We start from the raw sequence: 115343 nt of genomic DNA on the forward strand, positions 1-115343 counted from the left end.
TTTGATAACGAAGGAGGTTGTGCTGCAAGATGGCAAGCCTAATAAAAATGTATTTACCATTACTGAGGAAGGAATAAGTCGCTTTAAAGAGTATTTGTATAGTCCTATGGAAAGTGACAGCATCAAGTCAGATTTTTTAACGAGGCTTTATTTTGGCCATTATGTCAGTAATGAATTAGTAATCGGCTGGCTGAAGCAAGGGCAAGCACATACTCAAAAACAACTAGATGAGTTAACAGAGAAATATGCCATTTATAAAGATAGCATGATGCCAGGACATATGATATGCATTGAAATTGGAATTAAGGAATATAGTGCTAAGCTGGAAAGCATCCAGGAAGGAATCGAACGTATGGAGCAATTAGAAGCTAAAGGAGAGATTTAGAATGGCTAAATCCGGTTCAAATCAAAAGCTTATCATCCTCGCTATGGCACTCGGGTTATTGATGGCATCTTTGGACAATACAATTGTGGCTTCATGTATTAACAAAATTAGCGAGGACTTCAACATTTTTGATAAAGTAAGCTGGGTATTTACAGCTTATATGCTAGCTGCTACAAGTACAATGCTCGTTTTTGGAAAAATGTCTGATCTGTTCGGCAGAAAGCTGTTCTATATGATCGGAATTGGCTTATTCCTTATCGGGTCTGCGCTATGCGGCATTGCCCAGAACGCGGATCAACTCATTTGGTTTCGCGTCATTCAAGGAATTGGCTCTGGCTCACTGTTTCCCATCAGCTTCACCATTATTTATACGATATTTAAAGACCCTAAGGACGCAGCGAAAATGTCTGGTGTATTCGGAGCTATCTTTGGTCTTTCATCAGTTGCGGGTCCGCAGCTAGGCAGTTTTATTGCTGAACATTTGGGCTGGCGATGGAATTTTTATATTAATGTCCCCATCGGTATAGCTTCCATGGTTGTGTTGATGTTTGCTCTAAAGGAAACGCGCTCTGAGCTTAAACCAAAAATTGATTTTCTCGGAACGTTATTCCTTATCATCACAACCGTTTCATTAATGCTTGCCCTTGAATGGGGCGGCAAAACGTATGCTTGGAGTTCATGGCAGGAAATTAGCTTATTCGCTATAGCCGCTGTAATCGGCATCGTATTTATTCTAGTTGAGCTGCGAGCAACCGAGCCCGTACTGCCGCTTACTATTTTCAAGAACAAGATGGTTTTGGGAACGAGTATCCTCTGCTTCTGCCAAGGCGTCATTATGTTCTCAGCCATTACTTATCTGCCAAGTTTTACTGTCGGGGTACTGGGACACTCCAACTCTAACGGTATACTAACCCCTATGATGGCTTCTTTAATCGCTGGGGCCATTCTATTCGGCTTTCTGCAATCTAAATTCGCCTTCCGTACACTAATGCTGTTCACCATGCTGATGACCATTATTGTAGCAACCCTGCTTTCATTTGTTAGCCCTGAGGCTTCCAACGGGTATATGATCGCACTTATGATTTTACTTGGTCTTGGCGCGGTGGGTCCTCTAATGAGCGTTGCGCAAAGCTCTATCGTTGCAAATGTTGATCCCAAATATATGGGCGTCAGCTCTTCCATTGTCGGCTTCTGGCGCAACATTGGCGGTATAATGGGTGCTACTATTATGGCTACGATCGTAAATAACAACCTGCATACCTTAATAACCAAGGGGGCTGATAAAGTCGGTATCCCTGCTGATAAAATCAATACATTAGCTAATCCAGAGCTCCTCATGCACGCTGGCGGTCAAATGGACCCTCAGATTCGAAAATTTCTTCAAGATGCACTGGGAACAGCCATTAATCACGGATTTACACTCAGCATTTATGTAGGTGTTCTTGGCTTGATTACGGCAATGTTTGTAGGAGCAAGTCGTCTTAGCTCCACAAAGAAACAACCATCTAGCGCTACACATATGTAGCCTTAGTAATGGAGTTCAGCATTTTTGACAAAAGGAAGGGACCGCTTCAGCGTCAATCTTGACGCCGAAACGGCCCTTTTTCCTTTGAATTATGGTTCAATTACGTTTACTCGTTCTCCACTTTCTCTTTTCTTATACTGTGTAGGCGACTCCCCCATTGTTTTCGTAAAAAGAATGGTGAAATAGTTCGCATTCTCATAACCCAAGAAATGAGCAATCTCCCCTACCTTCATATTCGTATTAAGAAGCAGACGTTTTGCCTCTCCCATCCTTCTGTACAACATATAATTTATTGGTGAATCCTTATACTTTTTCCTAAAGACATGCGAGAGATAATAAGCATTCATATGAAGCCCATCAGCAATGTCCTTTAAGTGAATATGCTTTAAATAATTTTGGTCCAAAAAATCTTTGATGAGCAGCGCTAACGCGTCCGGATCATTTTTGGGCGTTTCTTCATCCACTTGAACGAGTCGTTGTATGAGTGCAAGCAGCGTAACCAGTAAGCTCTTGCAGATCAGCTCATACCCTTGGTCTTGATTAACGGATTCTTCATACATAAATGAAAAAATAGTATTGATTTTATCCGCATACTCTTTTGTTTTTATTTGCGGCATTGCCCCTGCTGGAATAATATAATTGTCGCATAATCCTTCAAAATTTATGTTAGCCACTCCGCAATAATATGTATTTAACGGGCAAATGGGAGACGAGCATTCTTCATGAATAACGCTTTGATTATAAATTAATAAATCGCCTTGTTTGACTACATACGGCTGCCCATCCATCCTTATCAGGCCTTCACCCTCTGAAATATAAATCATCTGGCTCAAATTTTCATGCGAGTGGCTTGGGAATTTCCAGCCCGGACTTCCGTTTATCTTGCCGATATAAACGAGCTTGGGAGAATGGTCCGCTCCTGCTTTGCTCATGACGATCACCTTCTTCTTATATTCAACAACTAAATGGCTGCTTGTTTAACATATGCCAAGAGCAAGATAAATAACATTTTTATAAAAGAAAGCAAGATATCTCATTGTATTCACATGGAATAACTTTTATTATTAACTTACATTTTGTTATAGGATTTCACCGGATTCTTTACCTAATGTCACGTCCGGATCTCTGTATATTCATACTTTCAGAGAAGTCGGAGAAGAATGAAAGAGCAGATAATGAAACGAGCTGCTTCATTATCACCTCTTTAAGCTTCATTATAAACTGCAAATCGCAAACAGATAAGGAGTTGTAGCGAATGGCTAATATAGATTCACCGTTTACCTTTAAGAGCCTAAGTCTCAAAAACCGAATTGTAATGCCCCCAATGTGTCAGTACTCTGTTGATGCCGAGGATGGAACACCAAATGAATGGCATTATGTTCATTATGTATCTAGAGCCGTAGGCGGAGCAGGTCTCATTATTATGGAAATGACCGATGTCGAACCAGATGGCCGGATTACGAATAAGGATTTGGGATTATGGTCGGATGATCAGATTCCTGCTTATAAGCGAATTATATCAGAGGTCCATAAATACGGATCGAAGATTGGTATTCAAATTGCTCATGCTGGCCGTAAAGCTGAGGATGCTGTACAGCCCGTTGGCGCATCTAATATTTCTGAATTTGCTCTAACCGAAGAATCGACAAATGGTGAATTACGATTGCCGCGAGCACTTTCCACTGCGGAAACAAAAGCAATGGTCGTTAAATTCAAAGATGCAATTAGAAGAGCAGTCGAAGCTGGTTTTGATACGATTGAGCTGCATGGTGCTCATGGTTATTTAATTCATCAGTTTCATTCTCCTGGCATTAATAATCGGACCGATGAGTATGGACAAGATCTATCTCAATTCGGAGTTGAGGTCATTCAAGCGGCTCGCAGCGTGATGCCAGCGGATATGCCTCTTATCATGAGAATTTCGGCGATTGAATATATGGATGGCGGGTATGATCTGGAGCATGCCATTCAGATAGCAAAGCGCTATAAAGAAGCAGGAGTGGACATCTTCCACATTTCCTCCGGCGGCGAGGCTCCTCCAGGGAAATTAAAGCCTGCCAATCACCCCGGATATCAGGTTCCTTTTGCTCGCGCGTTCAAACAAGCATTAGAAGTACCTGTTATTGCAGTAGGTAAATTAGATGATCCGCATCTTGCAGAAGCCACGATCGCAAATGTAGACGCTGATCTTGTGGCAGTTGGACGCGGTATGCTGAATGATCCTTACTGGGCACTTCATGCAATCAAGACCGTGACTAGGAAGGTCGAGCCGCCGACTCCCTATAAAAGAGGCATTTAAGTGATAACCATATAGAATGGCTCAGTGTCATTTCTTAAAACAAACAAGTTTATCATTTGACTAGGAGGCGCTTAGCGCCTCCTTTTCTCTTTACCTATTACCATGAAATATAGTTAACAGTCGGAAGATCCCGTAACCAATCATCCCGCCTGATGTATTTAAAATAAGATCATCCACATCAAATGTTCCAATATACAGCAGCAGCTGTGTAACCTCGAAGCTTAAACTAAGCAAAAACGAGTAAAAAAATACGGTTATAGATGATGATGCCTTTTGTTTGAATAGCGTAGGTACCAATATACCTAATGGAATGAAGGCTATTATATTGCCAGCCACATTTTTTATTGCAAATGGGTTCGAAATCGATAGGTCTTGGATGCCTCTATTGATCTCCTTAAAAGGAATGTAATTCCCTTGTCGGTTAAAGATTCGATCAGGATCTTGCAGCGTACGCTGAAGCTGTTGGATGAGATAGGGTATATTAACGGAACCCATTTTAAATAATATCAACCTGATTAATAAATATAAATAAACGATAAAACTTGCTGCTAACAGCAGCTTCTTCAAGGTTAGTGTATATTTCAAAAGAGCTCCTCTCCTCGTTCCTATTGATTTCTATTTTTTTTACTTATATATCGTAACAATGACGCCATCCATGTTATTCCCTGATATCTCATAATGACGATCCGCCGGCACATAAATGGTTGTATTCTGGGAGATAGGATAATACATAACATCATACTTTTTACCTTCAATAACAATTGAAGCTGCTCCATGTTTTTTCAGATAACCGAGATATTCTTTCAATGTAAAATGGTGTTCCTTCATGATTGTGAGGTGAGGCTGACCCACATAGCTGAAATCTTGGGGCTCATATTTCATACTGCTCGCTTGGATACGATTTTCCTTATTCACTAATTGACCTTGATAAACCTGATCTTTTGCAATCTCTATAGCACGGGTATCAGCAATAGTCACACGTTGTACAACATGATCTTCCTTTCTAATCCCGCTGTCCAGCTGCATACCCTGATTTGCAACCCATAACAGCGCAAGAATGATCAAAAAAAAGACCCACTTTTTCATTTACAGCTACTCCTCTATCCCTCAATTACTACTAAGGATAAGGGCAACTGTTTAAATAAAAGGGGGTCAATTATAAAATTTTTCTTAAATTAGTCGGCTTCATGCGGCAGCTGCACTTCAAATTGTGTACGAACCGCATTGCTTTCAACGAAAATCGTCCCATGATGCTGCTCGACAATATTTTTTGCGATAAACAAGCCGAGGCCTGTGCCCCCCTCCTGCTGTGTTCGTGCGCGATCACCCGTATAATACATATCAAAAATATGAGGCAATTCCTCCGGAGAAATATGTACGCCGTAATTAATAACCTGAACCACGACATTTCCCTTATTAAGACTGCAATTAATATCTACAAATTGACCATCTTTTCCGTAGCGAATCGCATTGGTCAATAGATTCTCGAACACGCGCGCCAGCAGCTCTCCATCCCCAAAAATGAATAGATTAGGCGTAATATTCAATCTTGCTTTCACATTATTTTTCTCAAACACAGGATACAGCTCTTCATTTAATTGGATCAGGAGCTCACTGATATCAATTTGTGCTTTTTCAACGGGCAGCATGCCATTATTCATTCTGGTTATTTCAAACAGTCCATCAATAAGCTTCTCTAACCGTTGGGACTTGGTGTAGGCAATCGTTGTATAATGTCGAATTTGCTCATCAGTCAATTGATCATCCTTCAAAATCCAATCTAAATAGCCCAGCACGGAAGTAAGCGGTGTACGCAAGTCATGAGCCAAATTCACAACTAATTGATCCTTGCTGCTCTCTGCAAACTCTCCCTTTTCCACAGCCTCTTGCAGCTTTTCACTGGCTATATTAAGCTCCTCTGCGATCGTTCTAAACTCATCATTCGACGAAATGTATACCCTATTCTTAAAATCCCCATTGGCTAGATGATGAATCCCCTTGGAGATGGTATGAAAGTAGGTGGCATAGGGCTTGGTCAGTAAAAAGAAAAAAAGAATGGCGAGTGGGATAAAGATAACCAAGAAGGAGTTAATATCGCCGACATCCCTCATGAAATATCGAATGGGGGTTAATGGATTCTCAAATTTAACATGGTTACGATAATACAGCTGAAGAGCCTTATAGACGCCAAAGGTAATGATGCCGGACATTAGCATGCTTAACCCCAGCAACAATATCATTCTAGTCCGAAAGCTTTTCATTATTTTATCCATTGAATGTATACCCCACACCCCAAATGGTTTTGATGAAATTATTTTTGCTCTTATCTTCTCCAAGCTTTTTGCGAAGCGTACGAATATGCACCATGACTGTATTTGTATCACTTTCGTAGTAAGCTTCTCCCCATACTTGGCGGAAAATATTTTCCACATTAAAGACCTTCTTCGGATGACTGGCAAGCAAATATAAAATATCAAACTCCTTTGGTGTCAGCTCGATCGTCTCTCCATAAAGAGTAACCGCATGCTGATCCAAGTAAATCGTCAATCCACCCGCATCTAGCACAGACTTATTGGAATGAGCTGTTTGATTAAATTGCAAGGAACGACGCAGCTGGGAATTTACACGAGCGACCAATTCCATAGGGTTAAAGGGCTTGGTCATATAATCATCCGCCCCCATTACGAGTCCTGTAATTTTATCGAGGTCAGATGTTTTCGCACTCAGGAAAATGATTGGCATATGATGCTGCTCCCGAATTTGGCGAGTAACCTCGTATCCATCCAGCTCTGGCATCATAATATCAAGAATCGCCAAGTCTATCGTTTGGGACTGAATGGCTTGAATCGCTTCTTTTCCATTAAATGCTTTGATTATATGATATCCTTCTTTCGTTAAGTGCATTTCAATCAAGTCAGCTATTTCTGCTTCGTCATCTGCTACCAATATCGTAATACGTTTCATTCTAAATCACTCCTAAATGTAATAACCGATAATTCATTATACCTACACCACTCCTAAACTATCCACTCGAGGCTTACAGCTCTTCCAAAAATAGATGATACAACGTTAAGTATTTGATAATCCTATATGGTTTAATATCGCCTCATAGTAATGAAATGGTTGATCGGGTTAATGGCTCTCTACTGCTCTTTATCAGCAACCAGCAGCTCCTGCATATAAGGACTTAAGAAAATATGATCAGGGTCCATTTGCGCTCTTATATTTGCGAAGCTCTGCCACATCGGATAACGCTTCTTTAAATGAGCTGCTTTGAGTGTGTGCATTTTGCCCCAATGAGGTCTGCCTTCATAGCGAAGGAAAATTTGCTCCATCACTTCAAAATAACGTTTATATGGCATACCTCGGTACATATGGACGGCAATATAAGCAGAATCTCGCTCATAGGCAGGACTGAGCCAAATATCATCGGCAGCCACATAGCGGCATTCTATTGGAAAATGAACATGAAACTTCTCCCGCTCCATCGCCTCTCGCATTTCACGGATTACCGATGTCATTGCCTCTTTCGGCAAGCTATATTCCATTTCATAAAAACGAACGGTTCTCTCTGTCGCAAATATCCGGTGGCTATAATTAGCTTTTGTCATTACGGGGACACTTGATGCGCTTAATCGACTTATCGTAGAACTGGCTGCGGGGATTACTCTGCAAATACCAGATAATAGACCAAAAAACGTATTTTCAATTAGTTTGTCATTGATATATTCAAGCACTTTATTCGTCGGTATAGGATGATCCGCCTCATTCAGCAGCTTAACCTGACAAGTCTCCGCATAAGGGAACCAAAAAAACTCAAAATGCCGATTATCCTCTATAAATCTCGGCAATTGCGTCAAACAATCCGATAAAGGCATTCGTCTACTTTCATAAGAGAGTACATAGGCCTTTCTTAATCGCAGCTTTACCTGAACAATAACACCAAGTGATCCTAATGAAACCTGCAACGCTTTAAATAAATCAGGATGAGATTCCAGCGAACATGTCATCACTTCCCCTAAGCCATTTACAACCGTTATTCCAATCACCTGTGTAGCGATACTTCCTAAGCGAACGCCAGAGCCATGGGTGCCCGTGCTAATTGCGCCCGCAATCGACTGGACATCAATATCGCCGAGGTTTTCTTGTGCCAGTCCTTCTGCATGCAGCAGTTCACCCAATAATCTTAGCTTCGTTCCCGCCCATACAACGGCTGTCTGTCCAGCGCCGTCAACACTAACAATGCCTTGTAATTCATCTAATGATACGAGCACCTGATCTGACGCAGCCACCGGTGTGAAGGAATGTGCTGATCCTACTACACGTAAATATCGTCCCTTTGCCATACATTCGTTGCGAACAATCTGTACGACCTCATCTATCGTTTTGGGATACTTAATAAGCTCAGGAGCGGCAACGACTGATCCAGACCAATTTGTCCAGCTCTTCCGATTCTCGCTCATAGGAAGCATTCCCCTTCTCCGCGGTATGTAAAGTACTCACCAACAATGCTATCACCCGATATTGCATACAGCTTGCTAAAGCGCTCACATAATTCCCCTGCCTTGGCATGACGGAAAAAGATTGGATCCCCTAGCGCGAGCTCCAAACCGCTTGGACATCGAAGCGGCGTTTGCACCTCGCCCGCCCCTTCTAGCGGGAGCAGCTTCATCCCCTCAGGCAAATAAGGCTGGGGCAATTTATCGACGCCAGCGGCACCCGAGGCCGAGTAACCCCCTCCCAAGCAGGTTACGATATCTGCTCTTGGTTTTCGGACAATCTCTACTGCATACCCCGCCGCAGGCAAATAACGAAATCCAGCATAATGATCAAAGAGAGCTGGAGAATAAAAGCCTGAGCCGACCGTAATTTCTGTTACATCGGGCTCCCGTTTGGAGCTATCCAAGCTGCCGGTTCCGCCGGCATTTACAAATCGCAGCTCTACGCCTAGTGCATGAATGCCTTGCATCACTTCCGCGCGTCTCTTTGCCACTTCCCGAATAGACCGAAGCTTCAACTGGCGGATGATTCTATTTTTTAACCACTTGCCTGAAACCTGATCCGTAACCCCTGCGATTTGCGCCTCATAGCCCATTACACCGTCAAGCTTTAGCCACTTCGATTGTATAATCCGTTCGACAACCGGCTTAGCCTGAGCCCATGAGGCAATCGGTGATCTCCATATGCCAAAATGAAGACCGGGGTAATCCGCAGACATATCTATGTCGAGGCATACCAACGCCTGTATGCCGTTTGCTGCTGCAAGCTGCTCCATATGCTGAACATGCTGAATAGAATCAACCATAAAAACAACGATACGACCCTCAGCATCTGCCGCTTGTAAGAGAGCAGTAATATCATGTTTATCCCATGCTGGATAACCAATAAGCAAGTCATTGAACCCCTGTTTAAGTAAAAAAGCAGCCTCGCGCACCGTATAACACATTACGCCTTGAAAAACGTCATCCGAATACATAATTCGACGAAGAACCTCAAGGGATCGTATGGATTTGCTTGCGACACGCAGCTTTTTATCACCTGCCGCCATCGCAATGGTTCGACTATTCGCATCCAATAAATCAAGATTCACATATGCAAAGGGCTTTGCCACCTGCGAGAAAATCCTCTTATATTGCTCATATTGAGGGAGCTGAATAAGCCATTCTCCATTCTATGTTTTACTTGGATCTTTTTTACATCATATTCTTCGTTCTCTATTAGAATCCTCTATTATTCAAGTGAAGCCATTTACAGTCACGCGAAAGAGTTTTCTTCTTATGCTAAAATGAAATAACTGCTAAACCCAATAAAGTATTTTTTTATAATCATAGAAGAATTGAGATGATAGGGAATGAGTAAGGAAATGAAAGTTTTGGCTATCTCGGGGAGCCTTCGTCAGAAATCGTCCAATACCGCATTAATGAACGCCATTATCGATTTAGCACCGAAAAATATGATATTTTCGATTTATAATGGGTTGGGTGACCTTCCTCATTTTAATCCTGATCATGACAGAGACGAAGGACCCGCTTCGGTTAGTGATCTACGGAAACAGCTTATAGAGGCAGATGCGGTACTTATATGTACACCAGAGTACGGAAATGGCGTCCCTGGCGTATTGAAAAATGCATTGGATTGGCTTGTGTCTACAACCGCATTTATGAATAAGCCTACGGCAGTTATCAGTGCCTCGCCCACTCCGATGGGCGGTGATAAAGCACATGCCTCCCTTCTGCTTACCCTTAACATGATTAATGCCAAAATTGTAGAGGGAGGAACCTTGATCATCCCGCACATCTCTTTGAAGCTGAATCAAGAAGGTGTGATTACGAATAGCGAGCTAGAACGGGAGCTATTAAACGTGCTTCATGCCCTTGAACAGGCTTGACTTTATGATCCTCGCTTCAACTTCCTTTTTAACAAAGCAGCCATTTCTAATCTGTGGGTATAGACTAAAACCACAACATTTCCAAACCAAATCCATAGGATAGCGGCAGAGAACGACCCCATATACAAATAGACGAACAAGAGCAGCATGCCGCTTACTACCTGCAAGCCATCCGACTCCGTCGATTTCGTCCTGCTTTTAAGAATGAAACGGTCCCAAGCCATCATCAACGCTAAAATGACGGCATAGGCCAAAGAAGCCTCGAACGACGTCAACGCACTCCATATCCCGAAAGTAACTGCAATTGCCTTGCCTCCCCTTCCTTTCAAGAAGGGGGAGAAGGCATGCCCTGCAACAGGAGCTAGAGCAAGCGGAACAAGGAGATAACCCCGATCGTAGCCGCTGCCAATAACCCATAGTAAAGGAAGATACCCTTTTAAAAAATCCAACAAAACACCCGCGATACCAAACTTATATCCGGATGACTTCCATAAATTCAAGGCTCCCGGATTTCCGTCACCAACGTTCTTTAAATTTTTTTTGCCCGCTAGACCCAGCCAGTATGAAAACATGAGCGAACCAGACAGAAATAAGCCAACAGTCAACAGAATGATCATTGGTCCCGTTTGCCCCCTACTCGGACATGCCTGCCTTTCCAGCTGACATGCCCTAGAAAAGTCACCTGAAACATGGAATACAGCATGACAACAATGAAAAATAGAGACGCGAGTATGTGCAGAACAGGAATTAAAAATCCAAAAACACCAACATACTTAATAAAATAAAACAATTGAAACATGTACATGAAGTAACCGATTAACAAGGGCAAGGCCCATGAAGTATTCGCAAAAATAAACACGGTTTCTGATGCAAGGAGTCCTATCACCCAAATGGCGATAGGAATGATCGTCCACAGGCTGAGCGTCGAGGTGCTTAATACAGCTCCTTTACTAAAGCCCTCAACTTCACTTCGGATGCCTTGCGGGTACATGCGAAAGGAGACTAGGCCATACCCGATAAAATTAGTAACTGGCACTCCAGCCGCAACAAATCTCGAGCCTAGAAATAAATCATCCAGCACCTCGGATTTGATGCTTTCATGACCATTTATTTTTTCATAGTCCTCTCTTAACGCTAGTATGCAGGAGCCGTATAGACCTTTCCGAGGATTTTTCCTTTCAAAAATGGATGTAAACGCGAATATGCCCAACATATTCAAGATCATTGCGAGCCTTTCATAAAGCTTTTCCGTATGATGAAAAGGAACAACTGAAATAGCACCCTTGGACTGTTCTCTTGCCCTCAATAACGACGCCAGTCCATTAGGAGCTAGTCTGATATCAGCATCTAGAAAGGCAAAGATATCGCCAGAGGCTTGTAAGTATCCATTCCATACCGCCCAGCTCTTACCAGTCCAACCTTCTGGCAAGCTGCTGTTGGCAATTACTTTCACTCCATAGCTCTCAGCTATTTCTTTGGTCCGATCATTGGAGAAATCATCCACAACAATAATTTCGAAGGGTTGAACCGTTTGCGCCTGAAGGGATTGGAGAAGATGCGGCAAATTACACTCTTCATTTCGAGCAGGAATAATGACGGAAAGTTTGTATAAGCCTTGATAGGGCTCATGAGCAACAGCCAATGTATTTTTTCTGAATAGAAAAAAGCCGGAGAGACATCCGACTAGCATAAAAATAATCATCCACATATACCGATCCCCCTTCTTATTTCTATATATATGAAGGATAGGCGTATATTATTTTCGATTCAAAAGACGAACGATCATGATTAGTCACCTTGTCCTTCATAGAAATAAATAGAGCTCCAAGCCATGTTCGATGGCCTGGAGCTCTAAATGATTGGGATTACTGCTGATGCTGATCTAGCAGACTCATGTGAATCTTCACTACTGCTTTTTTAATTTTTGTCGACTGCTGTCCCATGCCGGGTCTGTGAATATCATTGGGGAAAAAGACGACGAACATATTCGGCTTCAGCTGAAGCAATATCTCGTCCTCCGACGGCTCATACAGTGCATAGTCTTGCTCGCTGTCATAAGCTTTAGTAGGTCCTACATCTTCTCTCAGCGAAGACCATCCAATCGTCTCTTCTCCCTCCATTACATATTGGAGATCAATATAGGATTCATGTTTCTCAGCAAGATGATCCTCTGACGACTTGGCGTCAAATTCCAAAATCGAAACATACATCTTATCACCATTGATCTCGACTTTTCCTGCAGAGGGATTATTTTTCAGTATTTTTTGAAGTTCCTTCATTGCTTCTGCGATAACTGGATTTTCATATTTACTTTGCGCTTCCCATGACGACATAGAACCTAAAATCATAACTTATTCCCCCAGCTACAATGATTTAAAGCAATTTTACAGTAACCGACTCAGCTGTACTTTCTTTATTCCTTATCGAATCCTCATAGGATCTCTTGAAATATTCAACATACAAAACATCAAGCAAGTAGAGCTGTGATATCTTCGCAGATAATGAACCGCCTTGCAGCGGCCCTTCATTTGCACCGCACAGCAATGTAAGATCGGAATAAGAGGTAAGAGGCGACTTTACGAATCTGGTAATGGAAATGACAGTAGCACCGCATTCTTTTGCTTTTTTTGCTACTTCGATCGTATCCTTAGTGGACCCCGAATACGAAATAATTACGGCGACATCTCGTTTCGTCATTAACGCCGCCGACATCATCTGAAGATGAGAATCGATGGTACATTCTGTTTTGTTCGTAATCCGCATAAATTTAATTTTGGCTTCCATAGCAGTCATTAATGAAGAACCAACGCCAAAAAATATGACTTTATCCGCTTGAAGCAAATGATTGATGGCTTGATCCATCTTCTCGTTATCGATTAAATTATACGTTTCGTTTAATGCGCTAATATTGGATGAGAGTACTTTGGAGGATACCTGGTCTATCGTATCATTCATGAGTACTTTGTCCGTAAGCTGCGGAATTTCGTTCTCTACCGTGATGCTATGTGCCAGCGCTATTTTGAAATCCTGATATCCCTTATAGCTCAAAGATCTGCAAAATCGAAAAACACTGGATTCACCTACCCCGCAACTATCTGCGAGATCGGTTATGGACATGTATACAACTTCTGCTGAATGCTCTAGGACATAGTCTGCTACTTTTTTCTCCGTATTTGTTAAGTTGTTGTACTTCGAATGAATCGTTGTGAATATATTGATTGCGCGCAACCTGTCACCTCCTTTAATCCAATACGTTCAGCGTAAAAATAATGATGCCGCACCTAGTAAACCGGCTTTATTCCCTAGAGAAGCCTTGAGAATGGCTACGTTAGAAAAGCTTGTCATAATCAAATCTTTTGTTTGCTTCTCCACTCTACGAACGAGATCATCTTGCTCCATTACCCCTCCACCGACAATAATGGCGGCAGGATTGAATATATGAATGAGCGAGGCGAGGCCAATCGATACCTCCGAAGTCCACGCATGTAAAATTTGGTTTAATTCATCGTTTCCTATCCTTATTCTATCAAAAAAAATCTTCCCGTCTACAATTTCAGCATCCTTTTCTTGGGCCTTTCGGATCAGAGCTGTCGTAGAAGCATAGGTTTCATAGTAAGGATGTCTTGTTCCTTCATTTATTGCGGGCAGCGGATGCGTAAAGATATGCCCAAATTCAGCTGCAGATCCATTTGCGCCACGATATATTTGACCATTTATGACGATGGCTCCACCTATTCCTGTACCAAATGTCAGACATAAGAAATCTTTAAATGCTTTGGCTGCACCAAAGTAAGCTTCACCGAGTGCGGCTGCATTCACATCATTCTCTACCTTAACAGGCTTATGGAATCGCTGCTCCACCATCGCTTTAATTCTCATGCCTGTATAATGGGGAATGTTCTCATTTGCATAAAGAATATAGCCCTCATCTGCATTCACTTGTCCAGCTGTACTAATGGCAACAGCATCAAAATCGACATAGGCACTCATCTGATGGAGCAATCGCTCCATGAGATGAGGGCCGCCAAGATGCGCTTCGGTTGCGTATTCCTTGAATTGATTAATATTTCCTTGTTCATCGCATAAACCAATTTTTGTATTAGTCCCGCCGATATCCGCTGCTAAAATTTTCATGCCCATAGGCTATTCCACTGCCTTAACGAATTTACGAGTTATTTCCATCGGTCTTGTAATGGCCGAACCGACCACTGCCGAATAAATGCCTTGATCAAATAATCTTTTTAATTCTTCTGGTGTCGAGATCCCGCCCTCTGCTATGATAGGGACTTTTATGGTTTGGACGAGTTGCTCAATTAATTCGAAATCAGGCAAAGTATTGCCCTTCGTTGCTTCCGTATAGCCGCTTAATGTCGTTCCTATGATATCAAAACCTAGTTGTACAGCTTTAACTGCTTCTTCATAAGTAGAACAATCCGCCATAAACAGCTGTTCCTTATATTTCTCTCTAATTATTGGAAATAATTCCGTGATGGTTGAGCCATCGGGTCTGATACGATCCGTTGCATCCAAGGCAATAATATCTACACCTTCGCGGCAAAGATCATCGATTTCTTTCATGGTCGGAGTGATAAAGACTGGACAATCGCCATAAACCTCTTTAATGATGCCGATGATCGGCAAATCAACCGTTTTCTTGATTTCTTTTATATCCTCGACGCTGTTAGCACGAATGCCCGAAGCACCGCCTAAGAAGGCTGCATATGCCATTCTGCCCATAATAAATGGGCTATGCAGCGGCTCATCCGGCAATGCTTGACAAGAAACGACTAGCTTCCTATTGATCAAATCGAGTACATCTCTTTTTGTAGTCATTGATTTCCACTCCACAACTATAATTTTATTCCTTAACTGCTCCAGCCGTCATTCCTGTTGTAAAGTAGCGTTGGAACACTAAGAATATAACTAGCATCGGAATTGCGGCAACGGTAGCTCCCGCCATCTTATATGCAAAGTTCGGATTAAGATCCTGCATTAATGTTGCGGTACCAACCATCAGGGTTTTCATGTTTTTCTCTTGTCCGATAACTAATTGCCATAGGTAATCATTCCAGACTTGAACAAAATTCAGTATGAATAATGCGCCAATACCAGGTTTAATGATAGGAAGCATAATTTGGAAGAATGTTCTCCATTCCCCTGCTCCATCAATTCTAGAGGCTTCTCTTAATGCATTAGGCGTCGCATCGAAAAATCCTTTTAATAAGAACACGCCAAATGCTGTAGCTACGTTTGGCCATATCATACCGTGATAACTATTGACCATACCGAAGTCCTGCGTGATACGGTAAAGGGGCACGATCATAATTTCTTTAGGAATCATTAAGCTTGATATAAAAATAATGAAAATGATATTTCTACCTTTAAACTTAAGTTTGGAGAAAGCGTAAGCAGCCATCGCCCCTACGATAATAACAAGGACCGTTGAACCACCGGAGACTAATATACTGTTGAATGCCCATCTCAAGGCTGGCTGGCTTTGAAATACATCCACATAGTTAGAGAATGTAATCGAGGTAGGCCACCAGTCAGGCGGCATCTTCACGACATCTGAGCTGTTTTTTAGTGAACTCGTAAATAACCAATATAAAGGAAACAGATTTAATATCGCGAAGAGGGTAACGATAATATTCGTTATAACATCAAATCGCTCCATCTTCTTCTTGTTGTTTGTATTCTGCGACATGTTATTACCCCTCACTTTTCCTTAATTAAAATTCTTAGCTGAGGCACTGACAACAATAACGTAATCAGGAACATAATAACCCCTACTGCAGAAGCTACACCGAGCTGATTATATTTAAAGGCGTTATTATACAGATAATACATCAGTGTCACAGAGGCATTATTCGGTCCGCCACCCGTTAAGAGCTGAATGACGACGAAGATTTTCAAGACCGCGATGATGTTAATGATCGCGATATAAATCGTTGAGGATTGAACAGAAGGAATCAGTATTTTAAGAATGACTTGCCATCTGCTGGCACCGTCCACTTCCGCAGCCTCAAACAAATCTTTTGGCACACCGATCATAGCAGCAATATATAGAATGATCGCTTGACCCACATTTGTCGCGAATGTTACGAATATAATGACCGGCAAAACCGTCGAGGTTTTCCCTAGAAGATTAACATTGCCTAGTCCCATTCCCGAAGATAAGTAAGAAATCAGCCCATTTGCTGGGTTTAATAGAAAGCTCCAAACCATACTCATAACAACCATAGATACCATTACCGGTATATAGTAGCTTCCTCTAATGAAGGAAACATATTTAGCGTTTTTATCGAAGACCGCGGATGCAACAAACAGTGCAAAGCCCACCGTCAGAACGACGATACATACAACGAATATTACCGTGTTAAACAGTGCTTTAAAAAATACAGGATCACTAAACAAGGTCACGTAATTGTCTAGTCCAACAAACTTCTCTGTTTGATAATTGATCTGATACATGCTGAGCCTTATTCCTTCAAAAATCGGATAGACCAGAAAAATTAAGAAAATCAGCATTTGAGGCGAAATAAACATATAACCAGTTAAATTCTCTTTGAAGGATTGACTGCGTAGTCGTCTCATATCATTTTCCTTTCTAATCAGGAGCCTTGAGACCTTATGACCTCAAGGCTGCTAATCCTGTATTAATGATGCACTTATTTACCTTGGTAAATGACAGAGCTCTTTTTATTCGTTTCAATCACTTTATTGCCTTTCGTTTGATAATCTTTTATAGCTTTCTCAGGTGTTTTTGCTCCCATGTACAAAGCTTGAAGCTCAGGGTAGAGCACTTCTCTCAGTTGACTGTATCCTGGAACATTCCCTGTAAAGTTGAACAGATATTTAGCATTTGCATCATAAGCAGCAAACAGTGGGTTTTCACCCTTGAACTCTTCGGAAACAGAAGTTCTTACAGGAATACTGTTTTTTGAAGACTTCACCAATTCAGGATCAGTTGAGAAGAATTTAACGAAATCTTTTGCAACTTCAACTCTCTTCTCATCCTTCGTTTGGAACACGCTCGCTCCAACTACATAGGTAAAGGACAATGGGTCTCCGCTTTCAGATGGAATGTTAGCAAGTCTTGCGTCAAACTTAGTCGCTTTGCCGCTTTCCATGTCCGCTTTTGTGTTGTTGAACAAGATCGGATTTGTGAAGCTGATAGCTAGCTGTTGATTTTGGAACATGCCGTTAGCATCATTAGACGATACTGATTCCGCACCTGGATTGGTGTAGCCGGCATCTTTGATTTTTTTCAACCAAGCTGCTGCTTTAACGCCGTTGGCATCATCTAGAACAATGTTCCCTTGATCATCAAAGAATTTATTTCCGAACATTCTCAAATACGCAAGATTCCAAGTATCACCTTGGTTATTCATGGCGAATTGTGCCATTGGGTAAGCGTTGGAATATTTATCTTTCGGCAGATTCTCTTTAAGACCCTTAAGGATCTCTTCGTATTCTGCTAATGTCCATGTTTTAATTTCATTTTCTCCGCCGACGAATTTATCTAGGCCAGCAGCTTTAAACATATCCGCGTTATATACCAAGGTACCCGGATTGTTTTGGAATGGATAGAAGTAGACATCGTCCCCAAAAGTTACGGAATCCCAATAGCTTTGGGAAATATCACTTTTTGCACTGTCATCCACAATATCATTCAACGGCACCAATGCACCGCGATGAACATAATCACCCATCGCAAAAACGCTTTCAAAGAAAACATCAGGAGGCGTATTGCTGCTTAGATTAACGTTGAGCAGCTGATCGCGTTGATCGCCGGCAATGACCTCTACATTTACTTTTACATCGTACTTATCGTATTGCTTCACAAATTTATCAGCTGCGTATTTCATGAAGCTATCATAATCAGCGCCTTGTTCAGTAGCATCCAAAACGCCTTTCCATTGCGGTGTTAGCCAGACTTTGAGTTCAACCTTTTCTTTCTTTCCTGCGGTTCCTTCTTCCGTATTCGTTCCCTTATTATTGTTGCCTGAGCACCCTGCAATAAGAGAAGTCAACATAATCAGAGCGACAACCGTTGCGAGTAAGCGTTTTCTTTTCATCTAAATATCTACTCCTCGTTTAATATAATTGTGACTGCACCCATCATGAATTACGAGCAGTGGCGTTTAATAGCTTGATCAATCATTTTGATAATCTCATCAATAGGACCTGAATCTTCGCTGCTTATGCCTTCCATAGGAGCTCTAACGCTGCCGATGTTTACACCTCTTCTATTCAGTACTTCTTTTATCACGGCATACATGGAGCCTTTTTGTGAGCATAGTGCAATAATGATGTCGTTAATATCGGTTTGAATGTGCTTGGCTTCCTCAAATTTGCCTTGTAGAACAAACTGGTTGGCTTGCAGGAATAACTCTGGCATCGCGCCGTAGGTTCCGCCGATCCCACCGTCTGCGCCCATTAGTCTTCCAGCGACATACTGCTCGTCCGGACCGTTAAAGACAATTACTTCATCTCCGCCAACTTTTTTGAAGCGTTCAATATCCATAGTCGGCATCGATGAGTTTTTAACTCCGATTACTTTCTTGTTTGTCAGAAGTTTCTCGAACAATGCTGGTGTCAATGTATATCCCGTAGTTTGAGGAATGTTATAAATGATAAAATCCAAAGGTGTTGCTTCGATAATGGTGCTCCAATATTTATAAACCGCGCTATCTGGCAATTTGAAATAAATAGGCGGAATGGCTGATAACGCATCATAACCTAATTCTGCCGCATGCTTAGCGAGTTCAACACTGTCTCTTGTAGATGGTGCTCCCACATGCGCAATAAGTGTCATTTTGCCTTTTAAGTTATTCGCTACATAGCTAAGTACTGCTTTTCGTTCATCCAGGTTCTGATAAATACATTCCCCTGAACTTCCTCCGACATAGACCCCTTGCACTTGCTTTTCATACAAATAATCACATAAATCTTTGGTCCGAGCTTCTGAGATATTTCCTTCATCGTCATAGCAAGCATAAAACGCTGGTATGATTCCATGGAACTTTTCTAATCTCAATGAAATCTCCTCCTGATTGTCTATAGTATTAGGCAAGAACAACATATCATATAATTTTGTTATTGTAAATTAATTTCACCATTATTATCATTGTGAAAATTATTTCCATCATTATTCCAGCCACTTTCTATCCTTTTGAAAATTATTTTCTGAAGATATGAAATGGCTATTTCTGAAGTGTATTATTGTTCATTTTTTCATTTACTATGCAAATACTAACCTTTTTCGGAGGCCTCTTATTAACCGATTTCCTTTGAAATCATTCCCAAATACCACAAAAAAAGCTCAATCAGCTCTTACAAGCTAATCAAGCCTTCACTTACATATAGGTTCTATTCTTCGTTCATAAAAAAAGAGTTGAGTTTATTTTTATTTTATCCCATACTTTATTTTAGTTGAAATTATTTCCATAAATAATAGGATATAGTCGAATTTTCGTCAGCAATAACACGGAATATTTCAATGCGGTTCAACAAATGTTGTTCTGGAGGGATGAACATGAACAGGTCTTTTAGAAAATTATGGTCCATCATTTTGTCTTCAAGCCTAGTTATTCTTATCTTAGCTGGGTGTTCAACCGAATCGAAGAAAGAAGTTATCATTGAGCCTCTTGATGTTTATGAGCCCAAACAAGAGCTGGAGCTGATTCAAACCATTCGGCTTGCAAAAGATACAAGCAAAAAGCTATCTGAGCTGTACCAGGATATTACCCTCATTGATATTCATAACCATGCCGCTGAAAATCCGGGTGCTGTATACGAATGGACAAAATCTGGCATTGATCGAATCGTATTATTCGGAAATGTATCGGAACCTAGCGCCCAAACGACAGATCAGCTCGCATGGGAGCATTATCGTAAGGAACCCTCTCACGTCTATCCATCCTTCTCAGGGTTCCCGATGTATGAAGAAGAGGGCCTCTCCATTGTGCAGGAGAAATTAGAGCAGGGTTATCTCAATATTGGTGAGGTTGTTGCCGCATCAAGCTACTCACCTGCTGTATCCAACGTAAAATGGAAAGCACAGAACCCTAATGACGGAAATCTTCCGCAAATTTATGATCTCGCAGCTAAATATAAAGTACCTGTTCTTCTACATATAGATCCTGCGAACGGTCCTCCTATCGAGCATTTAGAAAAAGCATTAGAGCAGCATCCCGATACGACCATTATTTTCGGACACGCCAATGCCTATAATACACCAGAAAATATCATACAGCTGCTAGATAAGCATCCCAATTTATACGTTGATTTCTTCGCAGGGTTTACGGCATACAGCGCCGACAGCTCCCACAGCTTAAAGGATTTTGTGCCGCTAATCGAGGAGTATTCAGATCGAATCATGTTATCGACTGACTCTGGCTACGGTTTAGTACAGGGCCAAGCTGCTGAAGCTTTATATGAAATCATTGATCTTCTTTCCGCGGATACCGCACAAAAAGTTGCTTACCTTAACTATGAACGAATGATTGAGGTTCAGCCGCCAACCGACACTCAAATCGCGAAGATCAAGGAGCTCGCTGCGAGCTTAGGTGAATTCAAAACCTACAGCTTAAACAAAAGAATGGCTAACGAACTCATATTCGAGTTGGAGAACAAAACTTCCGAAGTAAAATAAACGTTCACGAATAGTAACGAGAAAATGGCGGTGCAAGGATACGATCCTCGCACCGCCATTTTCAATTTGATTCTATTACTTGTTATCAACAATATAAATGGTTTGTACAAGGTTGCCCTCTACTCGATAAGCCATTACGAGCATGTAAACTCCCTTATCTTCACCAGATAAGTCTATTGTAAACGTATCCCCGTTTATCGCCCATTCACTTGTATCAAACGAAATCTCTTTGAACGTCTTCGTATTTCTTACTCCGACTAGATAAGGTATAACTTTATTCCCGTCTAGTCCTTTAACCAGATTTTCCACTTCAACAACGGGTCCCTTTAGTTCTTTTACTTCAACGATTTGAGGATCAGCCATTACGTTCTCAAGTTTAGATAAACCTTGAAGGGGAGAGAAATCCGTAACTTCATCTCCTGCGATATCTAGTGTCACTAAGTTCTTCGCATACTGCAAACCGTCAAGCGATCTAATTCTTCTTGTTTCGCTAGTTAACACTGTAAGCTTATACATATCACCTAGCGTTATATCCCCATTTATACCTAACGTTTTCTTAATGGAGTTGCTCAAATAGCTGTCTTTTACATGAATGACTTGGGTAAGGTCTATTTCAACTAAACCATTTATTGCTGCTTTTAATACAGCTTCTGCTTCATCTACAGTATGTTGTGCAGCAGCCTTGTCAGCCAAAGCCTCTTCGGCTTTGGCAATGCTTGCTCTGAATGCTGCAATGCTTTCGTCCGTATACTCTTCTAGATTCATTGCCTTGGCTGCTTCAATTGCTCCCTCCAAGTCCATGGTGAAAAGTCTATCCGCGTTTGCGAAATGCAATTTCGCATCGCCCCAGGTTGCATGGTCAGACCCGTTGCCATTTCCTCCATCTGTTACGACCAATTTAAGCTCATTTGCTCCGTTAATATCAACCTCGACAAATTTTTGCACATCTTTAGCATTCATTAATCCGCTATCGAATTTCTTTTCTCCGTCTACATAAACTTCAAAGGTTACAGAACCAATCGAATTATACATTTGTCGATCTACACCCACGAATGAGGTGAAGTAATCCATATTTTTGTCGCTCAGATCATATACAATTGTTGAATTGGAATGCGCTCCAATCCCTCTTGCATAAGCAACCTCTCTACTATTTTCATCCGTTAATCGCAACGCCTTATCACTTATAGAGATATCTTTCTTTGGTGCCGTATAGCTGTTTTGCGTAGACTTCCAATCATAATCAGTTAAATACTTGGAATCCTCCATATTTACAACAGCTATCGTTCTTGTCTTGGATAGCGTATTTCCATCACTGTCCGTTACGGTGTAAGTGATCGGGTATTCGCCAGCTCTGTTGAAGTTCACTTTATCTTCCCCTATGATATTTACCTGAGAAGTTAAGTCTCCATCTTCTGCATCCCTAGCAGTATAAGCTGCTGTAAGTGATATTTCTTGACCTGCTTTAGTGGATAAGGATTTCGGTATGGTAAGCTCTGGCTTACTGTTTAAGATAATGAACGCAGCATCACCAAAGCTGCCGTGATCGGAAGCATTTCCATTACCCGCATTATCTACAACCAGCTTTAATTCCTGAACCCCTTTAACGGGTATCCGAACCAGCTTAGCTTCCGTACCATATTTCATCAGCCCACTGTTATAGACTTCTTTACCGTCAGCCAACATTTTAAATATGATGCTCGAATTCGTTTGCTCTGCTATATTCCGATCTACACCTACATATGATTCAAAATATTCGTAGTTGGTATCTGCAAGATTATAAACAATTTCAGAGTTTGCATGTGTGCCTATACCCTTTACGAACTCCTTCGCTTGACCGTTTATGAGCAGCTTAATCGAATTATTGGTGCTGGATTTATCCTTCCGCACTGTTCCATAATCCGTTCTTGCAGACTCCCAATTTACATCACTGAGGTATTTCGCTGCGCTGTAAACAACGATCTCTCTGGTTTTTGCAGCCTTATTTCCATCACGATCTGTTACCGTAAATTCTACATGGAAATAACCTGTTTTGTTAAAACGCAAACCATTCATGTTAATTTGAACTTGATCGATTAGGTTTCCGTCCTCCATATCAAATGCTGTAACGCCATATAAAACATCAAACTCGCTGTTTAGCTTCACGAAAGTTGTCTCTTCGGGTACCGTAATGGTTGGTTGGCTTGATTGGTTTGTAAACTTAGCATCCGCCCATACGGTGTGGTCTGCTGCATTCCCATTATCTTTTGCATCGGTCGTAACAAGCTTTATTTCCCTTGCACCTGTGACAGGGATCTTAACAAATTCATGATCTGTGCCCGATCTAAAAACATCGCTCTCAAACTTCTTTTCGCCATCTACATAGACTTCAAATGTTGCTGAGGACTGGTTTCCTTTCATCGCTTGATCAATACCGATATAGCTCTCAAAGAAGTCATAGCCTTTATCCTCAATATCGTAAACAACCTCCGAATTGGCGTGTACGCCTATACCTTTGGTATAGGTTGCAGCCAGCCCCTGTCTAATGAGTGTAATCATGCCACCAGCAGGTGCTTTGTCTTTCTTCCATTCATTCCATCCAACAATGACTGATTTTGCATTCAAATCCGAAATATACGCATAATTGCTCGTTACCGTTACGCTTGCTGCTTTGGTTTCGACAGCCCCTCCACTCTTGATCTCATATACAACCTCGTAATCGCCTTTTTGCGTCACATCAACGTTATTGGATTTGATCGAAACCTCACCTGTAATATCTGATCCTTGATAGTTCACTGCCTTTACATAAGTCATAGGATCAAACACTTGATTAAGCTTTAACGTGATATGCTCCTCAACAGAAAGGGTTGGTTTGAAAGCTTTAAATTCAACCGGTTTCAGCGTATTTAATTTTTTATCAAAGCCAACAACCTTATACGTATAATTCATACTCGTATCTACATTTTGATCTACAAATTGATCCGTACCCGTAAAGCCAATCAGCGTATCATTTCTATAGACCTCATAGCCCAAGAGATCATTCTTATAGGCCTTGTCCATACTGATATTCAACGTGTTGGTTTTTGCCCCAGTATTCGCACTAACACTTACTTTTACGGAAGCATTTTTGTCTTCTATTCCTGTTCCTTCATAATGAACAACCGTATTATTCAGATACCATAGTTTTTGGCTGGCAGGATATTTCGAAACCTTCTCTTTTGTCTCAGGATTGACAATGAAGCCATGTCTAGCAAAAAAGCTGCTCAAATCCATACCCAAAACCTCTGAAGAGAATTCAATTAGATATTGCTGCTTGGAGTTGTCACCATTTTGAAGCGATACTTTTCTATCTCTATATAAGCTATTTAGCTCCATCCAATAGCCGGGGTGAGCCAATTCCAACTGCCAATAAGTACCCAGTCTTGCTCCAAGTGACTGATTATCCATTGCGACCTTATTTTCTTCGATGACATACTTATATATTTCAGATTCAAAGGGAATACGATTATCCATAGAATCATAGGCGATAGACATAAGCATGGATACCATATTGTTTGTTATCTCTCCATACTCCCGCTCCCCTACTGCTAAGCGATGACCAATCTCATGAGTTAAGCCCCAGCCCGGATACGTTGTTCTGAAATCCGCTAACATCAAGCCAACCTGTCCGCCTTGAATGCCTGTATGGTCACCAGCTGCATACATAAAACCGTACGGCTGCATCAATCTGATATTTTCTCTGATAAATTTAGAATCATGGTTTAGACTGCGTCCATCCAGACCATAAAATTCCAAATTTTTATTAATCCAGTAATCATAGCCCAGTAATGTGTCCATTGGGTTATTACCTGACGTAATGAATTGCTTGTATGCTTCTGTAGCTGTCCCCGTGAAAATAACACGATCACTGGCCATTTCAACGACGTCGATTAATTCCCTATCCTTAACATTAGGATGTGCCGCCTTGTCTTGATCCAATTTTTGTTTATACGCTGTTAAGAAAGCTTTGAATTGTTCCGGGTCCGTACCCTTGTTCATGAAAGGAATTTTCTCCAAACCTTCAAAGCGAATCAGGGGAGCTTTGCCTTGCTCTTCAGGTGTGTATGGATTGACGATGTACACGGTTCCGCCTTTTGTCACATCATGGGCATAAGAGCTATTCGTTGGAATCTCCGGTACTGTTATTGTATTTTTACCTGAACGCAGTTGTACGCTTCTAGCCCAGCTAGACCATGAACCCTCTTGTTGTGAAAATACGAGAGAAGGTACTTTATCGTTAGATCCGACTTCAACATAAACGTTAATCGTATCGCCAGGCATAGCTGCCAATCCAGTAGGCTGATTGTTTGTGCCAAAACCAAATCTTAAATTTTGCTGAGCATGCTTTTTCATATCGCCATGCTGCTCTGCGGTAATGATCATGCCATCGGTTTGCACTTCACCGTTAATGACCTGTTTGGCTAGATCCAATTGACCTTTTAGAACAGGATATAAGGGATGCGTTCTAGCTGATTCCTCTAACACATTGATTTTTGCAGCACTATTGAACTCGGGGATAACCGCGCTCATAGTCCCATCTGTAAATAGGCGACTTACCGCTTCACTTACGGGATCCTCTTTATAAAATCTAAATTCTGCTGCGAATGGTCTGTTGATGTTAGCCTGCGTGAATTTGAATTTTAATCTTTTAAACGTTGTAGGCTCGAATTTGAATTCCAGAAAATCATTCGTACTCGCCGCTGTACCGCTGGAAACGAGTTGAAACGTATCGCCTTTGCTCGTCTGGGATGCATAGATTTCAAATGCCTCTGGGAATCCTTTTCTATTATCTCTTGCAAGGAAAGAAACTCTATCCAGCACTTCCGCTGTTTCCAATTCAAATACAACCTCATTCGTAAAAGAAGCGTCATTATTTCTATTTGTTTCCCAATGTGTATTTGGCAGATCATCCAGCATATATTCAGGCTTCGTGCCTGAGTAGCTTCCGCCGTTTGTTGTAACCCTCGACACATTAGAATTAGGCATTCTGTAAGCCGCGCTATAAGCACTTTCATACTCGGTACCATAGCCTTTTAATTTAGAAACCTTAGCTGCTGACTCCTCTATTTGGTGATTTTCTAGAAGGATCTTCGCGTTCTCAATATCTGCTTTAAATTGTGCGTAAAGAGGATGAGACTTCACTTCATTTTCTAATGCCGTTATTTTTTCTTCTGTGTTGAATGCTGCGCTCACTTGACTAAAGGTGTTATCCGTAAACAGGCTCTTCATCTTATCTGTTGCGGAATCTTCTTTATAAAATGAAAATTCTGCGGCGCTGGCCCAATCTTGATTGGCTTTTTTGAATACAAATTTCATTCTCTTGAATGCTGTTGGTGCAAACTTTATTTCAACGACATCTCCAGTAGAGCCTTTATATTCGCCAGAGGATACTAGCGTAAAGTTATCGCCTTCATCTGTACTTGAGCTATAAATATCAAACTCTTGTGCAAATCCTTTACCTTTCGCACCTGATTGTCTAGCAGCATACACGATTCTATTTAATGTAGTCTCATCATTTAAATGAATGATAACTTCATTCGTAAATGTTGACGTATTAGGCTTACCTGTTTCCCAGTGGGTACTCATATCGCCATCAATCGCTTTATCAATTGCAGAACCGGAATAGTTGCCGCCATTATTCGTTATCGATTTAATATTTGCTCGGGTCATTTTAAACACTTCGTTATAAGCGGCTAAAAGGTCTTTACCGTATAAATCAAAAGGAGCAACCGAGGCGATATCTGATGTAATCACTTGGCTTTCTAATACCGTTTTCACTGCATTTGCATTTTGTACTTCACTTGCTAAAACATAACCTGTCTCACTTGAAAAACTGACCAACATTGCTGCAGTTGTAGCGACTGCGATTATCTTCCTCATACTTTCTTCCTCCTGATAGTTACGATTATGACCAACGCAAAAAAAACTACCCATAAGAGTAGCCTGATTGTGTATAAAATTTACATAAAAATAAAGACTTCACTTTTATGAAACCTTACATAACAAAAAGCAAAATACACTCTTTGGCAGCTGGCTGACATCGTTTTACAACCTTAGTCCCTTTAGCTTTGCGTCCCTACATTTCCATAGGTTTGCCTATTAAGTTTTAAATACATTACAAACAGTAACATACCGAAGCCCCTTATTACATGAACACTTGGTAGCATAGTAGGATAGGTAATTAAGAATGGAGATTTTCACCTTGTTAAGCGTTTCTATTACCTAAATCCTATATAAGACTGGCCTATAGTCACCCTTCTCAAGCATGATGTTAGTACTTAAAACTAATATTGGGGAAACTGGATCTTAAGCGTATCAGCAGCCGCAAATACATAAAAAAATAGATGCCTGATTTTCGGCTACGGCCTGCCGTAAGAGGGGCTATAATAGGAGCATAATCCAAGTTTAGAGGGTGCAAGCATGATACCTGTCGAGCGTAATGAACAATACTACAAAGCTTTATTAGAAAAGAACACGGAATATGAAGGCGTCTTTTATGTAGGAGTGAAAACAACCGGTGTATTCTGCCGACCAACTTGTCCGGCACGAAAGCCTAAGTTCGAAAACTGCGAATTTTATGAGACCGCACAGCAAGCGCTGCTGGCTTCTTATCGGCCATGTCAGCGATGTCGTCCGTTATCCCATCCTAATCATGTCTCGGAAATGGTTCGTCTGCTTGTGGAAGCAGTAGAGAAAGACCCTGAAAAACGATGGAAAGGACAAGATTTCAAAAATCTTTCTGTTGACGAATCAACGGCACGTCGTCAATTCAAAAAACGATTCGGTATGACATTTGTTGAATACGCACGCGCTCGCCGCATGGGGCTTGCTTTGAAGAATATTAGAGCTGGCAAAACAATCATTGATACGCAGCTATCAACCGGATATGAATCCAGCAGTGGGTTCAGGGACGCTTTTTCCCGAATCATGGGGGCAGCGCCTACTTTGCTAGAGAATAGTCAGGTGCTAAAAGCATCTTGGATCGATACCCCGCTTGGACCGATGATTGCCATTGGCGATGAGGCTGCAATTTATCTCTTAGAGTTTGTAGATCGTAGAGGTCTAGAACGCGAGGTAGAGCGGCTTAGAAAGAGAACGAAATCAGCCATTATCCCTGGAATAACGGAATCGATTAAATCCATTGAAAATGAACTTTACCAGTATTTCAAAGGCAAATTAACCGTGTTTAAGACGCAAATCGCTTTAATAGGATCTCCCTTTCAAAAAAGCGTATGGGAACAATTAATGAAAATACCGCCAGGGGAGACCCGCTCCTATTCAGACCTCGCTGTAAGCCTAGGCAAGCCAACTGCCTTTCGCGCAGTGGCTCAAGCCAATGGCGCCAATCAGCTGGCCATTATGATTCCTTGTCATAGAGTCATTAACGCCAATGGTGATTTGGGTGGCTACGGGGGCGGCTTAACACGTAAGAGCTGGTTATTGCATCATGAAAAAAACGGTCAACAATAGGATGCCATGATAAGAGTAAACTCTGCTATTGGCTTAGGAGAGCAAGCATCTATTTAAGATCCAATAAATCGCTTACCCTTACAAACGTATATCCATCCCGCTTCAGATTTTCAATAGCCTTGGGAAGAGCCTCAATCGTGTGCAGATCATCCAGCATATGCAGCAAAATAATACTCCCGCTCTTCGTCTGCTCGGTGATCGCCTTAACGATTTGATCTGCGGTCTTGCTTCGATTCCAATCATTCGGATCAACGTCAAAGTTGGCAATCGTATGGTAGCCTGCAGCCGATATGATTTGTCCTTCTACGCTATTGATTGCACCTGTGGGCGGCCTAAAGATCATTGCGGGCTTCTCCTGAATCGCTTCCGTAATGATCTGATGCGCCTTCACGACCTCGCTCTGGAGCTGCGCAGGTGAAAGAGCATCCAGCTCTGGGTGACTAAACGTATGGTTGCCTACATCATGCCCCGCTTCCGCAATGGCCCTCGCTAGATTTGGGTTGTTCTGAACCCCATCAGCACGTAGGAAGAAGGAACCCTTAACCTCATACTTGTCCAAAATGTCGAGTATGGACGTAATCGTATAATCCGTTCCCCAGTCATCAAAGGTCAAGGCCACTTCTTTATGGTTGATTTCTTTTCTATAAACCAAATTGTACGCTTCTGACTTATAATCGTCATTCACTTTCGCCGCATCATATCCTTCAATTTCTTCGAGCGGCTTCCGTTCTCCGCCCTCCAAGACGAGCTTGCTCATCGGTACAAACGAGTATCCCACATCCTTAGCAGCGGCTGCTATAAGTGATATAGTCTCTTCCAGTTGCTTACTCTCCTCCGTATCTAGCGTAATAATGCCTCCGCGATTCATATATTTGCGTAAATAGTTTTTCTTCTGAGTCTCCGTTTCTGTCGTCCAATTATGGAGAAACAGACTGTAAGAAATAACAGCGCTCTGCCCATTATGCGCAGCAGCCAGCTGAATATCATCATTGTATTCACCACTCTTGGTTCTTACATAGTGAGGAGATACCCCTGTTTCCCTCTGAATCACCTCATTAGCCAGATGAATCTCCTCATATATCTGGTTATAGGAGGACGCGCTCAGATCAAGACCACTCAAGGTATTGTTCTCAATTTCATGCCCACGGGATAAAATGTCTCTCGCAATATCAGGCTCTTCTGCCACTCTCATGCCGGGTAGAAAGAACGTTGCTTTGATGCCATAGGTATCCAGCTGGTCCAGCAGCGTTTGCATCGTGTCGCTATCCGCCATCCCGTTAAAGGTAAGCGCAAGCTCACGTTTGGTTGTATACACATAAGCTATTGCCTTGCTTTTCTCACCTGTATACCTTTCTATAGGCTGTTTTGCTATGGGTTGTTCAAGCTCGTCCTCGACATTTCCACGCCCAAACATACCGCAGCCTGACAAAATAATCAGCAATCCTATTAAAATAATAGCCTGGGCTATCCTTATCTCTAATTTTCTTGTTTGGCCCTCTTTCATCTACGTTGCTCCTTCATGTAAATCTTCAGACCTCTATTTACCCCAATCAGAAAACCCATTTCCATTTATTATACCCCAAAATTTAGAAGATACTAGAGATAACTCCATATGACAAGACCCTCCTGTTCAAACGTTGTTATATTAAGAGGCATTCCAAATAAAAAGCACCCTATACTCAATTCCCTAAAGGAGTAGAGTCATAAGGTGCGTCTCATATTAGGATTAAAGTCCCTCGCTTAATGTTACTTTTCCGTTTTCAATGCTGAGACTTTTCCGATGAGCAATGAATAAGACGAAATAACCAAGTGTAACAAGAATACAAATGATGATATCCACAAGAATCAGGTTCTGATAATTTTTAAAGTAATCAAAAGATAGGCCTCCAATTAACGCGCCCAATATACCGCCTCCCTGATGAAAGAGGAGTAGAAAACCCGTTTGTTTCCCTTTGCCGTTTGCAAACTCATTGACAACAAGGAGACCTCCCGGCAATGCGCTTAAATAGGTAATGCCGAACGCTATCGCAAAAAGAATGGGCGAGCTTCCTATGTGCATAAAAAGGAAGGCAAAGCCCATAATTCGTATGCCATACAAAATGCTCATCATAATCAACTTATTGTATCGGTCCAAAAAATAACCGAATAAAAGCGAACCCGTAATTTCCATGATACCAAGCACACTCATGGATAAGGCGATCATACTTGGTGATACATTTGCTAATTGATGAATGGCTACTAAATTCATTTCCACGGTTCCCATATTGATGCCGCAGGTGAATAGTGCAATCGCGACTATGACGAAGATTGGCCAATGAGTAAATCTCTTGGGTAATAAAGCTTTACTATCTATCCTATCTTGGGATTGCGTTTCATTTGAATTCCCCATTTGAGCTGTCTTAGCGTTATTTGTCTCTAAACCCTTTATACCGAACCAAATAACAGGAAATGTTACAAGGATACCAAGAGCGAAGGATGCTATAAAGGCATCATTCCAAGTCAACCAGCTTACAGATACGAAGATTGGTATAATGACCGCCAATCCTACAGATGAGGCGCTTCCCAGCAACGTCAACGCCTTTGCCCGATGATGTTGAAACCATTGGAACAGCAACACATAACTCGTCGTCAGTCCCATTCCGGCCAAACCAGAGATAACACCGTATCCGATAAAAAAAGCGATAGGGTGCTGTCCTAGAACGACAATACCAGTACCTAATGTACACATGACTGCACTTAACAATAGAACTCTCTTTGCACCAAAGCGGTCCGCAAGCCAGCCTCCTAAAGGTGCACATAGAGCTGTAATTAACAAATTGCTTGACCAAGCCATTGAAATGAATCCCCTGCTAATTTGCAAGCTCTCTGATATTTGCACTTGAAAAAAACTCATACTGAATCGTGTCAGCGCCCCAATAAATCCAATAATCCAAAGTGAGCCTAACCCAAACCATGCATACTTGGTCTCCTTAAACCATGTTTTACTCATTATTCTCTTCACCCCTGTCATATATAAAAGATACCGATCGGTACCATTTATAATACCATATATTTACTATTTTGCAAGATCTCAAAATCATTTGATATACTACTTGTACCTATGCAATTCATGACGGAGGATGAAGATGAAAAAAGGTGAAAGCACCCGTAAATACATCATAGCTAAAGCCGCTGAACTCTTTAACCAAAAGGGCTATTCAGGCTCATCCTTATCTGATATAACCGAGCTAACAGGCATAAAAAAAGGCGGCATTTACCGCCATTTTTCCGGCAAAGATGAGATTGCTTATGAAGCTTATAGCTATGCAGGCAGTATCGTCGGGGCTCAACTTGCTGAGGCGATTAGTCAGCAAGAAACAGCCTCAGGCAAGCTATTAGCTTATTTGCGCGTATACGAGAATGTGGTTGAAGCTCCACCGTTTATAGGGGGATGCCCTCTTCTCAACACGGCTATTGAAAGTGATGACGCTCATCCAGGCTTACGACAAAGAGCCCAACAAGCTCTGGCGGGAACGCTGGAAACTAAGAAAAAGATTATAGCCCAAGGTATACAAAGCGGTGAGTTCAAAGCAGACCTTGATATTGATGCATTAGCTACCTTCTCCCTTTCTATTATGGAGGGCGGCATTATGATGAGTAAGCTGGAAGGAAGCAATCGACATATAAAGATGAATATAGAGAGCTTTGCCACTTATTTAAAACAGGTTTGCTTACGTGTCCCTTAAGACATGCATCGATTCTCTAATGCTATAGATACAACATATCAGCCGTTTTTTTCGATTTTCGGAATTAAGAACATTCCTTCTTTACCTTTACAATTAATAATTGTCTTGTGCATATGAACCTAATTTATTATGATAATACTGTCGATTTATTTCATTTCCTGTCATATTTTCACTAAGATAGATTATTAGCTAGCATAATAGACTGATAATCTACTAAGAAATGAAGTGAGGTTGAATTCAAGAATGCTTTACGTTCTTGGTATACATAATAATTAGGAGAGTGTGCAGCGGTGAGGAGCCAAAGAAATATTGCATTAGCAATTATTTTCACATTAATTACGTGTGGTATCTATGGGATCTATTGGTTTATTGTTTTAACCAATGAAGTTGGTGAGGTAAGCGGTGATACTTCATTTACAGGAGGAAAGCATTTCCTTCTAAGCTTGATCACATGCGGGGTATGGAGTTTCATTTGGGCATACCAAGTTGGTAAACATATCGCAGAAGCGCAAAGGCAACGCGGTTATATGGCAACCGATAATTCAATCCTATACCTTATTCTTACATTCTTTGGTTTGGGCATCGTCACGTATGCTTTGGTTCAAATGGATGTCAATAAACTGGCTTAATCTTAAGCTTATTCCGAAGAAACACCCCAAGCTATTTTGGGGTGTTTCGCTAGGTATAGGCGGATTGTTTTACCTCAAAGCTTGGTTGCCTATTACAAAAATCGGGATTCCTTGTGTGTTTCACGAGATAACTGGGTTTTATTGTCCGGGCTGCGGAATTACGAGGGTTGTTCTTTCACTGCTCAAATTAGATTTTGTTCAGTCTTTTAGATTTAACCCCCTATTATTCATCTTACTTCCTTTATATGCGCTCTACTTCATTACACAAAAGAAGCAAATGCGGATGATCAGTAAGGGAATCATGATTATGATGGTAGTCATGACTGTTGCGTTTGGAATAATGAGAAATGTCCCCATTTTTGATTATTTAGCCCCTACGGTAGTTAGGTAGTACACATCTATTTATCTTATACACCTTACTTGTTCATCTCATCCGCCGTATTCATAATGCTTGTCATTTAAAAACCCATACGGCGGATCTATTCCTTTTCCTTTTAAACTTCCCTATATCCACTTATCTTAGGCTCTACATTTTACTAATCTATAAGAGCTATTCCTCATTTGCATAAACAAAATTAGATTTGTCATATGACAAGAATAATGACAAGGGTCACTATTTCCTTGTCTACCATTCTACTATACTTATTTAGTTCATAAATAAGCGCATTAACCCCAGCCTAGATATAGGAAGTGTATGTATGCTGTTTAATTCACCACAGTTCATCTTCTTTTTCTTGCCCATTGTTTTTTGTACTTACTTTTTTTTAAATGCTATTGCTCCACTTTATGTCTCAAGAATGTGGCTAGCCTCCTGTTCCCTTTTCTTCTATGGCTGGTGGAATCCGCATTACTTACTGCTTATCCTTCTATCTATAGCAATTAATTTTATAATTGGCAAATCTCTCATTTCTCATAAACATAAGCTGCTCCTGTTTATTGGGATTGTGCTTAATTTAGGATTCTTAGGTTATTTCAAATATTTCGATTTTTTTCTTACTAATTTTAATTTGGTCTTCTCAACAAATATCCCTTTACTGCACCTTGCTTTACCGTTAGCCATTAGTTTTTTTACATTTCAACAAATTACTTATATTGTAGATTGCTACAAAGGCAAGGTAGAAAACTATAACTTTATTAACTACTCGTTATTTGTTACTTTTTTTCCGCATTTAATTGCCGGCCCAATTGTTCATCACAGAGTCATGATGCCGCAATTCCAAAACGCTAAAAACCAGAAAATAAATTATGAAAACATCGCATTAGGTATTTTTGCATTTTCTATTGGCCTATTTAAAAAACTCATCCTTGCTGATAACTTTTCAACAACTGTATTAGATGGCACGCAATATTTAGATACGATTACTTTTTTTGACGCATGGCTTGTTATCCTTTCCTATACCCTTCAATTGTATTTCGATTTCAGCGGTTATTCGGATATGGCCATAGGATTAGCATTGTTGTTTAACATAAAACTGCCTATTAACTTTAACTCGCCCTATAAAGCAACAAATTTTCAAGAAATGGTCTCACGTTGGCATATTACTTTAACCCGATTTTTATATGAATATGTGTATTTTCCTTTGAATCGCTATCTGTCAAAAAGGGTATTTCCTTTCCTACCTTCTAAACTGAGTACGAATGCGAAAACAAATATTAATCTTATCCTGCTATTTATTCTAAGCGGAATCTGGCATGGAGCGGGTTGGAATTTTATCATTTGGGGCTTACTTGTTGGGATCGGAATCATTATCTATCGCATTTGGACCAAATGGAATAGAAAGCTTCCCTTGTTCCTTGCGTGGTTCCTTACCTTTGGTTATTTAAACATTACCCTCGTCTTTTTCAAAATAGATCATTTGGGTAAAGCACTGCAACTAATCAAAGCAATGCTGGGATTTAATGGCTTTATATTGCCTGAAAGGTTATCTGGAGCACTGCATCCCCTTACATCTGTTGGGATTGCCTTTGCTAATACTCCTTTAAAAGGTAAGTTTCATGCTGTAGGTTTCATCCTACTAGGATTGATTATTGTATTGTTATTTAAAAATACGTCTGAAAAAATGAAATCCTTTAAACCCACTTTTATTTACGCCATTTTCATCATCATTCTCTTTATCTATTCCGTATTAAATTTAACTAAAGTATCCGAATTTTTATATTTTAAATTCTAAATTATTAGGTGAACTCATGAAATCATATAAAAAATGGACGCTTTTCACTATAATCATAACCGCTTTTATTTTATTCGCCATTGCGCTTCTGAACTATTTTATTGATCCCTATGGTTACAATCTTGTTTCAAGGAAAAGCTATAATTATCATAAACTGATAGAGAATGATTCCTATCAATTTAAAGCCTACCAAAGTAAAAAATATCAACCTGAAACCATTGTATTAGGAACCTCAAGAGCGATGAGGCTAGACCCTCCCCTAATTAGATCTTTAACTGGTGAAAGCACCTATAACTTAGGTCTATCCGCTGCCAATCCCTATATTAATTTAAGATACTTGCAGTATTTGATTAAAGTCGATAAAAATCTGAAAACTGTTTTCCTTGGCTTGGATTTTGAGGTATATGATCATCTTTATGCCACACATGTAAAATTTGTTGAAAAAAGATTAAGTTCCCCTTATTATCTGAAAGACATTTTTGCGAACTTGCTTTCGGAGAGAGCCTTTAAGTCCAGTATTAAAGTCCTTATCGATAACCAAAAAAATACAAATAGATTTACAACAAATGAATTCTTTGATGATGGCAGATATGATGAAACTTATGTGTTTGATCCTGATATTAATCAAAATTTATTAAGACGTATTCCAACTGCCTTTGAATTATCAACCGACAGCATGCTAGCCGTTCAACAAATGATAGATCTATGCCAGCAAAACAATCTTAAATTATATTTATATATAAGTCCTGTACATGCCATTATTTTAGAAACCTTTTGGCAAAGCGGCATATGGGATGACTATGAAGATTGGAAGAGACAATTAGTAAGTATGGCTCCTGTATGGGACTTCTCAGGCTATCACGAGATTTCCATGAGTACTTTGCAAAATCAAGAAAACTATAATGATCTTTCCCACTTCTCCAAAAAAATAGGCAGTCTCATGCTATACCGAATGTTAAATAAAGAGTGGAGTAAAGTCCCCCCGGATTTCGGTGTATATCTTACAGCTGATAATATAGAAAAGCATCTGGAAAGGTTAAGGCTTAGCAGAGAACAATGGTCTCAGAAGGGGAAGGATATGTTTGAGGTATTGGACAGCTATTAGGCTGGTGCCACTTTTATAATAAATAAAAAAAAGGTTGAGCCGAATGCAAAAGCATTCGATTCAACCTTTTTTGATTTATGTTTATTACGCTTTGTTTGAAGAACCAAACTCACGCATTTTACCGATAACGGTTTGTTTAATGCCTTCGCGACCTGGAGCAAGGAATTTACGTGGATCGAAAACTTCGGAATCATTAGTAAGGATCTCACGAGCAATTTTCGTAAACGTAATTTGGTTCTCTGTGTTTACGTTAATTTTAGCTGTTCCCAAAGAAATGGATTTTTTAATTTGGTCAGTAGGGATACCTGTACCGCCATGCAATACCAATGGCAATTGGATTTTTTGGCAAATTTCTTCCATTTCTTTAAAGCCTAGGTTTGGTTCGCCTTTGTAAGGACCATGAACGGAACCAAGTGCAGGAGCAAGACAATCAATACCAGTAAGCTTAACTAGCTCAGCACATTCGTTAGGATCTGCATAGATAACGCCATCAGCGATTACGTCATCTTCTTGTCCGCCAACTGTACCTAGCTCAGCTTCAACAGAAACGCCGCGCTCATGAGCATATGCAACAACTTGTTGAGTTGTTTTTACGTTCTCATCAAATGGGGAGTGGGAAGCATCGATCATAACGGATGTAAATCCAGCATCGATTGCAGCTTTACATTTGTCAAAGCTTGAACCATGATCCAAATGGATTGCAACTGGAACAGTTACTTTCATTTCTTCGATTAGGGATTTCACGATTGCTGTTACAACTGTGAAGCCTCCCATATAACGAGCAGCACCTTCAGAAACGCCAAGGATTACTGGTGATTGCTCATCTTGAGCAGCACCTAGAATAGCTTGTGTCCATTCCAAGTTGTTGATGTTGAATTGACCAACAGCATATCCTTCTTTTAACGCTTTGTTTAACATTTCTTTCATTGATACTAATGCCATATTAAAATCCTCCTTTGAGTGTAACTAACTATATTGAGTCATGTAAATGTCTGATCGTATCATTCGACTTAACGTTAATTAATAGTCAGACCAATAAACATTCTGTATACCTGTACATCTTTATTAATCACCCAACTATTGTACATCTTTCTCCTTTAATAAATCAACTGATTTTGCCTCTTAATAACGAATACTTCCCCACTGAAAACGCTTACTGACGGGTTTTTCTTCATTTCACTGGATAAAAAAACAACTCCATTAGATTTACCTCTAACGGAGTTGTTTATTAAATGAATTAAAATGCAGAAGTCCAACCCGCATCTGCCGTTATTACTGTCCCATTTACAAAGCTTGAATCATCAGAAGCTAAAAATAGTGCAACTTGCGCAATTTCATCTGCAGAACCGACCCTGGGAATCAACGACTGCGCCAATTGCGTGCGGCTGATGCCGAATTCATTCATGTTTTTCATAGAAGCTCCAATGTTAGTAGCTGTCGCACCCGGTGCGATTGCATTACAGCGGATTCCTTTGTTTGCGTACATAAAACCTGTATTTTTCGTCAAACCTACAACTGCATGTTTGGATGCTGTATAGACAGCGCCTGCATGAGCACCGCTAAGTCCGCCTGTAGAAGCGGTATTAACGATAACACCTTTACCTTTCTCTAAAAAGATAGGCAGTGCTTTACGTATGGAACGCATAACGCTTTTTGTATTAATATCGAAAATCAGATCCCATTTGTCATCACTAATATCGCCAACCGGTTCAAAACCATCCATAATACCCGCATTATTAACGAGAATATCTAACGTGCCGTATTCACTTACTGCTGTATCAATCATGCCTTCAATTTCTTCAAGTTTTGCAACATTTACTTGCAAAGCTTTCGCTACTCCGCCATTATTAATGATTCCTTCTACTACTTTTTCTGCACCTTCTAGGTTAAGGTCGGCTACAATGACTTTCGCGCCCTCTTTTGCATACAACTCTGCAATGGATTTTCCCATACCAGATGCTGCTCCCGTTACAATTGCAACTTTTTCTAGTAGTTTCATGTTCATTGTCCTCCTCTATATATATGTTTACTGTAAAAAGATATAGAAATGTAAAATCTACAGATAACGTTAATATTTGTACTCATTCAGTTTAATCCTCTATAATTTGTGTATCAATATGCAAATCATACTGTAAATGTTGAAAAATATATAATCATTCAACTATCTGTTCAATTAAGGTCGGAAAATAGACATCTAGGGGATGTTTTGTTGAATACTAATAATCGAAGAACCACTAAAACAAAAAAAGAATTAAAAGACGCATTGATTTTGCTTATGGAGAAGAAGGATTTCAAAAAAATTACGATAACGGATATTGTTGCTCTTGCAGATCTAAATCGCGGAACCTTTTATAAGCACTATCAGACGCAAGAGGAACTTCTGAATGAACTCATTGATGATGTTATGGAGGATTTAATTAAATCCTATAAAGAACCCTACCTACATACGGATATATTTATTATTAGCGAGCTTACAACATCCAGCATAAGAATTTTTGAACATGTCCATTCGTATTCCGATTTTTACATGATTATTGTAAACTCAAATGTTTTGCCTGGTTTCCAAAATAGAATTTGTGAAATATTAAAGCAGCTAATACTTCAAGACCTGGCTGTCGGAACGAACACCAATCATAAAATTAACTCCGACTTATTTTCCAGCTATAGTGCCTATGCTCTTTTTGGTTTAATTATGGAATGGATAAAGGGCGGCTACAAATATACACCTAAACATATGGCAGAACAATTAATTGAAATTTTATCCTATAAATCAAAGAATACGATTATTAGCCCCTCCAATAAGCCAATTTCCCTAGATTCGATCCGGAATGGATAAAAAAAAAGGACACCCTGTTGGGTGCCCTTTGTGATAGATACAACTATTCCAGATTAGCATGATTTCCATACATGGCATGACCGGAAAGAGCCTGTTTGTCCATTAGACGAAGGATAACAGCATCGCATACAAGCAACAGCATTTGTTCAAATAACGTGCCCATCGGCTGAACGGTTATCGCGTCATTGCCCGTTTGATCCTTCGGGGCACCGGGTATCTTCACAATAATATCTGATAATTTTCCAATTGATGATGCCGAAGAAAGTGTTAATGCACCTACCGTTGCTTGGAGGCTTCGCGCTTTTTCCGCCATAGGCACAAGTGATTTTGTCTCTCCTGAGCCAGTACCAATTAGAAACAAATCGCCCTGAGATATACTGCGAGTAACCGTCTCCCCAACAACGTACACATCGACACCAAGATGCATTAAACGCATCGCAAATGCTCTCATCATAAGTCCGGATCGGCCTGCTCCTGCTACAAATACGCGCCTCGCCTTACTCATGGCATCCGTTAATTGCTCCAACTGTTCCTCATTGATTCCATCCGCAGCTCGTTTCAATTCGTCCAGTATGGTATGAAGGTTATGATTATTTGTCATAACGCTATTACCCCTGCTTAATCAATTGCTGCATTTCATCTGCAGCTGCTTTCATGTCGGTCTCTCCTGTAATTCCGCCTCCAACAATAATAAGGTCAGGCTTCACTGCGATTACTTCAGGCAATGTGGTTAGCTTAATGCCGCCAGCAACCGCCACTTTTGCGTTTTTAACAACACGTTTAATAGTTCGAAGATCTTCGAATGAGTTTTGTCCGACCGCTTGAAGATCATAGCCAGTGTGAACACAAATATAATCCACGCCGAAGGAGTCAATCTGCTCCGCTCGCTCTGCTAAATTTTTAACGGCAATCATGTCCACCAAAATTTGCTTACCTTGTTTTTTGGCTTCTGCCACAGCACCCTGAATACTCGCGTCCTCAGCAACGCCAAGAATGGTAACGATGTCTGCGCCTGCCTCGGCTGCTTTCATTACCTCATAGCCGCCTGCATCCATGATTTTCAAGTCTGCCAGCACCACTAGGTTAGGAAAAGCCTCCTTAAGAGCCTTCACTGCGTGCAAGCCCTCATTAATAATGATTGGAGTTCCTATTTCCACTATATCCACATAAGGCTCCACTTGCTTTACAACCTCAATGGCTCCAGGGATATCGACAAGATCTAACGCTAATTGTAATTTCATTTATGATTACCTCCATATAGGTTGTTTTTATCTAACATCCTATATTCTAAGCAATCTTCGACATAAGCGTAAGTACGCACTTTCATGTAACGTAGTACCCATTTGGGAACTATGACTGAGCGTTTCACTTTGATTGCCGATTTTCTTTTTCCTTTTCTTGGTGCTTTTCTCCCCACTGGGACATGACGTTTAGCAGCTCCTTCACCGTTAATCCGTACTCGGTTAAGGAGTATTCCACCTTAGGCGGAACTTGTACATACACCTTACGATCAATGATTGCATCTTCCTCTAATTCACGCAGCTGTTGCGTTAACATCTTTTGCGTAATTTGCGGCATTTCTCGTTTCAACTCACCAAATCTATGTGTGCCTTCCGTTAAATGACACAGGATTACCGGCTTCCATTTTCCGCCTATTACCTTCAACGTCAGTTCTACCGTTTCTTTAAAATGCAAATCACCCAACCCATCAACCCCTATCCTATATGCCTCTAAATTAACCTGTTTTTTGTCTATTGATCCAGCATAATGGCTTGAAGCCGTACGATTGCCTGCACGCGATCAACAACTTCCAATTTACCATAAAGATTACTAATATAATTGCGGACTGTTCCCTCTGTAATTTGAAGGGAAACGGCTATCTCACGATTGTTAAAGCCTTTAATAACAAGTTCAGCCAATTCCTTCTCCCGTTCTGTCAGATGAAGGCGTTGATCCCGAACTGCCGACTCATTAAAACTGTAATCCATCGCCTTCTGGGACATTTTGATTGCCATTTTGGACGCTACAGCTATTGGTAAAATAAACTGACCAGACACTGTATCTCGGATTGATGCGATCATTTTATCGGCTTCCATATCCTTTAACAAATAACCGCTCGCACCATTTGCCATGCCATCCATAATATAATCGTCATCAAGAAACGTAGATAGTATGAGAATAAAGGTATCCGGATTATTTTTTTTAATTTGCTTCAATGCAGAAATACCATCCATAATTGGCATTTGAATGTCCATCATTACGAGATCCGGACGAAGCTCGGCAGTCAGCTCGCAGGCTTCTGCTCCATTACGAGCTAAACCGATCACTTCAAAGTCGTCTTCCAAATCTAAAATGGTTCTTAGTCCTTCTCTCGTCAGCATCTGATCATCCGCAATTATAATCTTTATCATCCAGCAGCCTATCCCCCAATCATTAAACCTTCCTGTAGTTATCTGCTATACGCACCATGTTCCGCCCAGCATGCTTCGCTTCATATAGCGCATTGTCTGCAGCTTTCAGCAACAAATGGAGTCCATCCCCATATGCAAAATCATTGCTTGATGCAGCTACGCCAAAGCTGGCCGTAACAGATAGCAGTCCTTGTGGGAATGCCATAGGCTGCCTTTCCAATTCATCACGAATGCGCTGTGCCGCTGCCGCAGCTTCCGTCAGTGACAAGTCCGGCATAGCTACCACGAACTCTTCCCCCCCATAACGGGCAAATATATCATCCGTACGCAGCAAGCTAGTGCAGATCCTAACGACGTGAAGCAATGCTTGATCGCCAATATCATGTCCATACGCATCATTTATTCGTTTAAAGTGATCAATATCGAACATGAGCAACGCAAGCGATTTTCCGTTCAGTAGAGATTGCGTTAAGAGTGTTTCGCTCAACTGTATAAAATGAATCCGATTAAATATTCCCGTCAATCCATCATGATAGGCAAGCTCTTGAAGCTGCTTCTGAAGTCGAATGCGTTCTGAGACATCGATTAGAACAATTAACTTCCCCGTCTCTTGCCCGCTCTTCTTTCTGATGATTGACGATCGAATATCGTAGTAATAGGATTCCCCATTTATTTTCCACAACGTTTCTTGAATATTTAATAACCCGACATCCTGCTCATTCTGATTCAAGCTTGTCGGATCAATGAGTGGCCTGTTCGTGTGCAGAAGCCAGAAGGGTTCAATCGATCGCCCAAGAATATTCGTCGATAGCTCAGGCATAACAAGTGCCGCGGCAGGATTATAATCGGCAAGTTTATTTTCCATATCGAGTACCAGTACTGCGTCACCCATACTATCAAAGAGATTATCACGAGCGATCGGCGCAACATTCATCAATCCCTTTGAAGCCAGTGCCCACATATATATAGCTGAGGTTGCTACTAATAGGACAGGAATAGGATCCACACCTTGGGGTGTCAGATTGCCGAGATAAGCAAAATCCCCGGCTAACGGAAGTAATAATCCAATTAACATAGTTATATGCTGCAAGCGATAGGAAGACTTCATGCGGTTCCAATAGAACAGCAGTAGAACGACACCGCCAAATAAACAGCCGAAGGTATAGGCGCCTTGAATAAGATACCAAGGTCCTACGTTAAGATCTACTTTTAGAAAATCCATATCCGGCCTAATCTCAATAGCGCGGTAATAGAGATGATGAGCCTCATTCGTCATGACAAGCACCAAGGTAATGAGCGGCATAACGAATAGCCCAACGCGTAAAGGAGGCTTTAAATAGCGGTCCATGCCGAGGAATTGCATGACTAGCAGCAGATTAATGGGAGGAAGAAATGGCAAGCCTAGATATTCAACCTTAATCCAGAATGTAGCCTCCGCTAGTGAATCGGAGGACAGCTCCAGCGCTGATCCAAATATATAAATAGCCGACAACAAACTTAGTGCGACAAAGGCTCTAGACATCAACTTCTTCGATCGGTTAAAAAATACGTAAATACCCATAATGACATTAATGACGCCAGCCGTAACAATAAGGGTTAAAATAGCGGAATAAGGCGTTCCCATGGTTCATACACTCCACTTACAAATTAGGTTTTCATGCAGTCCTGTCTACCTCATTTGATGTTATCATAAATAGAATATAATGTGGGATGATGTTGTCGAATCTTGTAGAACCTTTTCCGAATAAAATGAATAAAGAGACTGCATGAAGTTACTTCATGCAGTCTCTTTATCTTGTCTACTTAAACCTTAATAATACGCAATCCAGCCACTTGACCGACCTTGCGATCCTGATGAGATGCAAACTTGATCGTAACAGCCGATTTCCCGCTCGTGACAGTTGGAGAGAGCTCGTAACGAATCGTCTCAAGCTTATTCATTTCCTCAGACTCAAGAACACCTGTACCGAGCCGCTGACCGTCAGCAAATAGATCAAAGCTGACCGAAGTGTCATTCGATTTCAAATACGTCACCACAAGATCGACCTTCTCTTCCGGCAATACTTCCATCTTGAAGGAGAACCAGCCATTGATCCAGCTATCTCGGTACTTTCGGTTATATATTTTTCCTAAACCTACAAACTCACCCTCAAAGTTATGGTCGCGTTCCGGCTGCATTTCAGCTGGCTGAACAGAATCGACGGTTAGCTGCTCCAAAAGCAAATTACTCTCGATGGTTGAACGGTATTCAGCCTCGGCCTGCATCCACTCCGCTGGTGTGAACAAATCCCAGTATACCGAATAGCGATGATCATGCATGTGATAGAAAGGACGAAGCTCATAATCGCCGGCGTATCCTATACCTTTCATCTCGAACACATTTTTTTCTAAACCAGAAGGCTCGAAGCTGGCTGACAATGTCTCGCGATCTCCAATTAATACGGAAGCAAGCGCTCGTTCACTGCTTGGCTCTGCATCAATGGATCCGAAATCTCCTGCAAGCACAAGCGGTCCGTATAAGAACGCCACTCTATTCGGGTTATCCGGCATAGCCTCCATCCTTACGGACATCGGCATGTCATATTCGACAAGGTCCCCCTCCTGCCACACTCTCTCCAGAACGACATAGCTGGTCTTCGTCACGTCTACCGGAATCGATTCTCCGTTTATCTTTATGCTCATTCCTTGTTCAGCCCAGTATGGATATCTTAGCTTTAGTGTGAATCTCGTCGGTTTAAGCGCACTGATTCGCAAAACGCCATGTCCTTCTTCCGGGAAGGTTGTCTCTTGCTTTAGACGGACGCTTTGCTCCTCCCATACTACCGTAGAAGGTACGTATTGATTGACATAAAGCTCGTCTTCACTATGGAAGTAGATAGCCGATCCGTACATCGAATGGCTTTCCATTCCTGAACCGACACAGCATGTAAAGCTGTCAAACTGTGAGTTAAATGATTTATGTCCGCCCATTTCAAGTGATACGAAATAGCATACACGGCCGTCAATTGGCTCCTGTGATGCCAATATATGATTATACATAGCCCGTTCATAATAATCGGCATAGGCCGCATAGGCGTCCCATTGAAACATATGCTTCGTCAGCTTCAACATGTTGTACGTATTACACGTCTCACATGAGCCCTCGCCCAATCGGTCATTCAGCTTGTCAGGCTCCCCAAAATGCTCATTGTAGCTGTTGCCGCCTATGACATAGGAGTGATGATTCACGACTCGATCCCAGAAGAAACGAGAAATGCCAGCATAATGCTCCTGACCCGTTACTTCATACTGTCTTGCAGCCCCGATGATTTTAGGGATTTGAGTATTTGCATGCCTTCCTGCAAGCGTGTCCTTCTGGACTGCAAGATCATTTAACACTTCACCATGATAGAAGCGTTCAGCTAATGCAAGAAACCGATCATCACCGGAGTCCTCTGCCAAGTCAGTGAGTGCCTCATTCATACCTCCAAATTCACAACGAAGCACCTCTTGCACCTGTTCATGATTTAGATTTGCGAATACATCCTCCAGCCATTGCCCTAGTTTCGTTTCAATTTTCAATGCTTTTTTATTCTCAGCCAATCGATAAGCGTCTCTTAATCCCGCAAATAGCTTATGTATCGTGTACAACGGTACCCATCCACCGTTAAGGTCAAAGCCCTGTGAGCGGATATCTCCCTTCTTCACTTCCTCAAATAGTTCTATGCCGCGGGGAATGCCGGAAATAAATCCATTGCCGTGCGCATTCTGACACAACTCTAGTTCATCAATTACATAATTAACGCGGTCAAGCAGCTCCACATTGCCTGTGGAAGCATACATGAGCGCACAGCCCGATATATAGTGTCCGAGAGTATGACCGCTAATACCAAGCGCTTCCCATCCCTCATAGTGAGCAGCTTTTGTCTCTAGGCCAGCATATTCACGAAAACGCGATAAAAGCCGATCAGCCTCCAGCTTGAGCAAATACGATGTATTTAGCTCCATCGCACGGTAAAGAGGCCCCGACTCGATTCGTACATTTTGTAACTTAAATGCCTGCGTTTTCAAGAAAATCTCTCCTTCATTTACCTTGCCAGGTTCTTTCGACAAGTGTATATTTTACTCCATAAGATATCATCAGAATGCTGGTTTGTCGGTAGCTTAACCTTACAATCGGTGGACAAAACCGACTTATTCATAAGTAGGAGGAACGGCATGAACTATTTGAAGCTAAATGCCGATGTACCCGTTCATTTCGTGGCAGCAGGCGAATTTATTTCTGAGTCCCCATGGACGCATGTAAATCGTACTATTGGTAACTATGAGCTAATCATTGGCGTGAACGAAACCGTATATATGCGCGAAGAAAATAATTCTTTTGAGGTAGGTCCTGGGGAGGTTCTTCTTCTAATGCCCGGTCGTGCTCACTCCGGTTACAAGGAATCGCGGCCTGGCGTTACCTTTTATTGGTTTCATTTTGAACTGGCGAGTGAAGGGAAATTACTAGGAGAGGAGGAAATGAGACAGGAAGCGGAACAAATCTACTCACGCACGCAGCGCTTATGGTCTGTGCATAATTTGTATCTGCAGCAGTTTATACGGTTCGAGCAAGCCGATCGAATCAACATATTAGCCAATCAAATCCTACATGTCGCCAACTCCGGTTACTTGACCTATTCAAGCGTTAATTATTTGTTCACCTCGCTCTTAATTGAGCTGTCTGAGCATACTCTCCATCCGTTCGCTGCAAAGCCGATCCGCACACATGGAGATGTCACGTTCAGTAAAATTGCAGAGTGGACGAGGATTCACGCATACGAGCCTCTTACCGTTGCGATCATTGCGGAGAAATTCAATTACAACAAGGATTATTTAGCGCGGCTGTTTAAGCAGCATACACTAATGAAGCCTTTGGAATTTATTCATACGGTACGAATGAATAAAGCGAAGGAGCTATTAACCAGAACAGCGCTTAGCATAAAGGATATTGCTGCTGAGACAGGCTTTCCTGATGACAAATACTTCTTGCGGCTGTTTCGTAAATACGAGAATATGACCCCCACACAATATCGTAACGCCTACCATAAAACATTTATTAATAATGTTTAATGGGAGGATCGAGAACGTAAAACATATTATGCGGACATATCAAAAAAACCAATCATCGGTCCTCCGAGATTGGTTTCATATTTTTCTCCACTTTTCTTTCAAGTATTGCGACAAGAGCCCCTGTCCCAAAGGCTTGCGATGACCGTTGCTATTGCCGAACCGCCTGCATGCAACAGTAATATAGGAACCCTAAGTAACCCAAGGATACGATGCTGATACATATTCATTTATTGCGCATACCTCTCATTAGGGAATTGCCTTAATTGTAGCAAGACTAAATGAGAAGACAATTAAAATCATCTAAAATACTATCAACTAGTCATTAACCTCACTGTAAACTCATTAGCTCTTCTAATGAAATGGTGTCTATAACATCGTAACCATAGCCCTCACCTCTTGGTTTCACAACTACTGTTCCTGCATAAGGAATCTCTCCTAAACCAACGCCTGAAGGAAAACTGTGAGCAATAATAACTTTATTGGTTCCAGAAGACGGTACTTTCTCTAGTTTAGAATTCAATGCTGCTAGTGTGCGTTCCCGATCTGATGGGGTTACACCACTACTTAAATTGTAAATATTTATCCAGAATGGATCGACTTGTACATTTCCATCTCCAAAAGCTAATTCAGCAGACTCTCTTGTTCGGCAAAAGGGACTTGCCTGAACCGGCGTTTCAATGGGAATTTGTAAACGCCTTATCGTTTGTCCAAAAAGTGAAGCTTGTCTTTTTCCTTCATCGGAAAGATTTCTTTGGGTAGCGCAATCGCTAAGAACGTAGCCCGGTTGATCTTCTCCCACCGTTGCTTCTCCATGTCTTACATATAAAATGTATCCACCCTGACGCAGTGAATTTAATAATGATGGGTTCACTGGACTCGCTTTCGTTGTGTTTCCTAACGCACTGACCATTTGTACCGGAATAAGAAAAAGTAAAAAAAGCATACATAAATAAACTAGTCTTTTCATCTTCACATCTACTCCTTCTGAATCCACTATTTTTATATTATAGTGTGCGCAAGGAGAGAGAATAAAAAACGGGTAAGGAACGATAATCCGCTCCCTGCCCGCTTTTTTTGAATCATATAAGCCCCAGCAGCATGCCTCCCCCTGCACCGCTAAGAACAACCACCCAAGGCGGAAGCTTCCAAAAGACCAACATAATAAATAGAATGACTGCTAGTGCAAAATCCATCGGTTCCAAAATGGCACTTGTCCAAAGCGGGTCGTATAGAGCAGCAAGCAAAATACCGACCACAGCAGCATTAATCCCTACCAATGCTCCTTGGATTTTCGGACTCTTTCTTAACGTATTCCAGAATGGCAGTGCACCGACAATTAGAAGAAATGCTGGTAAGAAAATGCCTAGAGTAGCAACGATCGCTCCACTTATACCCCCAGCCATAGCTCCAAGATAACTTGCAAAGGTGAACAAAGGTCCCGGTACCGCTTGCGTAGCACCGTAACCCGCCAAGAAGTCCTCTTGGCTAATCCATCCCGTTGGAACAACTTCTCGCTCCAACAGTGGAAGTACAACATGCCCCCCACCGAAAACCAAAGAACCAGAACGATAAAAGCTGTCAAACATCGCTAACCATCCAAATTCTCCTGATTGTCTGAGAAGTGGAAGGGCTATAAGCAGAGCAATAAACAAAGCCAAGCAGCAGATGGCAAAGGATCGACTAACTGCAATTTTAAGATCCTGTACTCCATCTACAGCATTCTTTCGATATAGCCAGAGGCCGACAAGCCCAGCCGCAACGATGATAAGCACTTGGCTGTAGGCTGTGTGCCATGACAACGTAATCGCTGCTGCAATCACGGCTATTGTAACCCGATTCCGATCGGGTGTAAGCTTTTGCCCCATTCCAAGAATGGCATGAGCTACAATTGCTACAGCTACGATTTTCAGTCCATGAATCCATCCCGCACCCGCTATATCATAGCCCTGAAGCAGGAATGCAAACGCCACTAGCATAATAATCGAAGGAAGAGTGAAGCCTAACCAAGCAATTAGCCCACCTAGCACTCCGGCTCTTACAATACCAATTCCAATGCCAATCTGACTGCTTGCAGGACCGGGGAGAAACTGACAAAGCGCTACAAGATCAGCATAGCTTCGTTCATCCATCCAATTTCTACGACGAATGTATTCATTATGAAAGTAACCAAGATGAGCGGCTGGCCCTCCAAAGGAGGTGAGCCCAAGTTTGGTCGAAACACTCAGCACCTCAATAAGCGTGGAAAATGTACTTTTTCGAGCATATTCTGATGTCCCTTGCTTCTTCTCATCCATAAAAGGATTACTCCTCTTTCTTTTTTTTATTTCTACTACCAACCATTCTTACACTACCTTTTTGGAATCGGATCGGGCTTGCCAAATAAGTATCCTTGAAAAAGTTGATAGCCGCTTTGCTTCAACCATTCAAAGTCCTCCCTCGTTTCGACCCCTTCCGCTAACGGAACGGATTGTATGTTTATAGCCTTTTCCAAAAAAGCTCTAGCTACCTTCTGTTTGGTTACGTCCTCAGAAACCCCTTGAACATACTTCATATCCAATTTCATGTAATGCGGCATAAGCTCTGTTAACATCTCGATGGTGCTGTACCCTTCCCCAACATCATCTAACGCGTACTGGAATCCTTTTTCCTTGTAATACGTTAGAATTCTCTTCAAATGAGGAAGATTATCTACTTTCTCCGTTTCTACGACTTCAAAAACGAATAGAGATGGATCTACACCTAGTTCATTAGCTAGTTTAACTGTCGATTTCAAGCAGAACTCCGGTGAGTAAATCGAGGTAGGAATAAAATTAATAAAGGTTTTTTTATTTAACGGTGCGGCATATCTGACTGCCGTCATTCTGCATATTCGATCCAGTGCGTATAATCGACCGCGGTTTCTTGCCGCATTAAAAATATCATTGGGATAAATAAGAGACCCATCATCTTTTTTAAATCTAGCTAAAATTTCATACGCATAAATGTCTTCATTTCTATTTACAATCGGTTGAAAATGGCAGGTAATTAACTCCTTTACAATAACTTCATCAATCCATTGCATGTCAAGAATAGCTGCACCCTCCGACAGAGGTCTCCATTCCTGATCATGAATGCGAAAGCTAATGTCCTCTGGATGCATATGATCGTTGCAGAAATCAATAAAATCCCTTACTCCAGATTCCTTAATGGTTAATCTATTTTCTGTTACTTTATGTAATGTTTTTGTTCTATATAAGTGTTTAATCACTTCGGGCAAAACATGTAGGTTTTGAGCTCCTTCAACCCTGATTTCAAACCTTAACTCTTCTATTAAACAGTTTCTGCATTCCAACACTTCTACCTCCTCGTATTCTAAGTTCCAAGAAATAGCATGATAAAAAAACGGACTTGTCCTAGATCATATCTGACTAGTAAAAAGTCCGTTCGATTTATCCCGCTCATTCGACCGATTCATCGGCAATGATTAGGCTCGTACGTGTTTTTTAAAACTTATTCATAAGGCGCTCATCCACATTAGAGTCTCAATTATTTTTTTCGTGTGATGGCTTCTTCTATATTATAAAACGGCTGTTGATTTTGGGCTATAAATAAAAGACGGACTCTAACTTACTACAGTAGGAGTCTGTCTTTATTTATTTCACTTTCGATTGTATCGTCATATACATTGGGTCTATATCCAATATGACTCTCAATGCTCGGCTAGTAATTGATCAATGACTTCTTTCATCTGCTCCTCTTTCATCGCACCAACCCGATGGTGAGCAATATTTCCATTCTTATCAATAAAAATCGATACGGGAATAGATCTAAGACCGTATGCTTTTGTCACCACTTTATCGGGATCGAGAAAGACAGGGAATGAATAGTTATTTTCATCGATGTACTTGGCAACTTTGTCATGATCCTCGCCAACACTAATAGCCAAGAGCACGATATTCTCATCCTTATACTCGTTGTACACCTTCTCCATATCCGGCATTTCGTAAATGCACCACTTACACCAGGTTGCCCAGAAATTGATATACACATTGCGGCCCTTGAAGTCATGCAAGTTAACTTCATTTCCTTGTAAATCAGTAACGGTAAAATCAATCGCTTGTTCTCGTTCCTCAATCACAGGAGCATCATCGCTCGCCTGCCCGCTTTCATTTAATGAAGAGGCTGCGACAATTGCAGGTTCTTCTAAATTGTTATTATTGACAACATATCCTGCAATGATGATCAGAAGGAGACCCACGCCCCACAATAACAAGCTTTTCTTCATGCTTCACACCTCTATAGATTAAATAAACTGCCGTACTTACTGAACACTTCAAGCCTATTCGTAAACACAAGAATCCCCATCACAATCATAATAATCCCGCTAATAACAGCGATAATCGGAATATACTTCGTAATCCTCTTTAACAGCTTGATCAGATGCTCGACCAATAGCGCAGAGAGCAAGAATGGTACGGCAAAACCAATGGAGTAGAAGACAAGAAGCATGATCCCTTTGTTAATCGTTTCCATACTGCCAGCATAGATCAGAATGGTGGAGAGAATCGGTCCAATACAAGGTGTCCAGCCCACGGCAAAGGCCATTCCTAATAAAAGAGCGCCAAAGCTCTTGCCCGTGGAATCTTTTGGCATGAATCTCTTCTCCTTGTACAGAAACTTCAGCTTGAATACACCTGTCATGTGAAGTCCAAATAAGATAATGAGAATACCGCCGATTTGTTGGATTAATCGCATATGGTCGGTAAAAAGCTTACTTATAGAACTAACCGTAACCCCGAGTGCGATAAATACAATCGAGAATCCGAGGACAAAAAATATCGTTTTAATTAAGACATTCATTTTCGCTTTGCTGGTATGGATTTCTGCAACGGATGCGCCAACCATATAGCTTAGAAAAACAGGAATTAACGGTAGGACACAAGGCGATAAAAAGGATAGCAGCCCTGCTGAGAACGCTAGAATATAATCCATGCTGCTCCCCTCCCTCTGTATGGGTAAAATGGGTAGCCAATTGGCTACCCATTCGGTTAAACCTTTTCCCATGGCATTCTTATTGGGAAAGCAGATTGTACAGCACCTTTGCAACCTCTGCTCTAGTGGAGTTTCCTTTCGGATTCAACTTAGCGTTATTGCCTGTAACGACACCGCTCTCAACGAATGACTTAAATGCATCCGTTGCATAGCTTGCGATCTGGTCTGCATCCGTAAAGCTCGATACGGTTGCCCCCGTTGCCGATGTAGTAGTTTCACCTAGCACATCAAGCGCACGATAGAGAATCGTAAACAATTCTTGACGCGAAATCAGGCTATCCGGTGCAAACTTGTTATCACCAATTCCAGTCGTGATTCCAAGTCTCTTAGCAGCACCAAGATAAGATGTATAGTAGGTATTTCCTGCATCAGCAAAATTGTTCTCTTCCTTCGCTTGCGGCTCAATACCATAGGCTCTCAGTAACAAGACAATGAATTGACCTCTTGTGACAACAGCGCCTGGGCTGTAATGTTTATCATCCGTGCCTTTTGTAATGTCTCGTGCAGCCAAGTAGCTAACTGCATTTTCGTACCAAGCCGTAACAGGGACATCCGCAAAAGATATTTTATTGTAGCCAATAATATATTGCGAGAAGTGTGTCGTCTTGAAATCAACAGTCCGCGTCGCAGCATTGTACTGACCACGAATCGGCTGCAGTTCGCCTTCTTCCGTAACATAATAAACAATTACTGCATTTGGATCTTCATTTGCTTGCAGCGTATAGGGAAGACTAATATGAACATTTCCTCCGCCGAAGCTCGAGAGATAGCTGTCGCCTGCATAAACGGAGAAGATATATGCGGGTCTATCCCCTAATACTTCCTTGCCTTCTTCAGTCAACGAAACTTTAGAGATTATGATGCTGATATCACCTGTCGCAGCAGCCGCACCAATACTATCTGCTGCTTGAGCATCGAAGCTCACTGTTCCAAAGCCTACATCTACTTTAATTTCTGCTTTTGTTTCTGAGGCCAATTCATTAAAGGAAGCTCTAGGAATCGTTAATTGTGTGGAAGTCGTTTTATTTGTCCCCTCAACTTTAAACTCCACTACTGCAGCTTTTCCTGCTTGCTCAATCTTTTTTGCTCCATCAATAAGCGTTTTAACCGTATCCTTGCCTACTGCAGCTAACGTCTCTCCTGTGGCTTCATCAGTCGATGCCGCAGGGACTGTCGTTGACACCTTTGGATCTATGTTGCTGTTGTCAGTAGGTGGCGGTGTTACCGACGGTACACTCGTTGTCGGAGGAGCCGTGTAGGCAGGAACCGTTACATTAAGCACTTCACCTGCAAGATAGCCTTCCTTAGCTGCATAGCGAACATGATAAGTGCCCGCTGCTAACCCCGTAATCAGATTACCCGTTACACGAATATAGGCAGTTGCTCCATCCAGCTTATACTCAAGCGCAGCAGATACGCCTGTAATTTGACCATCATTGTTCGCTGAAGAGGTTGGTGCTATACCCGCCACTCCTGTTGGTGCTGGTTGTACAAGACTTCCATTCGACGGTACGGTCACAGATACGGAGGGGCTTGCGCTATATCCTGTTTTGGCAGCGACTCTGACTTGGTATACGCCTGGCGTTAATCCTTCGATCGTTGTTCCAGTCACTGGTTTATAGCTTTCAGCACCTAGCAGTCTATATTCCAGATCTGTCGTTGTTCCCGTAATTTTACCATCATTATTATCCTGTGAAGTTGGCTTAACACCCGCTAAGCCGGTCGGGGCTGCTTGCTCGATTTCGCCAAAGCCTTCAATAACGATCTCAACCGATTTACCCGCCGGATAAGGAACCGCTACTTTGCCCCCAGCATTATTTACTGGACCATTATAGCCATTCTTGGACGCGTATCTGACTAGATACGTGCCAGGTGCAAGACCTGTAATAGCGTCACCGGATACAGCAGTATAACTCTCGGCACCATCGCGCTTATATTCCAAAGCTGTTGTTGTGCCTGTAATTTGACCATCGTTGTTGGCTGCCGATGTTGGTGATTTAGCAACTAACTGAGATGGAGTTGGTTCTATTCTGGAAAAAGTCTCATTTAGCGCTGCTATATACGTATTGCGCGGACCTGCAGTAACATCTTGGTATACATAGTTTGGTTGAATAGTAGACCAAGTGTACATAAGCTCTATATGTCCAAGGATCGGAGCGTCCTTGCCATCAGCATCCTGGTTGTCTTTGTTATATACGAACAAGAACGGTACTTGAAGCCTTGTAGCACCTATCTTCTCTCCTGTGTCATTCGTATAACTAATAATGCTCGGTGTCGCCGCTTGACTATTTTCAGTTGTGAGATTGCTTAAATGCTTATTAACCAGATCGGTGTAAAGATAAGTAATATCCAGATTGTTCGTACGGATCTGCAGCAAGTTAGCATAGTCTGTTCCGGAAGGAACACCCGGAGTTCCCCCGATACCGCCATCCAGCTTCGTATCAAAGTTATACACCTTATCAATATTATGTTGCTTTGCATAATCATTAACGAGCTTTGCAATCGCCCGAGTATTCGGGCACCAGGAGCAACCGAAGAATATCGCATAGTTGCCTTCGCTGCCCAGAATATGATCCAATTCATCATAAGTGACAGGATCGATCACGATCTCACCATCTGTCTCATCGAAAATCACATCTGGAGCTGCAAATTTATTATAAGAGTCTTTAATGTAACGCTCATTATCGAATAGATCATAATCAGCAACTTGATTCGTGGAAATTTTATCGAACACGCCGCTTACTAACTGCTTGTAAGCATCCGCATTCTCAGCTGCAACCGTACCTTTCGACTCCAATGCAGAGACGATAGGAGCAGCGACATCTCCCTCTTTGTGATCCTTGTTATAAACGAATAAAAACGGTGTTTCTACCTTAACTGCCTCGCCTGTATTAGTTTTGCCAGTTGAGCCGGTTGTTACATGGGTATAGGTAACCTTGTCATCACCATCTACGAAATCACCCAAGTTCGTTAAATACTTGTTTACAAGATCAACATATCTTCTTGAATAAGGGCTATTATTAGAATCGATAATATCCAGCTTGCTGGATTTCCCATCTAATCGCGGATCAAAGTTATATACTTTTGAAACGCCGTATTGCTTAGCAACCTCATTAATATAGCTGGCTACGGATTGTGTATCTTGGCTCCAAGCGCCGCCGAACAAGATCACATACGTCCCGCTTTGTTCAAGCAGATAATCAAGTTGATGATAAGTTAATGATTCGTACACATGGTTTGGATCGGTGAGATTAGGATAGATATCATTGAAATAAGTTGTATAAGTGCTATTACGGCTTGTTGTCGGTGTTGTTGAACCGCTCGCACTGACACTAAACACAGGCAGAGCTATGACGATTGCCAATAACAACGAAACAATTTTGGTTGCTCTGGATTTTAGCAGCATGGTTTCTCCCCCACTTTATTTTTTATTTGAAAACGCGAATTAGGAGCCAAACGGATTAGCAGTTTTCTTCCCCATCAATTTCGCAATCCTCATCCGCTGATGGAGCTGGGGCTGCAGGAGTTGAAGATGACGGTGATAATGAATTAGTCGATGACGTCGTTGTTTTTGGAGCCTCTACAGCCTTTGGTTGGTTAGATTCTTTATTTGTGAATGAGATTGACTTCTTCTCGCTTGGAGGCGTTGTTGCTGCAGGCTGGCTCACTTCTTTCGTTGAAGTAGTTACTGCTGGTTTATTCGTTGATGGAGTTGTTGATTTAGATGAAGCTGCCGGTGCAGCTGGAGCCACAGTCGTTCCAGTGGATGACTTTGCTGCTGGTGCTGGTGAAGCTGCGGGCGATTGGCTAGCTGCTGTGTCTGTCGCTGTTTTAACTTCTTTTTTACCAGCTGCTGCTGGCGCAACTGCAGTTTCTTCTTTAGCTGTAGTTGCTGTAGTCACAGCCTCTTCTTTAACCGTCGAATCAACAGCCACTGGCTTCGCCTCTTGTTCTACGGCTTCAACTATCGCTTCTACAGCCGCCGGTTGAGGCACAACAACTTCTGCAGCAATTGTTTTAGATGAATCTACTGCTTCTACAACGGGAGCCTCTGCTTGAACCTCAGCCGCTGCAACCTCCGAATTAACGACATTCTCTTCAACTGTTGAAGCTGCATGTGCTTCCTTATTAGCAGACACCGCTGCATAAGTTAAGATGACAAAAGCTAGTGAAGCGATAATAATGGATACTGAAAATTTCTTCATACTTGAACATCCCCTTCGCCCATGGCTATTAGTATTTACATTTTTTACCTTTTGTGAGGATAAAAAAAGAGATCCAACTTCGCGCAAACATTGCTGCGCTTCGTCAAATCTCTGGCCGTCCAGTAGACTATGATCCTTATATATCCTACAAAATGATATTGCATCTCTCGGTGCATGCTTCAATCATAATCACCCCCATACCCCCTGTCAATACTTTTTTAAATATTCCTATAGAAATTATCGGATTTAAAAAATGACTTGGTTTCTCTAGAAAAAACCAATTGACTTTTTGTTACATTCTCAGTACATTAGATTCAATTCATACAAAATAGATTGGTTTAGGGGGATTTGCATCATGGATAAAGTGGAAAATAATCTGCTTATAGCAATTGAGACGAATTGGTACAGTTTCGTTGCTGCTATTTTTGTTTTTGCAATATTATATTACTTGGCGAAGAAACGCGTTGGTTTCGGTACACGAGTACTCGTTGGACTAGGAATCGGTGTCGTCGTCGGTCTTATCTTTCAGGCTTTGGACACTTTCGAATACAAAGCAATCACCACATTTGGAAGCATCTATATTAGTCTCATTAAGATGCTCGTTATTCCGCTCGTATTCACACTCGTATTAAACAGTATTTCTTCCTTAACTAATTTGGAATACTTGCGTAAAATCGGCTTCAAAACATTCGCATGGTTCCTTGGCACGACAGGTATTGCTTCAATAATCGGTTTATCGGTTGCTCTTCTAATGAACCCTGGAAAAGGACTTAAAGTTGAAATTCCAGCTGATTACACGGCACGTGAGATTCCAACTTTCTCAGAGGTTATTCTTGATCTCGTTCCGTCAAATCCATTTAATGAAGCTGCGACTGGCAAAGTAGTACCTCTTCTTATCTTTGCCATTTTCGTTTCAATAGCGATCATTAAAGTAGGCTCCAAGAAGCCTGAGGCAGTACAGCCTGTACGTGATCTCATCCAATCGGCTACTCAAGTTTTGCATCAAGTCGTTAAATTCGTTATTCGCCTAACACCTTATGGTGTGTTCGCATTGATCGCCGGCATGACAGCACGTTATGGCTGGGAGACATTACAAGAGCTCGGAAGTGTGATCATAACCTCTTATGTGGCCATGATCATTCACTTCGTCGTAATATTTGGCGGACTCGTTCTATTGGTTGTAAAAGTGAACCCGCTTCGCTTCTTCCGGAAGATATACCCAACGGTTGCAGTTGGTTTTACGACACGCAGCAGTTATGCCACTCTTCCCGTTAATCTGGAAGTGATTACGAAACGTCTTCATGTCTCACCAAGGATTGCAAGCTTTATCGCACCGCTAGGCGCATCCGTTAACTTCAATGCATGTGGCGGTATATGGCCTGCGATTGTAGCAGTATTTACGGCGCAGCTATTCGATATTACGCTAACAGGTACAGACTATATTATTCTCGTTTTGGTAAGTGTCATTTCATCAATCGGTGTTGCTGGCGTTCCTGGTCCAGCTACCATTTCAACAACAGTCGTACTAACGGCACTTGGATTGCCTCTTGAGGGAATGGCAATCGTCGCAGGGGTTGAATCACTCATCGATATGGGCCGTACAGCCGTAAATGCTTCAGGAACAGCTGTAACTTCCCTACTCGTTGCAAATTCTGAAGGTGAATTTGATCGCGAAGCATTTAATAAAAATGAAGACGATGAAGTTTCATTGAACGCGGTATAATACTTTTACAGACACAAGCGACCTAATTAATACAGCGCCATTCATGGCTGTACCCATTAGGTCGCTTTTTTTGGCTTCACTTATAGTGAGCCGCTATTTTTCTAATTTCTTGCTTTTCCCTTTTAGCTTATCTGCTATGTAAAGCGTCACGAAAAGCAGTACCGGTAATAAGACACAAAATGTCATGTCAAACCAAGGATAGTGTTCAAACAGCATTTTATTATATTCCGTAATGCTGGGCGTTCCGACAATCGTAAATACAATCAATATCATGCCTAGAGGGATCGTCAGCATATTGCTCTCTTTTAATCGGAATAACTGACTGATACCGGTAGTAAAAGCAAAAAACAAAAGCATCGTCTTGTAAAAAACAGTAATCACCCACAAAAAAGTAATAATGGCTTCTAATCGCTCTAAAAAGTCCGCCACTTTTATTTTTTGCGCCAGCACGAATGTCGGATAATACTTCGTTTCCATTAAATTTGGACCTAGTACTAACACACAAAAGAGAACAATGATAAATAATAAAACAGCCCCCATTACAAAGCCTAACATGATCGGTTTTGTTAATTTCTTATTGCTGTTAATATGAGGTACGAGCATTAGAATAATAAACATTTCAGAAAATCCGAATGTAAAAGCCGGCAATGATCCGTTTATTATAGGACCGAATCCCTTGACCGCCATAGGAAAAAGATTGGATAGCTCCACTTGAGGTAACAAGAAAACAGTAAGAAATACAAAAAATGCCATAAACACAGGGAATAGCAGCTCACTCATTCGAGCAAACGCTTCGATTCCATACCTATAACCGATGATAATGACAACAGTGAAAAAAAGGAGAATTGCAATTGCAGGCGTCTCCGGCATCAACTGTGTTGTCATGAATTGACTCATCTCACTCATAAGCGTCAGACAACATATGAAGACTTCAAATAAAAAAAGCACACTGAATAAACTGCCTATCCAAACTCCCAACTTCTTCAGTAAGGCAACAATCAGACTGGAACCCTCCTGTCTGTTTGCAATTCCAGCAAAAAGCGCCCCAGTCAGAAGTCCAAAGAATGAGGCAAGCAGCATGGACAACCAAGCATCTTGTTTGGCCGATGCAGCCACTATAGTTGGCAGAATGAGAATCGAATCGCCTACAATCCCGAGAATAATCAGGATCGTAAACTGCCGAACAGAGATTTTAGCATTTGCGTATCCGTTCATCGCCTACCCCTTATCCTCGACAACATCCGATTTGGTTTATCCATATACCTGATTTATTAATTGAAATAAGTTTGGAAGACTTACCTTCAGTATCAAAGCAATATACAATGCTGTCGCTATTAGCAGAAAGAAAATGAAGATTATCAATTCCCGCTTCCGTTCACGCCGTTTGAGACCGGGAGCCTCCAGCCAAAAGGCTCCCGCCGCTAATGCCAGTACCGCTATAATAGACGAAATGCTATGCCCAATCCTCCCCACGCTCCGTTTCACAACAAAGTAGAATTACCAATAGTCCCCGTTTTACGGATTTTTAATTCGATATCAAAACGAACCTTACATTGAGGGAAAAGATCATTATTCCATTTCTCCTTAGCATGCACCCAATAAGCAGGATGGTGTTTTTCGAACTGGCCGCCAAATCCAAAAATGTCGGATTTCAAAAGCTTGGCACGTTTCACCGCTGCATCTGCATTACTTAATAAAGTAGCTTCTACACCTTTCTGCAGCTTTTCAATCGTTGCCTGATCCGTTAGATCAACATCCACACATGACTTTGAAACGATGTTTGCTTCAGTGCTGATATGGACGATGAGCTCCGGCTTACCATTTTGAACCTTCGTCTCTATTTCAGATTTTGAAGAGGATATCTCAATACCTATATATTTTTGATTGCCACATACAAGCTCTATCGATGTGCTGTCAAGTTTGTCTGTAATATCCGTATATCCTTTGCTTTCCTTTTCATTTAGCCAGCCCACCAGCTTATCATCTTTGAATGCAGCGATGCCGGTATAACGGAAGCGACTGGGAGGCTGGAACGGCTCTACGTTTTTTTTCGATTCCGACATTTCCGAATTACCGATGATTTGAATACCTGTTAATACGAGCTCACTACTTTCGATTGAAAGCTTATTTAGTACTTCATCCATTGTGACGGATATGGTTGGTGCCCAAGACTTCTGAGATGTTTTCAATGATTGAAGCATGCTATAGGTCGGCAGCCTCTCCAGCGGTGTAAACAATTTGAGAATTTCTTCTGCTTTCATGTCCCTTGCAACTACTAAGCTGAAATCCATCCTCAATTCATTGTCACGAAGTGTATTATCGATAAAATCTCGTATTCCCCTTCTTGCTAACGTTTCTCCAATTACGAAGATCTGCAGATGCCCCATATACACCTTTCTTGGCGCTTCCGCAGTCAATGACCTTGCCGCTTCAAATATCGTTTTTCCCCTTGCCTGAAATAGTGTTCCGGGCGGGCGGTCCCCCCCCTTTTTTTGTGCTGATATTTCACTAGGGTTGACCACTTGGAATGATACGAGATATTCACCATCTACCCAGTCAACGCCCATTCCGAGTACAATTAGTAATTCATTTAATTCCCGTCTGCTCCAGCAACCGGTAAGGATAATCAAACAAAATACACTTATTAATAATTTATGCCACAAAAAAATCCTCTCCTCCTATTTAACCCTTGCGACTCTTCCCGCTGCCTATTGATGTGCTGGGTCGTTTGTATACCAACCATCTTGGCAGACGAAGAAGTGTATCTTCCATATCGCTTGATTGGTATGGTGAGAGCGGAGACATATAAGGTTCACCGAAGGAGCGCAATGAGCATAAATGAAGGAGAATAATGAACAAACCCATAATAATACCGAACAACCCAAAGCTTGCGGCCAAACCCATAAACACAAATCGGAAAATACGTATCGGAATGGACATACTATAGGCTGGCAATGTAAATGTCGAGATTGCTGTTATAGACACAACGATAACCATAGCAGCTGATACAATACCGGCCTCTACTGCTGCCTGTCCGATAACGAGTGTACCAACGACCGATACCGCCTGACCAATTGCGCGGGGCATACGCAAACCCGCTTCCCTTAAAATTTCAAAGGTTACCTCCATCACTAACGCTTCAATAAAAGCTGGAAATGGTACGCCCTCCCGCTGTGCTGCCAGATTTATTAGCAGTGAGACTGGAAGCATATCACGGTGAAATGTAGTTATCGCTATGTACAAAGAGGGGAACAAGAGTGAGAGTACGACACTGCCAAATCTCAAGAGACGAAGCAAACTTGCATAATAAGCACGTTGATAATAATCTTCTGTCGACTGAAAAAAAGTAACAAATGCAGTTGGTACAAGCAATACGTTCGGCGTTCCATCTACAAATATTGCTACTTTTCCTTCCAACAATTGTGCGGCGACATTATCCGGCAGCTCTGAGTTAAAAACAGTTGGAAAGAGTGAATATTTACCATCTTCGATCAGCTCTTCAATATACCCGCTTTCCAGAACACTATCAATATCTATCCCTCGAATTCGTGAGCGTGCCATATTAATAACAGAGGTCTTGGCTATGCCATCTATGTACATAAGGGTAACGTCGGTTTTCGTCATCCGTCCAATTGAAATCGTCTCAAGACGAAGACGCTGATCTTTAATTTTCCGTCTAATCAACGCTGTATTTGTTCGAAGCGTTTCATTAAAGCTTTCTTTAGGCCCTCTTATGGATGTCTGATTCGTCGACTCGGTAACGTCGCGACCCTTCCATTGACGATTATCCGCACGATAAGCGTAACTGATGCCTTCTACTAAGATGATAGCGTCACCTGATAACAAATAGTTGTACAAAGAAGCCATTTCTGACACCTTACTAATGGATCCTACACCAGATAATAAATGTTCAGCCAAATGATCAGTGTCATCTTTTTTAACGTCATGGGAACGGCTTAGCATCTCCAAAATATAATTGTTTATTGCTGTAACATCTGTTAAACCATCAATATAAACAACTGCCATTGCCGCCGCTCCGGCAATCTGTATTTTGCGTACAACAACGTCATCGCTTTCACCAAAATCGTTTAAAATCTTCTCCAGGTTTCGCTCAACGTTCGGGGCAATAGGGATAGTTGCAATTTCATCCGATAATCTTTGATCCATTAACTATCGCCGCCTTCACCGTAATGTCTCATGCCTAAGTATGACCAAATGATATGGAAAATAAACGAATAAAATCGTTTGTACCACTGCTGCGTTCACTCATATGATCTTTACAAAATGGATTCCATTTTGTAAAAAAAGATAGTCAAAAATAAGAAGAGGCGAGTGGTTTGCCCACTCGCCTCTTCTTATTTAACTCTTCTTATTTTACGCAACTGTAATCAAGAGCTTACCGCCCGCAGCATGGTCTGCTACTTGAATCAGCAGCTCTCCGGTAGATGAATCTATCGTCCAGCCTTCCGCACCAGCAGCTAGCTCCTCTTGCGTCATGCCTTGTAAACCTTCTATATGTTTAGCTGTAAAGCTAGGACAATGGAATGAGAATCGAAGCTGCTTACGCTCTTGCTTAAACGCATTCTCAGCTTTGTAATGCCAATTCAATTCCACTGTATTCTGTTTGCCAGCAATGTTTATGGATAATTCCGAATAAGCGCCTTCCCGATAGTCGAAGCTAACGCCATCATCTTCATATAACGTATATACAGCTGTGAAATCTGAAGATGCAGCGGCACCATAGACATGGAATTGAAGAAATTCCTCCACCACTTCATCAGCGCTTTGTTTTAACGGACCCTCAGCAATGATTGCCCCTGCCTTGATATAGATTGGCATGATTTCTAATGGCGCATGTGCTAAGATATGACGGCCTCCAACTAAGCTCTCTCCCGTCCAATAGTCGATCCATGTGCCAGCAGGCAAATAAACCGCACGATGAGTCGTATTCGGACGATATACAGGTGCAATCAACATATCCTCCCCGAGCAGGAACTGGTCACACAAGTTCGTCACATTCGGATCGGACGGATATTCTAGAAGCAGCGGACGAAGAATCGGCAAGCCGCTTGTCGCAGACTCATGGAATAAGTTGTATAGATGCGGCATGAGACGATAGCGAAGACCAATATAATCTCGTACAATCTCCTCAGACTTGCTGCCGAACGACCATGGCTCTTGACGTACCGTACCAATTGCGGAATGATTCCGGCAATAAGGAAAGAATGCACCCATTTGTGTCCAGCGTACAAGCAGCTCATCCGAGGCATGATGCGCAAATCCGCCAATATCAGGGCCTGCAAACGGAATACCCGATAATCCCATGTTCATGACCATCGGCATTGCCATCGCCATATGCTCCCAGAAGCTGCGATTGTCGCCAGTCCATACAGCTGCATAACGTTGAATGCCAGCATATCCAGCACGTGTTAGGATGAAAGGACGTTGTCCCTCCAAGAGACCGCATAATCCTTCGTAAGTCGCCTTGGACATCAGCATTCCGTATAAATTATGCAGCTCTTCATGCGTTAATGGTTTCCCATTGTTGCCATGCATGGCATCGAGATCCATCGTCTTGCTCTCATTAAACAAGGCAGGCTCGTTCATATCATTCCAAATTCCTTGAATACCAAGATCGGTATAGAAGCGATGCTGCTCTCCCCACCATTCCGATGTACGGTCTTCTGTGAAATCAGGGAAGGCACTCACGCCCGGCCATACTTCACCGAAGAAAATATCCCCTTCCAGCTTCCGGACAAAATGATTCTCTCGCACTCCCTCTTGATACACCTTATATTTCGGGTCTTTCTTCACTCCTGGATCGACAATAGGCACAATTCGAATTCCTAGTGTTTTCAGTTCATCCATCATGGCTTGCGGATCAGGGAAGCGAACCGAATCGAAGCTGAATACGCGATACTCGTTCATATAATGAATATCCAGATAAATAACATCACATGGAATTTGCTTCGCTCGGAAGGTCCTGGCTAGCTCTAGAACTTCTTGCTGATTCATGTAGCTGTAACGAGATTGATGATAACCGATCGCCCATTTTGGAGGGAGCTCCATCTTTCCGGTAAGCGTCGTATACCGGGATACAACTTCCTTCAACTCAGGACCGTTAATAAAATAAATATCATAAGCGCCAGTTGAACAACTAACCGAGAAGGCCGTTTCCTCCGACCTCATATCAAACTCTGTCCGTCCGGGATTATCTAAAAATAATCCATAGCTTCGGTCGCCGTTCATATGAATAAGTAATGGAATGGACTCATAGAGCGCTTCAATCTCTGGGACATGCGGCGCGTAAACATCGGTATTCCAGTTCGTGTAGCGTTCACCGCGCTTGTCCAAGAAGCCTGTCTTTTCACCCAATCCATAGAAATGAGATTCCACTGTGCTCTCATAGGATGCGCTTAACTCACCTCGAGCACTCCAGCTTATTGGATACTGATGTGCAATCCGGTTGCCATCAAGATCTTCAAATGAAAAGCTAAAGTCAGCTTTATCGACAACCACCTTCATTGAATGCGTTATAAAAAGGAACTGATTGTCGTTCTCCTCCATCCTCACCTCGATTGAACGCCCTTGCGGCAAAACGCCTGGTGTCGTAGATAGATCGGCATCCGTACCATGAAAAACTTTAATCCGGCATATGTCGTCGGTAATAAAGACAATGACTGCATTTACCTTTTCGCCACGGCAAATATAGCTTCCCTCATTTTGCTCAAACGCTCGTAATGCCCCCATTTGTTTCCGCATGGCTTGTTCATCTAACAAACCCATCTTATTAGGATGTATCGCTGCGCTTCCTTCCATATCTGTTCCCTCCCGTGTTGTCATGAAAAGAGGCGTCAACCGTTAACCGGAGATCGCCTCTTCATTGTTCGTATAGTGATTATCAGGCTATCTCCGTACTTATTTCGTTTTCAAGCTATCCCATGCTTTTTGCAAATCTTCGAACAAGCCGTTCTTATCCGATTTACCTGCAATGTAAGCTTGAATTTGATTAGCGAATTCATTCATACCGCCATCAGGGAATTTGTTAAAGTTCCAGCTTAATGCTTTACCTGCTTGACTGTAGCTAACTACCTCAGCCCCAAGATCCCCTAGATCTTCACTTGATGCTTCAATGCTCTTGAAGGCAGGAATGAATTTGAATTCTTTAGCGATATATTTTTTACCGATATCAGAAGTTACCAACCAGTTCAAAAATTCTTTTGCTTCTGGTTTCACTGCAGAGTTTTTGTTAACAACCCAGTTGTTTGGTACGCCAACAAATAATTTGTCATTCTCAGCAGCATTTTCGTTAATTGGCATTGGCAAAATACCAATGTTCAACTCTGGATTAATGCTGTCAATTTGTACTTGTGTCCAGTTGCCCTGCTGCGTCATAGCTGCTTCACCATTAGCAAACATCGTCATTTCAGTGTTGTAGTCCGTTGTTAATGGGTTTTTGTTGCCGTATTTCAATGTCAGATCAACGAGGTTTGTCCACTCTTGGAATACCGCGTTGCCTGGAATTTTCTCTGTACCTTCATTTAGTCCCTTAACGAATGCATCCGGATCCTTTTGTTGTGCAAACGCTACGTTCAGCGTATGGTTCCCAAGAATCCAAAGCTCTTGATAGCCATTCGCGAATGGTGTTACACCAATTGCCTGAAGCTTCTTAGCCGCTTCTTCCAGCTGGCTTAGCGTTTTCGGCGTTTCTGTAATGCCTGCTTTAGCGAATAGATCCTTGTTATAAACAAGTCCATAGCCTTCCAGGTTCATCGGTTGACCATAAATTTTACCGTCTTTCGTCATTGGCTCTTTGGCAACATCTACAGCATCGGAAACCCAAGGCTGATCAGACAGATCCTCTAAGTTGTTGAACCATGTCTCAAGATCTCTGTATCCGCCGTTGTTGAAAATATCTGGTTCTTCACCTGATGCAAATTTCGCTTTTAACGCAGCGCCGTAATCTGAACCGCCGCCTACGGTTTGAATGTCCAGCTTAATACCTGGATGCGTGCTCTCATACTCACCTTTAAGCTTGTTTAATGCTTCAGCGATTTCAACTTTAAATTGGAAAATTTTAATTGTCTTTGTTTCCTTTGAAGCAGCTGCATCATTCCCTTGATTGTTCGCTGTTTTCGAGCCGCAAGCGGATAGCAGCAATGAGATAGCGAGCAGCATAACGAGTGTCATCTTTTTGTAATTTTTCATGATGAAACCTCCCCTTACCTTCTGTTTGTTAGTGTGAAATCGTTTACTTCCTCATTGTAGATGGTCTTAATCAGCTCTTGTAGGGAGGATATTGACCAAAGAGGTAGACGCGTGTGACATCTCTTTAGCCTTTAACCGCTCCTTGTGTAATACCCTCAATAATATATTTCTGCATGGATAAGAAGAAAATAATAACCGGTAGAACCCCCATGACAAGGGCTGGCAGAGCCAAATCCCACTGCTTGGTGTATTGTCCGAAGAATGCGAAAGTCGCTATTGGAATTGTACGTAAATCTGCTGATTGCAGGATAAGCGATGGCAGCAGATAATCATTCCAGATCCAAAGTGTGTTCAAGATAAACACCGTTACAAGCATCGGTTTCAAGAGTGGAAGAACTACCCGATAAAAAACGCCGTAGGCGTTCGAACCATCCACAGTCGCAGCTTCTTCTATTTCTAACGGAATAGATTTCACAAATCCATGGAATAAGAAAATAGAGATCGGTACACCAAAGCCTAAATAACAGATAATCAATCCCGGAATGCTGTTCATAAGACCCAAAGTGCTTGTCACTTTCACAAGCGGTATCATGATCGATTGAAAAGGCACGACCATCGCAGCCACAAATAAAAGGAAAAGAATACGATTAAATCGACTATTGCTGCGAACCATGTTATAAGCAGCCATAGCGCTAATAATGACAAGCAGCACATTGCTTATTACCGTAATAATGACTGAATTCATGAATGCGGTTGGAAACTTCGTAATCTCAAATGCGCGAGTATAGTTACTCCATTCCAATGATTTCGGCAAGCTAGCTGCACTTGTAAACAAATCACCGATGGTTTTAACTGAATTGACAAACAAAAAGTAGAACGGAACGAGAAAGAGGAGAGCGATTAAAACCATGACCACTTCCGTCACGATTCTTCCTATACGATCGTTTTTCGTTATGTCCATTACGCTTCAACCTCCTTACTTTTTGTAATTTTCACTTGTAGACTCGTGATGACAGCTACAATGACAAAGAATATAATAGCTTTTGCTGTTCCTAAACCATATCTATTTCTTGAGAAAGCCTCATTGTAAATGTTCATGGCCACCGATTCTGTTGAACCAAAAGGACCGCCTTTAGTCAGTGATAGGTTAAGGTCGAACATTTTGAATGACCAAGAAATAGCTAAGAATAAACATACCGTTGCTGCAGGCATAATGAGCGGGATAATAATGGAGCGAAGAACTTGAAACCGGTTTGCACCATCAATCTCAGCTGCTTCTAGAATATCTTTGGGCACATTATTAAGTGAAGAGATGTAGATGACCATGAGATAGCCTGCTGTCTGCCATACGAATACAATGACAATCGCCCAAAAAGCTGTTTTTTCTGTCCCCAGCCAAGGCAGATTAAAGAAGGAGAGTCCTGTTGCACTTCCGATTGCTGAGAATCCTTTTACAAAAATAAATTGCCATATGAATCCGAGCAGCAATCCCCCGATGACATTCGGCATGAAAAAAACCGTTCGGAGAATATTCCGCGATTTGAGCGGTTTAATTAGAAAATAGGCTAAGAAGAAGCCTAATACATTCGTTAACACGACACCAAGAACTGTAAATTTGGTCGTAAACCAAAAGGAGTCGCGGAACCCGCTGTCATGCATAAAAATTTGTTTATAGTTGTCTAATCCAACCCATGCTGCTTCTCCTGATATACCGTTCCAATTCGTGAATGAATAATACAATCCAAGTAGGAATGGAATGACAATAATAAGGATGAAAAAGATAATAGCAGGACCGACGAACACAGCCTGCTTAGTCAGTTGCGAAGTTTTTTTGTGATTCATCCCGTTCTCCCCTTTGCACATTTCGTTTTTTGCTTATAATTAGTATGCGAGAAAGGCGAATCAAAAAAAACGGACAATCGTGAACCAATAGGAACACGATATTGATCTCATTCAAGATAGATGGGATAGATCATGATAAGGGCGAGGTGGAAGCAGATGAATTCTCACAGCATACGGACAAGGCTTATTCAATTTATGTTAGTAGTTACCATTGTACCTTTGGTATTGTCTTTAGTTATTACGCTTATTCACACTCGGGAATCAATCAAGGAGCAAGCTGTAAGTGATAATGCTCGATTAATTTTTCAGGGTAAAACAAATCTCATCAACTATTTAAATAATATCAACCGTGCCTCCATCGTCGTCTATTCAGACCCGCATTTCTTAAATAATTTATCTAAAGGGCTGGACGATTATCAGGCGATTGCAGAGATGTACACCACCCTACAGAATCTGCAAGGCTCTTTGCCAGATATTCAACAGGTGTATATGCATTCCCGTCATACCAATCAGTCGACACTCATCACAAACAGTGTACCAAGACGAGAGTATCGCGCTTCCCCTTACATAAGTACAATGAAATTCAATACGGCAAAGACCAGTACAGAGCCCCCGCATCCTGCTCATAGCTACGGGTTCCCGCCTTCACCAAATGATTTTACAGATACAATGGTATTCACCTACTATCGTCCGATCGTTCGAATCCCATCCACTACACAGTTGGCCATTATGGCCATCGATGTAAGGCTAGACGGGATTGCAGCGATCTGCAATCAACTTTATAATGCGGAGGACGAACAATTTTACCTGCTCGATGAGAATGATATTGTCATCTACAGTGGTAAACCTGAAGAAATCGGCAAGCCGCTTACGAACGTTAATTTAGCAGCACAAGCAGCGAATGAAAAATCAGGCTTTATTGATGATGACAAAGCCATTCAGGTGTATGAGAAACTCGAGGTCTCTTTTGCAAAGTGGACGTTAGTGAAGCAGATTCCTCATACGGTCCTGTACCGCAAGTCAACCGAGTTAATCACCATTAACGTCATTATTGCCGTGCTTGCTCTACTGGCTGTTATTTTAGGCACATTATTTATTTCATTCCGTATTACAAGACCGATAAAACAGCTGGCAAGCTATATGAATCAAATCCAGACCGGTCGTCTAACTATTAATATAGAGATAGACAGCAAGGATGAGATCGGCTCTTTATCACGGCAATTTAGACAAATGATGGATACAATTAACAATCTAATCCTTCGTAAATACAAGCTTGAATTAGCGAACAAAACCAATCAGCTTAAAGCGTTGCAATCACAAATAGATCCTCATTTTTTGTATAATACGCTGCAGTCGATCGGTACAGTTGCGCTTCAGCATAACGTACCGCGGGTCTATAATCTACTCTCTTCCCTAGCAGATATGATGCGCTACAAAATGCGCAGCGGTGAGGCTATGGTAACCTTGCAGGAGGAGATCGACCATCTCAAGCTTTACCTTGACTTGCAAAAAGAACGGTTCGATGATCAATTTGATTTTACTCTCGATATAGCTCCTAACTCGTTGTCAGTTGGTATTCCCAAAATGACATTGCAGCCTTTGGTTGAGAACTATTTTAAACACGGCATGGACCCCCATTTAGGAATGGGACAGCTATTTATTCGCAGCCGCGTATCGGCTACGAAACGGCTTATCATTGAGATCGAAAATAACGGTACGTCTATTCCCGAGCTGGAACTTAAGAGGCTGCAGGATGAATTACAGATCCGGCAAGTCAATGAAGACAATGACGTGACAGAGCGTTCTTCCATCGGTTTGTACAATGTGCTCATGCGTCTGCAATTATACTACGCGAACACAGCTGTCCTCCTCATTGAAAATGTAGAACCGCATGGCGTAAAAATCACCTTAGACTATGTGTGGGAGAGTGAGCCAGCATGAAAGTTTTAATCGTAGACGATGAAAAACATGTCAGGAATGCTATCAATTTGCTTGCGGACTGGACAAAATTTAATATAACAGAGGTATTACAAGCCTCTGACGGCGAACAAGCTGTGTCGCTCATTCAGGCAGAAAATCCTCAAATTGTCCTTACGGATATGCGCATGCCCCGCAAAGATGGCGCTGAGCTATTAACATGGCTGTATACGAATAGACCTCAAATTAAAGTCATTGTGATTAGCGGTTATGATGACTTTGAATTCGTACGGCATGCTGTTCGAAATGGCGGAATGGATTATATTCTTAAACCAGTCAAAGCCGATACACTGAATGAGGCATTAGAGAAAGCGGCGGATTGCTGGCGTCAAGAGGAGGACGCTCGTTACCGCATTACGCAGCAGAGTATTGAAGTGAACGAAATGAAGCCTCACTACGTAGACAAGCTGTTAACCGAGCTCGTCACCGGACAGGTTCGCAAAGATCTTCTGAATCAGCTTCATGAAGAGCTTCGTTCTCCATTGCCCTTGTCTTCCTGCTCGGTTGCCGTTCTATCCATCTCGCAACTGGATCAAAAACTGCTGGACAAATTTCAAAATCAAATTCAACTGCTCTTCTTCATAGTCGCTAACATTTGTAATGAACTGCTGAAGTCGAAGGGAATTGCTTTTCGCCAGCTGAATAGTCCGGGTGAAATTGTGATACTCTTCTGGGAGGATCGAGGCTCCTTCAACAATATGCTGCAAGATATTAATGAAGGCATTTCTGCAACCTTGAATCGTCGATTTCATTTCGGTTTCACGACCAAACGAATATTTCCTGAAGATGTGTCACGCGCATACCTCGAGGCTTCCAAAGCCTTGTGGAGACGCAATTTGCTAGAATCGAATCGGTTGCATCCGTATCTGGATGAGAGTCATTCATTGACTCGCCCGCTTCGTCTGACCTCCTTAGAAGAGCAGCTTCGTCTGACTGCTCTAAGCGGCAATCAAGAACAAATGGAGTCCATTACCCAGCAATGGTTAAACGATATTAGAAAGCTAGGATCCGTTACTCCTGAGCAGCTCATCCAATGGGAGAATGAGTGGGATTGGATGCAAATAAAATGGATTGAGAACGAAAAAGGGGAACCAAATGCCAGCGAGCATGAGGATTCCCAGTCTGAACCGTTTCGCCCTCTACCCTTGAATGAGGAGGGCCTGTTATCTTGGGATGATCTTAAGCTTCAAATGGAGAATAGATTGGGTGCTGCCTCTAAAGTCCTGACCCAGTTACATGCCAAAGAGCATTTTTTCATTCATAATATTGCGAAATACGTGGAGGGTCATTATCAGGAGGATATATCGCTTCAGGATGTTGCTACACGCTTCTTCCTAAGCCGAGAATACATTGCTCGTAAATTCAAACAGGAATACGGCGTCACCTTACTCGACTATCTCAGCCGGATTCGAATCGAGAAGGCAAAGCTGCTGCTGCATAATCCCCATCTGCGAATTGCTCAAGTAGCAGAAATGGTCGGCTATCAAGACGAGAAATATTTCAGCAGAGTGTTTAAAAAACTCGAAGGAATTAATCCTGGGGAGTATCGTAAAGATCAGACACTAGGATGATACGTATTTAGATCTAGCACAATGTCCAAAAGTAAAGGCACCCTTTAGGGTGCCTTTGTTATTTTGAATAGGCGTTTAGCACGGCAAACCGTGGCAAGGCGAATCACGGATTTACCGCCACGCATCAACCTAACCATTCTTCCGCTTGATTAATTAGCCTATTCTGTTTCTACAGCTTTAAATTCGATCCATTCGATCTGCAAGCCTGGTTTGATGAAATCCAGCTTCAATTCATAAAGACCTGCTTCAAGCACGATTTTCACAAGCTTTTGTCTGATCCATTTGCCTTCTGTTCCATTCGTTTGAATGGTCGTCATCAATTGATCATTTAGTATTACATTACAAGCACTTTGAGCGAGTTCAGGCTCTGGTGACATGATGCTGACAATGATCCGGTATTGGCCTGCCTGATCTACATTCATAAAGGTAGATCCTGCTGCGTCAGGTTTAACCTGTGCATTGCGGGAAATTGCTTGTGCTTGCTCCGTAGAAAGAGAAGAATTCGCCTTGAAAGAATCAATTGTTTCTTCTATTTCATGTTTCCTTGAGAATACCGGTGCGTGCATAATGAACTCGCAAATGTTCATCGCAGAGCGCTGAAGCTCTCCTCGTGTTAGGGTACCATTTTCCAAAGATTCTATCGTATTGTCTTCCCAAGCATTGATTTCCGCACCATAGTTACTGACAACCATATACAGATCGTTTTGTGCACGTACCATCCAGTTCGTGAATTTGCGATCCGCAGGCCCTCCATGCACAACATCGTTCATGATAGCCCACCAATCCGTCATGACGATACCTTTAAAGCCCCACTCACCGCGAAGAATAGTAGTATTCATATCATAATTGGAAGCCGCCCAATGCCCATTAATCGGATTATAGGACGTCATAATGGAATTAGCTCCACCCTGCTTCACTGCGATTTCAAAGCCTTTCAGATAAATCTCCCGAAGGGCGCGCTCCGATACGATTGCATCTACTTTACTGCGATGTTTTTCTTGGTTATTGCAGGCAAAATGCTTCAGTGTGGCGTTAGAGCCACCCTTCATTATGCCACGCGTACATGCTGCAGCAAATACGCCAGAAATCAACGGATCTTCCGAGAAATACTCAAAGTTGCGGCCATTAAGCGGACTGCGGCGGATATTCAAGCCCGGTCCGAGCAAGGTATCCACGTTGTTGCCTAATAATTCTTGACCTTCCATAACATAAAGTTCTTCCACAAGTTCCGTATTCCAAGTTGCTGCAAGCAAGGTTCCGATCGCAACCTGAGTTGCCTTCTGTCCGCTATCCATACGAATGCCAGAAGGGCCGTCTGCTGTACAAGCTACTGGAATGCCGAAGTTGAACAAGCTGTCGCTTACTCCTCCGAAAGCTGAAGCCGTGCCCGGTGTAACGAGCGGACTGCTCATGCCTTCTCCTCTGACGATCGCAGCCAGGTCTTGATCGCTGAGCTGAGCGATGAAATCCTCCATGCCCACTTTACCCTCAAAAACATCTCTTAACTTATGTCCTTGATTACCGGTTTGAGCTAACGTCTCGGGAAGGTTTTTCTCAATCCGATCTGCCATAGAAACCTTGCGCTTCGGTACTTCTGCAAAGATAAGCTCGTACGAACCATCTTCCTTCTGAGCACCCGGCATCATTCTCGTAAAGCCTTCAATCGGCGCCATCGCTTCATGCAGCTGCTCCACAACTTGAAGAGTTTCCACCTCATAGCCGTCTTGACCTTGAACGTTTACTTCAGCTAGGTTTTTGACACTGGTTCCCACATAAAAGCGGTATGTTCCGGCTTCCAGAACATAAGCAGAAGGATGTCCCGTCACACCGGCATCATCATAGGAAGCTAGAGAATGAACAGGGAAGCTCACCGTAAGACGCTCTGATTCACCCGCTTGAAGGAGTTTCGTCTTCCCGAATGCTGCAAGAGCTTTAGCCGGCTGCCCCAGCTTTCCTTGTGGTGCTTCGTAGTAGACCTGCACTACCTCTTTACCCGCATAAGCAGTTCCCGTATTGGTTACCATTACGTCGATTTCAACGTATTGTTCTCCATCTTTAGACATTATTTTAGCTTCCTCAGGCTCTATGCTAAATGAGGTATAAGATAGGCCGTATCCAAATTCAAATTGAACCTTATCCGGACAAAACGTCTCGAAATAACGATATCCCACATAGATATCTTCTTGATAAAAGTTTTTGAACTCATTGCCGTAATTACGGGTAGATGGATAATCATCAATGGAATAAGCGATCGTATCGGTTAATTTTCCGCTAGGTGTCACTTCTCCAGCCAATACGTCGGCAATTGCATTGCCGCCTTCCATACCGCCCTGCCATGAGTAAATCACGCATGTAACCTTGTTCACATGGCTTTCATCATTCATCCAGCTCATATCAATAATGTTAGATACATTCAGCACGACGATGGTTTGTTCAAAATGGCTAGTTACTTGCTTCAGCATTGCTTTTTCGTCAGCTGTTAATTGATAGCTTCCCGGCTCGTCGGCATTATCCTGGTCTTCTCCCGCCGTACGTCCGATTACAATGATTGCCTTGCTCGATTTACTTCTTGCATCCGACACTATTTCATCGGTTAAAGGCATTTCCTTCTGATTCCACGGCTCTGCAGCCCAGACGCCTCCGCCATTATCAAACGGATTTTCCTTAATCCACTCTTCATAGACAGCAGCCAATTCTTCGTTGACTGCCAGGTTGTTTTTACTGCGAAGACCATCTAACAAATTGGTCGTATATGTAACATGGACACTACCGCCCGAGCCTGTACCGCTGCGATAATAATTAACCTGTGTTCTTCCAAAAACCGAAACACTTTCTCCGTTTCGAAGGGGAAGCACTTGTCCTTCATTTTTCAACAAAACCGCGCCTTCTGCGGCTACCGTACGACTAAATTCTGCAAAACCTTCTAATGGAACTCCCAGACTCTGTGTACTCAATTTATTTCCTCCTGATTGTCAATTCCACACATATTTCTGGTTCTATAGAAAGGTAACTCGTGCCTTTCAAAATAACTAATATTACAAGAACCCATGCATGTTACCAATAAAGTCCTTTTAAGAATAAAAGAGATAATATGAATATACAAGCACTGCATCCAAAAAAATAGAACACTTTTACAGACGCCTATCGCACAAAACAAATTCAAGGGCACCCATAGGATGCCCTCTATAATAAAGAATATGGTTCAGCATTCTTTGAATAAGAACACTAATATTGTTGTTAAATCAGTTCTGATTAGGCACCATGCTCTTCACTTGCGCCAAATTCTTGTCTCTTAATTGTTCCCCAAGAATGCCGCCCGCTTCTGATCTTTAAAATACCTTCAATTCGGAATAGAACAGTAAGCTGACGGTAGCCTAAGTTTTCAATAAAAGCAAACAATACTAAACGCATCGTACCCTTAAACGTTGTGTATTTACGGAAGGAGATTTGCTCCAGTAATATACTGCCCATCGATAACGTAGTACCTAACAAAAATGCAATTAAAAAATAAATCAAGAAGCTGTTTAACTCTAATAATCCGAACAAATAGGCCAACGGTATAAACAAATAACCAAGAAACTCAACAACTGGCCCAATCAACTCAAATAACCAATAGTAAGGCAAAACGATCAATCCAACACTACCGTACTTCGGGTTAAGAATCATAGATTTGTAATTTAATAAGCTGTCGAACAACCCGATCTGCCATCTTCTGCGCTGAACTCTGAGATCCTTAAGCGATTCCGGAACCTGCGTCCAGCATATTGGATCTGCAAGAAACTTAATCTTATACTTTCTCTTCTGGTCTTTCATTGTTTTGTGCAGCCTCATAATAATATCCATATCTTCGCCAATGGTATTAACTTTATATCCGCCGCACTCAATAACCACACTTTTATTAAAGGCTCCGAAAGCCCCTGATATAATAAGAATGGAGTTCAGTTTACTTAAACTCGTACGTCCAGTTAAAAACGCCCGTAAATATTCCACAATTTGAAAGCGAGCAACTTTGCTTTTCGGAATATTCATCTCTATTAGTTTCCCATCCTTAATAACTGAGCCATTCGATACCCTTACAATACCACCGACTGCAATGGTTTCAGGATGTTCAACAAACATCATCGTCAATTTAATCAGCGCATCATTCTCTAATACAGAGTCTGCATCTATACTCGCAAATAGAGGATAGGTAGATAAATTAATACCGGCATTAAGCGCGTCAGCTTTGCCTCCATTTAATTTATCGACCACTATTAAGCGTTCATATTTAGGATTCCGATAAATACCTACAACCTCTTTGGTCTGTATACTAACCTTGATAGGCTGGTTCACTTTTACTAATTCAAATTCTTCAATAATCTTATCTATCGTAGAATCTCTAGAACCATCATTCACAACAATAATTTCATATTCATAATAGTTTAACGCAAGCAAAGACTTAATATTGTCCACGATTGTCTTCTCTTCGTTGTAGGCAGGAACAATAATAGAAATCGGAATCATATTTTTAGAGTCTACATATCTTCTGTAATCCGATGACTTCATCTTCCTAAAGTAACCGAACAGATCAACCACAGAGATCAGCATCTGACCATTGTAGAAGAGATTGACCGCAATGGTATAAAACATGCAAAACTCACTAAAATACAATATGAAGTTCATAAAGTAATACATCGTACTTACCAACTTTCTTAGAGGTTCCTATTCTATTTGAGCTTAAACGGTTACTTCCATCGCAGCAGCAATAGCATCACGAGCATATTGATCCCCGCCATTCATAATTTGCTGCGCATATTCCTTGCCCCCTGGAATGGAGACAAGTGTGCTGGCAGCATTATGTCTTACCCACCATTCCTTGTCACTTGCGATCTTTAATAGGGGTTCAAAGCTATGGCTCGTTCCAATTTTCTCAAGGCCTTTTGCAGCGGCTGCTCTGACTTCCCACTCTTCCGCTTCGAGCATATCGATCATATGTTGTTCATAGGCGGGATTTTCAAGTCCGCTTAGCGCTCGAACACACGCGATTTTCAAGTTCATATTATCACTGCTTAAATATTTTACATAGTAACTACTCAAGCCTTCATATTGACCATCAGCCGCAGCTTTAATTAATATGCCTCTTAAATAATCATCACTAGAATCAATGGTTGCTTTAAATAAATCTTCCTTCGACCCCTTAAACTCCTCTACAACTTCAATAACCGCTCTAAAAGAAATCGTAATATTTCTGGAGTTAGAAGTCAGAATATGAGCTAAGTTATTCAAATCGCCCAATTTAGCTAGCGCAAGTAAAACATTATAAATAACATTATTATTTTTGCTATTGATCAAATTACAAATGTGGGGCTCAGTAGAATGTAACCTTAGATCCCCCAACTGCCGACAAGCTAAAGCTTTGATGTAATCTCGCTTTGACAATAGTCGCTTAATCAAAAACGCCTTAATTCCCGTCTCTTCGCATAAAATCAATAACTGTTTGTGATGATTATCAATGAATGCTTCACCATACTGAATGATGTGATTAATCATCTGTTCCTTCTTTACATTACTGTGTTTTGTGTATTGATTTAGCTTATGAATGAACGGTTTGCCCTCTCCTTCGCTTGCGCGAAAATAAGAAGAGAGCAGCTCTTCCAGCGTTTTATTCATTTTTTGGAAAATTAACATGCTGATATGACCGTATAACCACGTACCTACAATGGCTATAAAAAAACTAAAAATGAGACCGCCCGAAATCCAAAGTAAAATAAACGCTTGATTGGTCATTGTACTCCCTCATCAGTACCTATAATGTTATTTGCAAAAATTTCCTTAATTTTCTCATAGCTTGCTTTGTTGCGGGATACGACTTGGGGAACATCCCAGGTATTCCATGTGAATGTTCTGTAACCTGATGAAGTTACGTTCTCAGGGAAATGGTAATCAACCTGATTCGTATCTTTATTCATAATGACCAAGGAGGTAACGATGCCATCGGTCATTCTCACAGAAAGAGCATCTTTCGCATTTTGCAGCAAACCTTTGCTCTTCTCGTCATTCACTACAAGCAAGCTTGATGGATCAGTAAAGTTTAATCTTGCCCAAGGAATTCTTACATGTAGTGTGTTACCCTCGAAATTAAAATGGCTGTTGCTATTCTCAAATTTACCTGGAATTAATGTCGATTCATCCTCATATATCGCAGGAACCTTTATGCCTGACTTCGTAATATATTCAGGTGATAACAGCCTCACCATTCTCTCGAAGATCCCATTACTGGAAACGGACGTATAATAAGACCCTCGGCTTGCATTATAGTTAGGTATGGTCAATAAATCTGCCTTGTCTTGGTTATCAATATTAATATTGAACTCCACACCAGACCAGTTTTCATTCACATCTGGGGCTAACATATATTCCCCATTTTTTCTGTCTATTGTATCCAGATAGATCATCATTTTTTGCTTATTGAAGTCCGGCAGGGCATTCATTTCAGCCTTAATATAGAAGTAAGATTCATCCGCAGTGAGCGATAACATAGTTAGCGGACCCGAACCTCGAAGATTCATCGCATACTCAGTAGGGATTCGGGACTCCAGAGACATGATGCCATAATTCTGCGCTGGATCGACGGTATTATGCCATAAAACACCACGCTGATAGGGAATCATCATTGCAGATGTCAGCGCATTGCTTTGTCCCCATTGATCGGCCCATTCATATACAAGCCCTCCCATCGCTCCGCTATCTTTAATGATCTTTATTAAAGACACCATTCCTTCAGCCTGTTGATCTTCTGTGGTTTTCCCACTTGTCGGAAGACCAAACTCGCTTATTAGAACCGGATATTTGCTCTGAGATTTGATTAATTGATTCACGTATTCCTCATACTCTGAGAAACTCGGCTGCGCTCCATTCGATCCAACATTCATTAAACCTGACTGATCGGGAAAAATACTGAATGCTCCGAAGAACCCGCTCGTAACCTTGTCGGAGGTTATCATCTGGTTAATATCAACCGATATGTTGTCCACTTGTCCAGCAGGATTGTACATGTCTTGATATACGGCATCAAGCTCGGGATTGCTGACAATCGCTGCTGGATGCTGCATGCTGTAATTTGTTTGTTCATATTGATAAGCTTTATTGCTAATCGAAGCCAGCCATGCTTCCGTTGGTGTTGCGCTGACCTCCGTAGATACATATTCACCCTCGAAGTGATAAGTTGAATTACGCTTATCCGTTGCCGTTACATTATCCATGCTCAGTTCAGGATCAACCAAATAGCCGAGTAAATAACTCGATACGTCGTTAACGTAAAGGTCAGAATCACCTTCATCTGACTTCTTTATATTTGCGTTGCCATGAATGGCATTAATCGTATTCTCTACCGCTCGTTCGAAGGCTGAATGATACGCGGCATCCAGATAATTCCCCGATGCGGGTTCTTGATCTACGGATATATTCTGTAATAAATACAGCACCTTATCGGGATGATTGTAATTGTAATTATCAAGTGCTCGATAGAAAACAGCTGGCATAAGTGTATAGACTCTGATCGTATTAGCATTCATGTTGCCAATCTGTTCAAACCAATTGGTATATAGAGCTGGATCATTAGGTAAAGTGCCATCTGAAGTGCCCGGTACTGTTGAACCTATATCGACGCCATTTATATACATGGGATTCCAAGTGCCATTTTGGTACACTTCAAACCGTTTATTATCAACCTTAGACACAAGCTGAGAGCCGTCATTGGCTACCTCAGTCACAGCCTTGAAAGCCTCTTGGTCTAAAGGTTCCGTGTCCTTTAGAATCTTAGATATGAACGGCGCATAGAAATGCCAATAAAAATAAGATAAATCACCCTCGCTATTCACGCTAAAATAACGATATAACGTTGCCGCTCCCATAAACTGATTAATCTTATCAGGGCCCCTATAATCCGTGAAATCCCCTGCTAAGTAGTAAGATTTTTGATGGTTTGATTGATTCATAATAATCGCAGGAAATTGATCACTAAGACCAAATGGTTCTAACTGACTTTTCCCCTCATCTGTAAGGTTCAGGCTGTACCATGCAATGACCGATGCGTCCTGGGACGGCTCTACAATTTCAAACCAATTGTAATAATCGGTTGTTTCTGTGCCGAAATTTTTGTCATTCTCTTCGGACATCGCTATTTGAATCGAATTCCCTGTAAAGCCAATATCACGTTGCAAGACAACAATTCTATTATTGCCGGCAATTACAATTCCGCCGCCTGTAACGTCCCACTTCTTCCCGTACTGATGCTCGTAGATATCTCGAATCCAATTAGGCACATCTTCATTTGAAGACAAATCAGAGAAGAACTTTCCTGCTACCCCTGTAAAATTCACTCCGAAAATTTCTTCTAATTCCTTTGACACACTAGCATTTGTGGGATCGGATGCAATATTATATTCACCGACGACAGTCGTCCCTTTGGCATAATAGGTTGAAACAAGGCTGACTTCCTCTTTCGTCATACCGGAAATGCCATTGGCTTCCTCACCATTAATTTTCGATTTACCTGTCCCATACATATCTGATAGAAAAATAATATCCGGCACGTCGGTCAACTTTTGGAATGGCTTGTTAACAAGCTTCCCCCCATCAAGAAAGTTGCCATAATAATCTCTATTCTCTTTATATGATTTCTTCGTTACCGGATTTTTGATCCCATGGTAATTAATAAGCCAGTATAAGCCGCGCTGTTTGCTGTAATCCAGCTTCTCCACTTCCCCAGAGGCATTCGTCTCAACGGGAAATGTTTTATTAAGCACAACGATATTCAAATCCTTGCTTGGTATACTGAACCACAAAACAAAGGGTGCTACTAGAACAATGAATAAAAATAACAAAACAAAATAACGAATCTTAATTTTCTTTTTAGCCATTAAACTTATCCTCTGTTCATTCCTTATTTTCTGCCGATAGCTCTTTGAACCCTTGTTTTACAATATAGTAAGATTTCTTCAATCTCTCATGGAATGTTGGTTGATCCCATTCATCCCATTTGAATTCCTTCATTGCTAGGTTCTGAGTACCCTTGACGGAGCCGTCCTTAATTACATCGATTCCAATACCAAATCCCTTCACTTTTAGCGGTGATATTTTACCGCGAGCGTTCATATCATCAATGACCATTTTTTTAGAAGGATCCATTACATTCAACAACTGCCACGGAATTCTAATCTCTAAATGCCCATCCTCGTAATAAAAATCACTTAGCGAATTGTACTCCGCATGCTCAGGATTAGATATTCCATATAGAAGCTGGCCTGTCTCATAGCCTGTGAACGGGATAACCGTTTTATCTTGTGGAAGTACTAGTCTCTTATTCAGTGCCAGACGAATGGGGTTGAATATGCCTGAGTTTTTCGAATGAAAGGCATTATTCTTCTCTATAAGATCGGTGAGAACCCCATAGCGGAAATAATAATTATCGTAATAAGCATCAACAAGCAGGCGGGAATCATCTTTCCCGTGGATTTTCAGTACGAAATCTGCATCCTCGCTAAACGTTGTATTATATTCCGGATATTTTTGATTTCCTTGCTCACCTATGGAATTAATTGGTATTAATAACGTGTCCTTATTAAAATCAAAACTTTCAGAGTCCACTCTGAAATAGACGTATGCCTCATCACTCTTTACATACAGCCTTTTATCATCATCCTCATAGAAAGGTGAAATATCCGCCCAGTCATCAACCTGACCATCTGTATAAATGATATTATCAGGAGTACCAGGGTCGAAGGCTAGTAACCCAAAGTGTTGCTCGTTCGTCTGTGTGTTTGACCAATAGGGTCTGGAATCTACCATATCAAGATCATTGTTATTCCACGTTCTCTTGAACCATTCATCCTGCCATGAAAAGGCAATACCACCGGCAAGATTAGCAATGTGCATGTCGTTCATCATGTGCACCAACATCTCGCCCTGCGTCTTTTCATCGATAAAACCTTGGTTAAATCCTGTTACTCTATTCTCATGCGCTTTCCCTCTTGAAGCAGGTATACCAAACTCTGATATGACAATGGGCATAGAATGTACTTTCTTTATGTCTTCTAAATAAGCTAAATAAGGATCTGGTTTTCCATCCGGGCCCTTGAAATTGATATAGTCGGCTTGAAAACTAAATGTATCTGGATAATAAGGATAGACGTGATACGACACAAACATCCCTGGCTTATACTCGTCATGCCATTTCACATGCTCAACATTCACTTCAACAGAGTCTTCATTAACATACGGCTCATTAGGATGCTCGAGCGGGTCGGTCGTTACCCAGTTGGAGAACGCAACCGGCCTTTGCATATTGTAGTTGGTCATTTCATAATCAATGATTTTATCACCGACTTCAGCTAAGAAAGCCTCAAATGGTGAAGCATCGACTGTGTATAGAAACTCTCCATCATAGCTTGAGCGATCCTTGTTATTCTCGTCTGTTCCTATAACGAATGAAGGTTCCCACTCTATTCCTAATATCCATCCGATCACATATTGTGATATATCTGTTGTATATGTACCGTCTGCATGGCCTTTACTAACTGGCAGATACTTATCGCCATGTATGATATCAACAATATCTTCACCGCTCTTAATGACATCATTCATAATTTTGCTGTCATCGCCAAAAGCATCCTCAATCGTCACGATATCATTCTCATTAACCCAAACCCCATGAATGACATAAATCGGATCCTTGCCTTCTTTTTCTGCTGCTTGATTAAAGTCATATAAAGCATTATAAAATTGCGGACGCAGCGTCGTGTATACACGGATTGTGTTGGCATTCATTTCGGATATATAAGTAAACCATCGGTAATACTCATCATACGTAATCGCAAGTTCTCCGGGAAAAGCACCCGGCTTGCCTGCCCCGATATTAACACCCTTAATAAACTTCTTCTTCCAATCATTACCTTCGTGAACATAGAAAGAGTCATGGTCTGTCTTACTTATATAACGAACACCGCTTTCCTCGTTGGGAAGAGTGTTTTCGTCATTTTTTTCACTTTTCAAAGAAAAAACCAAATAAATCGCTAATACAATACACATTAAAACAAATAATGCTACAAGGCCAAACCTAATTTTTAGTTTTTTTGTCATTTTTATAGCCTCCGCTCTGTGCAATGATATAGGCATATTGACATGTATGTCAACATAACTGGCTACATAAACACATCAAAAATGCAAAAAACCTCCAGCGTAAAATCTGGAGGTTTTTAAGGCTATCTTATTTCATAGCCATCCAACTATCGTAATAATGTATAGCTAATCCATGAAATGCAGAATCATCTTTGTAATGCTCATATACAAGATCCAACTGCTCATACATATACTCTTTAGATTCTTCAAAAAAGGTTACGAATTTATATTCTTCAGATAGTCTTCCTGTTTCTACGGCTATCGTGCCCTTTACATGATAATCTTTAAATAATTTCATTTCCCTAGCAGAAATACCGATAATTCCATCCGTCCCAGCTCCTGTATCCCTGTAGGCCATAATGGTCATATACTCCACATGTTTACAGAGCCACTCTGCCATATTTCCCTTGCCATATTGATTGTTGTACATAACACCGTAAAACCAAAAAGGTATATCTATTCCAAGCTCTAGTTTCATTCCATTAGCTTGGTCTCTAAATGTAATCATCATCAATTGATATCGCTCTAACAATTTTTTACTTTGAGCCTCATACTGTTCATGCTCGTAAGGTTCAACATCTACATGTATTCCCTTAAATTGTTCATTCGTTAACGCTGCTTTCTGATAGTCCATCAACCAATTCAAAAACTTTGCCTGCAGCTTTGATCCATTATTGCCTACCCATTCAGGTGCACCGTCCAGTGCATGAACACGAATCCCACTGGCTGTCGCATTCTTAATAAACATCCGATAAACCTTTTTCTCAATTGTCGTATCTATTTGTAGAAATAAATCCTTAACGTTATGGTTCACTAAATTATGAATGATGAGGTCGGATTCAGATACAATTCTAGAAGTATCCCATAACCATGTCGATATATTGGTCGAATTCTGAAAGGTGTATTTCGAGTCAGCTGCTACCGTCAACCCTGGAAAGCTGAAGAGTAATAGAGAAATAAGGCATATGAGTTGGATTGGTTTCTTCATAGTTGTCTTCACCCTTCTTCATCTCATCGTCATAGGACTAGGGTTGAAATAAAAAACACAGTCCGGTTTTCACACCGAACTGTGCTCAAATCATGCAGAAAAAACAAAAGTCGCAGCTTTTATTAATACTCCATATTCGTTCGGTAACTGGCTGCCTTGGATTTCACCGTTAGGCCCTATAGCTTTGCGTCGCTGCCTTACGGCAGGTTTGCTATTATCGCGATGATATTTAATTATTGATTTCATCTTAATCGTTATGGAGTGAAATGTCGAATAAGATTTCTCAAACCATTAACAGAATGGTAAAATCATTTCCCCTGCTATAGAAACATCCTAGTTTACTGCGCGACAACACCAATCGTTCCGGTCTGCGGAATCACAAATGACCAGTCCACGTCCTTATACACCCGATTGACCGCGTTACGCTTAATCGTCAATTGCTTCGGCATTTCTTTCATACCCTCAATAATAAACTGGTCATTTCTCGCGTCTTCCTGATTCGTATTATCATTGGATGATTTTTGGGCGAGGTACATGTAATATTCCTTGCCGTTCTCATCCATTGCAACCCAGCTTTCTCCCGCACTCGATTCGTTGTGCACGTCACCCAGTGAAATCCATCCGAATCCTCGATCGACTGTTATTCCCTTGATTAGAAACACATCACCCGATTCTTCCAGTTTGACAGGGTTTTCAGCAGAAATTTTAGAAGGATCTAGCACGATCTCAGCTTCACTTTTCTCCCGAATGACATAGCTGTCCAGTACAAACCGAATCTGCTGTTTGTCATAGGCAAAGTTGTCGAATGGATTGAACCAGTTCGTCAGTCCGCTCCACCGGTCCAATACGGACTTGCGGCTGGAAAATTCCATCTCCGTTAACTCAGGACTTTCAGTGAGTATTTTACCCTGCGCATCTTCCAGATGATACTTGATTATATGGAACCCGCTTTGTCCATTTATCGCGCGCTCCCCCGCTTCTTTCGTCAGAGCCGTGGTGAACTCAAGCGATCCTCCGCTCGGGGTACGGGTTGCCCCCAGCATATGAATACGTATGCCGCCCGGTGTCTCATACGTTTTGTCAATGGGGGTCAGCAGCGTTTGGGCTTTGGCCTTGGCTAAATCGGCCTGGAAACGCAGTGTCCAGTCTCCCTTAATCCTTTTTACTGAAAAGTCAGGTCCTTGTTCGCCCACATGAAGGATCAATTGGCTAATATGTGCAGTAAGCTGAAGCTTGTCTGTCAGTACCGGCCGATTAAAGGAGAACTCGATCCTGCTCGTAGTCTGGTTGCCGCCTGTGCTTACGGCATGGGAGACATCTCCAAAGTGAGCACCTTGAATATCCATAATGGTGAAATCAGCATCAGGGAATTGGATTTCTCCAATTACAGCATTTCCCTTAGTGTCAAAAATATCGATCCCGATAACGAGACGGGTTGAGTCGGCAATGACTTCATTAACCTTTAACGTATAACCTTGGTCGACAGCGCTGGCACCCGAAATTTGTACCAGTCCCGCTTCCTGTGCTTGCTTCATTCCGTTATCCACATAGCTGTTCTGAGCAAACAGCGATCTCACTATTTCGGCAAGAGTCGGTTGCGCATACATGAGCATGCTCCCGGTAAGTACGATGGCGGCAGCCGCAATGCTCCAAGCTTTGCGACTTCGTAAGCTCTTGGCGGTACGTTGACGTTTCACTTGGGCGGCGATGAATGATACATCTGAGCCGATGTTACATCTTTTTGTCCAATACGAATAACCTGCCGATTCCGATTCCGTCAAACCATGCACCGCATTTCCTGTTGTTTGCCCACTCTCACGGGATCCCAATACATCGTGGTCTGCGGCATCGAATCCTTCCGCTGGCTCAATCTCAATACCCTCTAGTTTCAGCATTACTTTCTCTGTAAAATCGTTTTGAAGCCTTTCATCAAAGAGAACATTTTCCCATTTTTTATCTTCCCTTATCAATCTGTCGCGGCCTTCTATAAATTCGACTTTTTTAGCTCTTGTACGATCCCAGAATGTCATAACGTTGTCCCTCCTTGACCTCTACGATTTTCCGCAGGCTGATTTTGGCACGATGGATGGCATTGGTGACCTGTCGTACCGACATGCCGGTAATCCCAGCGATCTCTTCATGGTTGAGCTGATTCGTATATCGTAGAATTAGAACCAGTCGATATTGATCTGGCAGCCTCTCGAGCAATCGATCTAGCTCGGAGCGCAGCTCTTTTTGCAAAAGCTTCGATTCCGGAGTCTCTCGTTCATACCTATCTTCCTGCGCTGGGGACTCTAGTAGTTTTCGTCGTCCGCGGTCCTTCTGCAAATTGACGGCGATTGTATATATCCATCCGGCAAAGCTCTGTGCTGGATTATGTGATGCCAGCTTACGATAGGCTTTGAGCAGCGTCTCCTGAGTTAGATCTTCTGCATCAGCCTCAGAAGATCCCATCTTACGGAACAAACCGTAAAGCTTATTTTGATAGCGCCGAACGATGTCCGCATACGCCTGTTTATTGCCGCACAGTACAGCTTCAATAATGGAATGATCGTCTGTCAGCTCCACTTCTTCCCCTCCTCTTTCGGTCTGACTTTTGTTAATGTTACTACTAAGACTCCCAACCATTTATATTCTCTCACTTCATTTTAGAGGTTTGCGGTAAAAAATTGGTGCATTACCCGTTACCTTTTAAGAATAGAGAAAAACAAGTAAATAAAGGTAAAAACACTGAATATGTCGAATTTCTTTGTATGATGACGCGAATAAAAAATAAACTCACCTTAAAATATATAGCCGCCATTCTATTATTTCTTAGTCTGCTCCTCGGCTTACGACTAGCTTGGTCCGAAATATTTTATACCTCAGAACATCCTGATGCTGTCCAAGGCATACTCGACATGCGTGGTTGGGACTTTAGTCAGTCTTCTACCATTGCGTTAAAAGGCGAATGGGAATTTTACCCCGAAAAATTAATTTCTCAGACAGATGTACAGATGGTTGAGGACCAATCGCGCTATATTGAGGTTCCGGGAGACTGGGGTAGTGTAACAGAAAGTAACCCTGATACCTCGTATGGATACGGAACCTATCGGCTGCGAATACTAGTCGATCCGCTGGAGCAGCCTGTCTCTTTTTGGCTTCAAAATATACAAACCTCATCTACCGTGGAGATAAATGGACTGACTGAGGGGGATATCGGGAACCCTGCTGAAAAGGCTGCGGATTACAAGCCGAGAAGTGTCTCTTACACAGCTTCCTACTCTGAAAAAGGTTCGGAAGAGATGGAGGTGCTGATTCGAGTAGCTAACTTTGACGATCCATACAATGGCGGTATTCTGCGTTCTATTCGCTTCGGCTCTCAGGCAGCGATTGACTACGTCCGCTGGTATTCCATCGGGTTTCAATTGGCTACATTTATTGTTTTGCTGGTCCATTGTCTGTATGCTTGTATCCTTTATATGTTTAATCCGCGAGAGAAGGCGTTGTTCCTTTTTGGATTGTTGACGCTGTTGGCTGGAATCATTATTGTCATTGATCACGATAACCTGCTCTTGCTATGGCTGCCGATCAATTATTCATGGGCGCTTAAGATTAAACTTCTCTCTTATGCATGGCAATCTTTTCTTATCCTTGCTCTCTTTAGAAGGTTTTCTCCGTTTCCTCACAAGAACAGGTGGTTGCGTGCTTACACTGCAGCACTTCTTTTATACTCTGGGTTTCTGCTGGTTGCATCCGCTCCACTTGTGCAGGGGTCAGTTGAATTAGGCTTTTTTATTTTTTTCTATCTATTCCCTCTTGTTTCACTTATTTATTCGATTGCAAAAATGTTGTTTATGAAGCAAACCGATAGCGACGTTATTTTTTTGCTGCTGTCTGTAGCAGGCATCCTGTCCGGTTTTTACTGGGACATTTTGTATACCTTCAAAGAAGTCATAATCATTTACTATCCATTTGATATTATTGCAGCCATTATTGGCTTTTCTACTTATTGGTTCAAAAAGTACTTCCGAAACGCCAAGGAAAACACGAAGCTAAATGAGCAGCTACAAGAAGCCGACAAGTTGAAAGACCAATTTCTTGCTAATACTTCACACGAGCTGCGGACGCCGCTGCACGGTATTATGAACATTGCTCAAACCGTTGTAAGCAAAGAGAAAGAGAAGCTGAATGAGAAAAGCCTTAAAGATATGGAACTGCTCATAACTATAAGTCGCCGAATGTCGCATATGCTTGGTGATCTCCTAGATGTCGCACGACTAAAGGAACACCGGATTATACTGCAGCTAGAACCGTTAAAAATTCAATCGATCATTCCCGGCGTAATCGGTATGCTAAAATTTATGATTGAAGGCAAACCCATTCAACTAATTATGGATATTCCGGAATCAATACCTCCGGTTATGGCCGAGGAAAAAAGACTCGTACAGGTTTTATATAACTTATTGCATAACGCCCTTAAATACACAGATGAAGGAGTCATCTCCGTTTCCGCTCAGGTCCAGGATGGATATGCTATTATCCATATTTCCGACACTGGTGTCGGAATGAATGAGGAAACGCAATTGCGCGTATTTCTTCCCTATGAACAAGGGTCTCATGGAATCAGTGATGGGAGAGGAATCGGACTTGGTTTAAGCATTTGCAAGCAGTTGGTAGAATTGCATGGCGGTGCATTAACCGTTCTTTCTGAACTAGGCAAGGGCTCCGTATTCCGTTTTAATCTTCCGTTAGCGAACATGTCAAATCTGCCATTGTCACAAGAGCAGCCTTTTCATAGCCATGGGATAACGGATAGAAGTGAAAATGTTCATACCGGATTAATTTATCCCGACAACGTAATCGACGAATTGGCGACTTCCGTACTTATCCCACCGCTTTTCAATGATGGGAAAATTAATATTCTTGCAGTTGATGACGACCCCGTTAACCTAAATGTGCTTGTTGGTATCCTATCGACCGAGCCATATAACGTCATAACCGTCCATTCCGCTCAAGAGGTGTTACAATTGTTAGGCACACAACAATGGGATCTGCTGATTGCCGATGTCATGATGCCGCATATGTCCGGCTATGAGCTAACGCAGAAAGTACGGGAGCATTACTCTCTATTAGAACTTCCCGTTCTACTTCTAACCGCGCGTAGTCAGCCTGCTGACATTTACACCGGATTCTCTTCAGGGGCCAATGATTATGTGACCAAACCTGTTGACGCACTGGAACTTAAATACCGGATTAGAGCGTTAACCACCCTAAAGCAATCCATAAATGAACGTTTACGCATAGAAGCTGCCTATCTTCAGGCTCAAATTCATCCTCATTTTCTATTTAATACGCTGAACTCTATTATGGCACTTAGTTATATAGATACAGAAAAAATGAGAGATATGGGGGATGCTTTTGCATCATATTTACGGATTAGCTTTGATTTTTTAAATACGGGAAAAATGGTCGAGCTTACTCATGAGCTGGAGCTTGTCGAAGCCTATTTGTATATTGAAAAGGTAAGGTTTGAAGACCGATTATCTGTCATATGGGAAGTTGATCCCACTATCACCTTGCTTCTTCCTCCACTCTCTATACAGCCGCTAATCGAAAATGCTGTAAAGCATGGCCTACTTAGTCAAAATAAAGGCGGTACGGTCCATATTCGGATTAGTCGGCAGGACAATTTCACTCTTATTGAAGTAAAAGATGACGGCAAAGGTATGGAAGAGGAAAAGGTATTGGAACTGTTGAGTCCGACATTGAAGAGAAATCGCGGTATTGGCATTACTAATACGAATCGTCGATTAACACAATTGTATGGTCGAGGCTTGTCTATTCTCAGTAATCCTAATGAAGGAACAACCGTTTCATTTGTCATTCCGAATAACCATAGCAATACTAATAGTTGAGAAAAATCGAAGACAAAAATACTTAATAGTCCCTAACCCTTTTCTGGGCGGGACTATTTTTGCTTGATGTACAACTATCCCATGTGATACTAATGGTTTTTGGTATTAATCTATCTCTTCATGCAGATAAAAATCCTCATTAAATGGCGTATACCCATATTTATTCAGATCAATTAGACCATTCTCACCTGCTGTAACACCCTCATCGCTTAAAAAAGCGGTCTGCATGAAACGGGACTCATCATCCTTAATAGCAATTTCTCCTTTGGCATTGACGACCCTATGCCACGGCAGATCGTGTAATTTGCTCATCAAATGCAAAATCCTTACTACCTGCCTGGCGCCTCTTGGACTACCGGCCAGCTTGGCAATTTGCCCGTATGTCATTACATAACCTGCCGGAATGTTTTTTATAATAGCAATTACCCTGCTTGTAAATGGCTTCATTTGCTCGCTAGATCCTCCGTTCATCATCATGAGAAAGACGAGTTAACTGGTACTTAGTTATTATACATCTTAAACCAAAGCCTATTTAAGATATCCTTATTTAATTCTTATTTAGGTACCAGTTAATCAAGGCTGCGGTCAGAGGATCTACCGCTTGGCCAAAGCCAATATCTCATCTGCAACGAGATCAGGACGATATTGATGAATATAATGCTCGGTATCCTTAACCACCACTTGCCTCGCCTGTACAGACCAAGAAGTAAATTCCTCTTCATATTTGTTCCAGACGTCATCGGTAACTCCCAGATAATCGGAGGTCAGCACCGTAAGTGGAAAAGGGAAGGGCTTCTTGTCATCCAAAACGACCTTTGCGTTAGCCCGAGATCGATGCAGTTCGTCATCTATATTAGCATTTTCAAGCTTAAGCAATGAGGCTTTCAAGTCAACCTCCTTCAGTTCATCTGGGACGAACATCAAGCTATTGCGAATTGCGCGTGAGTTTTCGACAACACTGTCGGATTGAAACAACATCCGAATCAAGCCTGTTTTGATGAGCAGCTTATTAATAAAACCGCCGCTTACTGGATTCTCTGTATCATCGTAGTAATATTCAGGACTTCCGCTATCCAGCATCACGATGCCTTGTACCTCGTCCGGGTATTTCTGTGCAAACCGGAGCACTTCGAGGGACCCAAGCGAATGTCCAACAAAGAGGTAAGGCGGTTTTTGTCCAGATGCTTGCAGTACTTCATGTATTTCGTTCGTTATTGTATCAATATCACGCTTCTTTTCCGTTGTATCGCTATATCCATAGCCGAACCGGTCATAAACTGCGAATTTAACATATGGCGCGAGCTTTTCATATAAAGGGGAGAAGTCTACATAAGGATTGGCTGTACCCCACCCGGAAGCAAATACAACCGTTAGATCCCCTTGCCCTCCAGTATATACATGCATATTTTTTCCATCTATATTATAAAGCCTTCCACTGGGGGTATAAGATTTTAGATCCTGACGAGTACTAACCAATTCATATATCGCGCCTGATCCCAGAAGAACAAGAATAGCCAGCAATCCGAAAATAGCCGTCTTCCATAATTTTGTACGCCACTTTTTCAACTCTCGCACTCTCCTTTAAGTTAACAGATACACTCCTGCTGTTTCCTTCATTGTAAGTGCTCAATCTTATCGGGGAGAAAACACGGTCTTAATTCTAGCTTAATTGATTATTTTGTTTCGTCAGCAGCTTAGCCTATCACAGAACACCTTACCAATAGCAATAAAAGCTAACAGACCGCAGCATACTGCATTGGTCTGTTCGCTTTTATTGTTTTGCCGAATATGCGCTTTGCGATGATACATTCAAAAACGAAGAAGCCTAGTTGCTTTTCGATCACGTCAAAATGTGATCTATCTGCACTTTCTACACTTCGCTAGCTACTTTTCGGTTCAAGGCCATTTTGGTTTCTTCTACTTCTTCGGCCTGTCCCTCACGTTTAATGAAGAATGAAAGCAAGAGACCAACAATTCCGATTCCGATAATGACTAGATACGCGTCATTAATACCCTGTATAGAGCCTCCATCATGATATGCTCTTTTGTAAAACTACCTGAGCCGGTGCCGGTTGAGGCGAACATTTCTTCAGCATGAGACTTGGTACGGTTTGCCATAACTGTGACAAGCAAAGAGGTTCCTATCGCACCTGCTACTTGTTTGATGGTGTTAGAAATAGCGGTACCATGAGCATTCAGTCTTGCTGGAAGTTGATTTAGGCCCGCCGTAGTGATTGGCATCAAGAACATCGCCATACCGAAGCGTCGTCCTGTGGACATCAGAACCAAATACGTATAGCTCGTGGAGTCGGTCAGATTAACGAATCCGATGGTTGTCAAGATCGTAATCGCCATACCGATGATAGACAACCACTTCGCTCCAAACCGATCGAACAGCTTTCCTGTCACTGGCATCATTATGCCCATTAGAAGGGCACCAGGGAGCATTAGCAACCCAGACTCTAGAGCGGTGTATCCACGTGCACTCTGCAAATATAGTGGCAGCAGCATCATATCTGCTTACATCACCATTGTCACAGCAATATTAATGATGGTTGTTAGGGAGAACATGCTATATTTGAAAGCCCTGAGATCTAGCAGCGGGCTCTTCGAAACCAGTTGTCTCCATGTGAACAATATCAAGGCGACCACACCTGTAACCAGAGAAACAATGACTTCCGCGCTTGACCAGCCTTTGCTTCCCGCACTGCTGAAGCCATAAAGCAAGGTTCCGAATCCGATTGTTGAGAGAATGACTCCTAAAATATCAATTTTAGGATATAAACGTTCAGCCACATTTTTCAGATAAATATAGGCAACCCCAATCACGATTATAACAATTGGAATCATTCCATAAAACATTGTACGCCAAGAAAAATGCTCAATGATATAGTCTGATTCAAAACGGCGATGAACGCCCCTAGAATCATGACAAACAACAAAGGACCTTTCTTAATGGAACTGCTGTCAAAAGCTAAACTTTTACTCATCATGCTTTAATCCCTTCAAATTTACCTGATACTAATTGACACTTTGTAGTATAATAAACTCAATGTTAAACATTATAATTTTCTCGTTTATATTTTACAAACTACAGATTTCCTGAAAATGTTTATTAGTTAACAGCTTGTCAAGATCTGTCATCTAAGCAGAAATTAAACTACATAACAGGATCTAATTGTTGTATAAAACATTCATTAAGAAAGGAAATGAGAATTTATGATGTCAAAAACAACGGTGCGTACGGATCCACGTGTACTTCGCACGCGCCAATTGATTCGGGATGCATTTATCGATTTGCTTGAGGAGATTGAACTTGAAAAAATAACCGTGAATCGTATTGCAGAACGCGCTACTATCAATCGTGTTACCTTCTATCTTCATTATAGGGATATTCCGGAAATGATTGAGAAGTTGGCAGATGACATGATTAATGAAATTCATACTATCGTGAATGATGTTCGGGATCAGTCTCGTTCAGATATGGATGGGACGATATTGGTTAAAATGCTTGAGCATGTCGCGGAAAATTCAAAGTTTTATAAGGTGCTGCTCGCTTCACAGCGCATACCTATCTTCACTGAACGGCTTACGAATCTGATCATTGATATTATCACTAACAGAGGCAAGAACCTAAATGATCCCTCATCACCTTCGGCTGTCACCGTTCCCAAAGATATTGCAATCTGGTACGGTTCGTCCGCCTTCATCGGTACAATTGTCTGCTGGCTTCGCAATGATATGCCCTATACACCACTTTTTCTCGCCAAGCAGCTTTCCCTATTGTTCCGTTTACACCAAAATACGTACCCGCTCATAGACCTGAAATAAATAAATCAAAAACAGGGTTACCCTCCAAGTCGATCCGTTCATCGACAAGAGGATAACCCTGTTCATATTAGCAATAAATAAATCAAGTTTGAATGATAAGAGGGTGTCTAAATGTTGAATGGCTATGATGGCCGTTGCTTACCCCCATGGTCGTGACAAATAAGACGGTCACTAAGCATACAATTTATTACCTGCTTAGACCAAGCGTCCGCGATTTGGTAGTATGAATTTCGTCGATTAGCTCTGGGTTTTTCAATAGTGATACCCCATAAGAAGGAATCATTTCTTTTAATTTCGGTTCCCACTCTTTAATATGTTGCGGGAAGCATTTGTTTAATACCTCAATCATAACGGAAACAGCAGTAGATGCACCCGGAGAAGCGCCGAGCAATGCAGCTATTGAACCATCAGCGGCACTAACCACTTCTGTACCAAATTGAAGAATTCCTTTGCCGGCAGGAGTATCTTTGATAACCTGAACACGTTGGCCAGCTACCACGAGATCCCAATCCTCGCTTTTAGCATTCGGAACAAACTCTCGTAACTCTTCCATACGCTTTTCTTTCGATAGCATAACTTGCTGGATGAGATATTTTGTCAACGGAATGTTTTTTGCGCCTGACGCCAGCATCGTTACGACATTATCCGGTTTTACGGAAGTTATCAAATCAAACATGGAACCGGTTTTCAAGAACTTTGGTGTGAAGCCGGCAAACGGTCCAAAGAGCAATGATTTTTTGTTGTCGATAAATCTTGTATCAAGATGCGGTACAGACATCGGAGGAGCACCTACTGGAGCTTTACCGTATACCTTAGCATGATGCTGCGCTACAATATCCGGATTGTTACACACCATAAATAGCCCGCTCACCGGGAATCCACCAATATGTTTTCCTTCAGGAATACCGGATTTTTGCAGCAAATGCAAGCTTCCGCCCCCGCCGCCAATAAATACGAATTTTGCAGTATGGCGTTCGACGGTTCCGCTATCGATATTTCGTATTTTCAATTCCCACAAGCCATCGCTGGTACGTTTGATATTATTAACACTATGTTTGTAATTTATGTCGACATTTTTAGTTTTTAAGTGTTCAAATAACATGCGTGTTAAGGCGCCAAAGTTGACATCAGTACCCGAGTCGATTTTTGTTGCCGCTATTGGTTCATTTGATTTACGGTCTTTCATTATAAGTGGAATCCACTTCATTAGTTTTTCCGGATCATCAGAAAACTCCATTCCTTGGAACAGAGGATTGTTTGACATGGCTTCAAAACGTCTTTTTAAAAACGCTACATTTTTTGCTCCTTGTACCATACTCATGTGTGGCAATGGCATGATAAAGTCTTGTGGATCACGTAACCGATTGTTTTCGACCAGATAAGACCAAAACTGCTTTGATTCCTGGAACTGTTCGTTGATTTTTATAGCTTTGCTAATATCAACTGATCCGTCCGGTTTTTCGACAGTGTAGTTCAGCTCACACAATGCAGCATGCCCAGTTCCCGCATTATTCCATTCGTTAGAGCTTTCCTCTCCTGCACTTGCGAGCTTCTCAAACACTGAAATTTTCCAGTCCGGAACTAATTCTTTCAGCATTGACCCCAAAGTCGCACTCATGATTCCAGCACCAATTAAAATAACGTCTGTCGTAGTTTGTTTGTTACTCATCTTTACCTTCCTTATACCCTATGATTTGTGAAAGGATGTAGACAGTCCTAGGCGTCACAGCAAGCTATGGCGCGACTACTAGTCGCACACCTTTTCTGGTTCATTTTAAACACGATCATAATGTATCAATAAAATCAATAGACTCAAATATATATATACTATAATACGCTAGTTTCAAACTATTTAAAAGCTGGTAAACTTCGGTGGTGACATACTGATACAGTTATGAATTGAAAAATCTATCCACCTGACTCTTTGAACTTACAAAAACCAAGAAATTAACTCCTTTTATCGGCTGTCCCTTACACTTGCATCAGCTAATTTAGAGCAAAACTCTATGTTCCAATATATTTTTCAAACTGATATGAGACTTTGAAGGTCCGAGCTTTATAAGGGAATCTTGAAATTCGGCAAGCTCCTCGATGGATGCCGTTTGTACCTTGATAAGGTAATTATATTCTCCACTAATGCGATGCAAATCCGTTACTTCCTTGGCATCCTGGCAGAAATCCACGAGTTCCTGGCAATGCTCTGTTTTTAATAGAATAAAAGTGGTTGTGCCTCGGTTCAGACCCCGTAAATTAAATTCCGCAGCATATCCAGAAATAATACCTTTCTCTTCTAGCTTGATAATCCGTTCTTTAACGGATGGTTGAGACATGGAAACTTCTTTACTGATTTGAGAAATAGGCATTCGCGCATTATGCTGAAGGAATTTCATGATTTTCTTATCAATGTCATCGATTAGATGCTCCATATCAATGACCTCCTAACCCAATTTAATAAAATAATCCTATTCAACTTAATTTCCTTATATTTAATAACCATATTACTATAAAGTGCTCATTTTTCGTATGTATTCCATCGTTGAATATGACTATAATAAATCCATCTTAAATAAGGAGAGATTATCCATGAGCGTAAAGGGTCTTTCACATGTAGCGATCCAAGCCAAAGACTATAAAGCAACGATTGCATTCTATACGGAAGTTTTAGGGTTCAAGGTAGGCCATCATTGGAGTCTGCCGTCTTTTCAGATTAAAGAAGCCACCATGCTAGTTTCACCTGACCAAAGAACCTGTATTGAAATTTTTGATAATGATGCAGTCATTCCTGCTCAAGGTAAGAAAACATCGTCTGATGAAGATATTGCTCACGGAGCATTATTACACTTCGCCTTCTATGTGGATAATGTAGTGGAGATATATCAAAAAGCCCTTGCTCACGGAGCAAAGGCTTTTGTAGAACCGGATTCCCTTTCACTTGGCGAACCACCCCTTTTAGTAAAGAACGCTGTCATTCATAGTCCAAATGGAGAAGTTATTGAATTTATTGAAGATGTTGATTTTGATAGGTCTGCCAAGATCCATACAAACTAGATGAACCAAGAAACGTTTTTTAGGAGTTCTCGCTTATATTTTTAAAGCAAGTTTTGACCTCTGTCTATGATGAATATCAAAGCCCTCATTCCATATATTTTTGCGACGGGCGCCGTTCGTTCTTCCGATATACCTTCGGCGCCATACCGCTCCATTTTTTAAATACCTTGTTGAAATAGCTCTGATCGTTAAAATTCAGCCAGGCTGCGATATCGGCGATCGGATAATCGGTTAGCGTGAGCAGCCTCTTCGCTTCTTCAATCCGTTCGCGTTGGACGTACTCGGAAATGGTCAGCCCAACCTCCTTCTTGAACAGGCTCGACAAGTAGTTTGGACTGAGATTCGTGCTCTCGGCTAGCCGTTCAAGAGTAATGTCGCCGTATAAACGGTTGGCGATCTCATGAAGACTATCCTGTATTGCGGGCGAGTAGTGACCCCGTCGAACCTCCGACACCCGATCGACGAAGTCGAACAGTACTTCAGTCATGATGGCGCCGATTGCTTGCAGCGTATCCTTCTCCTCCAGCTGCTGAATATAGAAATCACTCAGTGTAAATGCATCCTCCTCGTGCAATCCTCCTTCAATTGCAGCTCGGCAGATTAAAGCGATTCCCGTAATCATCAGGTTCTTCTCACTGCGAAGCCTGCTCCGCTTGGCCAGCACGCCAAACTCCTCCTCGGCAATGATGGTTTCCGTGACGAATGTTCGTATTCGTTCCCTCTCCCCGTTGCGCACGTAATGCAGCATGACTCGCTCATGCGATAGGTTGGCATGCAGCATGCCGCTGCGACGTCTTCGCGACAGCTCGGCATCAGGCTCTTTCTTCTCCACAACCGGTTCTGGCAACGGTATACCATCCGCTAGAAGACTAGTCGACGAATCGACGAGCTGCCTGTGAATAACATAGTAAATCATCCGGCTTAAAGCAGGAATGCGCTCCGGGGAGAATAGCGGAATTTCTTCGTACAATTGGAGAAAATGTCTTCGGTTACCGGTTGGGAGAGAACTCATTGTCTCGTTCCATTCGCCCCCTTTCGGCTTTTCATGTATGTATGGACCAACGACGAGCGTACCGGCAAGCTGGTTTTCGTCAAGCGCATTTACAAAAAAATACTGCAGTCTGGAACGGGTAAAATGAACCGGCTGCTCTGCTGCATACAGCGCATAAGCGTAGCCAGCTAGCTGTTCGCGAATGGATGCAAAATAAGGGTTAGAGTGAAGCGAAAGGTCGGCGTATTCCGCTTCAATGGTTCGGCCCGGATGTATGATAAATACAGGAAGTCCAATAACATCGAAGAGAAGCCGGCCAAAAACAACCAGTTCGGGGAGCTTATTCATGCGAACCTCCATAGAGTACGATTAGGTTTAAAAAGAAGATGATAAAAAAGTACTACAAATCATTGATAAATACAATTTTCAATTATGAAAGCGCATTACAATATGAGTGTACAAATCCTCTGCTATAACACTCGAAAGGAATGATTCGAAATGTTGGAAAATAAAATAGCTATCGTCACTGGAGCAGGAAGCGGTATCGGCCGTGCTAGCAGCTTAAAAATGGCAGGCTACGGCGCGAAGATCGTCGTTGTCGATTTTAATCAGGAATCCGGGCAAGAGACGGTTGGGATTATTCATGAACAGGGCGGCGAAGCCATCTTCGTGCAGGCCGACGTGTCAAAAAGCGAGGATGTTCAGCGCTATGTAAAAGCGGCCGTTGATGCTTACGGACGTATCGATATTTTCTTTAACAATGCCGGCGTTGTACAGAAGTTCTCGAAGCTCGCTGACATTGATGAGAATGAATTCGACCGGATTATGAACGTCAATGTAAGAGGTGTCTTTCTTGGTATGAAATATGTTCTAAAGGTGATGGAAGAGCAAGAAAGCGGAACGATCATTAATACCGCTTCGACGGCAGGGGTAAAAAGTGAGCACAGCGCTTCCGCTTATTCCGCCAGCAAACATGCGGTTGTCGGTCTGACGAAGGGTGCTGCGATCGAGTATGTGAAGAAAGGCATCCGTATCAACGGGATTTGTCCAGGCGGCGTGGAAACAGCTCTGACGAAAAGTGTAGAGCAAGCATTCATGTCGGGGGGATATGTGCCAGAGGAAGTCGGCAATATGCGTATGGGTCGCTATGCTAAACCGGACGAGCTTGCGGAACTTGTCACATTCCTCGCTTCCGATCGCTCCAGCTACATGACAGGCTCCATCGTACTGATCGACGGCGGTTTGACGCTCTAAACGAATTAGACTGCTCCTTTGGCGGATTCAATCCGTTCGAAGTAAGCACACTGTAAAGGAACTGCGACAGATCCACATGGCCTCTAAAAGTCCTTCACCGCATCAGAGCGGCTGAAGGACTTTTTTTATAATCGATACACAGCCTTATTGGCTGCGTTGAATTTTTCTATGGTAGCTAAACGGTACAAATCTGCCTTACAATACATCCACTTCATACACCTGATTCTGATCATGTTTTGTCATGGCCAAATTAGTACGATTAATGTAGATCATTCGGCTAAATATTTTGGAACCGTTCAAATCAATGATTCGCTGGATCGTGTTCTCAAAGATCAACCCTCGAAAGTGAAGGAAGCGGTATACGGCATCATTCAATCCAATTTCATTACAGACGTAACGAGTGAGGAGGAAAGAGAGGCGTTATTAGAATTGGGACTCGCTCAAGCTAAGTATATAGCGGACAACTACTTGAAAGATGACGAGGCAGCGGAATTTATGAATACGATCCGTCAAATCGGAGCCATCTCCAAAACCGGAACCGTAGACCCAGAAACGAAAGAAATCCATTACGTAACACCGCCGCAAAGGCCGATTGGGGCTCCGGACGATTATATAAATTTGACAGACATGATGCAGAAATTCGAGCCGGAAACGCTGGGCAAGCTGCAGGAAGCTATTGTAAATGGAAAAGATTGGAGTATCATCTTGATAAACTTTGCTGAGAAAGTATCGACTCGTAAAGATTGGATAAAGGAATATAGAGAGGAAGCAGCCAAACAGATTGAGGACATCATCGGTGAAAACAGATTTGGGAATGCCTCTACTGCCAGCTTGGCTGCGTTCGTCAAAGATATCAAGGATATTATTGACCATGCTGAATTTAAAAATACTGGGTTCATAACGAACAATATAGATACTTTTATGCGAACATTGGGAAGCCAAATATAGTGGAATAACCGAAAAAAGAGGGAATCGTTCAAGCTTTTTGCCTGACGTTCCCTCTTTTTTTAATCGTATCCGCCTTCTAAATGATTCTTTATTACATTGCTGTTAATCCACCGTCGATGACAAATTCAGAACCCGTCGAATAACTTGATTCGTCCGAAGCAAGGAAGAGCACAAGATTTGATACTTCTTCAGATTGAGCCAATCGTTGCAGTGGAATATGTTTCGCAAATTCTTTGATCACATCGACTGCATCACCTTGTGTAACCATTGGAGTTTCAATAACACCTGGGTGCACGGAATTTACTCGGATGCCGAGCGATGCCAATTGAAGAGCCGCTGCTTTCGTTATACCGCGAACCGCAAATTTCGTATCCGTATAACCAACTGCTCCACCGACTAACCCATTCATTGATGAAATATTCACAATAGATCCATTGCCTGTCTTTTTCATAGAAGCAATAGTTGCCTTTATTCCAAGGAAAACAGACACTTGATTAATTTCTACTATTTTTCGGTAATCCGCCTCTGTCATATCGAAAATCGATTTGTTCATGCTAATGCCTGCATTGTTCACTAACACGTTGACAGGACCAAATGTATTTTCTGTTTCTGCAACAACCGTTTCCCAGTCAGCTGCTTTTGTTACATCTTGCTTCACGAACTTCACGTTTTCCCCTAATTCCGCTGCTAGGGCTTGTCCGCCCTCTTCATTCAAATCGGTAAAAACAACTTTTGCACCTTCACTTACAAATTTACGGACATGAGATTCTCCCATACCACGTGCGCCACCTGTAACAATAACTACTTTACCTGCTAAGCGTCCCATTTAAATCGCTCCTTTAAGTACTTGAATTTCATTAAATTATATTATAAACATGATGATTTTCAAAACTGGGCTTTATACGCTTTTATCTTGAATTATTACTGGTCATTTGTAGCTGGAAAGCGAATCGTAACGGTTGTTCCAATACCCTTTGAACTATTATAAAAAATTTCTCCATCATATATTTCTACAATATTAAAGCAAATCATTAACCCCAAACCTGTTCCATTGCTTTTTAAAGAATAAAAAGGGGTGCCTAGCGACTTCACCTCAGCATCTGACATGCCATTTCCTTCATCGATGATTTTTATCTCGATAAAATTATTATTTCTATTGGCTATGACGGAGACTGATTTACCATTTCCGGAAGCTTCTAAAGCATTTTTTATTATATTAATGAGTAACTGTTTGAACTCAATTTGATTAATAGAAATCATGCAATCTTCCTCTACTTGTATGTCAATTTGATTATCAGACAGCATGGCATAGGAATTGAGCAAACCTGTAACACTCTGAAGAACATCCTTCACATTCACTTTTTCTGGTCTTTGATCTCTATTCGGTTTTGAAAGTGTCAAAGATTGGGATATAATCTGTTCTACTGTATTTAATTCATCAATCATTAAGTTGAATTTGCTTTTTATAGGATCACCAAATGTAGGGTCTTCTTTAAAAAATTGCAAAAAACCTCTAACAACGGTTACTGGATTTCTAATTTCATGCGCGATAGCAGCTGTTAATTGTCCTATCATCTTTAAACGCTCAGATTGCTGTAATTGCTCATAATAAAGCTGCTGTTTTTTTACCCGTCTAAATGATAAATGAAAAATAAGAAATAATAAAACCTGAATCGCTACTATATTAATAAGATTGCCTAGAATGTCATGATGTAAATATGAATATAGTTCCCCTCTATCAATCAAGATGATATAGCTAAAAGTAATTATTATTAGTATTCCATTTACAATATAAGAAAAATAAAACAATTTTAAATCAAAAAACAGAATAGAAAGAACAGGAATAAGACAAATGAAAATATATGTAGTCCACGTTTCAGGATACAAAAAGAAAAGAGTATAGAAATAAGCAAATCCTAATAGAATGATGATCCTTCTAAAAAAATGTGTCTCATAGTTAGGATATATCCATAAACAAACAGTTAGAATCATTACACATAAGAAATGTATGATATACCCAAAATGAATTCCGTTCAACTCTGTTGTAGATAGTATTAATCCAGTAACCATAAGAATGATGATGATTAACATGACAATGTAATATGTTTTTCGATTCACCTGACTGTAAAATTCTTTCATGAATTCACCACTTTAAAATAAATTATTATCTTATTCAGTTTAAAGCCCTTTCAAGGGAAAAATTTAAGGGCACCCAGTTGGATGCCCTTTTCTACATTTATTGGGACTATCTTATTTATCGGGATAAAATGAAAATTTGATAAACGTACCATTCACATACATTCAATCCATCCAAAAAGGTACTCTAAATGAATGGACAATATAATGATTATATCAGCGGTTTTCTTAAAATGTAATAAATAACAAAAATCCACCTTTTCGCCCTTTATATGATATGCAGAATGACCTATTGAACCTCAATAACAGTAACAAATGGAGATAGCTGTATTAGAGGTAATATTTTCTCTACTTCGTAGTTCTTAGGCAGCTTAATAGTAATGTCCAGAACGAGCTCAGAAGACTCTTTTAACTTCTCAATATGAAAATGCAAAACCATTGCATTTCTTTCTTTAAGGAAATTCTGAATATAATCAATCGCGCCAGGTTCATTATTCAAATGAATAGTTAACTGTTCCGTCTTTGGGGTTTTAAACCATTTTATCTTGCTATGCAATAACTTCTGAGCGATTAAAATAAGAATAGTCGTACCTACACCTACTATATAAAGATCAGCACCAATTGCCATACCTATACCCGCAGTCGACCATATTCCAGCAGCTGTTGTCAAACCCTTCACCGTCTGCCGCTGCATGAATATCATGCCTGCCCCGAGAAAACCGACCCCACTAACCACTTGAGCCGCAATTCGTGACGGATCAAGTCCAATGCCGCTTTTACCTGTCACGTCTTCAAAACCATATTTGGATATTAACATCATAAGAGCCGCTCCAACCGCAACTACAAAGTGAGTTCTAATACCCGCTTCTTTCATTCTACTTTTTCGCTCGTATCCAATAAATGCCCCACAAACACCTGCCAAGACAACTCGCAATAGAAAAGCGTACTCCATGAAACTCCTCCTTGTTCCTTAGATTAGTTACATTGTCAGACTTGCAATCATTAGAGTATAACATGATGTTGGAATGAGTCCGAAGCGATAGCGCAAGCGATCAATAGTCTTATTGCTGAGCAGATACTGTTTCATCACCTTTAGATAAAGTACCCCTCACAAAGAAAAAAATGTTCTGTTTAAGGAAGTGCATTTCGATATTATAGCTAGAAGCGTAATGTTAGAATAAATATATGGTATAGGGGTAGGTGGTTAATTATGAATATTTTTGGCTCGACGTCACCCGATATTGTGAACCATTCGGCTAAATATTTTGGAACCGTTCATGCTCATACAGCTCCCTCATTTTTTATTAATCGCATCCTACCTCCCGTTATGGTACGGTTCTTGAATAAGACTTATACTTTTTGATATCTAAAGAAATAGGATGGTGTACCAAATGGTATTTGCATTTTTATTTATATTGGCTATGTACGGAGTATCTAACTATTACATCGCGAAAAAGATTTTTAAATGGTTACAACATATATTTTCAAATATAAACGGAATCATATATGGAGCCATCTACAGCTTCTGTGCGTTAACAACCATTATTAATTTACTATTATCCTCATCAGCAATAACGAACGATTCATCTATTGTTAATTTTGTCGGTCAATTAGGGGACTATTGGATGGGGATCTATTTTTATTTGTTCTTGCTGTTGATCCTTTCAGACGTGATCTTACTTATTAGTAAATGGATCAAGATCATCCCATCTCCTGCACCAGCACAGGTTATATTTCATACAAGGTCGGTTGTATTTATCCTAGTAATAGGATTGGTGTCATATGGCATTTATAATGCGAATCATTTAAAGGAAGTATCTTATCCTATCCAAATAAACAAAAGCACTTCATTGAATCATTTAAATATTGTTCTGGTCAGCGACTTACATTTAGGCTATGTAAATGATGTAAAGTTTCTTGCAGAGGTTGTTGATCGTATTAATGGTTTGCAACCGGATATTGTGTTGATTTCAGGAGATATATTTAATGGCAACTACTATGCGCTATCTAATCCTTCCAAGGGAATGAAATTATTAAGTAATATTGAGACAACATATGGTGTTTATGCTTGTTTAGGTAACCATGATGCAGGTCGATCATTCGGTGAGATTGAGAACTTTATTGACAAGAGTAATATTAAACTTCTGAATGATGAGCATGTCGTTATCGATAATCAATTCGTTGTAGTGGGCAGGAAGGACTCATCACCTATTGGTGATCAAGGAAATCCAAGAGCAGTTACTTCAGAAATAATGAGCAACATAGATACACATATGCCTATTATCGTCATGGATCATCAACCAGCAAATCTGATTGAATATGGAAATGATGTCGATTTAATACTTAGCGGACATACGCATCAAGGACAAGTATTCCCTGCAAATCTAATCACTAACGCTATGTTTACAGTAGATTATGGATACTATCAGAAGAATTTGGACAGCCCTCAAGTCATCGTTACATCTGGTGCAGGAACTTGGGGACCGCCATTACGAATTGGTACGAATAGTGAGATAGCACTGATTGAAGTTGATTTTAAATAAATTAGAAAAAGTTTTAATATTTTGAAATGCAACAAAGAAAAACAGGATACCCTTTCACCAAATAAAAGTTAGGTATCCTGTTTCTATTCAAATTAAGTTTATTTAAGCTCCTGTAGGAGACTCTGTCCAAATGGTGGCATTGTCACATCAAAGTTATCTGCAACCGTTGCTCCAATATCCGAAAATGTCTTACTTACGGGCAGCTCACTTGGCCTGGTCAAACTCTTACTGTAGATGAGCAAAGGAACATATTCACGTGTATGATCTGTACCAGGATGAATGGGATCATTGCCATGGTCTGCCGTAATCATGAGAAGATCATCTTCACTCAGCTCCGCGATAACTTCATTTAATCGATCATCAAACTCTTCTAGCGCTTTCCCATACCCGATCGGATCTCTCCGATGTCCATAGAGTGCGTCAAAATCAACAAGGTTCAAGAAACTAATCCCTGTAAAATCAGTATGAATGGTCTCCATGAGTTTATCCATGCCATCCATGTTAGACACTGTACGCAAAGACGTGGTAACACCTTCGCCATCATATATATCTGAGATCTTCCCAATCGCTAGTACATCAAGCCCAGCATCCTTGAGCTCATTCATAACGGTTCTTCCATAAGGCTTCAATGCATAATCGTGACGGTTCGGTGTTCTATTGAAATTACCAGACTGTCCGAGGAATGGTCTGGCGATCACTCTGCCCAGCATGTATTCCTCACGCAAAGTAATCTCTCTTGCAATCTCACAGATTTGATATAGTTCTTCCAAAGGAACAACCTCTTCATGAGCCGCAATCTGAATCACTGAATCTGCCGAAGTATAGACAATAAGTGCACCAGTGTTCATATGCTCTTGTCCAAGCTCATCTAGAATAGCTGTACCGCTAGCTGGCCTATTCCCGATAACCTTTCGTCCCGTTCTTTGTTCTAATTCGCTAATTAATTCATATGGAAATCCGTCGGGGAACACTTTGAATGGAACATCAATTCGAAGGCCCATAATCTCCCAGTGTCCTGTCATCGTATCCTTCCCATTCGAAGCCTCTTCCATTTTGGTGAAATAAGCTAAAGGCTGCTCTACCTTGGGTACCCCGGGTATTTGATCAATATGGCTTACCCCTAGCTTAGATAAGACAGGAACATGCAGCCCGTTCATTCTCTCCGCAATATGCCGTAATGTATGTGATCCTACATCACCAAACTTTTTCGCATCTGGAGCTTCACCAATGCCTACAGAATCCATAACGATGATAAAAATCCGCTTAAACCGAGGTGGTTGTTTCATGTTGATACTCCTTGTGTGTTAGACATTTCTGTGGATAAATCATGAACAACAAGAAAAAGAGTCATCCCTCAAGCTTCTAGATCTCTTGGGACAGCTCCTTTTCCAGTTAAGTTTTATTCAAAAGAGAAGTGATTCAACTAGTATATGATACCGATAACGATGGCGGATAAAACGCTTACAAGCGTTGCACCATATAATATCTTTAATCCGAATCGAGCAACAATATTCCCTTGTTTTTCATTCAAGCCTTTTACTGCACCCACGATTGTACCAATGGACCCAAAGTTAGCAAATGAGATTAGGAAAACGGAGACAATGGCTGTAGTACGCCCGCTTAAACCTTCTTTAATTTCAACAAAGTCACGCATAGCAACAAATTCATTCGTAACAAGCTTTGTCGCCATAATACTACCTGCTTCAACAGCTTCATGCCATGGCACACCGATAAGAAAGGCAATTGGTGCAAAGACATACCCTAAAATTCCTTGAAACGAGATTCCGAATATACCACTGAACACCCCGTTAATTAAAGCAATGATCCCAATAAAACCAATTAACATTACCCCAACTACTATGGCTACTTTAAAGCCATCCATAATATATTCGCCCAGCATTTCAAAAAACGTTTGTTTTTCTTCTTTCTGAACATCAACAATATCTTCTTCAGGTTTAACTTCATACGGATTAATAATGGTTGAAATGATAAAGCCGCCAAATAGGTTTAATATTAATGCAGCCACTACATACCTAGGTTCTAGCATAGTCATATATGAACCAACAATTGACATCGATACCGTCGACATTGCAGACGCACATAATGTATACAGGCGGTGCTTTGGCAAAAACCCAAGTTGGTTTTTCACCGAAATAAATACTTCATTTTGTCCTACAATTGCAGCTGCAACCGCATTATAAGATTCCAATTTCCCCATGCCATTTACTTTACTTAGTACCAAACCAATATACTTTATAATGAACGGCAGTATTTTATAATACTGCAAAATCCCTATTAATGCTGACATAAAAACAATTGGCATCAAAACATAGAGGAAAAATGTATGGGCTCCTTCATTTGCCATCCCGCCAAAAATAAAGTTAGTACCTTCATTGGCATATTCAAGCAATTTCGCAAAACCATCAGCAAAACCTTTAATTAAGAATTCGCCTATACTCGTTTTTAGTATAAGCAATCCCAGAACAATCTGAATAGCAATCATTATAATGATCGGACGATATTTAATCTTTTTCTTATCGTTGCTCGCAATCCATGCCATCAATAGAACAATAATCAGACCGGCAACAGAAATTAGATAATGCATCTTTACCCCTCCAAATTATCGGTTAAATTTTAACCCATTAATTAAAATAGCTATTACGATCAGAGAAAAATGGGTCGTGTCTGATGAAGGGAATGTAACAGAATAGCCTATAGAGCCGGATAGTAATACATTCATTACATCCCGCTCTCTTTTCTTATACCAATCCTCTTATCAATAAATTAGCCATCAATGACTGTGTTAAGAGCTATTTCGACCATTTCATAAAAGGATTGTTCACTTTCTTTATGAGTTAAGTGTTCCTGTGTTAACAGTTGACTGCCGACTGTCAAAATCGATAGTGCTTTCACACCATATTTAGCGGCTAAAGTGTATAGGGATGTGCTTTCCATTTCTACCGCTAATACACCAAAGTCCATAAACTTGTGTAGTCGATCCAGGCTTTCACGGTAAAATTCATCCGAATTATAGATGTTTCCGACAAAGACATTTACATCTTTGCCTTGTGCTTGTTGATACGCTTTCATTAACAATGAGAAATCCGCCGTAGGTGCATAGTTACAGCCATGGAAGATCTTCTCGGTCATATTACTATCTGAAGATACAGCTTGGGCTAATATAATATCACGGATCTTAATTTCTTCCTGCATAGCGCCACATGTACCGATGCGAATCAATTTCTTAACTTCATAATCGACGATCAATTCTGTTGCATAGATACTCATTGATGGATTTCCCATCCCTGACCCCTGAACCGACACTGGCACACCCTTGTATAATCCCGTGTACCCATACATACCTCTTACTTCGTTATAACAATGGGCCTCATCTAGAAAGTGTTCTGCTACAAATTTTGCACGCAAAGGATCTCCTGGAAGCAAAACGCGTTCCGCTATTTCTCCTTTTTTCGCGCCTAAATGCCTACTCATATTTCTTCCTCCAACCTTTAAAGTTAAACTCAGGCTTACCGAAATCGCTTCCAACATGCCTTCAAGAAAATCAGTTCCGAAACTACCTTGAGCATAAGGTTTTTTATTCGATCAAACTAGACCAAAATCTTACGTAGGGAACGGAAAATAATTGGTCAAATTATAAAAGCAATTCTTTGCGAATATTGTCTAGATCTCTTTTGGATGGGATCGTAGAGATAATAACAACAGGCACAGTGTTTAATGAAACGGGGATATTACTAATGACAAAATCAATATTATGCTGCTGCATCATTTCGTCGGTTAGCCCCCTCATGATGGAAGTATCAATAATTAACTGATCCCCAATTTCCTTCTTTATCAAATCTGCTATGTAATGACGGATTGAGAATTCTTCCCCGATCACTAAGAAGGCCCTTTTCCTTTTATAGCGTAAACTTGAACGAACAATTAACGTTAGCTTTGTTAAATGAAAATGATTATACAAAACGAAAGGATAAGCTTTATTCCACGTTTGCATGCAGGTTTGCAATTCTTGATAAATCTGCTGGCACTCCTTTTGAACATATGCCGTTAAATTACTTTTTGAAATCATCATCCATTCTGGAATTGCATTATCGATTAATAGCTTGTCAAAGAACCCGTATATCTCCAATACTAATCGTTCTTCCATATCCAAGTTGGGGTATATCTTCGCCAATAACGTTAGAAGCAGATTGCCCATTTGATATTCTTCTTTATCTTTGTGCAATTCGACTTCTTTAATCGGTGTGATTTCTGATCCTTCATAATAATGATATTGGCTGAGACTAACCTGTGATTGCATAAAAAATATTTCACTTTTGGGAAATTCAATCGAGAGCTTTTCTTCAAGACTCTTCGCAAGGGTTATCACTGGTAAATAAAACATCCCTCTTTCCCAAGAGTATCCATTTTCGTCCATTTTTACGTATTTCTCTTTAGCAACTCTTTCTAGAACAATTGCCAATAAAAAGGATAATCTCCTTTTGGAATTGATGAAATAAACAATGTTTTTCTCATTCTCTATATTTGTAATTAACTGATTTATATAAGCAAAATCGACATTCACAAAGGGCCATCCTGTAAACTCATACGCGTCACAGTATAACTTCCAATAAAAATATCGAATATTCATTTCATTCCCTTTGATCATAGGAGTAGAATAAGTAATGCGTAACTTGTACGCTTTGAGATCATTATTATTTAATTGCACAATCAGTTTCTTCAAAGACGAGGTGCTCATAAACATGGCTCCAGCAAGCTCCTCCACGGACAATCGACCAACATTCATAAACAATACATCCATTAGCCGATAAAAGATGGTTTGTCTGAACATTGAAGAAATCACTTCACTAATCGTCTTACTTCGCCCATCACGTCGAAGAAATATTCCCTTTCCTCTAGAAACTTCAATACGTACAGCAGTTGGTAATTGCTTGCTGATTTCCTCAACCATCTTACGTATTGTTTTATCTGAAATACCTAAACTTTTTTCAACTTCAGCTAAGGTAAACCATCTTTGTTCCGTATCAAGCAGTGTTAATAGCTGGCTGGCAAATATAAATCCCTTATCCATTTTCCCACCCTATTTCAATTATTTGAATGTTAATAGTATAAACATAGACAATCGCTCTTACCCTTTTTGAAGTTCTCTTACCGTTATTCGAACAAACCTCGAACGAAAAGTCGATTTCCATCTGGCTGCCGTCGGAAGGATACACCAACTCAACACACATTAATGGCATCATTTGCTTGGTGTCAACTAGTCCTAAACGAGTTCTCAATATTTACACCACTTTCATCTCCAAATCGTCCGTGAAATCGATAGTGTCATACACGAAGTCCAAATTAAGCTCGAACACAAACTTTTCTTAGTGCGAACAGAAAAAAGACTTGCAGTCCGTTACATAGACTGCAAGCCTTCTTGTATTCATTAACGCATATTTTTGTTGTACTCCCAATTCAACATACTCAATTCCTATTCATTCAAAATAATTTTCTTTTTCCACGTTAATTCTTCGCCTTGTTCATTTTTGAACAGAAACACAACCTGTCCTTCCTCGCCCACATTTTAAAAAAAATTCCAATGAAGCATTTCTTCCCTGACATACAGATGTCAACAATGATTGCTTATGATGGACTCAGATGATTGTTCACCAATCAATTCAAGTAAAAGAAAGGAATGGTAAAATATGAAAAACAAACTTGCAGCCATCGTTGGAGGACTGTTGCTTGCACTTCTGATGGCGTCCATGGACAACACGATTGTTTCAACAGCAATCGGCACGATCGTCGGAGAGATGGGGGGACTTGATAAGTTCGTTTGGGTTACTACAGCATATATGGTCGCAGAAATGGCCTGCATGCCGATCTTCGGCAAGCTGTCCGACATGTATGGACGCAAACGTTTTTTCATCTTCGGGATCATTGTGTTCATAATTGGTTCCGCGTTGTGTGGAATGGCGCAATCCATCGTAGAACTAAGTATCTATCGGGCTGTGCAAGGGGTTGGAGCCGGGGCGATGGTATCCATTGCGTTCACGATTTTATTCGATGTCGTATCACCTAAGAATCGCGGTAAGATGATGGGAGCATTCGGAGCGGTATTCGGTTTGTCGAGTGTTGTTGGTCCGTTGCTCGGCGGATATATTACCGATCATATCAACTGGTCGTGGATCTTCTACATCAATCTGCCGCTAGGCTTCATTGCCTTGCTGATGATTGCCTTGTTCTACAAAGAATCGGCAGAGCATTCGCAGAAAAAAATCGATTGGGCGGGTTCTATTCTTCTCGTAGGAGCTGTCGTCTGCTTTATATTTGGACTTGAGCTGGGCGGCAAAACGTATGCTTGGGATTCCCCGCAAATTATCGGGTTGTTCGCTGGATTTGTGGTTCTTGCCTTCTTGCTTGTTATGGTCGAGAAAAAAGCTGCAGAACCAATCATCTCGTTCGGCTTGTTCCGCAGCAGACTGTACACGACTAGCAATCTAGTCGCCATGCTCAGCGGCGCAGCGTACATGACAGCTGCGATTTTCATTCCAATCTACGTGCAAGGCGTACTTGGTGGCTCAGCCTCAAATTCAGGATTGACCTTATTGCCGATGATGGTGGGTTCAGTTGTCACCGCGACGCTTGGCGGATTTCTAATGACGAAGCTGCAATACCGGACAATTATGATAGGGACACTGGCAATGCTAGTGACAGGCCTTGCTTTCCTCTCACAAATTACGGTAGAATCTTCTCGAATTTCCATTACAGGGATTATGATTCTGATTGGTCTTGGGATTGGCGCTTCCTTCTCGGTATTAAGCACTTCTGTGCTTCAATCATTCCCTGCGGCGCAACGCGGAGCGGCAAGTGCAACTTTGAATTTTAATCGCTCGCTCGGCATGGCGCTTGGCATTACTATTTTCGGGATTATACAAAGCCATAGCCTGTTTTCGAAGCTCACTGAATCGCTTGGCAAGGGCAACATAGCAATCCCAGCTGACTTGAAATTAAGTGATCCCCATTCGCTGCTGAATCCGGCGTTTCGTCAATCTATCGATCCACAGCTTCTTGATACCATTACCCGCGGTCTGTCGAGTTCCATTGGAGCAACCTTTGCCTGGAGCCTAATTCCCGCTGCTTTGGCGCTGATTGCGGCATTCCTGATGACGAAGGATAAAATGGATCCGGTTGCCGAAGGAGAAGAATTCGCAACCGCGCACTAATTTATATATTGGCGAGCTCCAGCATGCCGACTTAGGAGAGATGACAATGAAGCTTGAACGGTTAATGACTATTACGATTTTGCTGCTCAATCGAAAGCGGGTACAAGCACAGGAATTGGCGAACCAGCTTGAAGTGTCTCTGCGCACCATTTATCGCGATCTTGATTCGCTCGGTCAAGCCGGCATTCCCATCGTCTCCTATACCGGGATGGAAGGTGGTTATGAGATTATGGATAGCTTCCGTCTGGATCGGCAGTTGTTATCCTTCGAAGAGCTGACCACCCTCTCCACTGCGCTTCGCGGTCTTGAGTCTACGAACGCCTATGATCGCTCAAATATGGATCTCCTCCTCAGCAAAGTTGGCGCAATGGTGGCGCAAGCCGAGCAGGGCCGGACAGAAGAAGGTGTCCTCATTCATATTGATTTTACCCCTTGGAAAAATAGCCAAGAGGACCAAAGCCGGTATGATTCGCTTCGCCAAGCCGTGAATGATCGGAAGCTTATCCGAATCAAATACACGAGCAGAATGGGCGATGAACAAAAGCGCGAGGTAGAGCCGATGGCGCTCGTGCTCAAGAACTACGTGTGGTACCTTCACGGCTATTGTCGCTTGCGCGGCGATTATCGCATCTTCAAGCTGACGCGTATTCGGGAATTGGACATACAAGCCGGCACCTTCATTCGTCGAGCGGAGTCGCTTGCGCAGCTGAATGACAGATGGAAGATACCCGAGAATAATGAGGCGCATGAGGGGATTCCAGTTGTCCTTCAATTTAAAGCATCAGCCGCCGTATCCGTGATGGACTATTTTGATCAAAAGGATATTGAACGGTTACCAGATGGACAGCTTATTGTGCGAACGACCTACTCAAGTGAACGTTGGTTGATCCGGACTGTACTCCATTATATGACCGATGTTATTGTGCTTGAGCCTACTTATATTGCCTTAAATGTGAGGCGGATTGCTCTAGATATTGCTGGACAGTATGACGTGTTAGATAAGTAGGGAGGGGGATTTGCTCATGATGTCCTTATATGGAAAAGTAGCGATTGTTACCGGGGGTGCTCGAGGTGTCGGGAGAGTTACGTGCATTCAGTTAGCAAAACTTGGAGCAAGAGTTGTCGTCAACGACTTTGGGGATGAGTTAATCGCTAAATCCGTTGTGGCCGAGATTGTTGCGGATGGCGGCGAGGCCGTGTCGATTCCTGCGGATGCTCGAAGTGCAGAGCAAATGGAACACCTCGTGGAAGCCGTGAAAAATGTATTTGGACGTATCGATATTCTCGTTTGCAATGCGAGTAATGGTGCTAATGCTGCGACCTTTGCCGAGCTCTCTTGGGAACCATTCGAACGGCAGCTGATTGATGAATTGAAGGCGGCGTTCGAGCCAACGAAGGCCGTCATTAAGGCGATGATGGCACAGCAATTCGGTCGGATTATCTATCTGTCCAGCACGGAAGGCAAAGATCCTACCCCTCAATATATTGCATTCGGTACCGCGAAGGGTGGGCTCAATACGTTTGCACGATATATTGCGCAAGAATTCGGCCCGTATGGGATCTCAGCTAATGTCGTCGCTCCCGGCTTCGTTAAATCCGATGAGCCATTTAGGATTTCTGAGGAAGAGAGCCGCGTAATAGGTAGCTTCACACCGCTGGGCCGGATCGCCGAACCGGAAGATGTGGCAGGGGTGATTTCTTTTCTCGCCGGAGATGGTGCGAGATTTCTGTCGGGAACATATACACCCGTTACCGGCGGGCTTATTATGGAATAAGTCTCTCCATACTATTTGAAATGGTGAATTATGAAAAGATACGACGGACCGGTTTTTGGACGCTTGTCTAATTGAGGCTAGAATAGACTTGTCCTTTAATCCGCCTCCATGCCATAGGTTTGCATCGAACATAAGCATTTCACCGTAATCTGTTGGGCATGAGCACGGTATTTTACCGGACTCATGCCTTTTTATTTAATTCGCTTGTGATTGTAATAATCAACAAGTAAGCAAAGAGTAGTGCAAACAATTTCACACTACACTTGTGCTTACTTTAATGTTCTTTTTTAATTACAAAAAACGAACCCCGAATGGTTCCAGCTAGTTTAGACTTCTGCCTAGCAAACTTAAACTTCCCTTCTAGCTCCTTTGGTACCTCCATCCCCTCAGAAAGCTTAAAACCAACGGCCCGCTTCTTAGGATCATCAACCGTATACATGACGTTGATCCCAAGACCATCCTCATAAAAGACATAAGAGAATTTGATATTTTCTACTTGAAACTGTGACGTTTCTAAAGGTTTCGCCGCAAACTCAATATCACGTTCTTCTTTCAAAATTCGGTTCACATAATCAAGGGTCCCCTGGCTTTCGCTAGCTTGTACAACCGTAAATTCATGCTTATATTTGTTCATAAAGTAACGGGCTTCATTAGCACGCAAACCAGCAAGCGCTTCTACTACAGGTGAAGTCTCTAAACCAACCGTAGACACATTATTAAAATCAACGATATAGGACATTTCCATCTCTCCTTTAAGCACTTGAATTTCATTAAATTATATTATATATAAGTTGATATTCAAAACTTGGCTAGGGAAATACTAGGACACAGTTAATTTTTTAGAAAAGTAGATTATAATTTCTAAATAATATGGAAGCTCTCCCCTCCATAATTTATGTACTTACAGATTATCCTTCTCGACTTCCCACTCGGCCACTGCCTTTCGGACACGGGGTGCTACCTCCGTTCCAAGCAGTTCTATGGCTCTCATGACTTCGCCATGCGGCATCGTGCTTAGCGGAACATACAGCATAAAGCGCGTGACACCTACCTCTTTGTGAAGGTGAATGATCTTCTGGGCAACCGTCTCTGAATCCCCGACATACAGCGCACCTTCGAAGCTGCGCGCTGCGTCGTAACTAGAACGATCATAATGCGCCCATCCCCGCTCCTTGCCTAATCTATTCATGCCTGCCATAGTCGAAGGGAAAAATGTATCTGCAGCTCGTTCCCTATCCTCTCCAACAAATCCGATCGAGTGCGCACCCACCCGAAGCTGCGTTTCGTCATGGCCGGCGTGCGCTGCTGCTTTCTTGTACAACTCTACGAGCGGTGCAAAATCCGTAGGTCTTCCACCTATAATCGCCAGCATCAGCGGCAGTCCCAACAGACCTGCACGGACAGCCGACTCCTGTCTGCCTCCGCTGCCAACCCATATTGGTAATGAATCCTGGACGGGCCGCGGATACACGCCCAAATTATTAATCGCTGGTCGATGTCCGCCCTTCCAGATTACTTTCTCGGTTTTACGTATTTTAAGGAGCAATTCCAGATGCTCTTCATACAGCTCAGAATAATCATCCAGATCATAACCAAACAACGGGAAGGACTCGATAAAAGAGCCTCGGCCAGCCATAATCTCTGCGCGTCCATTTGAAATACCGTCGAGCGTAGCAAAATCCTGAAACACACGCACCGGATCAAGTGAAGATAGCACCGTCACTGCACTGGTCAACCGTATCCGCTTCGTCTGCGCAGCTGCCGCAGCCAGTACAACAGCTGGCGATGAAGCCGCATAATCTGCCCGATGATGCTCGCCTACGCCAAACACATCAAGCCCCACCTGATCGGCAAGAACAATTTCCTCGACGACTTCACGCAACCGTTGTGCGTGACTTATTACTTCACCCGTGTGAACATCCGGCTTTGTCTCTACAAACGATGTTATACCTATTTCCATGAATACTCGCTCCTTAATCCAAAATTCTCACTCAGCATATTGAATGGATAGGTAGAATCAGATTGATGATACATAATCTGTCACTTTTTTATTGCGTCAGATCTATTGTGCAGCGTCATTGCCCAAAACAACAACGCTACAGCACTGATAGAAGCCCCTAGCACGCATACGCCTCTCCAGCCGTAATGTGCGTAGAAGTGAGTCGAAGCAATTGAACCACTTGCACTTCCAATCGAATAAAACACCATGTACCCCGCAGTAAGTCGACTACGAGCGTCCTCACGCAGCGGAAGGATCATCGTCTGATTAGTGACATGTATCGCCT

91 protein-coding genes, 1 pseudogene and 2 riboswitches (2 of these 94 running past the window's edge) are annotated in these 115343 nt (G+C 41.6%); of the genes and pseudogenes, 25 read left to right on the forward strand and 67 right to left on the reverse strand.

Annotated features, from left to right (window positions below; genetic code table 11):
* On the forward strand, positions 1-385 hold the 3' portion of the coding sequence (locus AC0YOD_RS16300) for a helix-turn-helix transcriptional regulator (RefSeq protein WP_475800378.1). 152 nt of this gene lie to the left of the window's left edge; only the last 385 of its 537 coding nucleotides appear in the window; its start codon lies beyond the left edge, outside the window; it ends in the stop codon at positions 383-385.
* A gap of 1 nt (position 386) precedes the next feature.
* Positions 387-1910: a DHA2 family efflux MFS transporter permease subunit gene (locus AC0YOD_RS16305; RefSeq protein ID WP_475800379.1), complete on the forward strand. Its 1524-nt coding sequence runs from the start codon at positions 387-389 to the stop codon at positions 1908-1910.
* 89 nt (positions 1911-1999) lie between these two features.
* Here AC0YOD_RS16305 and AC0YOD_RS16310 read toward each other — a convergent pair whose 3' ends face one another.
* Complete coding sequence (locus tag AC0YOD_RS16310; protein WP_475800380.1) at positions 2000-2842, reverse strand: AraC family transcriptional regulator; 843 nt, start codon at positions 2840-2842, stop codon at positions 2000-2002.
* Positions 2843-3165: 323 nt separating this feature from the next.
* Here AC0YOD_RS16310 and AC0YOD_RS16315 point away from each other — a divergent pair, with 323 nt between their 5' ends.
* On the forward strand, positions 3166-4209 hold the full coding sequence (locus tag AC0YOD_RS16315; RefSeq protein ID WP_475800381.1) for an NADH:flavin oxidoreductase/NADH oxidase: 1044 nt from the start codon (positions 3166-3168) through the stop codon (positions 4207-4209).
* Between the two features lie 90 nt (positions 4210-4299).
* Here the strand turns inward: AC0YOD_RS16315 and AC0YOD_RS16320 are convergent, their stop codons facing one another.
* The 6 genes from AC0YOD_RS16320 to AC0YOD_RS16345 all read right to left on the reverse strand — a co-directional run bounded on the left by AC0YOD_RS16320 (position 4300) and on the right by AC0YOD_RS16345 (position 9820).
* Entirely contained in the window at positions 4300-4794 is a 495-nt protein-coding gene (locus tag AC0YOD_RS16320; RefSeq protein ID WP_475800382.1) for a VanZ family protein, read from the reverse strand.
* 39 nt (positions 4795-4833) lie between these two features.
* Positions 4834-5295, reverse strand: coding sequence for a hypothetical protein (locus tag AC0YOD_RS16325; protein ID WP_475800383.1), 462 nt, complete (start codon positions 5293-5295; stop codon positions 4834-4836).
* 89 nt (positions 5296-5384) lie between these two features.
* Positions 5385-6482 carry a sensor histidine kinase gene (locus AC0YOD_RS16330; protein ID WP_475800384.1) on the reverse strand — a complete coding sequence of 366 codons (1098 nt, stop codon included), beginning with the start codon at positions 6480-6482 and terminating at the stop codon, positions 5385-5387.
* Positions 6475-7173: a response regulator transcription factor gene (locus tag AC0YOD_RS16335; protein WP_475800385.1), complete on the reverse strand. Its 699-nt coding sequence runs from the start codon at positions 7171-7173 to the stop codon at positions 6475-6477. Before AC0YOD_RS16335 ends, AC0YOD_RS16330 begins: the two co-directional genes overlap by 8 nt.
* Positions 7174-7352: 179 nt before the next feature.
* A complete protein-coding gene (locus AC0YOD_RS16340; protein WP_475800386.1) occupies positions 7353-8681 on the reverse strand; it encodes a D-arabinono-1,4-lactone oxidase in 1329 nt (442 codons plus the stop codon).
* Positions 8669-9820: an amino acid deaminase/aldolase gene (locus tag AC0YOD_RS16345; RefSeq protein ID WP_475800387.1), complete on the reverse strand. Its 1152-nt coding sequence runs from the start codon at positions 9818-9820 to the stop codon at positions 8669-8671. Before AC0YOD_RS16345 ends, AC0YOD_RS16340 begins: the two co-directional genes overlap by 13 nt.
* A gap of 240 nt (positions 9821-10060) precedes the next feature.
* Here AC0YOD_RS16345 and AC0YOD_RS16350 point away from each other — a divergent pair, with 240 nt between their 5' ends.
* Positions 10061-10597, forward strand: coding sequence for an NADPH-dependent FMN reductase (locus AC0YOD_RS16350; protein WP_475800388.1), 537 nt, complete (start codon positions 10061-10063; stop codon positions 10595-10597).
* Positions 10598-10599: 2 nt separating this feature from the next.
* Here the strand turns inward: AC0YOD_RS16350 and AC0YOD_RS16355 are convergent, their stop codons facing one another.
* The 10 genes from AC0YOD_RS16355 to AC0YOD_RS16400 all read right to left on the reverse strand — a co-directional run bounded on the left by AC0YOD_RS16355 (position 10600) and on the right by AC0YOD_RS16400 (position 19637).
* The gene (locus AC0YOD_RS16355; RefSeq protein WP_475800389.1) at positions 10600-11214 is read right to left on the reverse strand and encodes a glycerol-3-phosphate acyltransferase; all 615 of its coding nucleotides are present in this window, start codon (positions 11212-11214) and stop codon (positions 10600-10602) included.
* The gene (locus AC0YOD_RS16360; protein WP_475800390.1) at positions 11211-12305 is read right to left on the reverse strand and encodes a glycosyltransferase family 2 protein; all 1095 of its coding nucleotides are present in this window, start codon (positions 12303-12305) and stop codon (positions 11211-11213) included. The genes AC0YOD_RS16355 and AC0YOD_RS16360 overlap by 4 nt, the downstream gene beginning before the upstream one ends.
* A 157-nt stretch (positions 12306-12462) precedes the next feature.
* Positions 12463-12945: a NanQ anomerase/TabA/YiaL family protein gene (locus AC0YOD_RS16365; RefSeq protein WP_475800391.1), complete on the reverse strand. Its 483-nt coding sequence runs from the start codon at positions 12943-12945 to the stop codon at positions 12463-12465.
* A 25-nt stretch (positions 12946-12970) separates the two neighbouring features.
* Positions 12971-13825, reverse strand: a complete 855-nt coding sequence (locus AC0YOD_RS16370; RefSeq protein WP_475800392.1) for a MurR/RpiR family transcriptional regulator — start codon at positions 13823-13825, stop codon at positions 12971-12973.
* A gap of 27 nt (positions 13826-13852) precedes the next feature.
* Positions 13853-14731, reverse strand: a complete 879-nt coding sequence (locus AC0YOD_RS16375; RefSeq protein WP_475800393.1) for an ROK family protein — start codon at positions 14729-14731, stop codon at positions 13853-13855.
* Between the two features lie 9 nt (positions 14732-14740).
* Positions 14741-15430, reverse strand: a complete 690-nt coding sequence (locus AC0YOD_RS16380) for an N-acetylmannosamine-6-phosphate 2-epimerase (protein WP_475800394.1) — start codon at positions 15428-15430, stop codon at positions 14741-14743.
* Between the two features lie 25 nt (positions 15431-15455).
* Positions 15456-16301 (reverse strand): carbohydrate ABC transporter permease, encoded by an 846-nt coding sequence (locus AC0YOD_RS16385; RefSeq protein ID WP_475800395.1) that lies wholly within the window; start codon positions 16299-16301, stop codon positions 15456-15458.
* 11 nt (positions 16302-16312) lie between these two features.
* Entirely contained in the window at positions 16313-17191 is an 879-nt protein-coding gene (locus tag AC0YOD_RS16390) for a carbohydrate ABC transporter permease (RefSeq protein ID WP_475800396.1), read from the reverse strand.
* A 74-nt stretch (positions 17192-17265) separates the two neighbouring features.
* Positions 17266-18675 (reverse strand): ABC transporter substrate-binding protein, encoded by a 1410-nt coding sequence (locus AC0YOD_RS16395; protein WP_475800397.1) that lies wholly within the window; start codon positions 18673-18675, stop codon positions 17266-17268.
* 50 nt (positions 18676-18725) lie between these two features.
* Positions 18726-19637, reverse strand: a complete 912-nt coding sequence (locus tag AC0YOD_RS16400) for a dihydrodipicolinate synthase family protein (protein ID WP_475800398.1) — start codon at positions 19635-19637, stop codon at positions 18726-18728.
* 498 nt (positions 19638-20135) lie between these two features.
* On the opposite strand from AC0YOD_RS16400, the gene AC0YOD_RS16405 reads away from it, so the two are divergent.
* Positions 20136-21254 (forward strand): amidohydrolase family protein, encoded by a 1119-nt coding sequence (locus tag AC0YOD_RS16405; protein ID WP_475800399.1) that lies wholly within the window; start codon positions 20136-20138, stop codon positions 21252-21254.
* A gap of 75 nt (positions 21255-21329) precedes the next feature.
* Here AC0YOD_RS16405 and AC0YOD_RS16410 read toward each other — a convergent pair whose 3' ends face one another.
* Positions 21330-27149 (reverse strand): NPCBM/NEW2 domain-containing protein, encoded by a 5820-nt coding sequence (locus tag AC0YOD_RS16410; protein WP_475800400.1) that lies wholly within the window; start codon positions 27147-27149, stop codon positions 21330-21332.
* 142 nt (positions 27150-27291) lie between these two features.
* Positions 27292-27376: riboswitch (cyclic di-GMP riboswitch) on the reverse strand.
* Positions 27377-27689: 313 nt separating this feature from the next.
* Here AC0YOD_RS16410 and AC0YOD_RS16415 point away from each other — a divergent pair.
* Positions 27690-28739, forward strand: a complete 1050-nt coding sequence (locus AC0YOD_RS16415) for a bifunctional transcriptional activator/DNA repair enzyme AdaA (RefSeq protein WP_475800401.1) — start codon at positions 27690-27692, stop codon at positions 28737-28739.
* Positions 28740-28788: 49 nt separating this feature from the next.
* Here the strand turns inward: AC0YOD_RS16415 and AC0YOD_RS16420 are convergent, their stop codons facing one another.
* Both AC0YOD_RS16420 and AC0YOD_RS16425 read right to left on the reverse strand, forming a co-directional pair.
* On the reverse strand, positions 28789-30243 hold the full coding sequence (locus AC0YOD_RS16420; protein WP_475800402.1) for a polysaccharide deacetylase family protein: 1455 nt from the start codon (positions 30241-30243) through the stop codon (positions 28789-28791).
* 222 nt (positions 30244-30465) lie between these two features.
* Entirely contained in the window at positions 30466-31728 is a 1263-nt protein-coding gene (locus tag AC0YOD_RS16425) for an MFS transporter (RefSeq protein WP_475800403.1), read from the reverse strand.
* A 136-nt stretch (positions 31729-31864) separates the two neighbouring features.
* Between AC0YOD_RS16425 and AC0YOD_RS16430 the strand changes: the two genes are divergently transcribed.
* The 5 genes from AC0YOD_RS16430 (at position 31865) to AC0YOD_RS16450 (ending at position 36369) form a co-directional block, all read left to right on the forward strand.
* A complete protein-coding gene (locus AC0YOD_RS16430; RefSeq protein WP_475800404.1) occupies positions 31865-32464 on the forward strand; it encodes a TetR/AcrR family transcriptional regulator in 600 nt (199 codons plus the stop codon).
* Positions 32465-32754: 290 nt separating this feature from the next.
* Positions 32755-33093 (forward strand): DUF4234 domain-containing protein, encoded by a 339-nt coding sequence (locus tag AC0YOD_RS16435; RefSeq protein ID WP_475800405.1) that lies wholly within the window; start codon positions 32755-32757, stop codon positions 33091-33093.
* Positions 33074-33484: a DUF2752 domain-containing protein gene (locus tag AC0YOD_RS16440; protein ID WP_475800406.1), complete on the forward strand. Its 411-nt coding sequence runs from the start codon at positions 33074-33076 to the stop codon at positions 33482-33484. The genes AC0YOD_RS16435 and AC0YOD_RS16440 overlap by 20 nt, the downstream gene beginning before the upstream one ends.
* A 307-nt stretch (positions 33485-33791) precedes the next feature.
* Positions 33792-35264 carry an MBOAT family O-acyltransferase gene (locus tag AC0YOD_RS16445; RefSeq protein WP_475800407.1) on the forward strand — a complete coding sequence of 491 codons (1473 nt, stop codon included), beginning with the start codon at positions 33792-33794 and terminating at the stop codon, positions 35262-35264.
* A 16-nt stretch (positions 35265-35280) separates the two neighbouring features.
* On the forward strand, positions 35281-36369 hold the full coding sequence (locus AC0YOD_RS16450) for a hypothetical protein (protein WP_475800408.1): 1089 nt from the start codon (positions 35281-35283) through the stop codon (positions 36367-36369).
* Between the two features lie 84 nt (positions 36370-36453).
* On the opposite strand, the gene AC0YOD_RS16455 is transcribed toward AC0YOD_RS16450, so the two are convergent.
* The gene (locus AC0YOD_RS16455; protein ID WP_475800409.1) at positions 36454-37311 is read right to left on the reverse strand and encodes a class II fructose-bisphosphate aldolase; all 858 of its coding nucleotides are present in this window, start codon (positions 37309-37311) and stop codon (positions 36454-36456) included.
* 295 nt (positions 37312-37606) lie between these two features.
* Positions 37607-38368, reverse strand: a complete 762-nt coding sequence (locus AC0YOD_RS16460; protein ID WP_475800410.1) for an SDR family oxidoreductase — start codon at positions 38366-38368, stop codon at positions 37607-37609.
* Positions 38369-38578: 210 nt separating this feature from the next.
* Here AC0YOD_RS16460 and AC0YOD_RS16465 point away from each other — a divergent pair, with 210 nt between their 5' ends.
* A complete protein-coding gene (locus AC0YOD_RS16465) occupies positions 38579-39205 on the forward strand; it encodes a TetR/AcrR family transcriptional regulator (protein ID WP_475800411.1) in 627 nt (208 codons plus the stop codon).
* A 43-nt stretch (positions 39206-39248) separates the two neighbouring features.
* On the opposite strand, the gene hxlB is transcribed toward AC0YOD_RS16465, so the two are convergent.
* From hxlB to AC0YOD_RS16495, 6 genes are all read right to left on the reverse strand, one after another.
* On the reverse strand, positions 39249-39806 hold the full coding sequence (gene hxlB, locus AC0YOD_RS16470; RefSeq protein WP_475800412.1) for a 6-phospho-3-hexuloisomerase: 558 nt from the start codon (positions 39804-39806) through the stop codon (positions 39249-39251).
* Positions 39807-39813: 7 nt separating this feature from the next.
* Positions 39814-40446, reverse strand: coding sequence for a 3-hexulose-6-phosphate synthase (gene hxlA, locus AC0YOD_RS16475; RefSeq protein WP_475800413.1), 633 nt, complete (start codon positions 40444-40446; stop codon positions 39814-39816).
* A 124-nt stretch (positions 40447-40570) separates the two neighbouring features.
* On the reverse strand, positions 40571-40909 hold the full coding sequence (locus AC0YOD_RS16480; RefSeq protein WP_475800414.1) for a winged helix-turn-helix transcriptional regulator: 339 nt from the start codon (positions 40907-40909) through the stop codon (positions 40571-40573).
* A 47-nt stretch (positions 40910-40956) separates the two neighbouring features.
* A complete protein-coding gene (locus AC0YOD_RS16485; RefSeq protein ID WP_475800415.1) occupies positions 40957-41616 on the reverse strand; it encodes a response regulator in 660 nt (219 codons plus the stop codon).
* A gap of 22 nt (positions 41617-41638) precedes the next feature.
* The gene (locus AC0YOD_RS16490; RefSeq protein ID WP_475800416.1) at positions 41639-43240 is read right to left on the reverse strand and encodes a histidine kinase N-terminal 7TM domain-containing diguanylate cyclase; all 1602 of its coding nucleotides are present in this window, start codon (positions 43238-43240) and stop codon (positions 41639-41641) included.
* A gap of 179 nt (positions 43241-43419) precedes the next feature.
* On the reverse strand, positions 43420-45666 hold the full coding sequence (locus tag AC0YOD_RS16495) for a beta-L-arabinofuranosidase domain-containing protein (RefSeq protein WP_475800417.1): 2247 nt from the start codon (positions 45664-45666) through the stop codon (positions 43420-43422).
* Between the two features lie 147 nt (positions 45667-45813).
* On the opposite strand from AC0YOD_RS16495, the gene AC0YOD_RS16500 reads away from it, so the two are divergent.
* Positions 45814-46707 (forward strand): AraC family transcriptional regulator, encoded by an 894-nt coding sequence (locus AC0YOD_RS16500; protein ID WP_475800418.1) that lies wholly within the window; start codon positions 45814-45816, stop codon positions 46705-46707.
* 328 nt (positions 46708-47035) lie between these two features.
* On the opposite strand, the gene AC0YOD_RS16505 is transcribed toward AC0YOD_RS16500, so the two are convergent.
* The 7 genes from AC0YOD_RS16505 to AC0YOD_RS16535 all read right to left on the reverse strand — a co-directional run bounded on the left by AC0YOD_RS16505 (position 47036) and on the right by AC0YOD_RS16535 (position 55943).
* Positions 47036-47674 carry a histidine phosphatase family protein gene (locus AC0YOD_RS16505; protein ID WP_475800419.1) on the reverse strand — a complete coding sequence of 213 codons (639 nt, stop codon included), beginning with the start codon at positions 47672-47674 and terminating at the stop codon, positions 47036-47038.
* A gap of 112 nt (positions 47675-47786) precedes the next feature.
* Positions 47787-49001, reverse strand: coding sequence for a chromate transporter (locus tag AC0YOD_RS16510; protein ID WP_475800420.1), 1215 nt, complete (start codon positions 48999-49001; stop codon positions 47787-47789).
* 53 nt (positions 49002-49054) lie between these two features.
* Positions 49055-49954, reverse strand: a complete 900-nt coding sequence (locus tag AC0YOD_RS16515) for an EAL domain-containing protein (protein WP_475800421.1) — start codon at positions 49952-49954, stop codon at positions 49055-49057.
* A gap of 441 nt (positions 49955-50395) precedes the next feature.
* On the reverse strand, positions 50396-50971 hold the full coding sequence (locus AC0YOD_RS16520; RefSeq protein ID WP_475800422.1) for a TlpA family protein disulfide reductase: 576 nt from the start codon (positions 50969-50971) through the stop codon (positions 50396-50398).
* A gap of 11 nt (positions 50972-50982) precedes the next feature.
* A complete protein-coding gene (locus tag AC0YOD_RS16525; RefSeq protein WP_475800423.1) occupies positions 50983-51678 on the reverse strand; it encodes a cytochrome c biogenesis CcdA family protein in 696 nt (231 codons plus the stop codon).
* 79 nt (positions 51679-51757) lie between these two features.
* A complete protein-coding gene (locus tag AC0YOD_RS16530; protein WP_475800424.1) occupies positions 51758-55144 on the reverse strand; it encodes an S-layer homology domain-containing protein in 3387 nt (1128 codons plus the stop codon).
* 55 nt (positions 55145-55199) lie between these two features.
* A complete protein-coding gene (locus AC0YOD_RS16535) occupies positions 55200-55943 on the reverse strand; it encodes a hypothetical protein (protein ID WP_475800425.1) in 744 nt (247 codons plus the stop codon).
* A 355-nt stretch (positions 55944-56298) separates the two neighbouring features.
* Here AC0YOD_RS16535 and AC0YOD_RS16540 point away from each other — a divergent pair, with 355 nt between their 5' ends.
* Positions 56299-57666: a dicarboxylate/amino acid:cation symporter gene (locus AC0YOD_RS16540; protein ID WP_475800426.1), complete on the forward strand. Its 1368-nt coding sequence runs from the start codon at positions 56299-56301 to the stop codon at positions 57664-57666.
* Between the two features lie 93 nt (positions 57667-57759).
* Here AC0YOD_RS16540 and AC0YOD_RS16545 read toward each other — a convergent pair whose 3' ends face one another.
* The 8 genes from AC0YOD_RS16545 to AC0YOD_RS16580 form a co-directional block, all read right to left on the reverse strand.
* Positions 57760-58881 (reverse strand): GerAB/ArcD/ProY family transporter, encoded by a 1122-nt coding sequence (locus AC0YOD_RS16545; protein WP_475800427.1) that lies wholly within the window; start codon positions 58879-58881, stop codon positions 57760-57762.
* Positions 58882-58917: 36 nt separating this feature from the next.
* Positions 58918-59151 carry a hypothetical protein gene (locus AC0YOD_RS16550; RefSeq protein WP_475800428.1) on the reverse strand — a complete coding sequence of 78 codons (234 nt, stop codon included), beginning with the start codon at positions 59149-59151 and terminating at the stop codon, positions 58918-58920.
* The gene (locus AC0YOD_RS16555) at positions 59148-60329 is read right to left on the reverse strand and encodes a Ger(x)C family spore germination protein (protein WP_475800429.1); all 1182 of its coding nucleotides are present in this window, start codon (positions 60327-60329) and stop codon (positions 59148-59150) included. The genes AC0YOD_RS16550 and AC0YOD_RS16555 overlap by 4 nt, the downstream gene beginning before the upstream one ends.
* A 19-nt stretch (positions 60330-60348) precedes the next feature.
* Positions 60349-61833, reverse strand: coding sequence for a spore germination protein (locus AC0YOD_RS16560; protein ID WP_475800430.1), 1485 nt, complete (start codon positions 61831-61833; stop codon positions 60349-60351).
* Between the two features lie 207 nt (positions 61834-62040).
* Positions 62041-64485 (reverse strand): glycoside hydrolase family 31 protein, encoded by a 2445-nt coding sequence (locus AC0YOD_RS16565; protein ID WP_475800431.1) that lies wholly within the window; start codon positions 64483-64485, stop codon positions 62041-62043.
* 99 nt (positions 64486-64584) lie between these two features.
* Positions 64585-65874, reverse strand: a complete 1290-nt coding sequence (locus AC0YOD_RS16570; RefSeq protein ID WP_475800432.1) for an ABC transporter substrate-binding protein — start codon at positions 65872-65874, stop codon at positions 64585-64587.
* Between the two features lie 124 nt (positions 65875-65998).
* Positions 65999-66835: a carbohydrate ABC transporter permease gene (locus tag AC0YOD_RS16575; protein ID WP_475800433.1), complete on the reverse strand. Its 837-nt coding sequence runs from the start codon at positions 66833-66835 to the stop codon at positions 65999-66001.
* Positions 66835-67716 carry a carbohydrate ABC transporter permease gene (locus AC0YOD_RS16580; RefSeq protein WP_475800434.1) on the reverse strand — a complete coding sequence of 294 codons (882 nt, stop codon included), beginning with the start codon at positions 67714-67716 and terminating at the stop codon, positions 66835-66837. The genes AC0YOD_RS16575 and AC0YOD_RS16580 overlap by 1 nt, the downstream gene beginning before the upstream one ends.
* A gap of 156 nt (positions 67717-67872) precedes the next feature.
* On the opposite strand from AC0YOD_RS16580, the gene AC0YOD_RS16585 reads away from it, so the two are divergent.
* On the forward strand, positions 67873-69657 hold the full coding sequence (locus AC0YOD_RS16585) for a cache domain-containing sensor histidine kinase (RefSeq protein ID WP_475800435.1): 1785 nt from the start codon (positions 67873-67875) through the stop codon (positions 69655-69657).
* On the forward strand, positions 69654-71264 hold the full coding sequence (locus AC0YOD_RS16590; RefSeq protein WP_475800436.1) for a response regulator transcription factor: 1611 nt from the start codon (positions 69654-69656) through the stop codon (positions 71262-71264). Before AC0YOD_RS16585 ends, AC0YOD_RS16590 begins: the two co-directional genes overlap by 4 nt.
* Before the next feature lie 158 nt (positions 71265-71422).
* Here the strand turns inward: AC0YOD_RS16590 and AC0YOD_RS16595 are convergent, their stop codons facing one another.
* The 8 genes from AC0YOD_RS16595 to AC0YOD_RS16630 all read right to left on the reverse strand — a co-directional run bounded on the left by AC0YOD_RS16595 (position 71423) and on the right by AC0YOD_RS16630 (position 85977).
* Positions 71423-74218, reverse strand: coding sequence for a glycoside hydrolase family 3 C-terminal domain-containing protein (locus AC0YOD_RS16595; RefSeq protein WP_475800437.1), 2796 nt, complete (start codon positions 74216-74218; stop codon positions 71423-71425).
* Between the two features lie 298 nt (positions 74219-74516).
* Positions 74517-75926: a glycosyltransferase family 2 protein gene (locus AC0YOD_RS16600; protein WP_475800438.1), complete on the reverse strand. Its 1410-nt coding sequence runs from the start codon at positions 75924-75926 to the stop codon at positions 74517-74519.
* A 54-nt stretch (positions 75927-75980) separates the two neighbouring features.
* Positions 75981-77030 (reverse strand): HEAT repeat domain-containing protein, encoded by a 1050-nt coding sequence (locus AC0YOD_RS16605; protein ID WP_475800439.1) that lies wholly within the window; start codon positions 77028-77030, stop codon positions 75981-75983.
* On the reverse strand, positions 77027-80164 hold the full coding sequence (locus AC0YOD_RS16610) for a hypothetical protein (RefSeq protein WP_475800440.1): 3138 nt from the start codon (positions 80162-80164) through the stop codon (positions 77027-77029). The genes AC0YOD_RS16605 and AC0YOD_RS16610 overlap by 4 nt, the downstream gene beginning before the upstream one ends.
* A gap of 16 nt (positions 80165-80180) precedes the next feature.
* A complete protein-coding gene (locus AC0YOD_RS16615; RefSeq protein ID WP_475800441.1) occupies positions 80181-82382 on the reverse strand; it encodes a family 2 glycosyl transferase in 2202 nt (733 codons plus the stop codon).
* A 127-nt stretch (positions 82383-82509) separates the two neighbouring features.
* Complete coding sequence (locus AC0YOD_RS16620) at positions 82510-83409, reverse strand: amidase (RefSeq protein ID WP_475800442.1); 900 nt, start codon at positions 83407-83409, stop codon at positions 82510-82512.
* A gap of 139 nt (positions 83410-83548) precedes the next feature.
* Positions 83549-83632: riboswitch (cyclic di-GMP riboswitch) on the reverse strand.
* Positions 83633-83747: 115 nt separating this feature from the next.
* The gene (locus tag AC0YOD_RS16625; RefSeq protein ID WP_475800443.1) at positions 83748-85439 is read right to left on the reverse strand and encodes a DUF4179 domain-containing protein; all 1692 of its coding nucleotides are present in this window, start codon (positions 85437-85439) and stop codon (positions 83748-83750) included.
* Positions 85411-85977 carry an RNA polymerase sigma factor gene (locus AC0YOD_RS16630; protein WP_475800444.1) on the reverse strand — a complete coding sequence of 189 codons (567 nt, stop codon included), beginning with the start codon at positions 85975-85977 and terminating at the stop codon, positions 85411-85413. The genes AC0YOD_RS16625 and AC0YOD_RS16630 overlap by 29 nt, the downstream gene beginning before the upstream one ends.
* Before the next feature lie 188 nt (positions 85978-86165).
* Between AC0YOD_RS16630 and AC0YOD_RS16635 the strand changes: the two genes are divergently transcribed.
* Entirely contained in the window at positions 86166-89306 is a 3141-nt protein-coding gene (locus AC0YOD_RS16635) for a hybrid sensor histidine kinase/response regulator (RefSeq protein ID WP_475800445.1), read from the forward strand.
* Positions 89307-89411: 105 nt separating this feature from the next.
* Here the strand turns inward: AC0YOD_RS16635 and AC0YOD_RS16640 are convergent, their stop codons facing one another.
* From AC0YOD_RS16640 to AC0YOD_RS16650, 3 genes and pseudogenes are all read right to left on the reverse strand, one after another.
* Entirely contained in the window at positions 89412-89753 is a 342-nt protein-coding gene (locus AC0YOD_RS16640; protein WP_475800446.1) for an MGMT family protein, read from the reverse strand.
* A gap of 147 nt (positions 89754-89900) precedes the next feature.
* The gene (locus AC0YOD_RS16645; RefSeq protein ID WP_475800447.1) at positions 89901-90872 is read right to left on the reverse strand and encodes an alpha/beta fold hydrolase; all 972 of its coding nucleotides are present in this window, start codon (positions 90870-90872) and stop codon (positions 89901-89903) included.
* Positions 90873-91176: 304 nt separating this feature from the next.
* A pseudogene (locus AC0YOD_RS16650) lies at positions 91177-92198 on the reverse strand (DHA2 family efflux MFS transporter permease subunit); the annotation flags it as partial.
* A gap of 330 nt (positions 92199-92528) precedes the next feature.
* On the opposite strand from AC0YOD_RS16650, the gene AC0YOD_RS16655 reads away from it, so the two are divergent.
* Entirely contained in the window at positions 92529-93137 is a 609-nt protein-coding gene (locus AC0YOD_RS16655; RefSeq protein ID WP_475800550.1) for a TetR/AcrR family transcriptional regulator, read from the forward strand.
* A 187-nt stretch (positions 93138-93324) separates the two neighbouring features.
* On the opposite strand, the gene AC0YOD_RS16660 is transcribed toward AC0YOD_RS16655, so the two are convergent.
* Entirely contained in the window at positions 93325-94806 is a 1482-nt protein-coding gene (locus tag AC0YOD_RS16660) for a malate:quinone oxidoreductase (RefSeq protein WP_475800448.1), read from the reverse strand.
* Positions 94807-95128: 322 nt separating this feature from the next.
* Positions 95129-95563, reverse strand: a complete 435-nt coding sequence (locus tag AC0YOD_RS16665; RefSeq protein ID WP_475800449.1) for an Lrp/AsnC family transcriptional regulator — start codon at positions 95561-95563, stop codon at positions 95129-95131.
* A gap of 157 nt (positions 95564-95720) precedes the next feature.
* On the opposite strand from AC0YOD_RS16665, the gene AC0YOD_RS16670 reads away from it, so the two are divergent.
* Entirely contained in the window at positions 95721-96185 is a 465-nt protein-coding gene (locus tag AC0YOD_RS16670; RefSeq protein WP_475800450.1) for a VOC family protein, read from the forward strand.
* 85 nt (positions 96186-96270) lie between these two features.
* Here AC0YOD_RS16670 and AC0YOD_RS16675 read toward each other — a convergent pair whose 3' ends face one another.
* Positions 96271-97524: a helix-turn-helix domain-containing protein gene (locus AC0YOD_RS16675; RefSeq protein WP_475800451.1), complete on the reverse strand. Its 1254-nt coding sequence runs from the start codon at positions 97522-97524 to the stop codon at positions 96271-96273.
* A 150-nt stretch (positions 97525-97674) separates the two neighbouring features.
* Here AC0YOD_RS16675 and AC0YOD_RS16680 point away from each other — a divergent pair, with 150 nt between their 5' ends.
* Together AC0YOD_RS16680 and AC0YOD_RS16685 are read left to right on the forward strand one after the other, a co-directional pair.
* Positions 97675-98430, forward strand: coding sequence for an SDR family NAD(P)-dependent oxidoreductase (locus tag AC0YOD_RS16680; RefSeq protein ID WP_475800452.1), 756 nt, complete (start codon positions 97675-97677; stop codon positions 98428-98430).
* Positions 98431-98661: 231 nt separating this feature from the next.
* Complete coding sequence (locus tag AC0YOD_RS16685; RefSeq protein WP_475800453.1) at positions 98662-99378, forward strand: hypothetical protein; 717 nt, start codon at positions 98662-98664, stop codon at positions 99376-99378.
* A 91-nt stretch (positions 99379-99469) separates the two neighbouring features.
* Here AC0YOD_RS16685 and AC0YOD_RS16690 read toward each other — a convergent pair whose 3' ends face one another.
* The 3 genes from AC0YOD_RS16690 to AC0YOD_RS16700 all read right to left on the reverse strand — a co-directional run bounded on the left by AC0YOD_RS16690 (position 99470) and on the right by AC0YOD_RS16700 (position 102466).
* Entirely contained in the window at positions 99470-100204 is a 735-nt protein-coding gene (locus AC0YOD_RS16690) for a glucose 1-dehydrogenase (protein WP_475800454.1), read from the reverse strand.
* Positions 100205-100299: 95 nt separating this feature from the next.
* On the reverse strand, positions 100300-101517 hold the full coding sequence (locus AC0YOD_RS16695; protein ID WP_475800455.1) for an ATP-binding protein: 1218 nt from the start codon (positions 101515-101517) through the stop codon (positions 100300-100302).
* A gap of 286 nt (positions 101518-101803) precedes the next feature.
* Positions 101804-102466, reverse strand: a complete 663-nt coding sequence (locus AC0YOD_RS16700) for an MgtC/SapB family protein (RefSeq protein ID WP_475800456.1) — start codon at positions 102464-102466, stop codon at positions 101804-101806.
* Positions 102467-103139: 673 nt separating this feature from the next.
* Here AC0YOD_RS16700 and AC0YOD_RS16705 point away from each other — a divergent pair.
* Entirely contained in the window at positions 103140-104057 is a 918-nt protein-coding gene (locus AC0YOD_RS16705) for a metallophosphoesterase (RefSeq protein WP_475800457.1), read from the forward strand.
* Between the two features lie 98 nt (positions 104058-104155).
* Here the strand turns inward: AC0YOD_RS16705 and deoB are convergent, their stop codons facing one another.
* From deoB to AC0YOD_RS16725, 4 genes are all read right to left on the reverse strand, one after another.
* Complete coding sequence (gene deoB, locus AC0YOD_RS16710) at positions 104156-105343, reverse strand: phosphopentomutase (protein WP_475800458.1); 1188 nt, start codon at positions 105341-105343, stop codon at positions 104156-104158.
* Between the two features lie 137 nt (positions 105344-105480).
* Positions 105481-106662, reverse strand: coding sequence for a NupC/NupG family nucleoside CNT transporter (locus AC0YOD_RS16715; RefSeq protein ID WP_475800459.1), 1182 nt, complete (start codon positions 106660-106662; stop codon positions 105481-105483).
* Between the two features lie 179 nt (positions 106663-106841).
* The gene (deoD, locus tag AC0YOD_RS16720; RefSeq protein WP_475800460.1) at positions 106842-107549 is read right to left on the reverse strand and encodes a purine-nucleoside phosphorylase; all 708 of its coding nucleotides are present in this window, start codon (positions 107547-107549) and stop codon (positions 106842-106844) included.
* 160 nt (positions 107550-107709) lie between these two features.
* A complete protein-coding gene (locus AC0YOD_RS16725; RefSeq protein ID WP_475800461.1) occupies positions 107710-109146 on the reverse strand; it encodes a helix-turn-helix domain-containing protein in 1437 nt (478 codons plus the stop codon).
* Positions 109147-109762: 616 nt separating this feature from the next.
* Between AC0YOD_RS16725 and AC0YOD_RS16730 the strand changes: the two genes are divergently transcribed.
* Genes AC0YOD_RS16730 through AC0YOD_RS16740 form a run of 3 tightly spaced genes read left to right on the forward strand, consistent with a single transcriptional unit; the run spans position 109763 to position 113058 of the window.
* A complete protein-coding gene (locus AC0YOD_RS16730; RefSeq protein ID WP_475800462.1) occupies positions 109763-111283 on the forward strand; it encodes an MDR family MFS transporter in 1521 nt (506 codons plus the stop codon).
* Positions 111284-111329: 46 nt separating this feature from the next.
* A complete protein-coding gene (locus tag AC0YOD_RS16735) occupies positions 111330-112289 on the forward strand; it encodes a helix-turn-helix transcriptional regulator (protein ID WP_475800463.1) in 960 nt (319 codons plus the stop codon).
* Between the two features lie 16 nt (positions 112290-112305).
* Entirely contained in the window at positions 112306-113058 is a 753-nt protein-coding gene (locus AC0YOD_RS16740) for an SDR family NAD(P)-dependent oxidoreductase (RefSeq protein WP_475800464.1), read from the forward strand.
* Positions 113059-113332: 274 nt separating this feature from the next.
* Here the strand turns inward: AC0YOD_RS16740 and AC0YOD_RS16745 are convergent, their stop codons facing one another.
* From AC0YOD_RS16745 to AC0YOD_RS16755, 3 genes are all read right to left on the reverse strand, one after another.
* A complete protein-coding gene (locus AC0YOD_RS16745; protein ID WP_475800465.1) occupies positions 113333-113797 on the reverse strand; it encodes a phage tail protein in 465 nt (154 codons plus the stop codon).
* A gap of 162 nt (positions 113798-113959) precedes the next feature.
* Positions 113960-115018, reverse strand: a complete 1059-nt coding sequence (locus AC0YOD_RS16750) for an LLM class flavin-dependent oxidoreductase (protein WP_475800466.1) — start codon at positions 115016-115018, stop codon at positions 113960-113962.
* 80 nt (positions 115019-115098) lie between these two features.
* Positions 115099-115343, reverse strand: the 3' end of a protein-coding gene (locus AC0YOD_RS16755; RefSeq protein WP_475800467.1) for an MFS transporter. 1015 nt of this gene lie beyond the right edge of the window; the window shows 245 of its 1260 coding nt (coding positions 1016-1260); its start codon lies beyond the right edge, outside the window; the stop codon is at positions 115099-115101.

Source organism: Paenibacillus sp. J31P13 (genome assembly GCF_056269295.1).

What these genes read in the sequence shown, in the direction of transcription:
- AC0YOD_RS16305 (WP_475800379.1), top strand. Translation starts at nt 387, where the DNA reads ATGGCTAAATCCGGTTCAAATCAAAAGCTTATCATCCTCGCTATGGCA.
- AC0YOD_RS16310 (WP_475800380.1), bottom strand. Translation starts at nt 2,842, where the DNA reads ATGAGCAAAGCAGGAGCGGACCATTCTCCCAAGCTCGTTTATATCGGC.
- AC0YOD_RS16315 (WP_475800381.1), top strand. Translation starts at nt 3,166, where the DNA reads ATGGCTAATATAGATTCACCGTTTACCTTTAAGAGCCTAAGTCTCAAA.
- AC0YOD_RS16325 (WP_475800383.1), bottom strand. Translation starts at nt 5,295, where the DNA reads ATGAAAAAGTGGGTCTTTTTTTTGATCATTCTTGCGCTGTTATGGGTT.
- AC0YOD_RS16330 (WP_475800384.1), bottom strand. Translation starts at nt 6,482, where the DNA reads ATGGATAAAATAATGAAAAGCTTTCGGACTAGAATGATATTGTTGCTG.
- AC0YOD_RS16335 (WP_475800385.1), bottom strand. Translation starts at nt 7,173, where the DNA reads ATGAAACGTATTACGATATTGGTAGCAGATGACGAAGCAGAAATAGCT.
- AC0YOD_RS16340 (WP_475800386.1), bottom strand. Translation starts at nt 8,681, where the DNA reads ATGCTTCCTATGAGCGAGAATCGGAAGAGCTGGACAAATTGGTCTGGA.
- AC0YOD_RS16350 (WP_475800388.1), top strand. Translation starts at nt 10,061, where the DNA reads ATGAGTAAGGAAATGAAAGTTTTGGCTATCTCGGGGAGCCTTCGTCAG.
- AC0YOD_RS16355 (WP_475800389.1), bottom strand. Translation starts at nt 11,214, where the DNA reads ATGATCATTCTGTTGACTGTTGGCTTATTTCTGTCTGGTTCGCTCATG.
- AC0YOD_RS16360 (WP_475800390.1), bottom strand. Translation starts at nt 12,305, where the DNA reads ATGTGGATGATTATTTTTATGCTAGTCGGATGTCTCTCCGGCTTTTTT.
- AC0YOD_RS16365 (WP_475800391.1), bottom strand. Translation starts at nt 12,945, where the DNA reads ATGATTTTAGGTTCTATGTCGTCATGGGAAGCGCAAAGTAAATATGAA.
- AC0YOD_RS16375 (WP_475800393.1), bottom strand. Translation starts at nt 14,731, where the DNA reads ATGAAAATTTTAGCAGCGGATATCGGCGGGACTAATACAAAAATTGGT.
- AC0YOD_RS16380 (WP_475800394.1), bottom strand. Translation starts at nt 15,430, where the DNA reads ATGACTACAAAAAGAGATGTACTCGATTTGATCAATAGGAAGCTAGTC.
- AC0YOD_RS16385 (WP_475800395.1), bottom strand. Translation starts at nt 16,301, where the DNA reads ATGTCGCAGAATACAAACAACAAGAAGAAGATGGAGCGATTTGATGTT.
- AC0YOD_RS16390 (WP_475800396.1), bottom strand. Translation starts at nt 17,191, where the DNA reads ATGAGACGACTACGCAGTCAATCCTTCAAAGAGAATTTAACTGGTTAT.
- AC0YOD_RS16395 (WP_475800397.1), bottom strand. Translation starts at nt 18,675, where the DNA reads ATGAAAAGAAAACGCTTACTCGCAACGGTTGTCGCTCTGATTATGTTG.
- AC0YOD_RS16405 (WP_475800399.1), top strand. Translation starts at nt 20,136, where the DNA reads ATGAACAGGTCTTTTAGAAAATTATGGTCCATCATTTTGTCTTCAAGC.
- AC0YOD_RS16410 (WP_475800400.1), bottom strand. Translation starts at nt 27,149, where the DNA reads ATGAGGAAGATAATCGCAGTCGCTACAACTGCAGCAATGTTGGTCAGT.
- AC0YOD_RS16415 (WP_475800401.1), top strand. Translation starts at nt 27,690, where the DNA reads ATGATACCTGTCGAGCGTAATGAACAATACTACAAAGCTTTATTAGAA.
- AC0YOD_RS16420 (WP_475800402.1), bottom strand. Translation starts at nt 30,243, where the DNA reads ATGAAAGAGGGCCAAACAAGAAAATTAGAGATAAGGATAGCCCAGGCT.
- AC0YOD_RS16425 (WP_475800403.1), bottom strand. Translation starts at nt 31,728, where the DNA reads ATGAGTAAAACATGGTTTAAGGAGACCAAGTATGCATGGTTTGGGTTA.
- AC0YOD_RS16430 (WP_475800404.1), top strand. Translation starts at nt 31,865, where the DNA reads ATGAAAAAAGGTGAAAGCACCCGTAAATACATCATAGCTAAAGCCGCT.
- AC0YOD_RS16440 (WP_475800406.1), top strand. Translation starts at nt 33,074, where the DNA reads ATGTCAATAAACTGGCTTAATCTTAAGCTTATTCCGAAGAAACACCCC.
- AC0YOD_RS16445 (WP_475800407.1), top strand. Translation starts at nt 33,792, where the DNA reads ATGCTGTTTAATTCACCACAGTTCATCTTCTTTTTCTTGCCCATTGTT.
- AC0YOD_RS16450 (WP_475800408.1), top strand. Translation starts at nt 35,281, where the DNA reads ATGAAATCATATAAAAAATGGACGCTTTTCACTATAATCATAACCGCT.
- AC0YOD_RS16455 (WP_475800409.1), bottom strand. Translation starts at nt 37,311, where the DNA reads ATGGCATTAGTATCAATGAAAGAAATGTTAAACAAAGCGTTAAAAGAA.
- AC0YOD_RS16460 (WP_475800410.1), bottom strand. Translation starts at nt 38,368, where the DNA reads ATGAAACTACTAGAAAAAGTTGCAATTGTAACGGGAGCAGCATCTGGT.
- hxlB (WP_475800412.1), bottom strand. Translation starts at nt 39,806, where the DNA reads ATGACAAATAATCATAACCTTCATACCATACTGGACGAATTGAAACGA.
- hxlA (WP_475800413.1), bottom strand. Translation starts at nt 40,446, where the DNA reads ATGAAATTACAATTAGCGTTAGATCTTGTCGATATCCCTGGAGCCATT.
- AC0YOD_RS16485 (WP_475800415.1), bottom strand. Translation starts at nt 41,616, where the DNA reads ATGATAAAGATTATAATTGCGGATGATCAGATGCTGACGAGAGAAGGA.
- AC0YOD_RS16490 (WP_475800416.1), bottom strand. Translation starts at nt 43,240, where the DNA reads ATGGGAACGCCTTATTCCGCTATTTTAACCCTTATTGTTACGGCTGGC.
- AC0YOD_RS16500 (WP_475800418.1), top strand. Translation starts at nt 45,814, where the DNA reads ATGAACTATTTGAAGCTAAATGCCGATGTACCCGTTCATTTCGTGGCA.
- AC0YOD_RS16505 (WP_475800419.1), bottom strand. Translation starts at nt 47,674, where the DNA reads ATGAAAAGACTAGTTTATTTATGTATGCTTTTTTTACTTTTTCTTATT.
- AC0YOD_RS16510 (WP_475800420.1), bottom strand. Translation starts at nt 49,001, where the DNA reads ATGGATGAGAAGAAGCAAGGGACATCAGAATATGCTCGAAAAAGTACA.
- AC0YOD_RS16520 (WP_475800422.1), bottom strand. Translation starts at nt 50,971, where the DNA reads ATGAAGAAAAGCTTGTTATTGTGGGGCGTGGGTCTCCTTCTGATCATC.
- AC0YOD_RS16525 (WP_475800423.1), bottom strand. Translation starts at nt 51,678, where the DNA reads ATGGATTATATTCTAGCGTTCTCAGCAGGGCTGCTATCCTTTTTATCG.
- AC0YOD_RS16530 (WP_475800424.1), bottom strand. Translation starts at nt 55,144, where the DNA reads ATGCTGCTAAAATCCAGAGCAACCAAAATTGTTTCGTTGTTATTGGCA.
- AC0YOD_RS16535 (WP_475800425.1), bottom strand. Translation starts at nt 55,943, where the DNA reads ATGAAGAAATTTTCAGTATCCATTATTATCGCTTCACTAGCTTTTGTC.
- AC0YOD_RS16540 (WP_475800426.1), top strand. Translation starts at nt 56,299, where the DNA reads ATGGATAAAGTGGAAAATAATCTGCTTATAGCAATTGAGACGAATTGG.
- AC0YOD_RS16545 (WP_475800427.1), bottom strand. Translation starts at nt 58,881, where the DNA reads ATGAACGGATACGCAAATGCTAAAATCTCTGTTCGGCAGTTTACGATC.
- AC0YOD_RS16560 (WP_475800430.1), bottom strand. Translation starts at nt 61,833, where the DNA reads ATGGATCAAAGATTATCGGATGAAATTGCAACTATCCCTATTGCCCCG.
- AC0YOD_RS16565 (WP_475800431.1), bottom strand. Translation starts at nt 64,485, where the DNA reads ATGGAAGGAAGCGCAGCGATACATCCTAATAAGATGGGTTTGTTAGAT.
- AC0YOD_RS16570 (WP_475800432.1), bottom strand. Translation starts at nt 65,874, where the DNA reads ATGAAAAATTACAAAAAGATGACACTCGTTATGCTGCTCGCTATCTCA.
- AC0YOD_RS16575 (WP_475800433.1), bottom strand. Translation starts at nt 66,835, where the DNA reads ATGGACATAACGAAAAACGATCGTATAGGAAGAATCGTGACGGAAGTG.
- AC0YOD_RS16580 (WP_475800434.1), bottom strand. Translation starts at nt 67,716, where the DNA reads ATGAATCACAAAAAAACTTCGCAACTGACTAAGCAGGCTGTGTTCGTC.
- AC0YOD_RS16585 (WP_475800435.1), top strand. Translation starts at nt 67,873, where the DNA reads ATGAATTCTCACAGCATACGGACAAGGCTTATTCAATTTATGTTAGTA.
- AC0YOD_RS16590 (WP_475800436.1), top strand. Translation starts at nt 69,654, where the DNA reads ATGAAAGTTTTAATCGTAGACGATGAAAAACATGTCAGGAATGCTATC.
- AC0YOD_RS16600 (WP_475800438.1), bottom strand. Translation starts at nt 75,926, where the DNA reads ATGAACTTCATATTGTATTTTAGTGAGTTTTGCATGTTTTATACCATT.
- AC0YOD_RS16605 (WP_475800439.1), bottom strand. Translation starts at nt 77,030, where the DNA reads ATGACCAATCAAGCGTTTATTTTACTTTGGATTTCGGGCGGTCTCATT.
- AC0YOD_RS16610 (WP_475800440.1), bottom strand. Translation starts at nt 80,164, where the DNA reads ATGGCTAAAAAGAAAATTAAGATTCGTTATTTTGTTTTGTTATTTTTA.
- AC0YOD_RS16615 (WP_475800441.1), bottom strand. Translation starts at nt 82,382, where the DNA reads ATGACAAAAAAACTAAAAATTAGGTTTGGCCTTGTAGCATTATTTGTT.
- AC0YOD_RS16620 (WP_475800442.1), bottom strand. Translation starts at nt 83,409, where the DNA reads ATGAAGAAACCAATCCAACTCATATGCCTTATTTCTCTATTACTCTTC.
- AC0YOD_RS16625 (WP_475800443.1), bottom strand. Translation starts at nt 85,439, where the DNA reads ATGACATTCTGGGATCGTACAAGAGCTAAAAAAGTCGAATTTATAGAA.
- AC0YOD_RS16635 (WP_475800445.1), top strand. Translation starts at nt 86,166, where the DNA reads ATGACGCGAATAAAAAATAAACTCACCTTAAAATATATAGCCGCCATT.
- AC0YOD_RS16640 (WP_475800446.1), bottom strand. Translation starts at nt 89,753, where the DNA reads ATGAAGCCATTTACAAGCAGGGTAATTGCTATTATAAAAAACATTCCG.
- AC0YOD_RS16655 (WP_475800550.1), top strand. Translation starts at nt 92,529, where the DNA reads ATGTCAAAAACAACGGTGCGTACGGATCCACGTGTACTTCGCACGCGC.
- AC0YOD_RS16660 (WP_475800448.1), bottom strand. Translation starts at nt 94,806, where the DNA reads ATGAGTAACAAACAAACTACGACAGACGTTATTTTAATTGGTGCTGGA.
- AC0YOD_RS16665 (WP_475800449.1), bottom strand. Translation starts at nt 95,563, where the DNA reads ATGGAGCATCTAATCGATGACATTGATAAGAAAATCATGAAATTCCTT.
- AC0YOD_RS16670 (WP_475800450.1), top strand. Translation starts at nt 95,721, where the DNA reads ATGAGCGTAAAGGGTCTTTCACATGTAGCGATCCAAGCCAAAGACTAT.
- AC0YOD_RS16675 (WP_475800451.1), bottom strand. Translation starts at nt 97,524, where the DNA reads ATGAATAAGCTCCCCGAACTGGTTGTTTTTGGCCGGCTTCTCTTCGAT.
- AC0YOD_RS16680 (WP_475800452.1), top strand. Translation starts at nt 97,675, where the DNA reads ATGTTGGAAAATAAAATAGCTATCGTCACTGGAGCAGGAAGCGGTATC.
- AC0YOD_RS16685 (WP_475800453.1), top strand. Translation starts at nt 98,662, where the DNA reads ATGTTTTGTCATGGCCAAATTAGTACGATTAATGTAGATCATTCGGCT.
- AC0YOD_RS16690 (WP_475800454.1), bottom strand. Translation starts at nt 100,204, where the DNA reads ATGGGACGCTTAGCAGGTAAAGTAGTTATTGTTACAGGTGGCGCACGT.
- AC0YOD_RS16695 (WP_475800455.1), bottom strand. Translation starts at nt 101,517, where the DNA reads ATGAAAGAATTTTACAGTCAGGTGAATCGAAAAACATATTACATTGTC.
- AC0YOD_RS16700 (WP_475800456.1), bottom strand. Translation starts at nt 102,466, where the DNA reads ATGGAGTACGCTTTTCTATTGCGAGTTGTCTTGGCAGGTGTTTGTGGG.
- AC0YOD_RS16705 (WP_475800457.1), top strand. Translation starts at nt 103,140, where the DNA reads ATGGGGATCTATTTTTATTTGTTCTTGCTGTTGATCCTTTCAGACGTG.
- deoB (WP_475800458.1), bottom strand. Translation starts at nt 105,343, where the DNA reads ATGAAACAACCACCTCGGTTTAAGCGGATTTTTATCATCGTTATGGAT.
- AC0YOD_RS16715 (WP_475800459.1), bottom strand. Translation starts at nt 106,662, where the DNA reads ATGCATTATCTAATTTCTGTTGCCGGTCTGATTATTGTTCTATTGATG.
- deoD (WP_475800460.1), bottom strand. Translation starts at nt 107,549, where the DNA reads ATGAGTAGGCATTTAGGCGCGAAAAAAGGAGAAATAGCGGAACGCGTT.
- AC0YOD_RS16725 (WP_475800461.1), bottom strand. Translation starts at nt 109,146, where the DNA reads ATGGATAAGGGATTTATATTTGCCAGCCAGCTATTAACACTGCTTGAT.
- AC0YOD_RS16730 (WP_475800462.1), top strand. Translation starts at nt 109,763, where the DNA reads ATGAAAAACAAACTTGCAGCCATCGTTGGAGGACTGTTGCTTGCACTT.
- AC0YOD_RS16735 (WP_475800463.1), top strand. Translation starts at nt 111,330, where the DNA reads ATGAAGCTTGAACGGTTAATGACTATTACGATTTTGCTGCTCAATCGA.
- AC0YOD_RS16740 (WP_475800464.1), top strand. Translation starts at nt 112,306, where the DNA reads ATGATGTCCTTATATGGAAAAGTAGCGATTGTTACCGGGGGTGCTCGA.
- AC0YOD_RS16745 (WP_475800465.1), bottom strand. Translation starts at nt 113,797, where the DNA reads ATGTCCTATATCGTTGATTTTAATAATGTGTCTACGGTTGGTTTAGAG.
- AC0YOD_RS16750 (WP_475800466.1), bottom strand. Translation starts at nt 115,018, where the DNA reads ATGGAAATAGGTATAACATCGTTTGTAGAGACAAAGCCGGATGTTCAC.